Annotated in this window: 107 protein-coding genes, 2 tRNA genes, 4 pseudogenes and 1 riboswitch (2 of these 114 running past the window's edge); of the genes and pseudogenes, 81 read left to right on the top strand and 32 right to left on the bottom strand. The window is 73.6% G+C overall.

Translation table 11 applies throughout. The features are described from left to right. Positions 1-2062, bottom strand: partial view of an MMPL family transporter gene (locus tag NBH00_RS18010; protein ID WP_254569976.1) — the 5' portion only. The gene continues 167 nt to the left of window position 1, outside the view; only the first 2062 of its 2229 coding nucleotides appear in the window; its start codon is at positions 2060-2062; its stop codon lies beyond the left edge, outside the window. Positions 2063-2156: 94 nt separating this feature from the next. Here NBH00_RS18010 and NBH00_RS18005 point away from each other — a divergent pair, with 94 nt between their 5' ends. Continuing rightward, positions 2157-2621, top strand: coding sequence for a PaaI family thioesterase (locus NBH00_RS18005; RefSeq protein ID WP_254569975.1), 465 nt, complete (start codon positions 2157-2159; stop codon positions 2619-2621). Further along, positions 2618-3229, top strand: a complete 612-nt coding sequence (locus tag NBH00_RS18000) for a TetR/AcrR family transcriptional regulator (protein WP_254569974.1) — start codon at positions 2618-2620, stop codon at positions 3227-3229. The genes NBH00_RS18005 and NBH00_RS18000 overlap by 4 nt, the downstream gene beginning before the upstream one ends. A 76-nt stretch (positions 3230-3305) precedes the next feature. Here the strand turns inward: NBH00_RS18000 and NBH00_RS17995 are convergent, their stop codons facing one another. After that, positions 3306-3566, bottom strand: coding sequence for a hypothetical protein (locus tag NBH00_RS17995; protein ID WP_254569973.1), 261 nt, complete (start codon positions 3564-3566; stop codon positions 3306-3308). A 278-nt stretch (positions 3567-3844) separates the two neighbouring features. Next, positions 3845-4036 (bottom strand): annotated as a pseudogene (locus tag NBH00_RS17990) (transposase); the annotation flags it as partial. A 66-nt stretch (positions 4037-4102) separates the two neighbouring features. On the opposite strand from NBH00_RS17990, the pseudogene NBH00_RS17985 reads away from it, so the two are divergent. The 6 genes and pseudogenes from NBH00_RS17985 to NBH00_RS25575 form a co-directional block, all read left to right on the top strand. Beyond that, a pseudogene (locus NBH00_RS17985) lies at positions 4103-5238 on the top strand (IS3 family transposase); the annotation flags it as partial. Between the two features lie 301 nt (positions 5239-5539). Further along, positions 5540-6823: an IS1380 family transposase gene (locus NBH00_RS17980; protein WP_254569972.1), complete on the top strand. Its 1284-nt coding sequence runs from the start codon at positions 5540-5542 to the stop codon at positions 6821-6823. Between the two features lie 939 nt (positions 6824-7762). Continuing rightward, positions 7763-8275, top strand: a pseudogene (locus NBH00_RS25585) (DUF3047 domain-containing protein); the annotation flags it as partial. Between the two features lie 264 nt (positions 8276-8539). After that, the gene (locus NBH00_RS25580; RefSeq protein WP_367401345.1) at positions 8540-9535 is read left to right on the top strand and encodes an AurF N-oxygenase family protein; all 996 of its coding nucleotides are present in this window, start codon (positions 8540-8542) and stop codon (positions 9533-9535) included. After that, positions 9535-11052, top strand: coding sequence for a 4Fe-4S binding protein (locus NBH00_RS17970; protein ID WP_254569970.1), 1518 nt, complete (start codon positions 9535-9537; stop codon positions 11050-11052). The genes NBH00_RS25580 and NBH00_RS17970 overlap by 1 nt, the downstream gene beginning before the upstream one ends. Before the next feature lie 433 nt (positions 11053-11485). Then, positions 11486-11780, top strand: a pseudogene (locus NBH00_RS25575) (putative quinol monooxygenase). Positions 11781-12548: 768 nt separating this feature from the next. Here the strand turns inward: NBH00_RS25575 and NBH00_RS25570 are convergent. Next, positions 12549-12767 (bottom strand): helix-turn-helix domain-containing protein, encoded by a 219-nt coding sequence (locus NBH00_RS25570; RefSeq protein WP_367401261.1) that lies wholly within the window; start codon positions 12765-12767, stop codon positions 12549-12551. A gap of 99 nt (positions 12768-12866) precedes the next feature. Here NBH00_RS25570 and NBH00_RS17965 point away from each other — a divergent pair, with 99 nt between their 5' ends. Then, a complete protein-coding gene (locus NBH00_RS17965) occupies positions 12867-13205 on the top strand; it encodes a helix-turn-helix domain-containing protein (protein ID WP_254569969.1) in 339 nt (112 codons plus the stop codon). A 5-nt stretch (positions 13206-13210) separates the two neighbouring features. Next, entirely contained in the window at positions 13211-13735 is a 525-nt protein-coding gene (locus tag NBH00_RS17960) for an RES family NAD+ phosphorylase (protein ID WP_254569968.1), read from the top strand. Positions 13736-13860: 125 nt separating this feature from the next. On the opposite strand, the gene NBH00_RS25565 is transcribed toward NBH00_RS17960, so the two are convergent. Then, positions 13861-13995, bottom strand: coding sequence for a tyrosine-type recombinase/integrase (locus NBH00_RS25565; protein WP_367401344.1), 135 nt, complete (start codon positions 13993-13995; stop codon positions 13861-13863). Positions 13996-14056: 61 nt separating this feature from the next. Between NBH00_RS25565 and NBH00_RS17955 the strand changes: the two genes are divergently transcribed. Beyond that, positions 14057-14206, top strand: a complete 150-nt coding sequence (locus tag NBH00_RS17955) for a hypothetical protein (RefSeq protein ID WP_254569967.1) — start codon at positions 14057-14059, stop codon at positions 14204-14206. Between the two features lie 136 nt (positions 14207-14342). Here NBH00_RS17955 and NBH00_RS17950 read toward each other — a convergent pair whose 3' ends face one another. Both NBH00_RS17950 and NBH00_RS17945 read right to left on the bottom strand, forming a co-directional pair. Continuing rightward, on the bottom strand, positions 14343-14495 hold the full coding sequence (locus tag NBH00_RS17950) for a hypothetical protein (protein ID WP_254569966.1): 153 nt from the start codon (positions 14493-14495) through the stop codon (positions 14343-14345). A gap of 137 nt (positions 14496-14632) precedes the next feature. Further along, the gene (locus NBH00_RS17945) at positions 14633-15418 is read right to left on the bottom strand and encodes a methyltransferase domain-containing protein (RefSeq protein ID WP_254569965.1); all 786 of its coding nucleotides are present in this window, start codon (positions 15416-15418) and stop codon (positions 14633-14635) included. Between the two features lie 215 nt (positions 15419-15633). Here NBH00_RS17945 and NBH00_RS17940 point away from each other — a divergent pair, with 215 nt between their 5' ends. Beyond that, entirely contained in the window at positions 15634-17466 is a 1833-nt protein-coding gene (locus tag NBH00_RS17940) for an acyl-CoA dehydrogenase (protein WP_254569964.1), read from the top strand. A gap of 39 nt (positions 17467-17505) precedes the next feature. Here the strand turns inward: NBH00_RS17940 and NBH00_RS17935 are convergent, their stop codons facing one another. Continuing rightward, complete coding sequence (locus tag NBH00_RS17935; protein ID WP_254569963.1) at positions 17506-20901, bottom strand: TM0106 family RecB-like putative nuclease; 3396 nt, start codon at positions 20899-20901, stop codon at positions 17506-17508. Between the two features lie 103 nt (positions 20902-21004). On the opposite strand from NBH00_RS17935, the gene NBH00_RS17930 reads away from it, so the two are divergent. The 3 genes from NBH00_RS17930 to NBH00_RS17920 are packed head-to-tail and all read left to right on the top strand — an operon-like array spanning position 21005 to position 22606. Further along, a complete protein-coding gene (locus tag NBH00_RS17930; RefSeq protein ID WP_254569962.1) occupies positions 21005-21322 on the top strand; it encodes a hypothetical protein in 318 nt (105 codons plus the stop codon). A gap of 37 nt (positions 21323-21359) precedes the next feature. After that, complete coding sequence (locus NBH00_RS17925) at positions 21360-21950, top strand: RNA polymerase sigma factor (RefSeq protein WP_254569961.1); 591 nt, start codon at positions 21360-21362, stop codon at positions 21948-21950. Then, positions 21950-22606, top strand: a complete 657-nt coding sequence (locus NBH00_RS17920; protein WP_254569960.1) for a helix-turn-helix domain-containing protein — start codon at positions 21950-21952, stop codon at positions 22604-22606. The genes NBH00_RS17925 and NBH00_RS17920 overlap by 1 nt, the downstream gene beginning before the upstream one ends. 74 nt (positions 22607-22680) lie before the next feature. Here the strand turns inward: NBH00_RS17920 and NBH00_RS17915 are convergent, their stop codons facing one another. Beyond that, positions 22681-23406, bottom strand: a complete 726-nt coding sequence (locus NBH00_RS17915; protein ID WP_254569959.1) for an ImmA/IrrE family metallo-endopeptidase — start codon at positions 23404-23406, stop codon at positions 22681-22683. Positions 23407-23464: 58 nt separating this feature from the next. Here NBH00_RS17915 and NBH00_RS17910 point away from each other — a divergent pair, with 58 nt between their 5' ends. Then, positions 23465-23953 (top strand): hypothetical protein, encoded by a 489-nt coding sequence (locus NBH00_RS17910; protein WP_254569958.1) that lies wholly within the window; start codon positions 23465-23467, stop codon positions 23951-23953. A gap of 78 nt (positions 23954-24031) precedes the next feature. Continuing rightward, positions 24032-24493, top strand: a complete 462-nt coding sequence (locus NBH00_RS17905) for a YdeI/OmpD-associated family protein (RefSeq protein ID WP_254569957.1) — start codon at positions 24032-24034, stop codon at positions 24491-24493. Between the two features lie 27 nt (positions 24494-24520). Here the strand turns inward: NBH00_RS17905 and NBH00_RS17900 are convergent, their stop codons facing one another. From NBH00_RS17900 to NBH00_RS17880, 5 genes are all read right to left on the bottom strand, one after another. Next, entirely contained in the window at positions 24521-25405 is an 885-nt protein-coding gene (locus NBH00_RS17900; protein ID WP_254569956.1) for a TIGR03620 family F420-dependent LLM class oxidoreductase, read from the bottom strand. Positions 25406-25459: 54 nt separating this feature from the next. Next, a complete protein-coding gene (locus NBH00_RS17895) occupies positions 25460-25636 on the bottom strand; it encodes a hypothetical protein (RefSeq protein ID WP_254569955.1) in 177 nt (58 codons plus the stop codon). 80 nt (positions 25637-25716) lie between these two features. Continuing rightward, complete coding sequence (locus NBH00_RS17890; RefSeq protein ID WP_254569954.1) at positions 25717-26892, bottom strand: dipeptidase; 1176 nt, start codon at positions 26890-26892, stop codon at positions 25717-25719. Positions 26893-27094: 202 nt separating this feature from the next. After that, positions 27095-28645, bottom strand: coding sequence for a S53 family peptidase (locus NBH00_RS17885; protein ID WP_254569953.1), 1551 nt, complete (start codon positions 28643-28645; stop codon positions 27095-27097). Positions 28646-28738: 93 nt separating this feature from the next. After that, on the bottom strand, positions 28739-30310 hold the full coding sequence (locus tag NBH00_RS17880; protein WP_254569952.1) for a fatty acyl-CoA synthetase: 1572 nt from the start codon (positions 30308-30310) through the stop codon (positions 28739-28741). Between the two features lie 102 nt (positions 30311-30412). On the opposite strand from NBH00_RS17880, the gene NBH00_RS17875 reads away from it, so the two are divergent. Together NBH00_RS17875 and NBH00_RS17870 are read left to right on the top strand one after the other, a co-directional pair. Then, a complete protein-coding gene (locus tag NBH00_RS17875) occupies positions 30413-31411 on the top strand; it encodes a sensor domain-containing diguanylate cyclase (protein WP_254569951.1) in 999 nt (332 codons plus the stop codon). Between the two features lie 61 nt (positions 31412-31472). Further along, complete coding sequence (locus NBH00_RS17870; protein ID WP_254569950.1) at positions 31473-31865, top strand: RNA-binding S4 domain-containing protein; 393 nt, start codon at positions 31473-31475, stop codon at positions 31863-31865. Positions 31866-31915: 50 nt separating this feature from the next. Here the strand turns inward: NBH00_RS17870 and NBH00_RS17865 are convergent, their stop codons facing one another. Continuing rightward, positions 31916-32389 (bottom strand): hypothetical protein, encoded by a 474-nt coding sequence (locus NBH00_RS17865; RefSeq protein ID WP_254569949.1) that lies wholly within the window; start codon positions 32387-32389, stop codon positions 31916-31918. Positions 32390-32504: 115 nt separating this feature from the next. Here NBH00_RS17865 and NBH00_RS17860 point away from each other — a divergent pair, with 115 nt between their 5' ends. The 3 genes from NBH00_RS17860 to NBH00_RS17850 are packed head-to-tail and all read left to right on the top strand — an operon-like array spanning position 32505 to position 35459. After that, complete coding sequence (locus tag NBH00_RS17860; protein WP_254569948.1) at positions 32505-33350, top strand: hypothetical protein; 846 nt, start codon at positions 32505-32507, stop codon at positions 33348-33350. Between the two features lie 10 nt (positions 33351-33360). Continuing rightward, entirely contained in the window at positions 33361-35001 is a 1641-nt protein-coding gene (locus NBH00_RS17855) for an AMP-binding protein (RefSeq protein WP_254569947.1), read from the top strand. Next, complete coding sequence (locus NBH00_RS17850; protein WP_367401343.1) at positions 34989-35459, top strand: DoxX family protein; 471 nt, start codon at positions 34989-34991, stop codon at positions 35457-35459. The genes NBH00_RS17855 and NBH00_RS17850 overlap by 13 nt, the downstream gene beginning before the upstream one ends. A 46-nt stretch (positions 35460-35505) precedes the next feature. On the opposite strand, the gene NBH00_RS17845 is transcribed toward NBH00_RS17850, so the two are convergent. Then, entirely contained in the window at positions 35506-36147 is a 642-nt protein-coding gene (locus NBH00_RS17845) for a C40 family peptidase (RefSeq protein ID WP_254569946.1), read from the bottom strand. Between the two features lie 5 nt (positions 36148-36152). Further along, a riboswitch (cyclic di-AMP (ydaO/yuaA leader) is annotated at positions 36153-36322 on the bottom strand. Between the two features lie 121 nt (positions 36323-36443). Here NBH00_RS17845 and NBH00_RS17840 point away from each other — a divergent pair. Beyond that, positions 36444-37073 carry a PilZ domain-containing protein gene (locus NBH00_RS17840; RefSeq protein ID WP_254569945.1) on the top strand — a complete coding sequence of 210 codons (630 nt, stop codon included), beginning with the start codon at positions 36444-36446 and terminating at the stop codon, positions 37071-37073. 13 nt (positions 37074-37086) lie between these two features. Here the strand turns inward: NBH00_RS17840 and NBH00_RS17835 are convergent, their stop codons facing one another. Next, positions 37087-38682: an ABC-F family ATP-binding cassette domain-containing protein gene (locus NBH00_RS17835; protein ID WP_254569944.1), complete on the bottom strand. Its 1596-nt coding sequence runs from the start codon at positions 38680-38682 to the stop codon at positions 37087-37089. Between the two features lie 32 nt (positions 38683-38714). Between NBH00_RS17835 and NBH00_RS17830 the strand changes: the two genes are divergently transcribed. Beyond that, positions 38715-38798, top strand: a tRNA-Leu gene (locus NBH00_RS17830). A gap of 65 nt (positions 38799-38863) precedes the next feature. Here the strand turns inward: NBH00_RS17830 and NBH00_RS17825 are convergent. Continuing rightward, a complete protein-coding gene (locus NBH00_RS17825) occupies positions 38864-40300 on the bottom strand; it encodes an MFS transporter (protein ID WP_254569943.1) in 1437 nt (478 codons plus the stop codon). Between the two features lie 21 nt (positions 40301-40321). Between NBH00_RS17825 and NBH00_RS17820 the strand changes: the two genes are divergently transcribed. The 4 genes from NBH00_RS17820 to NBH00_RS17805 are packed head-to-tail and all read left to right on the top strand — an operon-like array spanning position 40322 to position 42673. Next, the gene (locus NBH00_RS17820; RefSeq protein WP_254569942.1) at positions 40322-40903 is read left to right on the top strand and encodes a TetR/AcrR family transcriptional regulator; all 582 of its coding nucleotides are present in this window, start codon (positions 40322-40324) and stop codon (positions 40901-40903) included. A 28-nt stretch (positions 40904-40931) separates the two neighbouring features. Continuing rightward, positions 40932-41105, top strand: a complete 174-nt coding sequence (locus tag NBH00_RS17815; RefSeq protein ID WP_254569941.1) for a hypothetical protein — start codon at positions 40932-40934, stop codon at positions 41103-41105. 20 nt (positions 41106-41125) lie between these two features. After that, positions 41126-41830 (top strand): lysophospholipid acyltransferase family protein, encoded by a 705-nt coding sequence (locus NBH00_RS17810; protein WP_254569940.1) that lies wholly within the window; start codon positions 41126-41128, stop codon positions 41828-41830. A 51-nt stretch (positions 41831-41881) separates the two neighbouring features. Further along, complete coding sequence (locus NBH00_RS17805; protein WP_254569939.1) at positions 41882-42673, top strand: O-methyltransferase; 792 nt, start codon at positions 41882-41884, stop codon at positions 42671-42673. Between the two features lie 48 nt (positions 42674-42721). Here NBH00_RS17805 and NBH00_RS17800 read toward each other — a convergent pair whose 3' ends face one another. From NBH00_RS17800 to NBH00_RS17775, 6 genes are all read right to left on the bottom strand, one after another. Continuing rightward, the gene (locus NBH00_RS17800) at positions 42722-43123 is read right to left on the bottom strand and encodes a YhjD/YihY/BrkB family envelope integrity protein (RefSeq protein ID WP_254569938.1); all 402 of its coding nucleotides are present in this window, start codon (positions 43121-43123) and stop codon (positions 42722-42724) included. Then, positions 43093-43500: a hypothetical protein gene (locus NBH00_RS17795; RefSeq protein WP_254569937.1), complete on the bottom strand. Its 408-nt coding sequence runs from the start codon at positions 43498-43500 to the stop codon at positions 43093-43095. The genes NBH00_RS17800 and NBH00_RS17795 overlap by 31 nt, the downstream gene beginning before the upstream one ends. Positions 43501-43675: 175 nt before the next feature. Continuing rightward, positions 43676-43748, bottom strand: a tRNA-Glu gene (locus NBH00_RS17790). 144 nt (positions 43749-43892) lie between these two features. Then, complete coding sequence (locus NBH00_RS17785) at positions 43893-44972, bottom strand: alkene reductase (RefSeq protein ID WP_254569936.1); 1080 nt, start codon at positions 44970-44972, stop codon at positions 43893-43895. 126 nt (positions 44973-45098) lie between these two features. Continuing rightward, entirely contained in the window at positions 45099-45500 is a 402-nt protein-coding gene (locus NBH00_RS17780; protein ID WP_254569935.1) for a hypothetical protein, read from the bottom strand. Positions 45501-45504: 4 nt separating this feature from the next. After that, positions 45505-45894 carry a PRC-barrel domain-containing protein gene (locus tag NBH00_RS17775; protein WP_254569934.1) on the bottom strand — a complete coding sequence of 130 codons (390 nt, stop codon included), beginning with the start codon at positions 45892-45894 and terminating at the stop codon, positions 45505-45507. A 101-nt stretch (positions 45895-45995) separates the two neighbouring features. Here NBH00_RS17775 and NBH00_RS17770 point away from each other — a divergent pair, with 101 nt between their 5' ends. Then, positions 45996-46874 (top strand): phosphatase PAP2 family protein, encoded by an 879-nt coding sequence (locus NBH00_RS17770; protein ID WP_254569933.1) that lies wholly within the window; start codon positions 45996-45998, stop codon positions 46872-46874. A 40-nt stretch (positions 46875-46914) separates the two neighbouring features. Here the strand turns inward: NBH00_RS17770 and NBH00_RS17765 are convergent, their stop codons facing one another. After that, on the bottom strand, positions 46915-47484 hold the full coding sequence (locus NBH00_RS17765; protein ID WP_254569932.1) for a cob(I)yrinic acid a,c-diamide adenosyltransferase: 570 nt from the start codon (positions 47482-47484) through the stop codon (positions 46915-46917). Between the two features lie 75 nt (positions 47485-47559). Here NBH00_RS17765 and NBH00_RS17760 point away from each other — a divergent pair, with 75 nt between their 5' ends. Both NBH00_RS17760 and NBH00_RS17755 read left to right on the top strand, forming a co-directional pair. Continuing rightward, positions 47560-48432: a hypothetical protein gene (locus tag NBH00_RS17760; protein ID WP_254569931.1), complete on the top strand. Its 873-nt coding sequence runs from the start codon at positions 47560-47562 to the stop codon at positions 48430-48432. 14 nt (positions 48433-48446) lie between these two features. Next, positions 48447-49400 (top strand): DUF4430 domain-containing protein, encoded by a 954-nt coding sequence (locus NBH00_RS17755; protein WP_254569930.1) that lies wholly within the window; start codon positions 48447-48449, stop codon positions 49398-49400. A gap of 82 nt (positions 49401-49482) precedes the next feature. On the opposite strand, the gene NBH00_RS17750 is transcribed toward NBH00_RS17755, so the two are convergent. Then, positions 49483-50427, bottom strand: a complete 945-nt coding sequence (locus tag NBH00_RS17750; protein WP_254569929.1) for a type I phosphomannose isomerase catalytic subunit — start codon at positions 50425-50427, stop codon at positions 49483-49485. 55 nt (positions 50428-50482) lie between these two features. On the opposite strand from NBH00_RS17750, the gene NBH00_RS17745 reads away from it, so the two are divergent. From NBH00_RS17745 to NBH00_RS17725, 5 genes are all read left to right on the top strand, one after another. Next, positions 50483-51310 carry a FadR/GntR family transcriptional regulator gene (locus tag NBH00_RS17745; RefSeq protein ID WP_254569928.1) on the top strand — a complete coding sequence of 276 codons (828 nt, stop codon included), beginning with the start codon at positions 50483-50485 and terminating at the stop codon, positions 51308-51310. After that, positions 51307-51741, top strand: a complete 435-nt coding sequence (locus NBH00_RS17740) for a hypothetical protein (protein ID WP_254569927.1) — start codon at positions 51307-51309, stop codon at positions 51739-51741. The genes NBH00_RS17745 and NBH00_RS17740 overlap by 4 nt, the downstream gene beginning before the upstream one ends. Beyond that, complete coding sequence (locus tag NBH00_RS17735; protein ID WP_254569926.1) at positions 51738-53357, top strand: GMC family oxidoreductase N-terminal domain-containing protein; 1620 nt, start codon at positions 51738-51740, stop codon at positions 53355-53357. The genes NBH00_RS17740 and NBH00_RS17735 overlap by 4 nt, the downstream gene beginning before the upstream one ends. A gap of 45 nt (positions 53358-53402) precedes the next feature. Then, positions 53403-54488: an IS630 family transposase gene (locus tag NBH00_RS17730; RefSeq protein WP_254569016.1), complete on the top strand. Its 1086-nt coding sequence runs from the start codon at positions 53403-53405 to the stop codon at positions 54486-54488. Positions 54489-54595: 107 nt separating this feature from the next. After that, positions 54596-55465, top strand: a complete 870-nt coding sequence (locus tag NBH00_RS17725) for an IS982 family transposase (RefSeq protein WP_254569017.1) — start codon at positions 54596-54598, stop codon at positions 55463-55465. A gap of 109 nt (positions 55466-55574) precedes the next feature. Here NBH00_RS17725 and NBH00_RS17720 read toward each other — a convergent pair whose 3' ends face one another. Beyond that, the gene (locus NBH00_RS17720; protein WP_254569925.1) at positions 55575-56012 is read right to left on the bottom strand and encodes a hypothetical protein; all 438 of its coding nucleotides are present in this window, start codon (positions 56010-56012) and stop codon (positions 55575-55577) included. Between the two features lie 165 nt (positions 56013-56177). Here NBH00_RS17720 and NBH00_RS17715 point away from each other — a divergent pair, with 165 nt between their 5' ends. The 5 genes from NBH00_RS17715 (at position 56178) to NBH00_RS17695 (ending at position 63727) form a co-directional block, all read left to right on the top strand. Beyond that, a complete protein-coding gene (locus NBH00_RS17715) occupies positions 56178-57908 on the top strand; it encodes a glycerol-3-phosphate dehydrogenase/oxidase (RefSeq protein WP_254569924.1) in 1731 nt (576 codons plus the stop codon). A 116-nt stretch (positions 57909-58024) separates the two neighbouring features. Continuing rightward, entirely contained in the window at positions 58025-59920 is a 1896-nt protein-coding gene (locus NBH00_RS17710; protein WP_254569923.1) for a PKD domain-containing protein, read from the top strand. After that, the gene (gene folP / locus NBH00_RS17705; RefSeq protein WP_254569922.1) at positions 59917-60834 is read left to right on the top strand and encodes a dihydropteroate synthase; all 918 of its coding nucleotides are present in this window, start codon (positions 59917-59919) and stop codon (positions 60832-60834) included. Before NBH00_RS17710 ends, folP begins: the two co-directional genes overlap by 4 nt. Before the next feature lie 121 nt (positions 60835-60955). After that, positions 60956-62314 (top strand): Rho termination factor N-terminal domain-containing protein, encoded by a 1359-nt coding sequence (locus tag NBH00_RS17700; RefSeq protein WP_254569921.1) that lies wholly within the window; start codon positions 60956-60958, stop codon positions 62312-62314. Positions 62315-62518: 204 nt separating this feature from the next. Further along, complete coding sequence (locus tag NBH00_RS17695; protein ID WP_254569920.1) at positions 62519-63727, top strand: SAM-dependent methyltransferase; 1209 nt, start codon at positions 62519-62521, stop codon at positions 63725-63727. 15 nt (positions 63728-63742) lie between these two features. Here the strand turns inward: NBH00_RS17695 and NBH00_RS17690 are convergent, their stop codons facing one another. Beyond that, the gene (locus NBH00_RS17690; RefSeq protein WP_254569919.1) at positions 63743-64213 is read right to left on the bottom strand and encodes a hypothetical protein; all 471 of its coding nucleotides are present in this window, start codon (positions 64211-64213) and stop codon (positions 63743-63745) included. Between the two features lie 149 nt (positions 64214-64362). Between NBH00_RS17690 and NBH00_RS17685 the strand changes: the two genes are divergently transcribed. The 9 genes from NBH00_RS17685 to NBH00_RS17645 all read left to right on the top strand — a co-directional run bounded on the left by NBH00_RS17685 (position 64363) and on the right by NBH00_RS17645 (position 72741). Beyond that, complete coding sequence (locus NBH00_RS17685; protein ID WP_254569918.1) at positions 64363-65109, top strand: SDR family NAD(P)-dependent oxidoreductase; 747 nt, start codon at positions 64363-64365, stop codon at positions 65107-65109. Between the two features lie 61 nt (positions 65110-65170). Next, positions 65171-65893, top strand: a complete 723-nt coding sequence (locus NBH00_RS17680; protein WP_254569917.1) for a response regulator transcription factor — start codon at positions 65171-65173, stop codon at positions 65891-65893. After that, positions 65890-66708, top strand: a complete 819-nt coding sequence (locus NBH00_RS17675) for a sensor histidine kinase (RefSeq protein ID WP_254569916.1) — start codon at positions 65890-65892, stop codon at positions 66706-66708. The genes NBH00_RS17680 and NBH00_RS17675 overlap by 4 nt, the downstream gene beginning before the upstream one ends. Next, positions 66705-67412: an SAF domain-containing protein gene (locus NBH00_RS17670; RefSeq protein ID WP_254569915.1), complete on the top strand. Its 708-nt coding sequence runs from the start codon at positions 66705-66707 to the stop codon at positions 67410-67412. Before NBH00_RS17675 ends, NBH00_RS17670 begins: the two co-directional genes overlap by 4 nt. Positions 67413-67435: 23 nt before the next feature. Further along, positions 67436-68590, top strand: a complete 1155-nt coding sequence (locus NBH00_RS17665; RefSeq protein WP_254569914.1) for an MFS transporter — start codon at positions 67436-67438, stop codon at positions 68588-68590. A gap of 110 nt (positions 68591-68700) precedes the next feature. Further along, positions 68701-69687, top strand: a complete 987-nt coding sequence (locus NBH00_RS17660; RefSeq protein WP_254569913.1) for a CE1 family esterase — start codon at positions 68701-68703, stop codon at positions 69685-69687. A 73-nt stretch (positions 69688-69760) separates the two neighbouring features. Then, positions 69761-70972, top strand: a complete 1212-nt coding sequence (locus NBH00_RS17655) for a TadA family conjugal transfer-associated ATPase (RefSeq protein WP_254569912.1) — start codon at positions 69761-69763, stop codon at positions 70970-70972. Continuing rightward, entirely contained in the window at positions 70969-71826 is an 858-nt protein-coding gene (locus NBH00_RS17650; RefSeq protein WP_254569911.1) for a type II secretion system F family protein, read from the top strand. The genes NBH00_RS17655 and NBH00_RS17650 overlap by 4 nt, the downstream gene beginning before the upstream one ends. After that, complete coding sequence (locus tag NBH00_RS17645) at positions 71827-72741, top strand: type II secretion system F family protein (RefSeq protein WP_254569910.1); 915 nt, start codon at positions 71827-71829, stop codon at positions 72739-72741. Between the two features lie 25 nt (positions 72742-72766). Here the strand turns inward: NBH00_RS17645 and NBH00_RS17640 are convergent, their stop codons facing one another. Next, on the bottom strand, positions 72767-74332 hold the full coding sequence (locus NBH00_RS17640) for a DUF3352 domain-containing protein (RefSeq protein ID WP_254569909.1): 1566 nt from the start codon (positions 74330-74332) through the stop codon (positions 72767-72769). 491 nt (positions 74333-74823) lie between these two features. Here NBH00_RS17640 and mraZ point away from each other — a divergent pair, with 491 nt between their 5' ends. The 8 genes from mraZ to NBH00_RS17600 all read left to right on the top strand — a co-directional run bounded on the left by mraZ (position 74824) and on the right by NBH00_RS17600 (position 82293). After that, entirely contained in the window at positions 74824-75282 is a 459-nt protein-coding gene (gene mraZ / locus NBH00_RS17635) for a division/cell wall cluster transcriptional repressor MraZ (protein ID WP_254569908.1), read from the top strand. 11 nt (positions 75283-75293) lie between these two features. Beyond that, the gene (rsmH, locus tag NBH00_RS17630; RefSeq protein ID WP_254569907.1) at positions 75294-76244 is read left to right on the top strand and encodes a 16S rRNA (cytosine(1402)-N(4))-methyltransferase RsmH; all 951 of its coding nucleotides are present in this window, start codon (positions 75294-75296) and stop codon (positions 76242-76244) included. Then, entirely contained in the window at positions 76241-77095 is an 855-nt protein-coding gene (locus NBH00_RS17625) for a hypothetical protein (RefSeq protein WP_254569906.1), read from the top strand. The genes rsmH and NBH00_RS17625 overlap by 4 nt, the downstream gene beginning before the upstream one ends. A gap of 3 nt (positions 77096-77098) precedes the next feature. Next, entirely contained in the window at positions 77099-78778 is a 1680-nt protein-coding gene (locus tag NBH00_RS17620) for a peptidoglycan D,D-transpeptidase FtsI family protein (RefSeq protein WP_254569905.1), read from the top strand. 9 nt (positions 78779-78787) lie between these two features. Further along, positions 78788-79489 (top strand): response regulator transcription factor, encoded by a 702-nt coding sequence (locus NBH00_RS17615; RefSeq protein ID WP_437126593.1) that lies wholly within the window; start codon positions 78788-78790, stop codon positions 79487-79489. Positions 79490-79492: 3 nt separating this feature from the next. After that, the gene (locus NBH00_RS17610; RefSeq protein WP_254569903.1) at positions 79493-80971 is read left to right on the top strand and encodes a sensor histidine kinase; all 1479 of its coding nucleotides are present in this window, start codon (positions 79493-79495) and stop codon (positions 80969-80971) included. Between the two features lie 6 nt (positions 80972-80977). Then, entirely contained in the window at positions 80978-81439 is a 462-nt protein-coding gene (locus tag NBH00_RS17605) for a sulfocyanin-like copper-binding protein (protein ID WP_254569902.1), read from the top strand. Between the two features lie 107 nt (positions 81440-81546). Further along, positions 81547-82293 carry a glycosyltransferase family 2 protein gene (locus tag NBH00_RS17600; RefSeq protein ID WP_254569901.1) on the top strand — a complete coding sequence of 249 codons (747 nt, stop codon included), beginning with the start codon at positions 81547-81549 and terminating at the stop codon, positions 82291-82293. Here NBH00_RS17600 and NBH00_RS17595 read toward each other — a convergent pair. Continuing rightward, complete coding sequence (locus NBH00_RS17595; RefSeq protein ID WP_254569900.1) at positions 82290-82622, bottom strand: antibiotic biosynthesis monooxygenase family protein; 333 nt, start codon at positions 82620-82622, stop codon at positions 82290-82292. The genes NBH00_RS17600 and NBH00_RS17595 overlap by 4 nt on opposite strands. A 124-nt stretch (positions 82623-82746) precedes the next feature. Here NBH00_RS17595 and NBH00_RS17590 point away from each other — a divergent pair, with 124 nt between their 5' ends. The 16 genes from NBH00_RS17590 to NBH00_RS17515 all read left to right on the top strand — a co-directional run bounded on the left by NBH00_RS17590 (position 82747) and on the right by NBH00_RS17515 (position 102328). Next, entirely contained in the window at positions 82747-84207 is a 1461-nt protein-coding gene (locus NBH00_RS17590) for a UDP-N-acetylmuramoyl-L-alanyl-D-glutamate--2,6-diaminopimelate ligase (protein WP_254569899.1), read from the top strand. After that, a complete protein-coding gene (locus NBH00_RS17585) occupies positions 84188-85528 on the top strand; it encodes a UDP-N-acetylmuramoyl-tripeptide--D-alanyl-D-alanine ligase (protein ID WP_254569898.1) in 1341 nt (446 codons plus the stop codon). Before NBH00_RS17590 ends, NBH00_RS17585 begins: the two co-directional genes overlap by 20 nt. Continuing rightward, positions 85521-86489 carry a phospho-N-acetylmuramoyl-pentapeptide-transferase gene (gene mraY, locus NBH00_RS17580; RefSeq protein WP_254569897.1) on the top strand — a complete coding sequence of 323 codons (969 nt, stop codon included), beginning with the start codon at positions 85521-85523 and terminating at the stop codon, positions 86487-86489. Before NBH00_RS17585 ends, mraY begins: the two co-directional genes overlap by 8 nt. A 14-nt stretch (positions 86490-86503) precedes the next feature. Beyond that, positions 86504-87769, top strand: a complete 1266-nt coding sequence (locus NBH00_RS17575) for a Mur ligase family protein (RefSeq protein ID WP_254569896.1) — start codon at positions 86504-86506, stop codon at positions 87767-87769. A gap of 44 nt (positions 87770-87813) precedes the next feature. Next, complete coding sequence (gene ftsW / locus NBH00_RS17570) at positions 87814-89040, top strand: putative lipid II flippase FtsW (protein WP_254569895.1); 1227 nt, start codon at positions 87814-87816, stop codon at positions 89038-89040. Next, positions 89003-90025 carry a UDP-N-acetylglucosamine--N-acetylmuramyl-(pentapeptide) pyrophosphoryl-undecaprenol N-acetylglucosamine transferase gene (locus NBH00_RS17565; RefSeq protein ID WP_254569894.1) on the top strand — a complete coding sequence of 341 codons (1023 nt, stop codon included), beginning with the start codon at positions 89003-89005 and terminating at the stop codon, positions 90023-90025. Before ftsW ends, NBH00_RS17565 begins: the two co-directional genes overlap by 38 nt. After that, a complete protein-coding gene (locus NBH00_RS17560) occupies positions 90022-91320 on the top strand; it encodes a UDP-N-acetylmuramate--L-alanine ligase (protein WP_254569893.1) in 1299 nt (432 codons plus the stop codon). The genes NBH00_RS17565 and NBH00_RS17560 overlap by 4 nt, the downstream gene beginning before the upstream one ends. Before the next feature lie 173 nt (positions 91321-91493). Continuing rightward, a complete protein-coding gene (locus NBH00_RS17555) occupies positions 91494-92465 on the top strand; it encodes a cell division protein FtsQ/DivIB (protein ID WP_254569892.1) in 972 nt (323 codons plus the stop codon). Between the two features lie 217 nt (positions 92466-92682). Then, positions 92683-93768 (top strand): cell division protein FtsZ, encoded by a 1086-nt coding sequence (ftsZ, locus tag NBH00_RS17550; RefSeq protein WP_254569891.1) that lies wholly within the window; start codon positions 92683-92685, stop codon positions 93766-93768. Positions 93769-93826: 58 nt separating this feature from the next. Continuing rightward, on the top strand, positions 93827-95362 hold the full coding sequence (locus tag NBH00_RS17545; RefSeq protein WP_254569890.1) for an alkaline phosphatase family protein: 1536 nt from the start codon (positions 93827-93829) through the stop codon (positions 95360-95362). Between the two features lie 51 nt (positions 95363-95413). Further along, positions 95414-96682, top strand: a complete 1269-nt coding sequence (locus NBH00_RS17540) for a PucR family transcriptional regulator (protein ID WP_254569889.1) — start codon at positions 95414-95416, stop codon at positions 96680-96682. A gap of 55 nt (positions 96683-96737) precedes the next feature. Further along, positions 96738-97811, top strand: coding sequence for a glycine cleavage system aminomethyltransferase GcvT (gene gcvT, locus NBH00_RS17535; RefSeq protein WP_254569888.1), 1074 nt, complete (start codon positions 96738-96740; stop codon positions 97809-97811). A 28-nt stretch (positions 97812-97839) separates the two neighbouring features. Further along, positions 97840-98235, top strand: coding sequence for a glycine cleavage system protein GcvH (gcvH, locus tag NBH00_RS17530; protein ID WP_254569887.1), 396 nt, complete (start codon positions 97840-97842; stop codon positions 98233-98235). A gap of 43 nt (positions 98236-98278) precedes the next feature. Further along, complete coding sequence (gene gcvPA / locus NBH00_RS17525; RefSeq protein ID WP_254569886.1) at positions 98279-99676, top strand: aminomethyl-transferring glycine dehydrogenase subunit GcvPA; 1398 nt, start codon at positions 98279-98281, stop codon at positions 99674-99676. Next, positions 99673-101262, top strand: coding sequence for an aminomethyl-transferring glycine dehydrogenase subunit GcvPB (gcvPB, locus tag NBH00_RS17520; RefSeq protein WP_254569885.1), 1590 nt, complete (start codon positions 99673-99675; stop codon positions 101260-101262). The genes gcvPA and gcvPB overlap by 4 nt, the downstream gene beginning before the upstream one ends. Before the next feature lie 70 nt (positions 101263-101332). After that, entirely contained in the window at positions 101333-102328 is a 996-nt protein-coding gene (locus NBH00_RS17515; protein ID WP_254569884.1) for a TIGR03617 family F420-dependent LLM class oxidoreductase, read from the top strand. On the opposite strand, the gene NBH00_RS17510 is transcribed toward NBH00_RS17515, so the two are convergent. Further along, complete coding sequence (locus tag NBH00_RS17510) at positions 102314-104488, bottom strand: REC domain-containing phosphodiesterase (RefSeq protein ID WP_254569883.1); 2175 nt, start codon at positions 104486-104488, stop codon at positions 102314-102316. The genes NBH00_RS17515 and NBH00_RS17510 overlap by 15 nt on opposite strands. A 110-nt stretch (positions 104489-104598) precedes the next feature. Between NBH00_RS17510 and trpS the strand changes: the two genes are divergently transcribed. From trpS to scpB, 3 genes are all read left to right on the top strand, one after another. Then, entirely contained in the window at positions 104599-105603 is a 1005-nt protein-coding gene (gene trpS, locus NBH00_RS17505; protein WP_254569882.1) for a tryptophan--tRNA ligase, read from the top strand. A 91-nt stretch (positions 105604-105694) separates the two neighbouring features. Beyond that, positions 105695-106480, top strand: a complete 786-nt coding sequence (locus NBH00_RS17500; RefSeq protein WP_254569881.1) for a segregation and condensation protein A — start codon at positions 105695-105697, stop codon at positions 106478-106480. Continuing rightward, positions 106477-107298, top strand: a complete 822-nt coding sequence (scpB, locus tag NBH00_RS17495; RefSeq protein WP_254569880.1) for an SMC-Scp complex subunit ScpB — start codon at positions 106477-106479, stop codon at positions 107296-107298. Before NBH00_RS17500 ends, scpB begins: the two co-directional genes overlap by 4 nt. Before the next feature lie 132 nt (positions 107299-107430). Here the strand turns inward: scpB and rlmN are convergent, their stop codons facing one another. Continuing rightward, on the bottom strand, positions 107431-108420 hold the full coding sequence (rlmN, locus tag NBH00_RS17490) for a dual-specificity RNA methyltransferase RlmN (protein ID WP_254569879.1): 990 nt from the start codon (positions 108418-108420) through the stop codon (positions 107431-107433). Between the two features lie 61 nt (positions 108421-108481). Here rlmN and NBH00_RS17485 point away from each other — a divergent pair, with 61 nt between their 5' ends. The 4 genes from NBH00_RS17485 to aroF form a co-directional block, all read left to right on the top strand. Then, a complete protein-coding gene (locus NBH00_RS17485; protein ID WP_254569878.1) occupies positions 108482-109189 on the top strand; it encodes a pseudouridine synthase in 708 nt (235 codons plus the stop codon). Positions 109190-109243: 54 nt separating this feature from the next. Beyond that, entirely contained in the window at positions 109244-109609 is a 366-nt protein-coding gene (gene aroH / locus NBH00_RS17480) for a chorismate mutase (protein WP_254569877.1), read from the top strand. A 13-nt stretch (positions 109610-109622) separates the two neighbouring features. After that, complete coding sequence (locus tag NBH00_RS17475) at positions 109623-110711, top strand: pyridoxal phosphate-dependent aminotransferase (RefSeq protein ID WP_254569876.1); 1089 nt, start codon at positions 109623-109625, stop codon at positions 110709-110711. 365 nt (positions 110712-111076) lie between these two features. After that, positions 111077-111481, top strand: partial view of a 3-deoxy-7-phosphoheptulonate synthase gene (gene aroF / locus NBH00_RS17470; protein ID WP_254569875.1) — the 5' portion only. It continues 483 nt past the right edge of the window; only the first 405 of its 888 coding nucleotides appear in the window; it begins with the start codon at positions 111077-111079; its stop codon lies beyond the right edge, outside the window.

Here is a 111481-nt window from a genome sequence, read left to right as displayed (position 1 = left end):
GCCGGACCAGGAAGGCGTCGAGCAGGACGGCGACGCCGAGCACGACGCCCATCTCCTTCGCGGGGACGGCGGGGGAGAAGGCGAAGGAGCCGAAGACGCCGAGCATCGCGGCGACGGCCGCGACGATCACCGGTCCGGAGCGGCCCATGCCGTGAACGACGGCGGTGCGGGCGTCCCGGGTCTCATCCCAGCGCTCGCGGGCGGAGGAGATGAAGAACACGGTGTAGTCCATCGCGATCGCGAAGATCATCGCGCTGAAGAACACCGGCACCCAGAAGTCGATGAAGCCCTGGGACTGAAATCCCAGCAGACCGGTGAGGTGTCCGTCCTGGAAGACGTGGACGGTGATCCCGAGCGCGGCCGCCGTGGACAACACGCTGGTGAGCGTTCCGGCGAGCGCGATCAGCGGCGCCTGCACGGCGATCAGCAGCAGGATCGAGCCGAGCACGAGGATCATCCCCAGGACGAGCGGGGCCTTGTTGGTCATCGCCCGCTGCAGATCGTGCAGCTCGGCGGGGGCGTGGCCAACCAGTGCGTCTGGCGGGAGTTCGGCGCGGAGCCGATCGATCTGGGTTCCGGCCGCCCGGCTGTCGGGTGCCACCCGGAGCGCGGCCTGCAGCAGAACGTGATCGGTGCCCGGCGTCGTCGGGAGCGGGCGCACGCCGACCAGGTCGCGGTCGGCGCGCATGACCGCCTCCGCGCGGGCGCCGTCCCCTGCGGGTGCGGCGACGGTGACCGGCGCGATGCCCGACACGCCGAACGCGTGGTTGACCAGTTGCGCGCCCTGGCGGGCCGGCGCGTCATCGGGCAGGATCGCGTCGCCGGGAATGCCGATCCGCAGATGGCCGAGCGGGAGCGCCAGCACGACGAGCACAAGGATCGCCGCGGCGGCCAGCGGCCGCGGGTGGCGCCAGACGAACGCCCCCCATCGGGTCATCAGCCCGTCACCGTCGGCGCGGGCGCCGCGCTGGTTCTGGCGGCGGCGCCAGGGCGTCGCGCCGGCGTCGATCCGCGGCCCGAGCCGGGCCATCAGCATCGGCATCAGCGTGAACATCACCGTCAAGACGAGGGTGACGGAGAGCATGATCGCGAGGCTGATCGCTCGAGGCATCGGGCTGGGGATCAGGAAGCACACCCCGATCGCCAGGAACACGGTCGTGCCCGAGAACGCGATCGCGCGACCGGCGGTATCCATCGTGACCGCCGCCGCCAGGGCGGGATCAGCGTGTTCTCGCAGGGCCTCGCGGAAGCGCATGACGATGAACAGCGCGTAGTCGATGCCGAGCGCCATCGTGAAGATCAGCGTGAACGTCAGCGCCCACAGGGAGATGTCGAACAGGTGGGTGAGGATTGTCAGGGTGCCGCCGGTCACGGCTAGGCCGATGACGGTGATCAGCAGCGGCAGGCCGCCGGCCATCAGCGACCCGAACGCCAGGGCGAGGACCAGCAGCGTGATCGGCAGCGCGTAGGTCTCCGAGTGCAGCGTGGCGTCGCGGTTGTCCTTGTTGAAGTCCGCCCACTGCGCCGAGAGCCCAGACAGGTAGGCCCGGTAGCGCGGGCCGGCGACCTTCGGCACCTGGCCGCGGAGGCGGTCGGCGGCGCGGATCATCTCCTTCGGGCTCGCGCCGGCGCCCGCGGTGACGATCACGGTGCGCCCGTCGGCCGATATGAGTCCGGCCTTCTGCGGCCCGACCGTGCCGCGGACGGCCTTATCGCCGCCGAGCAGGCGCGATTCGGCGCGAGCAGCGCGCCGGAAGGCCGGGTCCTCGGCATACGGCCGGGCGCCGTGCATGACCACGCTCAGCGCCGAGCTGGAGGCCAGCGGATCGGCCGTCTGCACAACGTCGCGGGCTTTCACCGAGTCCGAGCCCGTCGCCCACATCCCCGACCCGGCCAGCGAATGCTCAAGCTGCGGCAGGAACGCGCCCAAACCGGCCACCACAACGAACCACACGACTGCGGTACGCCGTGCGTGGGTGGCCGACGCGTACGCCAGCCGGCCGAGCGGACCGAGCGCGGACGCCGCCGCGGCGGATGGATCTTTGGTGGCGGACGTCGGCATGTCCCAAGCAAACCACATTTTGCACCGAACGAGTAAGAAAACTACTCCGATCGGTACGTTATGCTGGTGGCGTGGATGCTGAACGGGAGAGCTTGTGGCGCGCCTGAGGATCGAGGAGCGCTATGACGACGCGATGGCCGAGAGCATGCTCGCCATCAGCAACGAGATGCCGGGGCTGCCCGAGTTCCTGGGTGTGCGGTTGCTGCGCTTCGCTGCGGGACGGCTCTGGTCTGAGGCGGACCTCACCGGCCAGGTGCCGACGCCGTCGGGGAACGTGCACGGAGGGGTCGTCGCCGCGATCCTGGACCACATCACCGGCGCGGTGGTCTACCCGTTGATCCCGGACGGGCATTGGGGGGCGACGACTGAGCTGAAGCTCAACTACATCGCGCCCGTCGCGGCGGGATTGCTGCAGGCCGACGCGACGGTCCTGGCGATCACCAACCGCAGCGCGGTCGTGCGGGCGGAGGCCTACATGGACGGCAGGCTCGTCGCCGCCGCCCAGGGCACGATCGCGATCGTCGCCCCGCGCGCGGTGACCGACCGAGCGGCGGCATGAGCACGGGCAAGCACCTGACCGCCAAGGGCCAGCGAACGGCCGCCCGGGTCCTGGAAGCGGCGACCACCGTGCTGGCACGCGACGGGTTCGGCGGCGCGACGCTGGGCCGGATCGCGGAGGAAGCAGGCCTGGACAAGCGCAACGTCCTCTACTACTACGACACCCGCGAGGCGCTGCTGGTACGCGTGGTCCAGACCGTCGGCGAGCGCGTCGCCGGACACATCGAGGAGACCGTCGGCGAGATCGACACCCCCGAAGCGCTCGCCGACGCACTCGTCGAAGCGATGTGGTCGGGGATCACCTCCGCGCCCGAGCTCGCGCGCTCCTACTTCGCCCTGATCGGCGGCGGCGCCGGCACCCCCGAGGTTGAAGCGGCCCTGCGAGGGCTCAAAGACGCCTACGAGCGGCTCATCTCCCGGCAGCTGCAGTCGATCAGCCACACCCGGTGGCGGCTGCGCGACGACCTTCCGGGCATGGTCACGCTGACCCTCGCGGTGTTCCGCGGTCTGCTGCTGGAGTGGACGGAGACCGGCGACACCGCGGCTAGCGCGGCAAGCCTGCAGCGGCTGAAGCGCTCGATCGCCGCCGAATACGTCCAGCTCGGGTAGGGCCCAGCCAGAACGGCGCTCCGGCGGGAGCGATGTGCAGCCCATGAGTGTCGGCTCGGCCGCGGACCTCGCTGGACTATGCGAGGGCAGTGGCTCGTAGTGGCGAATCGGTGTGGTGGTTCAGCGGCGGCTGGGTGTCGGTGAGGTCGGTGAAGAAGCTCTGACGGATGCGGGCGATTGCCGTGGAGGTGAGGTCGGCGATCTGCTGCGCGAACGGGCGGTCGGCGCGCGGTGTGGTGGTGGAGCCTCGGTCGAGAACGAGCAGTGCGATGACCGCGTCGTCGAGCCTGATGCGGCCGATGACCGGTGCCGTGAGGTCCAGGCGCCGTCGCAGCATGTGCTCCAGGGGATCCGGCGCGCTCGGATCGCGATGGCGCTCGATCGCCCTGACCACGCTGGCATCGAGGATGATCGGGGCGATCCGGAGCTGCCGGGTGACGCGCTCGCTGACCGGCGACGGGTTGGTGAGCAGGCCGGTATGAGCGCTAATAGTGCTCCGTTAGGTGTCGTTGAGGTAGGGGGTGTCGGGCGGCAGCCGTCTGCGGCAGGTCGGGCATGTCCCGTGCCAGCAGGCCAAGAGCGTTTGCAGCTCCCGAACGACCTCGAACAGTGAGGTCAGGCGGCCGCCCGGCGTTGAGGTCGCCGCAGTCGTTCCAGGGTCAGGAAGCCGTGCGCGACGGAGACGAGGGTTGTGTGGTGGTGCCAGCCGGGCCAGGAGCGGCCTTCGAAGTGGTCTAGGCCGAGGGCGTCTTTGAGCTCGCGGTAGTCCTGCTCGATCCGCCAGCGCAGCTTCGCCAGCGCGACGAGTGGAGTTCCCCCGGTTTCGTGGACATCTGATGGCTGAGGTTGCTCAGCCCGAGAGGATGTCTGCATATGCCCAAGGTCCCGCCGTACTCGTTGGAATTCCGCCTGGAGGCCGTTCGGCTCCTGCGGTCCAGCGGCCGCACCGTCCCGCAGCTGGCGAAGGAGCTCGGAGTCTCGGAAGGGTCGCTGCGCAGCTGGCGCGAGCAGCTTGACGCTGACGAAGGTCGCTCGGAGGGCCTGAGCACCAGCGAGCGCGAGGAGCTGCGGCGCCTGCGCAAGGAGAACCGGATCCTCGCGGAGGAGCGTGAGATCCTAAAAAAAGCAGCGGCCTTCTTCGTGGCAGAGAACAAGAACCGGTGATCGCCTTCCGGTTCGTTCTGGCGAACAAGGCCTGCCACTCGATCAGCCTGATGTGCCGTGTGCTCGCGGTCTCGCGCTCGGGCTATCACGCCTGGATCGTTCGGCCGCCGTCGGCCCGGGCCGTCGCTGACGCGGCGCTCACCGACCAGATCTCGGTCATCCACACGGACGCGCTGAAGACCTATGGCTCCCCGCGGATCCATGCCGAGCTGCGGCTGCAGCACGACGTTCTGGTCGGCCGCAAACGCGTGGAGCGGCTGATGCGCAACGCCGGCCTCTCGGGCCTGCACAAACGACGGCGCGGACGCACCACGATCCGCGTGCAGGGCGTGCGGACCGCACCCGATCTGGTGGAGCGCGACTTCAACCCGACCCGGATCAACCAGCTGTGGGTCGCCGACATCACCTACATCCGCACGTGGGAAGGGTGGCTCTACCTGGCGTCGGTGATGGACTGCTACAGCCGCCGGATCGTCGGCTGGGCGATGGCCGATCACATGCGCGCCGAGCTCGTCATCGACGCGCTGGAGATGGCCGTCGCCAGGCGCCGGCCCGACGGGCGGCCGATACATCACAGCGACCAGGGCGGGCAATACACGTCTCTGATCTTCACCCAGCGCTGCCGCAGCGTGGACATCGACATCTCGATGGGATCCAAGGGCGACTGCTACGACAACGCCGCGATGGAGAGCTTCCACGCGAGCCTGAAGAAGGACCTCATCCACCGCCGCTCGTGGCCGACCAAGACCGAGGCGCGAACAGCGGTGTTCGGCTACATCGAGACGTTCTACAACCGCCGCCGACGCCACTCCCGCCTCGGGATGCTCAGCCCCGTGGACTACGAGAACACCCCTCTACGCGATACGGGAACGGCTTTCTCCCCCTCCCCCGACCAGACCCTGTTGACTACAACAACGGCCGCTCACGCGGCCTAACCCCGACCTGTCCACCAGACCGGGGGACTTCCAGGTGACCTCCTGAGCAGAGCCGCGGTCGCCGCGAACGACCGCTTTCAAGCCCTGCTTGGGAGGTCACTCCACTTCAGACCCCGGATGGATCGGTGGATCGAGGCTTAAGTGACCTCCCAAGCAGGGCTTGAAAGCGACAGATTGCGCCTGTCGCGGCTCTGCTCAGGAGGTCACCCTCATGGTGAACGAGTCGGCGGTCGTGGTGTTCGATGATGCGCGGGCGGTGGCGAACGCGGGCGTGATGCTCCCGGCACTGCTCGCCGGCCGCCTCGGCCTGGAGGCGCTGGTCGACGATTGTGTTGATCTCGGCGACCGTCCGGGCGCGGCGAACCCGGGCCGGAAGGTCATGACGATGTGCTCGGCGATGGTTCTCGGCGCGGACTGCATCGATGACTGCGACCTGCTTCGGTCGGGGCAGACCGCGGCGGTGCTCGGGCATCGTGTTGCGGCGCCCTCGACCTTGGGGACGTTCCTGCGGGCGTTCACGTTCGGGCACGTCAGGCAGCTAGACCGGGTGCTCGGCCTCGCGCTTGAACGCGCGTGGGCGGCGGGCGCCGGCCCGGGCGATCAGCGGCTGGTGATCGACGTTGATTCGTTCGTCGGTGAGGTCCACGGCTACAAGAAGCAGGGCGCGGGCTACGGCTACACCCGAAAGCTCGGCTACCACCCACTCCTGGCGACCCGCGCGGACACCGGTGAGGTCCTCCACATCCGGCTGCGAAAGGGCTCGGCGAACACCTCCCGCGGCATGCTCCGCTTCTGCGAGGAGCTCATCGCCCGCGTTGACCGCGCCGGCGCCACAGGCCCGAAGCTGCTGCGCACCGACTCGGGGTTCTGGGCGAAGAAGACGTTCGTGCGGCTTGACCGGGCCGGCTGGCAGTTCTCGATCGGGATCCGCATGCAGCCCCATGTTCGCGCGCTCGTAGAAGCGATTCCCGAGGACGCCTGGGCCACGTTGGAGGACTACCCCAAGACGTCGATCGCGCAGATCGCCGAGACGACGATCGGCGACTTTCGGATGATCGTCAGGCGGGTTCGCACGCTCTCCCAGCAGGGCGAGTTGCTCCCGAGTTGGGAGCACTACCCGTTCGCCACCAACCGCACCGACGACCTCCAGATTGTCGAGGCCGAGCATCGCCAGCACGCCGTCGTTGAGCTCGCGATCCGCGACCTCAAAGACCAAGCGCTCGCGCACTTCCCTTCGGGCAAGTACAACGCCAACGCCGCCTGGACCGTCATCGCCGCGATCGCGCACAACCTGCTGCGCTGGACCCAGAAGATCGCCCTCCCCGACGCCACCACCCGCACCGCGCGGACCCTCCGCCGCAGGCTGCTCACGATCCCCGGACGACTCGCCCGCAGCGGCCGCAAAACGCTGCTGCGGATGCCCGCCCGCTGGCCCTGGGCCCACGACTTCCTCACCGCCCTACAGCACATCCGGGCGCTCCCGCCACCCACCTGACACTCGCCGGCCACCGACGATAATCAGCCGCAGCACTGCCGGCCTCGGCCTGCCCGCCACCGGCCGCAATCACGCTGGCGCGACGGCCTCAACTGGCCCCACCCGCACGCCGAGTCCCTCAGCGCGCTCGATCACCCGCGCCGCCACTCCGAGCTGACCCACTCGGCCGCTGACGCGGCCGACCGCAGGGGCGAACGGTGGATCGAGGTTAAGTCGGCGAAAGTCGGTCGGGGGTAACTCTGGGGGTAACAGGGACGATTTTTGGTAGTTCGGCGCGGTCGGCGGGAGGCGCTGTACGCCTGGACGGGCAGCGGGCCGTGCCGGACGGTTTGCACGTCGACTCGCCGTCGCGCGAACGTTGGCGCCGCGGCCCTCGATCGTCCGGGTCCCCGTCCCCTGAAGGGTGCCAAGACCCGTTTCCGCCGTGAGATCAGGCCGGAATGGGGTTCTGGCACCCCACAGGCTTTTTGGCACGGCACAGGCTCTCGGGCCAGCCCACGGAGGTGACCTCGGTCGCGCTGCGCTCTCGACGTTCGTGGGTGACGACAACGGTCGGACTTCGCCAAGGGGAGTTGGTCGTGCTCTTCACTCAAGGGACCCTCTGGATGGCGAGATCCCTGGGCGTGGGCATCCAGGCGACCGAGGCGCTCTGGTGGCGCATCGGTGAGGGGCCGCCACACTCGATGCGCGGCGCCGGAGACGTGGTCTACGCACCGGCCGACGCTGACGGCCGACGGCCCACTGCGGCTGCTGGTCGCCGAAGCCGGCACGGTAACGCACACCGGCGACCTCGACGACGGCGTGCGATCTCTGCCACTACGCGGTCGCCTGACGGTCGTCATCGTCCGTTGGGCGCGGGAGCACGCCGCCGCGCTGGACACGACTGCGCGTCTGGCCCCGGAGATCTTCGGCGCCGTACACGCGCGAGCACGGCTACCGATGTCGCCTCCGGCCGGCTGGGCCTATCACCCAAGAGTCGGCGCAGGCGACCACTTCTGGCAGTCCACCGTGGACGGCGCCATTGCCTGCCTGTCACCGCAAGGCGCCGGCATTCTGCGCCGGCCGGTCGACGTCGCAGTCCCCGACGACCTCGCGCTGATCTGGTCGTCGCGGGTCGAGCGACTGCCTTCGCAGATCGGCGAGGACATCGAAGCGACACACGACTACCTGGCGGTCACTGTCGAGTTCGACGACGGGCGCGACCTCTCGTGGATGTGGTCGGCCACGCTGACGCCCGGGACGGCGTTTCAGTGCCCGCTCGCCTACTGGCACGACAGTAGAACGCACCTCGTCATCCGGTCGGGGATTTCCGAACTCGGCCACTGGGTCGAGGAGCGGCGCGAGATCAGCTCAGACGCGCGCACGTTTCTTCTCACCCCCGACCCGCGGCGCGTGGTCGCGGTATGGCTGGTGGCCAACACCGTCGTCCAGCAGGGCGTAGCCGCGTTTCACGTCCATGACCTCCGACTGCAGTCCACCCGCCAACAGTGCGACATCGACCTCTGCAACACCACCGGGAGAGCCGATCACGCAGAGCTTGACAGCCGGACGGCGGCGATCACGGGCTCAAGCATCGGACGGGCGCTCGCGCTGCGCACCACGGTTCGCCCGGCCTCGGCCACCACGTATGTACAGGGATGTACCTTCGCGGTATGCTATGTGCGTAGGCGTACTTTTGTCGGCGCGAGCGCGCCTTCTGAGCAACCAGGAGCACTGATGACCCCAGCGACGACCATCGCCCCCAGCGACAACGAGGCCTACGAGGCGATGCTGCGGACCCTCTCCGAAGGCTCCGTTCACGTCCACTTCGATCCGTACGAGGACATCGATTGGGACTCGGCCGAGCTGGCGATCGACCAGGACGACCCGCGCTGGCGGTTGTCGGCGCACTGCGATCCGCTCGGGGCAACCGCGTGGTATCAGTCGTTGCCGCTCGAGCGGCAAGTCGAGGTCGGCAAGTGGCGGATGATGAACGCGTTGCGGGTCGGTGCGGCCTTCGAGAGCATGCTGATCCGCGGCCTGATGCAGTACGCGGTCGCGCTGCCGAACCAGTCGCCGGAGTTCCGGTACTGCATGCACGAGATGACCGAGGAGTGCAACCACATCCAGATGTTCACGGAACTGGTCAACCGCGTCGGTTGCGACGTGCCCGGCATGCGTCGCCATCTTCGCGTGGTGTCGCCGTTCATCGGCGCGGCACTCGCGTTCGCGCCGCTGCTGCTGATGGTCGCGATTCTCGCGGGCGAGGAGCCGATCGACCACTACCAGAAGGCCCTGCTGCGCGAGGGCGCCGACCTTCCCCCCGCGCTCCTGCGCACCATGGAGATCCACATCGCCGAGGAAGCTCGCCACATCTCATTCGCGGGCGAGTTCGTGCGGCTGCGGGTCCCGCGGCTGAGCCGGGTGCAGCGGGCGGCGCTGTCGGTGCTGTTCCCCGTCGTGATGCGCCTGGCGGCCGAGGAGATCATGAGCACCCCCGGCTCGGTCGCCAGGCGCGTGGGGATTCCCCGCGAGGTGTGCCGGGAGGCGTTCTGGACCAGTCCCGCTTCACGGGCGATGATGGCGTCCTACTTCGGAGACATGCGCGCTTTTGCGACCGAAACCGGACTGATGAACCGGGTCAGCCGGCGCATCTGGCGCCGGTTGGGTATCGACGGGGAGCCGTCACGCTATCGCGGGGAGCCGGACCGCCGCGCGGGCCTTTTCGCCTGATGCCGCACGTCGTCACGCAATCGTGTGTGGGCGACGGCTCGTGCGTGTTCGCGTGCCCGGTCAACTGCATCCAGCCGACGCCCGACGATCCGATGTTCGAGCTGGCCGAGATGCTGCACATCGACCCGACCACGTGCGTCGACTGCGGTGCATGCGTCAGCGCGTGCCCTGTCGACGCGATCAAGCCGCACACGCTGCTGACGCCCGGCGAGGAAGCCTTCACGCTCATCAACGCCGAGTATCACCGCCACGACGGGCGCCAAAGGGCCCCGCTGGCACCGGTGCGCCCGCGACTGCACGTGCGCGACCGGGCCGAGCCACTGCGGGTGGCGATCGTCGGCTCCGGCCCGGCCGCGATGTACGCAGCTGAGGAGATCCTGACGATCCCTGACGCGCGCGTATCGGTGTACGAACGGTTGCCGGTCCCCTACGGCCTGGTGCGCAGCGGGGTCGCCCCCGACCACCGCCGCACACGCCGGGTCAGCCGACAGTTCGACCACATCCGCCGACACACCGGGCTCACGATGCACCTCGGCGTCGAGGTCGGCCGCGACACCACCCACGAACAGCTGCTGACCGCGCATCACGCCGTGATCTACGCGGTCGGCGCCGCGACAGACCGGCCCCTTCAGATCCCCGGCGCCGACCTGCCAGGCGCCATCTCAGCCACGCAACTCGTCGCCTGGTACAACGGCCACCCCGCTCACGCCGGACGAACGATCGACCTGTCGCACCGGCGCGCGGTCATCATCGGCAACGGCAACGTCGCGCTCGACATCGCACGGATCCTCACCCTGGACCCCGAAGCGCTCGCCGACACCGAGATCGCGCCCGCAGCGCTCGCGGCGCTCCGGACCAGCCGTGTGGAGGAGATCGTCATCGCCGCCCGGCGCGGACCGGAGCACTCCGCCTTCACCCTGCCCGAGCTCGTCGGCCTGGCCGCGACTGCCGGCGTCACCCTCTCCGTCCGCCCCGAGGACCTCGCCGCCGCACCCGCCGGCGACAAGAAACTCGAACTGCTGCGCGGGCTGCCACCAACCGCCGGCACGGGACGACAGATCCAGCTCCGATACCGTCTGGCACCCAGGCGCGTCCTCGGAAGCGACGCCGTAGAGGCGATCGAGCTCGAACGCACCGACGGCACCCTCACCGGCACGGGGCTCACTGAGACGATCGACGCCGGCCTGCTCGTCACGTCGATCGGCTACCGCGGAGCACCGCTCAGCGCACTGCCCTTCGACGCAACCACCGGCACGATCCCCAACGACGGCGGACGAGTCGTCGACCCGTCCACTGGACGCGACGTCCCCGGCACCTACGTCGTCGGCTGGATCAAACGCGGACCCACCGGCTTCATCGGCACCAACAAGATCTGCTCTCAGAACACCGTCGCGGCGCTCGTCAACGACTACAACGCGGACCGCCTGCCCAACCCGATCGCCGCACCAACCGCGGTAGACACCCGGCCTGCGACATGGCGCGCACGCGCGCCGCGCATGTTCACGCGCGCCCGTTGACAACGAGCGGTCCGCAAAGCTGCGACGGGCGCTTGCTGCTCGCCTCGCCGATCGCGGTGAAGTCGCCCGGCAGCGACTTTCGGCGTCGGGGCTGACTCTGGGGGTAACACCCCGTCCTCACTCGACTAGACTCGTCCTCACCGCAGCGCCGCGGGATGCCCCATTCCATGCGCTCAACGGCACCGCACGGCACCTGTCTACACCTGCGACAGATCTCGTAATGAAGGGGTCAGCGGTTCGAATCCGCTCGTCGGCTCTCAGAAACGCCCTTGGAATGGGCGTTTTTGCGTTTGCTTGCGGGGTTGAGGCGGCGAAAGTCGGTCGGGGTAACTCTGGGGGTAACAGGGACAGTTTGTGGTAGTTCGGGGCGGCGGCTGAGACGCGCTGCTGGGCGGAGGTCGACGGGCCCGAGGGGCGGTTTGGCGCGAGTCACATCACCGTCACCGTCGGACTGCTCGCACAGTTGGAAGCCAAGCCCGGGAAGGGCGAGGAGCTCGGCGTCTTCCTGCAGGCTGGCCGCGCGCTCGCGGCCGCCGAGGAAGGCACCGTGACCTGGTACGCCTTCAGATCGACGACACCCACTACGGCATCTTCGACACCTTCGAAGCCGAAGACGGGCGCCAAGCCCACCTCGGCGGTGAGACCCCAAAGCCCTCGACCAAGTCGCCCCAGACCTCCTCGCCAGCGACCCGGACATCCGCACCGTCGACGTCGTCGCCGTGAAGTAGCTCCGGCGAGCAACCGCATGCCTCGACGCTAGGAGCCCGACCGGTCGGCGAATGACCGGCCGCGGCGACACCAACCGCTCGCGTTCACCGCGCGTTGACGCCACCGCCGGTCTGCGGCGGTTTCAAGGGCCTGCGCCTGTCCTCTTCATCTCAGGCACGACCGCGACGTGCACGCGGCCGCCGCACCGAGATCGCCGACGTGACCCTCCGGCGAGCGGCGGCCGCGTCGCACGCCCGCACCGACCACGAACGAACGTGCCATGCTGCGCCGATGGTCAACGATGACCCGCTCGCCCGCCTCGCCCTCGAGACCCTGCAAGCCTCACCGGGCCCCCTGTCAGGCGAAGAACTCGCCCGCCTCTCCGGCCTCACCCCGCTCGGCGTCCGCGTCGCCCTCCGCACCCTCCGCCACACCCCCCGGCGTCAGATCGCAAGCTTCATTGTCACTTCTGCGGTACGGGCGGCGGTCCGCGGGACGGGTCCGCCAGAGCTCCAGAACCTGCTCGTGAGGCGGCGCCAACCAACCCAAGCGCCGACGGTTGACTCGTTACGGCTCGTAATCGTTGTACTTTGGCAGCGACGAAGCGGCCGTCGTAGTACGCCTCCCGCCCGTGGACATCGCGACGGACCTCGAGGCTGCCGGTGCCGTACGCCCGACGGTTCTTGGTGCTCATCGTCGCGGACCCCGCTCGTGGTTCCTCGATCCAACCGCGTCGTCGGTCCACGGCCGGATGGTGCGGCCGTCACGCGCGCGGTGGTTCTTCGTGCTCACCGACGTGGTCCTCGCTCGTGGTCTTCGATCCATTGCTCGACGGCGCGGCGGCGGAAGCGGCGATAGCGCCCGACCCGGACGTGGGGGAGACGTCCGGCGCGTGTCTCGGCGTATACCCAGCTCTGGGGGACGCCGAGAAGGTCTGCCACGCCGGCTGCGTCGAGCAGCGGGCCGTCGGGTTCGGTGGGGTGGTGGGGGCTGTGCTGAGGGCTCATACAGGTCAAGGCGCTCCAGAGGCCAAATACCCCACCCCCAATTTTCTACGGGGCGGGAGCGGCGGTTGTTTTGCGGGTGTTTGGCGCTACACTTGGGGCATGAGCACAGGGTTCGCGACCGAAGCTGAGCATGTGGTGGACCTCGGGGGTCTGTCGGCCTCGGATATCGCGCGGGCGACGAGCGCGGATCCCACGACGGTCCGTGCGTGGATTCGCGGCAACCGGTCGCCGTCGGGGCGGAACGCCGAGCGGCTGGTCGAGCTCTCCTCGGTCGTCGAGCGCCTCTCCACAGTGATGGCCAAGGACTACATCCGCGTGTGGCTGTTGAAGCCGAGCGCCGTCCTCGAGGAGGACAAGCCGCTGGATGTGGTCGCCGAAGGGCGATACCGGGACGTGTTGCGGCTGGTGGCGGCGCTTGAGTCCACCGCGATGTCCTGACGGCGGTGCTGGACGTCGACGCGACGTATGTCAGCGGCACGTGGTGGCGCCACGTACCGGCGGGCGGCGACGTCTTCTACGAGGCCGAGGTCCCGGCGGACAACCGCTGGCAACGCGGCGAGGTGGTCGACGCGTGGTACCACGCGGATGAGCCGGCGACGGTGTGGGCGGAGTGGTACCGGGCGCTGGCCGGCCTCGGCATGGCTCCCGGCGTGATGCTCCCGCGTGACCTCTGGGCCTGGGAGCTCTCGGTCACCCGCGTGGCCGACCTCAGCGACGCTCAGCGTCTTGCCCGCGTCGGCCTCCGGGTGCCCAGGCCGGGCCGGACCCGGTGGTCGGCGTTCCAGCGGGTCGGGGAGACGCTCTTCGCCGAGGGGTACCAAGCGCTGATCGCCCCGTCTGCCGCGCGACCGGAACGCCTCGTGGTCTGTGCCTTCCGCCCGGAGCGCGAGATCCCCGGGGCTCGGCCGATCCCGCCCCCGCAGACGATCGACGAGCCACCGACCGTACCGACCGGGATGACGACCTAGTGACCTCGCTCAGCTGAAGACCCGCCTCGCGATCAGCCGCGTGGAGCTGACGCGAGGCTTCGCCAGCCGGCGCCCCCGCCAACGCGCTCCCGCTCGGGTGATGACACGCACCGCGCGTGACATAGCTACGCGAACGCGCGGTCGACGGTTTCGGTCTCATGCTGCGTGGGGGAGTAATGGGAGTAGACCTGGGTGGTCTTCATATCCGCGTGTCCCATCCACTCCTGGATGGTGCGGATGGGGACACCGGCAGCCGCCATACGCGTGCCAAAGGGGACCTCGTCTTCGCCCACCCCCGAGACCGGGAACCCACACCCGACCGTGCTGCGCTTCACGATGCCGCCCGCCGATGCCCACCTGCTCGACGTGCGCGAGAAGGGCCAGGCGGCGCTGGGCCTCGACCCGCGGGCAACTGCACCTGACGCGACGGGCGGCGGCCTGGCCACGGCACCCGTGTGCGGCCGGCGCTGATGGCGGTGACGCGAGTGGGCGCGCTGCACGTACGGGTTGGTTGTCCCCGCGCATCCGTGATCGCGCGACGCACCGGATGGGCGCGTCATCAAGCGGCGGTGAGCCGGCAGCGATCGTGCTGCCGTGAGCCGGGCGCTCAGGCCGAGGCGCCGGCTCGCGCGCGGGCCGCGACCGCCGGCGGCGTGATGCGCCGGTCGGGCGCGGGTGTCGACGGCGCGAGCGGCGGGGTGGCAGCCGGCCGCGGGTGAGCGGAGGCGCGGTGCAGTTCGGTGATGTTCGGGGTGACCATGTCGATGTCCTCGTCCCTGACGGTACGCCCGACCGGCTCCCCGCAACAGTCCACAATCGGGCGAGATAGGTCCCTCACCAGGGGTATGCAGGGCCCGCGGCCCCCGGCGCGCCGCACGCGCCCCGCCTCGACCGAACTCAGACCGGCCGCGTCGCCGTGAAGCAGAACTGCGTGATCGAGAAGAAGTACTCGCCGCGGTCACCCAGCGCCCGCTGCTCGTCGGCCCACGCCTCGGCTTCGGCCGGGCTCACGCCGGACCGGCCGGCGACGAAGCGGCGGACGAGCGGCACCGAGGCGGCGCCGTAGGTGTCCGGATCGAACGACGAGGTGGCGAAGACGTGCGCCTGCATGGCCACGTCGGCGAAACCGGCGGATCGCAGGGCCGGGCCGAGGGTGCGCGGCAGCGTCCGGTGCACGAGGTGCTCGTCCCACGCGTCGAGGACGCGCCGCATGCGCGCGGGGTCCTCGGAGTACCACGACAGCGTCGCCCAGTCGATGTCCCAGACCACCACGCGGCCGCCCGGGCGCAGCACCCGGCGCAGCTCGGAGAGCGCGGCGTGGACCTGGGGGACGTACTCGAGGACCTGGACGCAGATCGCGGCGTCGACCGTGGCGTCCACGAGCGGGAGCTCGGTGGCGTCGGCCGGCCGGAACGTCGCGTTCTCGTGACCGGCGCACCGGCGCTCGGCCAGCGCGAGCATCTGCGGGCTGAGGTCGGTGCCGCTGACCTGGCCGCCCGGCCCGACCTCGCCGAGCAGCTCGGCGCAGAAGAACCCGGGCCCGCACCCGGCGTCGAGGACGTGCTCGCCGGGCGCGGCGGCCAGCGCGCGGCGCACGAGGCGCCGCCGACGCACCGCATCGCCCGTCCGGTACAGGGCCTCGAGGTCCTGGCCCGCGGTGTCGTCGAACTGAAGCCCGCTCATCCGAGCGAGTGTGACGCCGTGGGGGCGCGACGTCGAGGCCGGGAGCGCGAGCGGGCGACAGCATGCCGGTGGGCCTTTCCCCGGTCACCTCTGGGCCGGGCGTCCAGCCGGTCATCCCCGCGCGCTCGCCATCTGCCACCATTCGCCGCCGTCGACGCGACTGAACGCGTCCGTTCGTTTTCGATCTTCGAAAGGCGCCCCCCGGCGACAATCCCGTGAGCCATTACAAGAGCAATGTCCGCGACCTCGAGTTCAACCTCTTCGAGTCGCTGAAGCTGGACGAGGTCCTCGCCACCGGCGCGTTCGGTGACCTGGACGGCGACACGGTCCGCTCGATGCTGACCGAGGCCGCGCGCCTGGCCGAGGGCCCGGTCGCCGCGTCGTTCGCCGAGACGGACCGCAACCCGCCGACCTTCGACCCCGCCACCGGCACGGTCACGCTGCCCGAGGCCTTCAAGCAGTCGGTGTACGCGTGGCGCGACGGCGAGTGGCCGCGGATCGGCATCGAGGAGGAGCTGGGCGGCGTCCCGGCGCCCTCGATGGTCGCCTGGGCGATCAACGAGTTCATCCTCGGCGCCCAGCCCGCCGCGCTGATGTACCTCGCCGGCCCGGTCTTCGCGCACATCCTCCACACGCTCGGCACCGAGGAGCAGAAGCACTGGGCGGAGCTCGCGGTCGAGCGCAACTGGGGCTCGACGATGGTCCTCACGGAGCCCGACGCCGGCTCGGACGTCGGTGCCGGCCGCACGAAGGCGATCGAGCAGCCCGACGGCTCCTGGCACATCGAGGGCGTCAAGCGCTTCATCACCTCGGGTGACTCGGGCGACCTGTTCGACAACATCTTCCACCTCGTCCTCGCCCGCCCCGAGGGCGCCGGCGTCGGCACCAAGGGCCTGTCGCTCTTCTTCGTGCCGAAGTTCCTGTTCGACACGGAGACCGGTGAGCTCGGCGAGCGCAACGGCGTCTTCGTCACGGGCCTCGAGCACAAGATGGGCCTGAAGGCGTCGGCGACGTGCGACCTCGCGTTCGGCGACAACGGAATCCCGGCGAAGGGTTGGCTCGTCGGCGGCGTGCACGGCGGCATCGCGCAGATGTTCGAGGTCATCGAGCACGCCCGGATGATGGTCGGCACGAAGGCGATCGCGACGCTCTCGACCGGCTACCTCAACGCGCTCGAGTACGCCAAGGAGCGCGTGCAGGGCGCCGACCTCACGCAGATGGCCGACAAGGCCGCCCCGCGCGTGACGATCATCCACCACCCGGACGTCCGCCGCGCGCTGCTGACGCAGAAGGCGTACGCCGAGGGCCTGCGCGCCGTCTACCTGTACACGGCCGCCCACCAGGATGTCGCCGCCGCCGAGATCGTCTCCGGCGCCGAGGGCGCGCTCGCGCACCGCGTGAACGACCTGCTGCTGCCGATCGTCAAGGGCGTCGGCTCCGAGCGGGCCTACAGCGTCCTGACCGAGTCGCTCCAGACCTACGGCGGCTCTGGCTACCTGCAGGACTACCCGATCGAGCAGTACATCCGCGACGCGAAGATCGACTCCCTCTATGAGGGCACGACGGCGATCCAGGCGCAGGACTTCTACTTCCGCAAGATCGCGCGGGACAAGGGTCAGGCCCTCACGCACGTCATGACGAAGATGCAGGCGTCGATCGACGCCGAGGGGCACGACTCCCTCGCCCCGAGCTGGGCGCAGTTCGCGACCGCGCTCGGCGACGTGCAGGGCATGGTCGGGTCGCTCACCGGGTACCTCATGGGCGCCCAGGAGGACCCGACGCAGCTGTACAAGGTCGGCCTCGGCTCCGTCGACTTCCTCATGGCCTTCGGTGACCTGCTCATCGGCTGGCTGCTGCTCGACCACGCCGAGATCGCCCAGCGCGCGCTCGACGCCGGCGCCTCCGGCCTGGACAAGGCGTTCTACGAGGGCAAGGTCGCCGTGGCCGGCTTCTTCGCCCGCACGATGCTGCCCCGCCTCACCGCGGTCCGCGAGAGCATCGCCGCGATCGACAACGAGGTCATGGAGCTCGCCGAGGCGAGCTTCTAGCCACGCGAGGTACGTGGGCCGGGGCGACGCCGCCCCGGCTCACGCGCCCCGCGCCACCGCCGCGAAGCGGCACAGCATGTTGACGAGGCGCATGTCGTCGACCGTCGAGCAGTTCGCGCTGAGGAGCTTCGGCGAGCAGACGACGACGGCGAGCGCCTGCGCGCGCGACACGGCGACGTTGAGCCGGTTGCGCGAGAAGAGGAACGACATCCCGCGGGAGACGTCGTCGCCCGAGGACGCGGTCATCGAGAAGAGGACGACCGGCGCCTCCTGACCCTGGAACTTGTCGACGGTCCCGACGCGGGCGCCGTCGGGGAGCTTCGCGCGCAGGCAGCGGACCTGCGCGTTGTACGGCGCGACGACGAGGATGTCCGCGAGCGTCAGCGGCTGCAGGCCGCGCTCGCGGGAGACGTACGTCCCGCCGTCGAGCAGCCGGGCGACCTCGCCGGCGATGAGCTCGGCCTCCTCGACGGAGCGGCCGCGGTTGTCGTCGTGGTCGCACGCGAGCATCCGCAGCCCGCTGCCCGACAGGCCGGGGGAGTCGACGCGCTGCGTCTCGCACCCGGCGGTCGAGACGAGCCGCCCGTCGTACATCGCGTCGGAGATGAACCGGCAGACGTCCGGGTGCATCCGCCACGAGGTGCCGAGGAAGACGCCGCGGTCGGCTGCCACCGTCTGCTCGTCGCCGAGCAGGTGCTCGAGGACGGAGACGCCGACCCCGCGCGGGTGCGTCCCCTGCGAGACGTGCGCGAGCTGCTGCGGGTCGCCGAGCAGGACGACGCTCCGTGCCGCCTGCGAGACCGCGATCGCGTCGGCGAGCGCGACCTGGCCCGCCTCGTCGACGAGCAGGATGTCGACGTCCGCGAGACGATCGGCGTGGGCCCAGTGCCAGGCGGTCGCGCCGACGAGCCGCACCGGGCCGCCGTCGGCCGGGTCCTCGGAGGGCGCCCGGTCGGCGAAGAGGACGCGGTCGCTCTCGTAGCGGTGCTCGTCCTCGCTGCCCTTCTTCCAGCCGCGGAACGCGACGCCCTCCTCGTCGGCGGCGTTGTCGATCGCCGCCAGCAGGTTGTTGATCGCCTTGTGGGATGTCGCGGTCACGCCGACGCGCAGGCCGCGGGCGAGCAGGTCCGTGGCGATGTGCGCGCCCGTCCACGTCTTGCCGGTGCCGGGCGGGCCCTGGATGACGAGGACACTGTCCTGCAGCCCGCGGACCTGGGCGCGAACCCGGTCGAGCTGCGCCGGTGTGCCGTCGAGCGGCGGCGTCCCGGGGGCGAGCCGCGGCACGCGGCCGAGGAGCAGGTCGGTGCCGGCGTCGAGCCGGCCGCACGGCTCGAGGCCGTCCTCGACGACCCGCTCGGCGAAGCGGAAGAGCGCCCCGACCTGCGCGTCGGTGTTGTACGGCCCGCCGGGGGCCAGGCGCGTCGGCGCCGCCGCGTGCAGGTCCGGATGGACGACGCGGCGGTAGACGAGCGTGCCGGCCTCCTCGTCGAGCGACGTGATCCGGCCGCCCCGCCCGGCGTCCGGGTCGTCGACCTCGCCGGCGCCGAGCTTGTGGTCCTGGGCGGGGAAGCGCAGCGTCCACTCGACGCTCCTCGCGGTGACGGGGACGGGCCCGTCGACGACCTCGAGCTCGCCGAGCGCGTCGCCGTCCTCGTGGCGGAGCTGCGCGGCGGACAGCTCGCGGCGGGCGAAGAACCCCCACCACACCGGCTTCTCCTCCCGCCGGTGGTAGCCGAGCAGGTCGAACGTCGTGCGCCGGGCGCGCTGCTCGGCGTCGTCCTCGGACTCGTCGTCGGGGAGGCCGGCGGTCAGCAGCGGGCGGATCGCCTCGAGCCGCTCGAGGTAGGCGAGCGTCTTGTCGCTCGGCGCCTTCGGCGGCTCGGGCGCGAGCGCGTCGATCGTGAGGCCGTACTGCGCCTCGGCCTCCGGACGCCGGTCGAGCAGCCACGCGTAGAGGGCGCGGGTGCTCAGGCAGTCGTCTTCGTTGTAGAGCGCGATCGCGTGCAGGTGCTCGTCCTCGCCGTCGTCCTGGAAGGCCTGCCAGCGCCGCATCGAGCCGAGCGCGCCACGCAGCTCGGCGTTGCGCTCGAAGCCGAAGACGGCCTCCATCGCCTTCAGCCCGTAGGACTCCACGCCGGCGCGCACGGCCTGCCGCGTGATGCCGTAGAGGTCGACGAAGACCTTGCGGCGCAGCAGCTCGTCCACCTCGAGCTCACGCGTCGAGTGCCGGGCGACGAGCTTCTTCAGCGCGACGGTCTCGTAGGCGTTGTAGTGGAAGACGTGCAGGTCGGGGAACCGCTCCAGGCGCGCCGTGATCCAGTCGACCCACGTCTCGAACGCGGCCTTCTCCTCCGCGCGGCCCGTCGCCCACAGCGGCCGGTACTCCGTGCCGCCGCCGTCGCGTTCGTAGACCGTGCCGAAGAGGTACTCGAGGCCCTCGTCGCCCCAATAGGGGTCACCCTCGAAGTCGAAGTGCACGTCGCCGGGGGACGGCGCGGGGAGGCGCGCGAGACCGGTGTCCGGCTCGGGCTTCAGCAGTTCGAAGAGCGGGACCTCGAGCCCGCGCGAGCGCAGCTGCAGGCCGGCCTGGGCGCGGAGCACGTCGACGGTCGCGGCGCTGAGGCGGGGGACGTCCTGCCCGGCGGGGAGCGCGGCGAGGGCGGCGACCGAGTGCACGCCGTGCGCCTCGAGCTTCAGCCCCTGCCCGCGATGGAGGTTGGCGACGAGCGAGAGGTGGTTTTCGCGGCGGCGCTTGTCCCGGCACACCTGCCACCACGGGCAGAACTCGCAGTCGGAGACCGGGTAGGGGTAGGCGGGCGGCGGGTCGGGCACCGGACGCTCGAGGACCGCGAGCCGCCGCGAGAACATCGCGCGGATGTCCGCCGCGTACGCCTCGAAGTCCTCCGCCCGGAAGGCCGGGTCGGTGCCGTCGCCGAGGATGAGCCGCATCCGGGCGGGCCGGCGGCCCTGCAGCCGCTCGAGCTGCTCGGTGTAGAAGAGCAGCTGGAAGATGTGCTTCGGGCGCGGGGTGCGGCCGAGCTTCGCGTCCGCGACCTCGTAGGACCACGGGCCGAGCCCGGACGGCTCGTCGACGCGGATGAGGAAGTCCGGGTAGCCGACCCACCCGTCGTGGAGGAAGCAGCCCTGGTGGAGGACCTCGCGGCCCTCGTGCATCGCCGCGAGGGTCCGGGCGGCGCGCTCCTCCTTCGTCGCGTCGAGGTCCTCGAGCGCGAGGACGTCGTGGCCCGCGGCGACCATCGCCGCGACGACGTCGTCCTCGTGCCGGTTGCCCCGGTCGAAGAGCAGCTGCATCTCCGGCGGCCGGGGCTCCGCGTCGAGCTCGCCGCGGCGGTCCAGGACGTCGAGGTACGTGCGGTACTCGCAGCCGAGGAAGCGGTTCAGGGCGCTCGGCGAGGCGGGAGCGGGGGAGGACATGGTGGCGGGTCGCATGGCCATCGGCGGAGCTGACACTACGTCCTGTGCACCTCGCTCCGGGCGGCGTCTGTCAGATCCCGGCGGCGGCGCGCGACCCGCCCCCATGCCCACGCCCACCTTTCCCGCGTTGTGTGCCGCGATGGACGCCGCCGGCGTCGAGGTCCGGGTCGTCACCGCGCCGGACGGCCTCGTGCTGCGCCTCGTCGACTTCCATCGCCTGCGCTCCCTCGACGTGCCCGTGCGCGCGTCGTTCGACCGCGATGTCGCCGTCCTGTGCTGCTCGCTCGCCCTCTGCGCGGAGCTGCCCGGCCTGCCCGGCCCGGGGGAGGCGATCGCCCGGCGCTGGCCCGAGCTCGCCGCCCTCGCCGGAACGTCCGATCTGCGAGTGTCAGACCGTGCCGCCGGGGACCGACTCTCCTGACGTGGGGAGACACGACGATGAACATCTGCGCCGCTTCGTGGCGGCCCGGGGCGCCGGCGACGCCGACGCCATGCGCCGGTGGTGGGAGGAGCTCGTGATCACGATCTTCGACCGCATGGACGGCCTCGTGGGCGCCGCGCACAAGGGCCGGCTCGACGACGAGGAGCACGACCGGGCGGTCTCCCTCGCGCTCTCGCGCTTCACCTTCAACCTCATCCACACCTTCGAGGGCGTGTCGATGGGCGAGCTCGTCAACGCGACGAAGACGCTCGCGAACTTCATCTGCATGGACGTGCAGCGCTCGTCGATGGCCAGGAGGACCGTCTCGCTCGACCACGGGTGGGACGCCGACGACGACGGCGGCTCGTCCTCCGCGTGGGAGGCCGCGGAATCGCAGCGCCGCTTCGCGCTCGACGAGCACGCGCGCGACATGGACGCCTTCCGCGAGGAGGCGATGACGCACCTCTCCCCGCGTCAGCGCGAGGTCGTCGACCTGACCTTCCAGGGCGCCGAGATCGAGGAGATCTGCGACCGGCTCGGCCTCACGCGCGACAATGCCTACCAGCTGCGATCCCGCGGGCTGCGGAAACTCGCCCAGCTCCTGCGCGACCACGAGGACGCATCCTGATGTTCCCCACCCCAGATCTCCTCCTTAGCCAGTTCATCGACGAGTGGAACGCCGGCCGCCGGCCGAACGTCCGCGAGTACCTGCGCCGGGTGCCCGAGGGGGCCGCGCGCGACGAGCTCGCCGACGCGATCGCTGACTGGCTCGCCGTCGCGCCGACCCCCGAGCTCGACGCGGCGGCGCGCGCGCAGATCCGTGCCGAGCCCGTCGTGCAGCGCGTCTTCGCCGCGGCCGGGGAGGACGCCGGGCTCTGGCCCCAGGTGCTCCCCGGCCTGCGTGAGCAGGCCGGTGTCTCGGTGAAGCAGGTCGCGTCCCGGCTCGTGGCCCGCTTCTCGCTCGGGAAGGGCGACGAGGCGCGCACCGCCGACTACCTGCGGCAGCTCGAGCAGGGCGAGCTCGACCCCACCCGCGTCTCGCGGCGGCTGCTCGACGCCCTGGGCGAACTGCTCGGCGCGAGCGCCCAGACGCTGACCGACGCCGCGACCTTCGGGCAGGGCCTCAGACCTGCGGCCGCCGGCGGGACGCTGCTCCGCGCGGAGGACCCGGCGCAGCCCTGGGTCGCGGCGGACTTCGCGATCCTCGCCGACGCCGCGCTGGAGCCCGCGCCGCCGTCGCTGGACGAGGTCGACCGCCTCTTCCTCGGCGGCCCGGAGGGCTGACGGGCGGGAGGCCGCCCCGCCCGTCGGGAGGCCGCCCCGCCCGCCGGGAGGCCGGCGGTCCGCCGGGCGGGTGGTCAGCCGCCGAGCAGGCGGCTGATGGCCTTCGCGAGCGCCGGCTCGGCCGGCGCCGCGCCCTCGAGGACCGCGGCCAGCCGTGTTCCCCGCAGGACCGGGGAGAGGTAGGGCAGGGGGTCGAGCGTCGCGAGACGGTCGTCGAAGGCGGCGAGCCCGAGACGCTCGGCGGCGGCGAAGTGCTCGCCCTCGTCGATCCGCGCCTTCAGCCCGTCGCAGGCGTCGCTGGAGATGAGTCGGAGCTGCCGGTAGCGGAAGAGCGTCATGAGGGCGCTCGTGCCGAAGTGGGCGGCGACGAGCGTGATCTCGTCGAGGCTCGGCGCTCCGTCGGCGAGCTCGGCGAGCGCGGCCTTGGGGATGAGGAACTCGGCGGCGAACGCGTTCGCCTGGACCTCGTACGGGGTCGTCGTGCCCCCGCCGAGCGTGGCGAACGTGTCGACCGCGACGGTCCCGTCGTGCCCGCACCACGCGTGGCCGAGCTCGTGCGCGAGCGTGAAGCGCTGCCGGACCGGGGCCTGCACGCCGTTGACGAACAGCAGCCGCCCGGTGCCGAACGGGACGCAAGCGCCCGCCAGGCCCGGCGCGAGCGGCGCGACGACGACCGGACGCTCCGCCCGCTCCTCGACGACGCCGAGCAGGCACGGGAGCGGCGCCGCCGGATCGAGCCCGAGCTGCGCGCGGGCCTCCCGCGCGCGCTTCGCCCCCCGGTTGACGTCGATGACGGCCATCGCCGGGAGGATCCCACACGCCTGTCAGCCCGACCGGCCGCGGCGCGACCCGGAGGGCATGAGCGCCGACGAACGCCCCACCTGCCGCGCCACCGTCCGCGGCGACACCGTCACCCTGAACCGCTGGGTCCCCGCGATGACGGCGCGCGGCCCCGAGCGCGCCGGCCTGCGCCGCGTCCGCGCTGCGCTGGCCGACCTGCACAAGGACGGGGACGAGCTCATCGTCGTCCCGGTCCGAGGCGTCCCGTGGACCGACCGGGCCGGGCGCGCCCTCGTCGCGTGGGCGCGCCTCGTCGGCTACCGGCGCGTCTGGCTCCCCGGGGAGGTCGTGACGTTCGACGACGAGCCCGCGGCGATCGGCCCGGTCGCCGTCCGCTGCCCCGGCTGCGGCGCGGCCTGGCAGGACGAGGGCGTCACGTTCTGGGAGCACGTGCGCGCCACCGGGTGGTTCCCCGGCCAGTGCCTCGCCTGCGGCGGCTCGCTGCCGGAGTGGACGCCGGTCCCCGCACGGCAGGCGCGCACCGCGCCGCACCGGCTTGCGACCTGATGTGGCCATGAGCCACACCACGCAGCACGCCGTCCGGGGCGCGGGTGGCGTCACGCCGGTATGGCATCGTCCCCGGCCATGCCACCGCTCGAGTTCACGACGACCCTCGAGCCGCGCGGCCCCGCCGCCGCGGTGCTGCTCGACGAGGCGCAGGTCGCCGAGGTGGGGGAGGGCGCGAAGGCCTTCCCGGTGCGGGCCACGATCAACGGCTTCACCTGGGCCGGGCGCGTGGCGCGGATGCGCGGCGAGAACATGCTCGGCCTGACGAAGGCGACGCGCACCGCCGCCGGGGTCGAGCCGGGCGACGAGGTGACCGTGCGGATCGAGCTCGACACCGCGCCGCGCGAGGTCGAGGTGCCCAGCGAGCTGGCGACCGCGCTCGACGCCGATCCTGCGCTGCGCGCCCGCTTCGACGCGCTCGCCTTCACCCACCGCAAGGAGTTCGTCCGCTGGGTGCAGGAGGCCAAGCGCGAGGAGACGCGCGCGACCCGCATCGCCAAGACCGTCGACATGGTCCGCGAGGGGCAGACCCGCAACTGACGACGGCCGGCGGACGACCGCCGGCCGCTACTCCGGCGCGAGCGCCTCGAGCACGTCGAGGTCCGGCGTCGGACGCCCCTGCACCGACACCGGCTGGATGCAGACGTGCGTCGCGCCCGCGTCGTGGTCCTCGGCGATGCGCGCGCGGATGGTGTCCGCGTCGCCCCACACGATGAGGTCGTCGACGAACGCCGGGTCCTTGGCCTCGATCTGCTCCTCGGTGTAGCCGAGGCGCTGCCAGTTGTTGCGGTAGTTCGGGAGCGCGCCGTAGCGGTCGATCTGCGGCGCCGCCGCGGCGCGGGCCGCGGTCTCGTCGGTCGTGAGGATGACCTTCTGCTCGACGCACAGCAGCTTGTCGGGGCCGAGGATCTCGCGGGCCTGGCGGGTGTGCGCCGGCGTCGTGAAGTACGGGTGCGCGCCGGCGGTCCGCTCCCCGGCGAGCGCGAGCATCTTCGGGCCGAGCGCGGCGAGGACGACGGGGGGCGGCTCGGCGGCCTCGGGGCCGGTGTAGGGCGACTGCTCCATCGCGTCGAGGTAGCCGCGCATCGCCGTCAGGGGCTTGTCGTAGGACAGGCCGCGCACCCCCTCCACCAGCGGCCGGTGGGAGACGCCGATCCCGTTGATGAACCGGCCGCCGCTCTGCTCCGCGAGCGTGTGGGCGGCCTGCTTCATCGCCCCCGGGTGGCGGTTGTAGAGGTTCGCGATGCCGCTCGCCAGCAGCAACGTGCTCGTCGCGCCCGCGAGGTGGCCGAGGTGCACGAGCGGGTCGCGGCCGACGGTCTCCGGATGCCACAGGGCCGAGTAGCCGAGCGCCTCGATCCGGCGGGCGAACTCCACCGCGTCCGGGGCGGCGAGCGCGTCGGTGAAGGTCCACACGCCCACGGGGCGCAGTCGGTCGGCGAGCGTCGTCATGACGCCCGAGGCTAGCGCCCGGCCGCCCGCGCGCGCCCCGGACGGCGCGCGGCGCTACAGCTCGACGAGGGCGCGGTTGCGGCGCGGGACCTCGGGCGCCGGGATCTCGGCGAGGCCGAACCACAGGAGCGTCTCGCGGAGGTCGAGCCCGAGGCGGCGGAAGGTCTCGCGCACGCCGATCGCGCTGATCACGACGGCGACGAGGCCGAGGATGAGGGCGGTGAGGACCATGCCGGGGAGTTCGCCGCGGCGCCCTGCGACCCTCCCCGTGCACGGCGGCTCCCAGACACGGGCGCGGCGACAGGCCGGGCTCAGCGCCACCCGGCGCGCAGCACGCGCAGGGCGTTCGCCGAGCAGATCCGCTCCGCGACGTCGTCGCCGTACCGGGCCGCGAGCGCCGCCGACAGCTCCCGCATGCGGCCCATGTGCTCGAGCCCGGCGAGCATCGGCTTGATGTAGCCGTCGAGGTCGGAGCCGAGGGCGGCGTGGTCGTGCCCGCCCGTCACCCGGGCGACCCGGTCGATGTGCCTTCCCATCGCCTCGACGGTCTGGTCGATCGACGTCGTCCGGCCGCGGACGATGCCGTCGCCGACGTAGTGGTCGCAGAAGATGACGCCGAGGGCGCCGCCGCGCTCGGCGACGCGGGCGATCGTGTCGTCCGTGAGGTTGTAGTCGAGGTGCCCGAACCGGCAGGCCATGTGCGAGGCGATGACCGGCACCGTCCGCTCGGGGTCGAGCTCGTCGAGCAGCGCGAACGTGTCCCGCAGCGACGCCCGGCTCATGTGCGTGATGTCGACGGTGATGCGCTCGCGGACCATCGCGCGCACGAGCGCCTCGCCGAGGTCGGTCAGCCCGACGTCGTGCGGCTGGCGGAAGACGACGTGGTAGAGCCAGTCCGGCATGAACGGGAGGGCCGGCGCGTTCGTCGCGACCCCGCGGAAGATGAGGTGCGCCACGGTGAGCGCCACGATGCCGCGCTCGGCCAGCCGGGTCGTGTTGCGGTCGATCGCCGCCGGGTCCTCGCCGACGTGGAAGCCGCCCTCGACGGTGTGCAGCAGGGCGAGCGTCCCCTCCTGCAGCGCGGCGTCGAGCTCCGCGAGCGAGTGGGCGACGACCGCCTGCCCGAGATGGTGCTCGGCGATGCGCTGCTCGACGACGTCGATGTGACGCTCGAGCGTCGCGAAGTACGTCGGGTCCGGCGGCTCCCCGCGGCGCCACTTCGTCAGGTCCCACTCGTCGAACGGCGAGTAGAGCGCCGAGCAGCAGACGGCGACGTCGCCCTCGAGCATCCGCTCGACGGTGACGCCCGGCCCCGAGGTCACCGTCTGGTAGTTGGCGACGCGGCTCGCCGCCCGCACGAGCATCATGTTCGCCCGGTCCCGCCAGCGGTCCCCGCGGTCGCCCCGGGTGAGCAGGGCGAGCGGGTCGCCGGGCGCCTCCGGGAGGAGGTGCATCGGGTAGTGGGCGTGGAGATCGACGACCTTCATGTCACTTCGGCGTCTGCCGCGCGAGCGCGGCGAGCACCGGGCGGCGCTCGTACTCCGCCTTGCCGCCGCTCCCTTCGTTCACATCCACGTCCACGCCTCGGCCCCCTCAGATCGTTGGCGCGGAACCTACCGTCCCGAGGATCGTCGCCGCCAGGTCTGCGGCCTCGTCGAGCAGGCGACGGGGCCGAGGCCCCGGGTCTGGCTACTTCCGCTTGATCTGGAGCGTGACGGTCGCCGACTGCGTGATCCCGCCGCCGCCGGCCGTGATGGTCAGCGTGTAGGAGCCGACCTTCGTGGTGGTGGAGGCCGCGACGCCGAAGGTCGCCGACCCGCTGCCGCCCGCGAGCGTCGTGGGGGACCCGGTGATCGTCACGCCCTGCGGCGCCCCGCTGATCGAGACCGTGGTGCTCGAGGCGTAGCCGTTGGCCGGCGTGACGGTCGCCGTGTACGACGTCGACCCGCCCCGCACGATCGACCGGCTCGTCGGGGATGCCGTCAGCGAGAACGTCGGCGCGGGCGGGGGCGGCGGCGTCGTGCTGCCGGTGCCGGCGCCGTTCGGCGAGCCGACACCCGTCGGGCCGTCGTAGCCGGCGAGGCCGGTGCAGAAGTACGCGAACGTGCAGCCGCTCGTCGAGTTCGTGCCGCCGCTCACGTCGAAGAAGTCGGCGCCGTGCGTGTACGCGTACTGGCCGTACGTCGGCGCGGCGGCGGTACCGGCGCGGCCGCCGGCGAGGGCGTCGACCGCTGCGACGATCGGCGACGCGACGCTCGTGCCGCCGAAGACGAACCAGTTCGCCCCGTTCGACGAGCCGTAGCTGTCGTAGACCGCGACGCCGGTCGCCGGGTCGGCGACGGCGGAGACGTCGGCGACCATCCGCTTGGGGCAGCTCGGGTCGGTCTGCCACGCGGGCTTGGAGACGTACGCCGAGCAGCCGCTGCCGGCGCCGGTCCACGCGCTCTCCGACCAGCCACGGGTGACGGCGGTGTTGCGCACGAGCCTCGTCCCGCCCACGGCGGTGACGTACTGCGAGGAGGCCGGGAACTCGACCGTGCTGCCGGTGTTCCCGCCGTACCCGCTGTCACCGGAGCTCACGGTGATGTCGATGCCCGGGTGCTTGTAGTACGCCGTCTCGTAGCTCGGCGCGTAGCTGCCGTCGTTGCCGCCGTAGCTGTTGGAGACCGCGATGACGCCCGGGGAGCCCGCGGCGGTGTTCACCGCGGCGCCGAGGTCGCCGAGGCTCGACGAGTTCGCCTCGACGACGAGGATCCGGCAGGCCGGGCAGATCGCCGAGACCATGTCGACGTCGAGCGACGTCTCCTGCGCCCAGCCGGTGTCCGCGGCGGGGTAGCTCCCCTGCACGCCGTTCTGGTTGACCTTCTTGAAGCAGCCGTTCGTCGTCGTGCAGGCGGCCAGGCCGAACTGCGCGCGGTAGACGCCGAGGTCCGCCTCGAGGTTCGGCGCGTCGTAGGCGTCGACGATTGCGACGGTCGGGGTGCCGCTCGCCGGCGCGGCCGGGAGCTTGTAGGCGCTGACGAGGTCGGCCGGCGCGTAGCCCGACTGGTAGCTCGTCGAGGCCAGCGGCGTGAGGTCGGCGTTCGTGACGACCTCCGCGTGGCAGCTCGCGAAGTGGACGTTCGCCGGGCCGCAGACGCGCTTGTGGCTCGTGCCCGGCGTCGCGAGGGCGGGCGCCGCGGAGAGGCTCGTCGCGACGGCGACGGCCAGCGCGGCCAGGAGGGGACGGTGGTTTCGCACCGGCGGAATGTACTCCCGTCCCGGGCGCCCGACGACGGGCGGACACATGTCCGAGGCCCGTCGCACCGGAAACGCGTCAGATCCGGCGGCGCGTCACTCGTCCCGGTGCCCGGATCCGCCGATCGCCGACTCCGTCCCGCCGATCCGCAGCCGCAGCTCCCGCTTGAGGAGCTTGCCCGAGGGGTTCTTCGGCAGCTCGTCGACGACGTGCACCGCCTTCGGCACCTTCAGGCCCGACAGCCGCTCCTTCGCGAACGCGATGAGCTCGTCGGGATCGGCCGCGTCGCTCAGGACGACGACCGCGGTGATCGCCTCGATCCAGCGCTCGTGGGGGACGCCGATGACCGCGACCTCGGCGACGGCGGGGTGCGCGTAGAGGGCGTCCTCGACCTCACGCGACGCGACGAGCACCCCGCCGGTGTTGATGACGTCCTTGATGCGGTCGACGACGAAGAGGTATCCCTCCTCGTCGGCGCGCACGAGATCACCCGACCGGAACCAGCCGTCGACGAACGCCTCCGCCGTGGCCTCGGGCTTGCCCCAGTACCCGACGCAGAGCTGCGGCGAGCGGTAGACGACCTCGCCGAGCTCCCCGGGGGCGACGTCCTGCATCGCGTCGTCGACGACCCGCGTCTCGACGAAGAGGACCGCGCGACCGACCGAGTCCGGCCGCGCCTCGTGCTCCTCGGGACGCAGGACGGTCGCGAGCGGGCCGATCTCGGACTGGCCGAAGCAGTTGTAGAAGCCGACCTCCGGGAGCGCGGCGCGGAGCTTCTGCAGGACGGGCACCGGCATGATCGAGGCGCCGTAGTAGGCCTTCGCCAGCCCGTCGAGCGCGCCCGCGGCAACGCCCGGGTGCTGGGAGACGCCGACCCAGACCGTCGGCGGGAAGAACAGCGAGGTGACGCCGTCGCGCGGCACCCGCTCCATGATGTCGCCGAGGTCGGGGGCCTCGACGATGTGGTTCGCCGCCCCGACCGCGAGGCCGGGGATGACGAACACGTGCATCTGCGCCGAGTGGTAGAGCGGCAGCGCGTGGAGCAGGACGTCCGCGCGATCGATGTCGCAGGCGGCGATGACGGATGCGTAGTGGTGCACGAGCGCGCGGTGGGTGAGCATCGCGCCCTTGGGCCGCGAGGTCGTGCCCGAGGTGTAGAGGAGCTGCACGAGGTCCTCGTCGCGCACGCCGTCCTCCACGTGCACCGGCGCCGAGGCGTCGCGCGCCCACGCGAGGACGTCGTCGCGCAGCACGGCCCGGCGCAGGCCGCCCACGGCGTCCCCGAGCGCGTCGACGGCCTCGTCGAGGGCCGGGTCGACGAACGCGACCTTCGGCTCCGACTGCGTGAGCAGGTAGGTGAGCTCGTCGCCGCGCGCGTTGAAGTTCACCGGGACGTGCACGAGCCCGGCCCGCGCGCACGCGAGGTAGAGCACGACGTAGGCGTCCGAGTTCTTCCCGAAGGCCGCGACGCGATCACCGGACTCCAGGCCGAGGCCGAGCAGCCGCCCGGCGACGCGGCCCACGGCGGCGTCGAGCTCGGCGTACGTCCAGCGCCGGTCCGAGAACGTCAGCGCGAGCCGCTCGGGGTCGCGGCGGGCGCTGCGCTCGAGGATGCGACCGACGGTGCTCGACGGGGCGGGGACGACGGCGGGGTCGGCGGCGGGCACGGCAGGGGCTCCTCGGACGGGGGGCGTGGACCCGGCCAGCCTACGTGAGGGACGTCACACAAGGGTCAAGGGGCGTGCGGAGACGCCGATAAGTGTCACGTGATGGCCGCGCCCGAGACCGAGGACGACCGCCGGCGCCTCGAGGCGATCGGTCGCCTCGGCGTGCTCGATCGCGCGGGCGACCCCGGTCTCACCGCGCTCGCGCGCGTCGGCTCGTACGTCACCGGCGCCGCCTCGGTCGGTGTGCACATCCTCGACGACCACCTCCAGCACCGGGTCGCGGGGGAGAACGCGCCGCTCGGCAACCACCCGCGCGAGGACTCCCTCTGCCGCCTCGTCGTCGAGGGCGAGCAGCGCATCATCTGCCGGGACGCCACCCTGGAGCCCCTCTTCGCCTACTCGTCCTTCGTCCACCCGCCCGCGCCGCTGCGCTTCTACGCGTCGGTGCCGCTCCGGACCGCCGCCGGCGACGTCATCGGGACGCTCTGCGCGTGGGACGAGCAGCCCCGGGAGATCTCCGAGGAGCAGGTCGCGCGCTTCGAGGACCTCGCCGAGCAGGTCGTCTCCCAGATCGAGCTGAAGCGGATCGCCGCCGACCTCGGGCACGCCGCCTCGCACGACCCGCTCACCGGCGCCGTGAACCGGCTCGTCCTCTCCGACCGCCTCGCCCAGGCCTTCGCGCGGCAGCTGCGCAGCCAGGGCGACGTGCTCGTCGCCGTCGCGGACGTCGACGGGTTCAAGGGCGTGAACGACACCCACGGCCACGACGCCGGGGACCTCGTGCTGCAGGAGGTCGTCCGCCGGCTGCTCGGCGCGACCCGCGTGCAGGACACCGTCGCCCGGCTGGGCGGCGACGAGTTCGCCGTCGTCGCCGAGGCCCTCCCGGGCACCGTGTCCGTCCCCGACCTCGCCCGGCGCCTCGAGCTCGCGCTCGACTGGCCGTACGAGGTCGACGGCCGGGTCCTCGACGTCGGCGTGACCGTCGGCGTCGCCGTCACCGAGGCGGGGGACGACGTGCGCTCCGCCCTCGCCCGCGCGGACCGCGCGATGTACGCGCGTAAGCGCGAGCGCGCCACGACGCGCCGCTCCGGAACGCGCTGAGCACGTCCGGGCCGCCCGCCGCCGGCGGGACGCCCCGTCGCCCTCGCCGTACGATCAGCGCATGGCCGACCCCGTGCGCGTGGACAAGTGGCTGTGGGCCGCGCGCCTGTGCAAGACGCGCGCGCTCGCGGCGGAGGCGGTGAGCGGCGGCCGCGTGTCGATCAACGGCGTGCGCGTGAAGCCGAGCAAGGAGGTCCGGGCCGGAGACGAGCTCGAGGTCTCGCTCGGCCCCGTGCGCGTGACGCTCACCGTGAAGGACACCGCGAAGCGCCGCGGGCCGGCGAAGGAGGCCGTCCTGCTCTACGAGGAGCACCCGGACTCGGTCGCGCGGCGCGAGGCGTTCGCCGCCCAGCGCGCGATGGACCGCCCGCCCGTCCCCGGGCGCGGCGGGCGCCCGACGAAGCGCGACCGCCGGAAGTTCGAGGCCGAGCGCGCCGCGCAACGCGAGAGATGAACCCGTGATCCGGCGGGTGGGCCCGCCGGATCACGCCGGATGCCTCCGGGTCAGGCGGTCCGGGCCGCCTTCAGCGCGGTGCGGAAGGCCTTGTTCGCGGCCCTGACGGCCTGCCGGTAGGTGCGGCGGGCGGTGCGGAACTTCTCGTTTGCCGCATGGATCGCGGCGTTGCGGGTGTGGCGGGCCGCCTTGACGTCGGCGCGGCGCTGTGGCTGCGTCTCGGCCTTGGCCGTCTTGACGCTCGTGCGGAACGCGGTGCGCGCGGCGGTGACCTCGCTGCGGCGGGTCTGGCGCGCGGCCTTCAGCGTCGCGCGGGCGTCGCGGATCGCGGCGGCACGGGTCGTGCAGGCCGACACGGCGGCGGACCTGCCCGCGGCCGAGAGCTTCGGGGACGCGTTGACGCGTGCGACGCACTTGGCGCCGGTCGGCTTGGCCGGCGCCGAGGTGGATGCGACGGCGGGGACGACGACGCCGGCGGTGGTGGTGGTGGCCATGACCGTGAGGGCCAGCAGGATCTTGCGCATCGGGTGGACTCCTTGGTGGGGGTGCACCGCCAGCATGCGACCCGTCCGCCCCGCGCGGAGGCTCCGGCGCCCGGATTCTCATGGACTCTCACGAACGCTGCCACCATGGGCGCCGGTGTGGTTCTCGTCGGACAACCTCGTGCTCACGGTCGCGCAGTCGGCGTGCGTGCTGCTCCCGGCCGCCGGCCTGCCGCGCTGGGCGGCCCGCTTCCGCACCGGGGCGTGGGCCCTCGTCCTGCCGCTGTCGATCGCCGTCGTCATCGGGGCGATCACGCTCATCCCGTCGACGGCGGACGTCCTGACCTGGGTGGCGCTCGTCCTCGTCCCGATCGGCTGCGCCCTCGCGCTCGGCTGGGCCGGCCACCGGGCCCGGTGGCCGGCCGCGGCGCTCGCCGCCCCGCTGCTCGCCGTCGCCTGGGCGACGCCGCACACGAAGTGGGGGCAGGGGGCGACGGCGATCCTCATCGCCGGGTCCGCCGTCACCGCGGGGCGGCTCGTCGCGGGCGTCGCGCCGCTGACGCTCCTGAAGGTCGCGGTCGTCGCGATGGCGATGCTCGACTCGATCCTCGTCTTCTCGAACAACCTGCAGCCGGCCAACGACGTCCTCGTCGCCGCCTCGCCCGGCTCCGGGCTGCCGCAGCTGCAGTCGGCCTCGTTCGGCTTCGCGGGACTCGGCTACGGCGACTTCTTCGCCGCCGCGGTCGTCGGTGGGATCCTCGCCGCCGAGCGCCGGGCCCAGTGGCTCGCGGCGCCGGTCCTCGTCCTGCTGTCGCTCGCGTGGGACCAGCTCTTCCTCTACTACGACACGCTGCCGGCGACCGTGCCCCCCGCGGTCGTCGTTCTCGGCTGCGCCGCGCTCGACGGCCGGCGCGCGCGGCGGCGGGAGGCAGGCGACGGCTCCGCGCCCGCAGTTGAACGCGGCAGTACAACCGCACCCCTTCCCGGGGCGACCGCTGGGTAGGGTGCGCAGCATGAGCCTGACCGAGCGCCTCACGAACCCCGCCCGCCGCGTCTCGATCGAGGCGCGCTCGCTCGCCGCCCTCGCCAGGCGCGGCGCCGTCGGCATCGAGTCGCCGGACAAGATGGTCGCCATCGCCCGTGCGATGCACGCCTACGGGCCGTTCGGCGCGGCGCCGAAGATCGCGGCCCTCCGCCACGGCGGGCACGCGGCCGTCGCCGACGAGTGGGGGCAGATCACCTACGACGAGCTCGAGGAGCAGGTCAACCGCCTGACGAACGCCTGGATCGCCGACGGCCTCGGGCCCGGCGCGACGATCGGCATCCTCTGCCGCAACCACCGTGCGCCGCTCGTCACCTCGTTCGCGGCCTCCCGGCTCGGCGCGAGCGCCGTGTGGCTCAACACCGCCTTCTCGGCCCGGCAGGTGACCGAGGTCGCCGAGCGCGAGGGCGTCGACTTCCTCGTCTACGACCACGACTTCGAGGAGGCGGTGTCGGGGATCGATCCCTCGCACGGCAAGGTCGCGACGGCCACCGAGGACGTGGCGGACGACGCGCTGCGCAAGCTCATCGCCGGCGGCGACCCGTCGCCGACCCGCGCGCCGGACAAGCCGGGCCGGATCGTCCTGCTGACCTCGGGCACGACGGGCACGCCGAAGGGCGCCCCGCGGTCGGAGCCGAAGTCGCTCGCCATCCCGGGCGCGCTGCTCGACCGCATGCCCATGCAGGCGGAGGAGGCCACGGTCATCGCGCCGCCCCTCTTCCACGGCACCGGCCTCGTGATCGCGATGCTCGCCATCAGCCTCGGCTCGACGCTCGTCCTGCGGCGCAAGTTCGAGGCCGGGCAGTTCCTCGACGACCTCGCCGAGCACCAGGCGACCGGCGCGTGCGTCGTCCCGATCATGCTCCAGCGCGTCCTCGCCCTCGGGGAGGAGGAGGTCCGCAAGCGCGACCTCTCGCACCTGCGCGTCGTCTTCTGCGCCGGATCGCAGCTGCCGGCCGAGGTCGCGACGAAGGCGTCGGGCCTCCTCGGCGACGTGATCTACAACCTCTACGGCTCGACCGAGGTGTCGGTCGCGACCCTCGCGACGCCGGAGGACATCCGCATCGCGCCCTCGTCGGTCGGCAAGCCCGCGCTCGGGTCGCGCATCAAGATCCTCGACGAGGCCGGCAAGGAGCTGCCGCAAGGGGAGACCGGGCGCATCTTCGTCGGCACGACGTCGCCCTTCGAGGGCTACACGGGCGGCGGTCACAAGGACGTCATCGACGGCCTCATGTCGACCGGTGACGTGGGGCACTTCGACGAGAACGGCCGCCTGTTCATCGACGGCCGCGACGACGAGATGATCGTGTCCGGCGGCGAGAACGTCTTCCCGCGCGAGGTCGAGGAGCTCCTCGTCACGCACGAGGCGATCAGCGACGCCGCCGCGATCGGGGTCGACGACCCGGAGTTCGGCAAGCGCCTGCGCGCGTTCGTCGTGCTCACCGAGGGCAAGAAGGTCTCCGCGGAGGAGGTCCAGGCGTTCGTGAAGGACAACCTCGCCCGCTACAAGTCGCCGCGCGAGGTCATCTTCATGGACGACCTGCCGCGCAACCCGACCGGCAAGATCCTCAAGCGCGAGCTCGCCGAGATCGAGGCCGAATCCCCGTCCTGAGGGAGGCCGCCGCCAGGCTCACGCGTGACGGCGACGCGCGGATCCGGTCCGACGCCCGGGCCGCCCGGATCGCGCGCGTCGTCGGCGTCGTCTTCGTCCTCGCGTCGCTGCCGAAGTTCCTCGCCTACGGCTGGGAGCTCGACAACTTCCGGCGCTTCGGGCTGCCCGCGGCGCCGGTGTGGGTCATCGCCGCGGGCGTGCTCGAGCTCGCCGGCGGGGTGCTGCTCGCGCGCCGCACGCTCATCGTGCCGTGCGCGCTGCTCCTCGCCGTGACGATGGTGGTCGCCGTCGCCGTCTCCGGGATCGCCCAGGGGGACGTCATCCCGTCGCTGACCGTCGCGCCGGCGCTGCTCGCGGCGCTGCTGTGGCTGCTCGGCCGCGCCACCCGCGCCCCCGGCGGCGCCGAGCGCGCCCCCGGCGGCCCCGAGCGCGCCCCCAGCGGCGCCGAGACCCGATAAGAGCCCAACTGGGGGACGAAGATCGGGTCTCGGCCCCGGTGGGGGGTCAGAGCCCGGCCGGATGCCGGACGGTGTAGCCCGCCGACGAGCGGCTCGCGTGCGTCCAGCGGCTGCCGCCCGGGCCGTGCGCCGACGTGTCGAAGCGGCGCCCGTCGATCGTCATGTAGGCGTGTCCGCCGTTGGCGTAGATCGTCACGTGGCGGCCGGGGCCGGGCTCGCCGTACCCCATGAGATCGCCGGAGGCCAGCGGGCGGTCCAGCAGGCCCGCGCCGTGCAGGACGTAGGAGACCGAGCCGGAGCAGTCGTATCCGCTCGCCTGGAAGGAGCCGTGGCCGCCGCCCCAGACGTAGGGCAGCGTCGCGATGCGGTTGCCCGCCTTGACCATCCGGCGCACGAGCACCGCGTCGTGATGCCGCGCGGCGGTCCGGGCGACCGCGGCGCGATGGCGCTCGAGCTGGTGGACCTGGAGCTTCCCGGCGGTCCGCAGCTCGTCGACGAGCCTGGCCGCGAGGCTCGGCGCGGGGCCCGGCGTGAGCGCGAGCAGCGCCTCCTGACCGGGCAGGCCGCCGAGGGCGGGCGCGGCCGGACGGTGCGGCTGTGCGTGCGCGGCGGCGGGAAGGCCGAGGGCGGTGGCGGCGACGAGCGTCGCCGCGCGCAGCCCGCGCGCGGGTGTGGTCGGGACAGACATATGACTCGCTTTCGTTCGGGCGCCTACGAGGTGAGCTGACGGGCTCGCGGGGCATCGGGCCTCGCTACACCGGAGAACTCCGGCGATTCGCCCCAGGCGGCCACGGAAGACGGGCCGCCGAGTGGGTCCCCCGTTCACCGGCCCGGGGGGCTCGGTGACTCGGCGCTACTGGGACAACGTAGTCCACGAACGCCGTCCGGTTACGTGGCGAGACCGATGCAAGCGGTCGTGCAGCACGGTCCGTCCGCCCCGGTTCAAGGCGGGTGGGCGACCGCCGATGACCGGGTGGATCGACCTTGCGCAGCCCGGTTCTCGACCCCAGCCAAGCCCCGCTGCCGCTTCGCGGCCACGCGATCGACCTCGTCGTCGCCGGGGGCTGGCGGCTCCCCGTCCGCGTCGGTGAGGCCACCGTCGCGGGGGACGTCGAGCTCGAGCCGCTCGCGCACGGCGCCGGGATGCCCGGCGGCGTGCTGCGGTGCCCGGCGGCGCTCGAGTGGCGCAGCGCCCGCGGCCTCGTCCGCCGGGAGGGGGAGCTGACGCTCCGCGACGGGCGCCTCGTGCTCGTCGCCGCCGACGAGGCGGTGATCATGCAGCGCCGCAACTTCGCCCGCGTCCGCTGCGCCGTCCGCGTCGCGGTCGTGGGGATGGGGGCCGGCGAGGAGCTCATCACCCGCACCGTCGACCTCAGCGTCGGCGGCATGCTCGTCGAGCACGCCGCGCTCCTCACCATCGAGGAGCGCGTGCGCTTCTCGATCCTGCTGCCCGACCACGGCGAGCTCCAGGGCGAGGGCGAGATCGTCCGCGCGACCCCGTTCGGCCACCGCGCCGTCCAGTTCGACCCGATGCCCCGCAGCGACGAGCAGCGGCTCGCCCGCTACGTCATGGCGCAGGAGCGCGAAGGGCGCTCCTCCGCCGCCTACGCCTGAGCCGCGCTCGCGTCTACGCCTCCGCCCCGAGCGCCTCGAGCGCCGACCGCACGTCCGGCAGCCCCGTCACCCGGCCGTCGTGGTCGAGGAGGAGGAAGCGGTCCAGCCGCCGCAGGAACGCCCGGTCGTGCGAGACCGCGACGACCGTCCCGGCGAAGCCGTCGAGCGCCTGCTCGAGCGCCTCGCAGGACTCGACGTCGAGGTTGTCGGTCGGCTCGTCGAGCAGCAGGAGGTTGTGGCCCTCGAGCTCGAGACAGAGGATCTCGAGCCGTGCCCGCTGCCCGCCCGAAAGCGTCTCGACCTTCCGCGCCGCGGCGTCCTGCAGCCGGTAGCGGGCCAGGCCGCGCATCGCGGTCTCATACGCGCCGGTCCGCTCCTCCACGATGTCGGCGAGCGTGCGGCCCGCGAAGTCCTCACGCCGGTTGAGCTGCGTGAAGAGGCCGGGGGAGACCCGGGGGCCGAGCACGACGCGCCCGTCCGCCGGCGCCTCGCCGCCACCGAGCAGCCCCATGACGTGGGTCTTCCCCGAGCCGTTCGGCCCGATGAGCCCGACGCGCTCGCCGAAGTGGATCTCGTCGCTGAACGGCCGGACGAGCCCGTCGATCGTGACCTTGTCGAGCGTCACGACCTTGCGCGCCGAGTCGCCGCCGACCAGCCGCACGTTGATGACCTGCTCGGTGACCGGCGCCGGCGGCGGGCCCTCGGCCACGAACCGCTTGTGGCGCGTCTCGAAGGCGCTCGCGCGCTTGGCGAGGTCCGGCGAGTAGCGCGCGCGCTCCTTGAAGATCCGCACGAGCTCGCGCAGCCGCTTCTCCTCCTCGTTCCACTGCGCGAGCGCGTCGCCGAAGCGCTTCTGGCGCTTCGCCCGCGCCTCGGCGTACGTCGCGTACGAGCCGTCGTGCACCCACGCGCCGCCCGCCTCGAGCGTCACGATCGTGTCGGTCGCCGCCGCGAGCAGCTCGCGGTCGTGGCTGATGAGGAGGATCGTCTTCCTCGTCGCGCGCAGGGCGCCCTCGAGCCAGCGCTTCGCCGGGATGTCGAGGAAGTTGTCCGGCTCGTCGAGCAGCAGGATCGGCGCGTCCGAGGTGAGCAGCAGCTCGAGGACGAGCCGCTTGCGCTCGCCGCCGGACAGCGTCACCGCCGGCCGGTCTCCGATCTCGCTCAGCCCGGCGCGGGCGATCCGCCGGCAGACGGCGTCCCAGCGCCCCTCGAGCTCGTAGCCGCCGAGGTCCGACCACTCGCCGATGAGCTCGCCGAGGCGGACGCCGGCGTCCTCGTCACCGGCCGCGAGATCGCGCTCGCAGGCGAGCAGGGCGAGGCCGGCGCGGCGCGTGCGCGGCGGGGCGCCCATGAGCAGCAGCTCGCGGATCGTCCCCTCGCCGGTGCCGACGTCCTGGGGCATCGCGAGGATCCGCCCGCCGGCCGAGACGTCGCCGGCGCCGGACTCGAGCTCACCCGAGAGGATCCGCAGGAGCGTCGACTTCCCGACGCCGTTGGCCCCGACGAGCCCGGCGTGCCTGCCCGCCCCGAGCTTGAACGTCACGTCGTGGAAGAGGGCGTCGCCACCGGGGTGCGCGTAGCTGAGATCGGTGACGTGGAGGTGGGCCATGAACTGTTATTGTCCCGCTCTCGCCGGTCCCAGCGGATGTGGTGAAATTGGTATACACGCAGCGTTCAGGTCGCTGTGGGGGCAACCCCGTGGAGGTTCGAGTCCTCTCATCCGCATCGCACGACGAAGGCCCCGGGTCCCGGGGCCTTCGTCGTTCTCAGGGCGTGGACGCGGTCCGGCGTCAGGCGGCGGCGCGCGCCGGCTCGCGCACCGGCACGACGCGCGGGACCGGCCGCGCACGGCCCGGGATCAGGAAGCTCGCGAGGACCCCGACGACGAGCGCGCCGAGGCAGAGCGCGAACGCGAGCGTGTAGCCGTGGGCGCTCGGCTTGCCGTCGATGAGACCGCTCGAGAGGAAGGACGCCGCGACCTGGCCGCCGAGGGCGCCGCCGAGCGTCCGCATGACGGTGTTCATCCCGGTCGCCACGCCGGTCTGCTCCTGGCGGACGTTCGCGACGATGAGGTTCGCGAGGGCCGCGAAGGCGAGACCGATGCCGATGCCGAGCAGGAGCGAGGAGAGGTAGATCTCCCAGCGCTCGGAGCGCGCGACGACGAGGATCAGGAACGAGAGGGAGGCGAAGATCGCCCCGGCGAGCAGCGGCGGCTTGGAGCCGAAGCGGTGCTCGAGGCGGCCGGCGAACTGCCCGACCGTCACCATCGCAACGGTCGAGGGCAGGAGGAAGAGGCCCGAGGCGACGATCGTGACGCCGAAGCCGTAGCCCGTCGTCAGCGGCTCCTGGACGTACTGCGGGATGAGGATGAACGCCGAGTACATCCCGACGCCGAGCAGGAAGGCGACGGTGTTCGTCGTCCACACGCCGCGGATCCGCATCATGCCCATGTCGACGAGCGGCTCCGGTGAGCGCAGCTCGTTGCGGACCCAGCCGATGAGCAGCACGGTGCCGTAGGCGACCATGCCCCACACCGTCGGCGACGTCCAGCCGCGGGTCGTCGTCTGGCTGATCGCGACGAGCACGATGACCAGGCCGGCCGACATGAGGAACGCCGAGACCCAGTCGACCTTCCCCGGGACCTTCACCGGGGACTCCGGCACGTACCTCCACGTCGCCACCGTCGCGGCGACGATGAAGACGAGCGGGATCCAGAAGAGGTAGTGGTAGTTCAGGTGCTCGACGATGAGCCCGGCGAAGATGACGCCGGCGCCGCCGCCGATGCCCAGGAGGGAGGACATGAGGCCGATGCCGCCGGCGACCTTCTCTTTGGGGAACTCGTCGCGGATGATCCCGAAGGCGAGGGGGAAGATGCCGCCGCCGGCGCCCTGGATCGCGCGTCCTGCGAGCAGCGGGGGCATCGACGTCGCGACGGCCGACAGCAGCGTGCCGGCGGCGAGCATCGCGAGCGTGATGACGAGGACCCGCTCCTTGCCGTACATGTCGCCGAGGCGGCCGATGATCGGCGTGCCGACCGAGGCGCTGAGGAGGTAGGCGGTGAGGATCCAGCTCGCGGAGTTCTCGGAGGCGTGGAGCGACTTCTGGAACTCCGGCAGGGCGGGGAGGACGAGCGACTGCAGGAGCGAGTACGACACCGCGCCGGCCGCGAGGATCCAGAACGTGACGTTGTAGTGCTGCCGGGCGGGTTCGGGCAGGGCGGAATGCATGTTCCGGGCTACCATGCCGGAATGAAAGTTCCGCACGAGGTGGCCTGGGCCGACCTGGATGCGTCGTCGAAGCGCGAGCGGTTGCTCGCGGCCGCCCGCGAGCTGTTCTCCCGCGAGGGGCTCGGGGCCTCCATGCCGGCGCTCGCGGCGGCGGCGGGTGCCGGGGTGGGGTCGGTCTACCGCCAGTTCGCCGACAAGGACGACCTCGTCGCCGCGCTCGTCGTCCAGCGCCTCACGGAGGTGGGCGAGACGATCCGCGCCGTCCCCGCGACCGGCGACGGCTTCGCCGACCTGACCGCGATGATCTGGGCGGTCATCGACGCGAAGGACGGCTGCGACGAGATCATGATCGAGGCGATCGCCGTCACCGGCTCGCGCCGGGACGTCATCGACGCCCGCGCGCTCGTCGCCCACGCGATGGACGACGTCATGGATCGCGCCCGCGTCCAGGGCACGCTGCGGCCCGACGCCGAGGTCCAGGATCTCCGGCTCCTGTTCACCGCCGTCCGGGCCGCCGAGGCCCATGCGACGGGCGGGGGGCGGCGCATCGCCCTGCTCCTCATCGACGGCCTGCGCGCAGGGCTCGAACGAGAATCGGCGTAAACGTCCGATCCGGGGCTAGGGTAGAGGTATGCCCCGCGTCCTCACCCAGGCCATGGTCACGACCGAACTCGCGACGGTGGCCGATCGTCTCGCGGACGCGAAGATCACGGGTCCGGCGCGTCTGGCCCTGCTGCGCCGCCAGGCCGAGCTCGGTGACCTGCGTGACGCGCTGAAGGACCGCGCGCGCGCCCGGGCCTCGTAGTCCGGGACGCCCGCCGTCGCGTGAGCGAGATCAAGCCCCAGGTCTACGGCGACCCGCGGCCCCCGGAGTCGATGGCGCCGTTCCACGCCTGGGCACGCACCCGCGAGCCCGGCTGGACGTACACGCTCGTCCGCATCCTCCTGACCCCGGTCGCCATCGGGCTCTACCGGACGCGCGCGGTCGGCCGCCGCAACGTGCCCGCGACCGGCGCGATGATCCTCGCGCCGAACCACTTCTCGAACATGGACCACTTCTTCTGCGGCGTGTACCTGCGCCGCCGGATCCGGTTCATGGCGAAGTCCCAGTTCTTCGGGAACAACCCGGTCATCAGCTACCTCTTCCGCGTCGCCGGGCACTTCCCGGTCCGCCGCGGCCACAACGACGAGGAGGCGTTCGCGACCGCCCACTCGATCCTCGCCCGCGGTGGCTGCGTCGGCATGTACGCCGAGGGCGGCCGCTCACGGACCGGCGGGCTCGGCGAGCCGCGGCCCGGCATCGGGCGTCTCGCGCTGCAGTCCGGCGCGCCGGTCGTGCCCGTCGCCATCCACGGGTCGAGCGCGGTCCGCCAGTGGCGGCGGCTGCGCTTCCCGCCCATCACGGTGAGCTACGGGGAGCCGCTGGTCCTCGAGCGGGTCGCCGAGCCGACGCGGGAGCAGTCCCTCGCCGCGGCGGAGACGATCTTCGCCCGGGTCCGCGAGCAGTACGCCGCGATCCAGCGGCCGTGACGGTCCAGAACTAGGTAGTAAATCGACGAAGGCCGGAGTACCGTCGCGGGCATGCCCAGATCCGCTGACCGTGTCCTCGAGATCGGCGGGCGTCGCCTGCCGTTCCTCCGCTGGTCGTTCGTGCGCATGCTCGTCGGGATCGGCAGGCTCACGAAGGAGTGGCAGGTGGGCGACGGCCGCGAGGCGGCGCTGGCCGACTACGTCGAGGCGAACGCTAGGCCCGGCGACCTCGACGACGCCATCCGGGTCGTCGACGAGTTCTGCTACCGGCACAGCTTCATGATGAACGTGGGGGACGAGAAGGGCGAGATCCTCGACCGGGCGATCGCGCGCGCGAAGCCCGAGCTCGTCCTCGAGCTCGGCACGTACTGCGGCTACAGCGGCCTGCGCATGGTGCGCGCCATGCCCGCCGGCTGCCGCCTCGTCTCCGTCGAGTTCAACCCCGACAACGCTGCGATCGCCCGCCGCGTCTGGGCTCACGCCGGCGTCGCGGACCGGGCGACCGTCGTCGTCGGGACGCTCGGTGACGGCGGGAGGACCGCCGCCGCGCTCGAGGCCGAGCACGGCGTGACGCCGGGGTCCGTCGGCGCCGTCTTCATCGACCACGCCAAGGACGCCTACGTCCCGGACCTCGAGCTCATCATCGCCCGGGACTGGCTGCGGGACGGCGCCGTCGTCGTCGCCGACAACATCAAGTTCCCGGGCGCGCCCGACTACCTCGAGCTCATGCGGGCCGCCGAAGGCCACGCGTGGCGGACGACCGAGCACGCGACGCACGCCGAATACCAGACGCTCATCAAGGACCTCGTCCTCGAGTCGGAGTACCACCCGGGCGACGCCTGACCGGTCCGGGACGACGACGATCGGCCCCGGGGGCACCGGCGCGCGAGGTCAGCGCTCGCGCTGCTCGTTGCGCGCCATCGCGTCCAGGAGCGCCCCGACGAGAAACACGACCGAGCAGATGTAGATCGCCACGATGAGCAGGAACGCGACCGCGAAGCTCCCGAAGATCGAGTCGTACGACGCGATGTGCGTCGCGTAGAAGACGTAGCCGCTGACGACGACGAGCCAGCCGGCGACGATCACCACCGAGCCTGTGCCCACCCAGCGGAACGGATGCCGGGCGCTCGGAGCAAGGCGCAGCGTGAAGCCCACCGCGAGCATGAGCAGGCAGGCGGCCAGGACGTAGCGGGCGGCCCCGAGCGCCACCCCGCCACCCACGATGCCGCCGCCGATGACCGTGACGACGAGCGCGACGATGGTCAGGGCGCCGACGAGCGCCGCCAGGAGCACCGAGACCGCGTAGCGAAGGCCAGGCCGCCCGAGACCCAGAAGCCCTGCTTGCGGGCGAGGACCTTGCGCACGGCCGAGTCGACGAGGGCGTAGGCCTCGTGGGACGCGTGTCGCTGGATCTCCGGCGCGAGGTGCGCGGTCCACAGCGACTCGGCGTTCAGCAGTCCGAGGAGCGCGAGGGTGAAGCTCGCGAAGGGGAGGATCGAGCTGACCACCTGGTAGGCGATCGCGCTCGCGTACGTGAGCAGCCGGTGCCGGGCGAACCCCTCGATCACGTCCCGGACGGCGTGACCGGCCCACGTCATGCGGGTCCGCACCGTGTCGGCGGTCCGCACGCCGTCAGGCGCCGCGCCGCGCGGGGAGACGCCGCTGGACACGCGATCAGGCCCGGCGATCGGCTGCCATGGGGTGGTGGTACCCGGAGCGCCGTCGACCTATCCGCGGCCGGGGCGGGCCGGGGCGGGGGCGGACGGGCATCGAGACGGGGTCCGGCGGGGTCGGACGCCCGGGCCCAGAACGCCAAAAACCCCGCTGGGAGCAGGGTTTCTGAGGTACCGCTACGGAGATTCGAACTCCGGTTTCCGCCGTGAGAGGGCGGCGTCCTAGTCCCCTAGACGATAGCGGCGGGGGGACGGAGAAGATAGCAAGGCGCCCCCGGAGATGACGGCTCGCCCTGGCGGCACCCCGCCCGCGGCTCGCCCGGGCCACGAGTGGAATCGAGCTGCTGCCAGGCAGCAACAGGATTCCACTCGCGGCGCGAGGCGGCGGCTCAGGCGGCCGCCTGCAGCGTCGGGTAGTCGACGTAGCCCTCGGCGCCGCCGCCGTAGAACGTGCCCTCGTCGGGGGCGTTGAGCTCGGCGCCCGTCCGGATGCGCTCGGTGAGGTCCGGGTTCGCGAGGAAGCGCCGCCCGATCGCCACGAGGTCGGCCTTGCCGTCGGCGACGAGTGCATCCATGTCGGCGAAGGACCACTCCTGCGTGAAGCCGTTGGAGGCGATGAGCGTGCCGGAGAAGCGCTCGCGGGCGTCGGCGACCGCGGACCAGCCGGCGTCCGGGGCGGTCTCGCAGACGTGGACGTAGGCGAGGCCCGCCTCCTCGGCGATGGCGAGCGCGGCGTGGAAGCCCTCGCGCGGCTCGTCGTCTTGGAGGTCGTTGAACGGGTTGCCGGGGGAGAGGCGCAGCCCGACGCGATCGGCGCCGACGGCGGCCACCGCCGCTGCGACGGTCTCGCGGAGGAAGGTCGCGCGGCCGGTCGCGTCGCCGCCGAAGCGGTCGGTGCGGTGGTTCGTCCCCGTCGCCCCGAACTGGGCGATGAGGTAGCCGTTCGCGCCGTGCAGCTCGACGCCGTCGAGCCCGGCCTCGATCGCGACGCGCGCGGCGTCGGCGTACTCACGGACGAGCGCCTCGACCTCGGCGGTCGTCGCCTCGCGGGGCTCCTCGAACGGCTCGGTGCCGGTGCCGGTGAAGACCTCGCCGTCCGGGCGGACCGCGCTCGGCGCGAGCGGCGCCTGGCCGATGATGCTCGGGTGCGAGATGCGGCCCGCGTGCATGATCTGGCCGACGATGAGACCACCCTCGGCGTGCACGGCCTCGGCGACGGTGCGCCAGCCCTCGCGCTGCCGGTCGGTGTGGAGGCCCGGGGTGTGCGGGTAGCCCTGGCCCTCGGCGGACGGCTGGGTGCCCTCGGTGATGATGAGGCCGGCGCCGGCGCGCTGCGCGTAGTACTCGGCGTTCAGCTCGCCCGGGGCCTCGCCGGCGCCGGCGCGGTTGCGGGTCATGGGCGCCATGACGATGCGGTTCTTCGCGGCGAGGGCGCCGGCGGTGACGGGGGTGAAGAGGTTTTCGTGCATGGCCCACACCGTAGAACGTAGTTGCGCGAGCAATCACTTCTGGGCGCGTTGGCGCTCTCGGGCCGGGCTCCGTCGTGGGTGGTGTGCCCGGCGGCGACCCCGGTGAACCGCTCGGTGCGGCGAACCCTACGGGTGACCGTAGAAGGCGACGGCCCGCGCCCCGCGGGTGCAGAGGACGCCGAGCCCGCCCTCGGCGTCGCCCGGGGTGTCCCGCACGACGTGGCCACGGCACGCGTAGCCCCGGACCCGCACGCGTCCCGTGGGGTTCGCGCCGTCGTGCATCGCCTCGTATCTCACCCACGCGAGCGTCACCCGGTTCGCCGTCGTGCAGCCCGTGCGCTTGGCGCGGATGCGCCGGTAGAAGCCCTGCCCGGGCGTACCGTCCGGGCCGTAGCTCCCGGCGCAGGCGTGGAAGCGGGCCGTCGCCGCGCCCGCGGGCGCGACCGACAGGCCGACCGGGGCGAGGGCCGCCAGGCCGAGCGCGGCGGCGGTGAGGCGGCGGTGGCGGAGCAGCCGGCGGCGGGGCACGGGCTCAGCCGGCGAGGCGCACGCGGTCGTCGACGACCCCGAGCGAGGGCTCGACGATCCCCGTCCACGGGCCGCAGCCGACGTGCACGCCGTAGTGGGCGGCAAGCTCGCGGGCGTGGTCGGCGCCGAGCTCGTTCGGCGGGCCCGGGTTCGCCGGGGCGCTGCGGACGAGGGCGCGCGGCACGGGTAGGTCCAGGCCACCGGGGTGGTGGCGGACCCCGTCCGCGGGGACGAGGACGAAGCGGTCGCGGGCGCGGAGGAGGACGAGCAGCAGCCAGGCGGGCCGCTGCGTGCGGTCGTCGTAGAGGACGTCGGCGACGTGGCCGAGACGGGCGCCGATCTCGTCGTAGACACGAGCGCCGAGCAGGGACGGCAGCAGACCGAGAGGCTCCATGCGCACGTGTTCGCCGCCGCGGGGCCGGCTCCTGCCGCGGTGGCCGGACCGCCGCCCGTCCTTTAGGGACCTTGAGGTGCCGCCGGTACCCTGAAGCGCTCGTGACCGCGCTCCGCAACCCGAAGAACGCCCTCCTCGCGGCGCTCGCCTGCCTCGCCGGCCTGACGGTCACCGGGATCTTCGCGTACCTCGTCCCGATCGCCCAGGCCCGGGACAGCGCGACGCTCCGGGGCTTCGTCGCCCTCAACCGCCCGCGGGTCACCGAGCTCATCGCCCACGTCGCGCACCTCGCCGACCCCCGGCCGTACGCCGTCATCGGCCTCACGCTCGCGGGGGTCGCGTTCTGCCGTCGCAAGGGCCGCGTCGGCGTCGCGATCATCTTCCTGCTCTTCCTCACCGGCGCGACGACGCAGACGCTCAAGCAGGGGCTGGCCCAGCCGCGTTTCTCGGACTGGCTCGGCAACGGGCAGATCGCGGCGGCCTCCTGGCCGAGCGGGCACGCGACCGCGTCGATGACCCTCGCCTTCTGCGCCGTCCTCGCCGCTCCCCCGATCGCCCGCCCGACCGTCGCCGCGGTCGGCGCGCTCTTCGCCGTCAGCGTCTCGTACTCGATCCTCGCGCTCGGCTGGCACTTCCCGAGCGACGTCATCGGCGGCTTCTTCGTCGCCTCGATGTGGACGGCCCTCGCCGTCGCGATCCTCGAGGCGCTGCCCGACCGGCGGGCCGACGCCGACGCCGGCGCCCGCCCGACGCCGCGCCTGCCCGTCCCGGTCCCGCGGGGCTCGACCGTCCGCAGCGCGTTCGGCCCGATGGTCATCGGCTCGGGCGCGGTCACGACGGTCGCCGCCGCGTGGCTCGCCCGGCCGGAGGCCGCGACGACGTTCGCGCGTGAACGGCCGTGGTTCGTGCTCGGCGCACTCACGATCGCGGCCATGGCGACGGCGCTCGCCGCCGGGCTCGCCCGCGGCGTCGACGCGTAAGTCGCCGCGACCGCGGCCGGGGCACGCCGGTCGGCTCAGCTCAGCGCGACGCGCCCGGCTTCCACAGCGGCTCGGCCGTCCCGGTCTCGTGGTTCGCGCCGCGCGCGAGGATGAAGAGGAGGTCCGAGAGGCGGTTGAGGTAACGGACCACCTCGGGGCTGCCGTCCTCGACGAGGATCGCGCGGCGCTCGGCGCGCCGGCAGACCGTCCGGCAGACGTGGAGCTGCGCCGCGGCGGCCGTCCCGCCAGGCAGGACGAAGGACTTCAGCGGCGCGAGCGTCGCGTTCACCTCGTCGCAGCGCTCCTCGAGCCAGGTGACCTGCGCGGGGTCCACGCGCAGGCGCTCGCGCTCGGCCGGGGTCTCGGGCTCCGGGACGGACAGGTCCGCCCCGAGGTCGAAGAGGTCGTTCTGCACGCGGGAGAGCCAGGGGGCGTAGGCGGCCGGGAGGGACGGCTCGCAGAGGAGGACGCCGAGGTGGCTGTTGAGCTCGTCGATCTCGCCGTACGCCTCGATCCGCGGGTGGGTCTTCGGGACCCGCGACATGTCGCCGAGGTGCGTCTCGCCGCCGTCGCCGAGCTTCGTGTAGATGCGGGTGAGGTTCACGGTCATGGCCCGCCGAGTGTCCCACACCCCCGGGCGGGGCCCGGGGCCCCTCTGCCTCCGCGTATGGCATCTTGGGGGGCGATGGCCCGCTTCTCGCCGACCTCGATCGTCCCGTTCCTCGCCGTCCTCATCGCTCTGATCGCCGCCGCGCCGGCCGCTGCGGAGGGGCCCGCCTCGGTCCGCCTGACCGTTCAGGGCGCCACCGGGACGCTCATCGGGACCCGCACCGTGACGACCCGCGACGTGACGATCCAGCGCGACGGCGCGGCCTGCTCGGGGACGAGCGCCGCGGGTGCGCTCGACGTCGCGACCGGCGGCCGGTGGGACGCCCGCTACGACCCGACGGCGGGCCTCCGGGTGAGCTCCGTCCTCGGCGAGCTGCACCCGGGCACCGCGAGCGACGACCTCTCGTGGGTGCTGATGGTCAACAGCGTCGTGTGGCCGTACGGGCCGTGCGAGCTGCCGCTGGCGACGGGCAACACGGTCCTCTACTACCCGAGCACCGTCCCCGCCGAGCAGATCGCCGCCACCTGCCGGACGACCGGCGCCGACGGCTACTGCGGCAGTCCGGATCGCACCGGACCGGTCGCGACGATCACCTCGGTGAAGGAGAAGCAGACCTTCCGGAAGGGGCATGGGCCGCGCGTGCTCGCCGGCACGGTCGCGCCCGACCCGCACGGACTCGCGGACGTCCGGCTGCGCATCACCCGCTCGCGCGGGAGGACGTGCCACTTCTACTCGGGCATCGAGGAGACCTTCCTGCGCGCGAAGAAGTGCGGTGCGAACGGGCCGCAGTTCTTCTCGATCGGGAAGGCCGCCAAGTGGTCCTACCCGCTCATCCGGCGGCTGACCCGGGGTCGCTACACGCTCGACGTGCAGGTCGTCGACACGCTCGGCAACGTCGCCGGGCCGAGCGATCGCGGCCGCGACCGCATCGTCTTCACCGTCCGCTGAGAGCCCGAGGCCCCATGTCCCGCCAGTCGTCCTTCCGCCTGCCCAGGCCCGCCCGCGGCCCCGCCGCCGCCCTCATGGCAGCCACCCTGACGACCGCGCTCGCGCTCGCCGGCTGCGGCGCGGGCGACTCGCCGTCCGGGGCGCAGCTCCTCGTCACGCAGGACTTCGGCGCCCGGCCGGTCGCCGACCTCGCGCAGCCGAAGGTCGGCGCCTCCGCGACCGTCCTCAGCCTGCTCGAGGGGAACCTGAAGGTCATCGTGGCCGGTGGCCGCGTGCGGTCGGTGAACGGGATCGCGGCGGGTGGCGGCAGCGGCTGGTACCCGTTCGTCAACGGTGTCGGCGCCAAGAAGGGGCTGCTCACGCAGGACGTCCGCGGCCGCGACCGCGTCTGGTGGGACCGCCACCCGTTCGCCGCGGCGACGCGCATCCAGGCGGTCGTCGGCTCCTTCCCGGCCCCCTTCGTCGCCGGCGTGAAGGACGGCAAGAAGCTGCCGGTCCGCGTCGAGTGCCAGCCGTCCGACATCCCGGCGTGCCAGACCGTCCAGGACGCGATGACCGCCGCCGGCGTCTTCGCCGCGAAGGGCGGGCTGCAGCAGTCGTTCACGAAGGAGACGCTCCGGATCGTCGTCGGGCCCTACGTGCAGATCCGCGACGACGAGACCGTCAAGACGCTCGAGGACGGCCCGCGCGTCAGCGGCGTCTTCGCCCGGCCTGCGGCCGACGCCAGGTCGATCGCGATCCTCGACGCCGCCGGCCGAACGACGCGGACGCTCGGCCCGGGGGACGGCCTCATCGCCGCGACGCGACTCGACGACGGTCAGCCCGTGTGGATCGTCACGGGGGTGGATGCGGCCGGCGTCAAGGCCGCGGCGAGCGCCCTCGACGAGGGCAACCTGCGCGGCCACTTCGCCTTCGCGGTGGTCGACGGCCGGGCCGTGGGCGTGCCGGAGGTCCGGGCCACGCCGTAGCCGCCGCGGGTCGGCCGGCGGCGTCGGCCGGGTCAGCGCGGGCTGGCGGGTGTGGGCGGCGAGGCGCGGCGCCGCCGCCCCGTCAGCCGGGCAGCTCGGTGACGAGGACGGTCGCGTCGCCGGCCGTCGGGGCGACGGGGAGGTTCGCGCCGTCGGCGGCGGGGACGAGGAAGAACGCGCCGGGAGCGAACGACGCGCCACCGCAGGACACGCCGCCGTCGATCACCGCGACGATCGCGCACTCGCCGGGCGACGTGAGCACCGACGGACCGTCGAGTGCCCGGCGGGTCACGGTGAAGCAGTCGTTGTCGGCGATCGGGCCGTCGCCGCGGTGGAGCGGCGGCTCGACGTCGTCCCAGTCGATCGACGCCATCGACTGCGGCACGTGGAGCTCGCGCAGCTCCCCGTCCAGGCCCGGGCGGCCGAAGTCGAACACGCGGTAGGTCGTGTCCGAGTTCTGCTGGATCTCCACGATGAGGCAGCCCGCGCCGATCGCGTGGACGCGGCCCGAGGGGATGAAGATCGCGTCGCCGGCCTTCACGTCGAGGCGGTGGAGCATCGCGGAGACGTCCTCGCCGGCCTCGAGCGCGGCCGTGAAGGCCTCGCGCGTCACGCCCGCTCGCAGGCCGACGTAGAGGTGACCCTCGGGCGTGGCGTCGGCGAGGTACCAGAGCTCGTTCTTCGGCTCCCCGCCGAGCTCCCCGGCGAGATGGTCCGGGGGGTGGACCTGCACCGAGAGCGTGTCGCGCGCGTCGAGGAGCTTGATGAGGATCGGGAAGCGATCGCCCCGGCCGGCGGCGCGCGGGCCGAAGACCCTGTCGCGCTCCTCGGTCCACAGCTCGTTGAGCGTGCGGCCGGCGTGGACCCCGCCGGCGACGACGCTCTGCGCCTCGGGGCGGTCGACGACCTCCCAGGATTCACCGATCGGCGCGCCAGGGGGGAGCGGCTTGCCGTACCGCTCCTCGAGCAGGCGGCCGCCCCAGATGCGCTCCATGAACAGGGGGGCGAAGGCGATCGGCTCGGGCACGGCGCGAGCATAACCACGGCCGAGAGTTCAGAACTCTGATACCGTCGCGGCCCTGATGACTGTTCCGAACTCTTCCGGGCTCGTCTCCCAGCAGGTCTTCGCGACGCTGCTCGAGGCGGTCCTCTCCGGGCGCTACGCGCCGGGCGAGAAGCTGCCGCGCCAGCGTGAGCTCGCCGCCGACCTCGACGTCACCCTCGGCTCGCTCCGCGAGGCGCTGAAGCGACTGGAGCAGATGGGGCTCGTCGAGGTCCGGCACGGGGACGCCACGCGCGTGCGGGACTGGCGCGAGGCGGGCGGGCTCGACGTGCTCGCCCATGTCCTCTTCCGGGGCGGGACGCTCGACGGGCGCGTGCTCGACGACATCCTCGAGGCCCGCACGCTGCTGCTCCGCGAGCTCGGCGGCCTCGCCGCGGCCCGGCGGAGCGACGCGGACGCCGTCCGCATCACGGAGCTCGCGGCGGCCTTTGCCACCCATCCGGACGACGCGGTCGCCGCCGCCCACGTCGACTTCGCGTTCTTCACGGCGGTCACCCAGGCCGCGGGGAACCTCGTCTTCGTCCTCATCCTCAACGCGATCCGCGAGCTCTATCTGGGGCATGTCGCCGCCGTCCCCGTGACGGCCCGGCCGGCGGAGCTCGCGCCGGGGTACGCCGAGCTCGCGGCCGCGATCGCAGCGGGGGAGGAGGAGCGCGCCCGCGCGGCGGCCTTCGCGCTCGCCGCCCGCCAGCGCGACCTCGTCCGCGCGGCGCTCGCCGGGTTGCTCGGCGGGGGCGGCGGCGGCGGGGGCGGCGCCGATGACGGCGGGGGCGGCGCCGGCGGCGGCGGCTCCGCGGCCGCCGCCGCGCCAGGAACCGCCGCGGCGCCCACGGAGGCCGGCCGATGACCACGCCCCCGTTCACCGTCCTGCGCCCGCGCGAGGCGTCGATCTTCGCGGCGTTCGTCGAGGCGGTCGTCGCGCCCGAGCCTCCGCTGCCGCCGGTCCGGGAGACCGGCGCCGCCCTCGCGCTCGACGCGAGCCTCGCCGCCGCACCGGCCGCCAACCGCCTCGTGCTCCGGCAGGGGCTGTACGCGCTGGAGCTCGCTCCCCTCGTGCTCGGGCACCGCGCCCGGCTGCGGCGCCTGGACCCGGCGGCACGCCGCGAGGTCCTCGCCCGTGCCGAGGCCGGGCCGCTCGGCCCGCTCGTGCAGGCGCTGCGCACGCTCGCGCACCTCGGCTACTACGGCGACGACGCCGTCATGCGCGGCTGCGGCTACGACGCCGGCGCGGTCGTGGCCCGCGGCGCGCACCTGCGCGTGACGGAGGCCCGCTGGTGAGCCCCGTCAGCCCGGCGGATGCCCCCGTGCCCGCCGTCCGCGACACCGGCGACGCCGCCTACACCGACGGCCGCGGCACCTTCCACCCGCGCGAGCGGCGCCTCGTCGCCGGCCGCACGCTCGCGGGGGAGACGATCCTCACCGTCGACGCGTGCGTCATCGGCTCGGGCGCGGGCGGCGCGCCCGTCGCGAAGGAGCTCGCCGAGGGCGGCATGCGCGTCGCCATCCTCGAGGAGGGCGACTGGCACGAGAGCGCCGGCTTCACCGCCCGGCCGGGCGAGATGGCCACGCGGCTCTACCGCGACGCCGCCCAGCTCATCACGGTCGGCGTGCCGCCGATCCCGCTCCCGCTCGGCCGGGCGGTCGGCGGGACGACCCTCATCAACTCCGGGACCTGCTTCCGGACGCCGGCGCACGTGCTCGACCACTGGCAGCGCGAGTTCGGGCTCACGGACCTGACGCCGGCGGCGCTCGACCCGTACTTCCGCCGCGTCGAGCGGGAGATCAACGTCAGCCGTGTCCCCGCGGAGCTCGCCGGCGCGAGCGCCCGCCTCGTCCTCGAGGGCGCGGCGAAGCTCGGCCTCTCCGCCGGGCACCTCTTCCGCAACGCGAAGGGCTGCGTCGGCAGCGGCGTGTGCGCGTTCGGCTGCCCGACCGGCGCCAAGCAGCACACCGGCATCACCTACGTCCCGCGGGCGTGGGCGGCGGGGGCCACGACGTACACCGGCGTGACGGTGCGCCGCATCGAGCACCGCGGCGGCCGCGTCACCGAGGTCGTGGGCCGGACCGCCGGCGGCGGCACCCTGCGCGTGCGCTGCCGGCACGCGATCGTCGCCTGCGGCACGCTCCTCACCCCGGGCCTGCTGCGGGCCTCGGGCCTCGGCACGCGCTCGGGGGAGCTCGGGCGCAACCTCTCGATCCACCCGGCCAGCGCCGCGCGCGCGGTCTTCGACGAGGACCTCGACCCGTGGGTCGGCGTCCCGCAGTCGGCCTACATCGACGCGCTCCAGGACGAGGGGATCATGTTCGAGGGCATCTCCGGCCCGCCCGACCAGGCGGCGATGAGCACCCCGCGCAGCGGCCCCGAGCACCGCGACCTCATGGCCGCCGTCCGCCGCACCGCGTCCTTCGGGGTCATGGTCCACGACACCGGCCGCGGCTCGGTCCACCGCCACCTCGGCCGCACGATCGTCCGCTATGACCTGCACCCCGACGACGCGGCGCGCTTCCAGCGCGGGATGGCCGTCCTGGCGGACGTCTTCTTCGCCGCCGGCGCCCGTGAGGTCGTCGTCCCGCTGGCCGGGGTGCCGACGCTCCGCGGCGGGGACACGGGGCCGCTCGCCGCGGCGCGCATCCGTCCGCGCGACGTGAGCGCGATGGCCTTTCACCCGCTCGGCACCGCGCGCGCCGGGGCGGACCCGGCGCACAGCGTCGTGGGCCCGGACCTCGCCGTCCACGGCATCGAGGGGCTGCACGTTGCTGACGGCTCCGTCGTCCCGTCGTCGCTCGGCGTGAACCCGCAGATCACGATCATGGCCCTGTCGACCCGGCTCGCCTTCCACCTGCTCGGGCAGCCGGCGCCGGAGCACGAGCCCGTGCCGACGGCGATCGCCTAGTGTCCTGATTGATTAGTTCTGTTGCAGCGGGGGCATGGATACTTCATGCCTATCGCTGCCGCCCGTGAGATCGTGTTGACCGACCAGGAGCGCGCCGTTCTGGAGGGCTTCGCGCGGCGCCGCAAGAGCGCCCGGGGGTTGGCGCAGCGCTCACAGATCGTGTTGGAGGCGGCGGCCGGGCGGACGAACACGGAGATCGCGCAGCGGTTGCGTGTGAGCCGGCCGACGGTCACGCGGTGGCGCAACAGGTTTGTCGAGCGGCGCGTGGACGGGCTGCTGGATGAGCCGCGTCCGGGGCGCCCGCGGACGATCACCGATGAGGATGTGGAGGCGGTGGTGGTCAAGACTTTGGAGTCCACGCCCAAGGACGCCACGCACTGGTCGACGCGGTCGATGGCCAAGGAGGCCGGCCTGACGCAGAACGCGGTCCTGCGGATCTGGCACGCGTACGGGTTGCAGCCGCACCGCCAGGAGAAGTGGAAGCTGTCCAAGGATCCGTTGTTCGTCGACAAGGTCCACGACGTCGTCGGCCTCTACCTCAACCCGCCCGAAAGAGCTGTCGTGCTGTGCGTTGATGAGAAGTCCCAGATCCAGGCACTGGACCGCACCGCCCCGATCCTGCCGATGCGCCCCGGGACCCCTGAGCGCGTGACCCACGACTACAAGCGCTTCGGGACCTCAAGCCTCTACGCCGCGCTGGACGTGAGAAGCGGGCAGGTCATCAGCGCACTGCACCAGCGCCACCGCGCCGTCGAGTTCAAGAAGTTCCTTCAGCGCATCGACAAGGCCGTCCCGGCCGACCTGGACGTGCACCTGGTCCTCGACAACAGCAGCACGCACAAGACCCCGGCAATCCAGCGCTGGCTCAAAGCGCACCCCCGGTTCGTGCTGCACTTCACCCCGACCAGCAGCAGCTGGATCAACCTCGTCGAGCGCTGGTTTGCCGAGCTGACCCGCAAGCTGCTGCAGCGCTCAGCTCATCGCTCAGTTCGCAAGCTGAACATGGACATCACCAACTGGGTCGCGACCTGGAACGAGGACCCCAAACCGTTCACCTGGACCAAGAGCAGCGACGAGATCCTCGAATCCATCGCCATCCGCTGCAACGAAACTAACCGATCAGAACACTAGATGGTTCGTTCCACGGCGGGGGCGGAGGAGTCGGGTAGGCAGGTGACATAAGCAGGCAGGTCGAAGTCGGCGGTGCTATCTCGCCAACGCCGACCCTGGGGGCCTCGATGGACGCCGACCTCGACCTGCTGCTGATCGCTGTTTACTGCACCTGCGACGATCTCCTGCCTGCGAAGGGCAAGAACGCCAAACGGATCTTGACCGACGCGGAGGTCGTCACGTTGAGCGTGGCTCAGCAGGTACTGCGGATCAGCTCTGACGAGCAGTTCTGGGCGATGGCACCGCATCGCTTGGGGCACCTGTTCCCGCGACTGCCCAAGCGCCCGGGTTTCGTCAAACGCCGCCAGCGCCTGTCGGACAAAATCGAAGCGCTGATCCTCGAGTTCGCCCGCCACACCAACGGCTTTGACGACGACCTGCTCGTGGTCGACAGCACACCGGTCGAATGCGGTCGCTCGGTCGAAACGACGCGCCGCAGCGCCCTGGGCAACGCCGCGGAGTACGGCTACTGCGCCAGCCATTCCCGCTTCTTCTGGGGCTTCCGCCTGCACGGCCTGTTCGCGACCGACGGCACTCCACGCGCCCTTGCCCTGACCTCCCCGAAAACGGGCGAACGAGACGTCGCGCTGGACATGCTCGCCCGCTGCCACCGCAACGGCCCGGTCACCGTCATCGGCGACAAGGGCTACTCCGGCCGCGACTTCCACGCCCAAGCCTCCGCGCTCGGCGCCACGATCGTCCGCCCCCGACGCAAGGACGAGGCCGGCAAAGAGCCGCACCTGGCCCCGATCCGGCAATGCGTGGAATCGATCTTCTGGACATGCAAAGACATGCTCAACCTCGAGGACCACCGCGCCCGCGAGCTCCACACGCTCCGCACCCGCCTGGCCGCCAAGTTCCTCGCTCTCACCGCCGCGATCGCTCTCAACGAACGCCTCGGCCGCCCACCACGCAACCTCACTGCCTACTACGCCTGACCGATCCGTGGAACGAACCATCTAGCGGCGCCGCGGCGAACAGCCGAGCGTGCGGCCGCGTGGGGGATATGCCCCGACGCGGCCGCACGCCGCCGGTGTGGTCGCCGTGTCAGCGGCGGAGGACCGCCCGGTGGCGGCGGAGCCGGCGGTTGCCCGCCAGGTCCTCGACGGCGAGCTTCACCCGGACCGTCACGCGCGGCGCCTGGCGCAGCAGCGCCGTCCCGCGGCGCGAGATCCGCAGGACGAACGTCATGCGGCCGGCCTCAGGGAAGCCGTGCTCGACCGCGGTCGTCTGGATGTTCCCGGGCTGCAGGCGCGCGACGACGGCGCCGTTCCCGCGCTCGTTCAGCCGGACGCGGACGACGAGATGCCCGGTGCGCGCCAGCGCGCCGACGTCGCGGCTGATGATCCGCAGGCTCGGCCGCGGGGCGACGAGGTCGATGCCGGGGACGCCGCCGAGGGCGGGGGAGGCGTCGTCCGCGGGGGCGGGGCCGGCGGTCGCCACGGAAGCGAGGAGGAGGACGACGGCGACGAGACGAAACCTCAAGGCCCGTGCCTATCGGCACGCTCCGTCCACCCCTTGAGCGTAGCTGTCAGAATTCGGACACGAAACGCGAACAGGCAGCAAACCCCACGACATGGGTCCTCTTCGCTGCCGTTCGGTCCCGGAGCGGTCACCGGTGCGCTCCGCGCACGTGCCAGACTGCGCCCGGTGATCACCCGATCTGACGCCATCGCCGCCCTCGCCGCCGAGGAGTTCGACGTCGTCGTCGTCGGTGGCGGCATCACCGGGGCGGGCTGCGCCCTGGACGCCGCGGCCCGCGGCTACTCGGTCGCGCTCGTCGAGAAGGCCGACTTCGCCAGCGGCACGTCGAGCCGCTCGTCCAAGCTCGTGCACGGCGGACTGCGGTACCTGCAGAACTTCGACCTCGGGCTCGTCCGCGAGGCGCTCCTCGAGCGCCAGCTCAACGTCAAGCTCGCGCCGCACCTCGTCAAGCCGCTGCCGCTCGTCGTCGCCGCCTTCGACGGGCAGCGCCCCGACCGTCTCGTCGGCGTCGGGCTGAACCTCTACGACGTGATGTCGGTCGACAAGATCCGCGGCCGCGTCGGTCGCCGGGGCACGATCCCGGCCGGCGCCGAGTCGGCCACCGACCTCGACGGGGACGGCCTCGCCGACTGGGCGCCGGACCGCCACCGCATCATCAGCGGGGAGGAGGTCGTCGAGCGGCTGCCCGCGCTCGCCGGGCGCGAGCCGACCTCCGGCTACCTCTTCTACGACTGCCAGACCGACGACGCCCGCCTCGTCCTCACCGTCCTGCACGAGGCCGAGCGCTTCGGCGCGGTCTGCGCGAACGGCCTGAACGTCACCGAACTGCACGAGGAGGGCGGGCGCACCCGCGGCGTCCACGTCGAGGACGTCATGAGCGGCGAGCGGTTCACCGTCCGCGCGACGAACGTCATCAACGCCACGGGCGTATGGGCCGACCGCCTGCGCCCCGACGAGCTCCACGACGAGGCCGAGGTCCCGCGGATCGCCCCGTCGCGCGGCACCCACATCACGCTCCGTCACGACCAGATCCCGCTCATCAGCGGTGCGATCGTCCCTGCCGGCGGCGGCCGCACGATCTTCGCCCTGCCGTGGCTCGGCGGCACGCTCATCGGCACGACCGACAACGACTACGACGAGTCGGCGACGCCGAACGGGCTGGACCACATCGCGCCGGACCCGGGGGACATCGAGTACCTCCTCGACGCGACGAACAGCTACTTCGGGTCGAGCCTCACGCCGTCGGACCTCACCGGCGCCTTCGCCGGCGTCCGCCCGCTCATCTCCACCGGCGACCCGAAGAAGTCGGTCGACATCTCGCGCAAGGCCGAGCTCTACGAGACGTCCAGCGGCATGATCACGATCACCGGCGGCAAGCTCACGACCTGGCGGCGGATGGCGAAGATGGCCGTCGACCGGCTCGTCGAGCGCGATGCCCGCGACGCCCCGTGCCGCACGCACGAGATCCCGCTCGGGCAGAGCGTCGCCGTTGAGGACCTGCCGCGGCTGGAGGGCGTCCCCGAGGGGGCCTACGCCCAGCTCGCCGGCCGGTACGGCCACGTGGCGCATGAGGTCCTCGCCATCGCCGCCGAGCGCGGTGAGCTCGCGCAGCCGGTCGTCCCCGCGGTCGAGGGGCAGGACACACCGGTCGACATCCTCGCCGAGGTCGTCCACGCGGCCCGCCATGAGCAGGCCCGCACGGTCGGCGACGCCCTCCTGCGGCGCACGCGCCTCGGCCTCACCGCGGCGCGCGTCGTCGCGGAGCCGTCGGGGGAGGCCGCCCGCCGCGTCGCGGCCGCGATGGCCCCGGAGCTCGGCTGGGACGAGGCCCGCGTCAGCGCCGAGGCGGACGCCTTCCTGCTCGAGGCTGCGGCAGAGGGGATCGTCACCGGCTGACCGCACGCTGACGCACGGTGACCGCGGCGGCGCGCGCCCGCCGCATCGCCGCGTAAGTTGCCGGGTTCAAACACCCGGCCCCGTCCGCCCGACCGACCGCAGGAGTGCCCGCCCAGATGCGCGCCCGCCCCACCGCCAGCCTCGCCACCGTCGTCCTCGCCTCCGTCGCGCTGCTGCCCGCCGCACCGGCGCAGGCGGCGTTCTTCCCCGGCGAGGCGATCGACGGAGGGGCAGGCCTCAAGCGCGTCGGCGACGTCGACGTCGCCCGCGACGGCAGCGGCGCCGTGACCTACGTCAAGAGCGACGGCGGCGTCGACCACATCTACGTCGCACGGCTCGTCAGCGGCGTGTTCCAGGCGCCCGAGCGCGTGGACGGCGGGCTCGTGCCCGCCGGGTCGGACCCCGAGGTCGCGGTCGCCGACGGCGGGCGGACCGCCGTCGTGTGGGTCACCTCGGGCCAGGTCTTCGCGGCGGTCCGCGGCGCCGGCGCCCCCGGCTTCTCGGCCCCGCAGATGATCTCCGCCGGCACCGCCCCGTCCGTCGACATGTCGATCAACGGCGTCGCCTACACGTCCTTCACGGCGCCGGGCGCCTCGGCCGCCGACGTCCGCATCGCCCGCCTCGAGCGCGACGGCACGGCCTTCACCGAGCTGCCCGACACGCTCGACATCAACCCGGGGGAGGACGCCGGCACCGGCGGCGGCACGAGCGACGTCGTCGTCTCCGCGGACGGGACCGCCGTCGTCGTCTGGGGCGAGGCGGGGCACGTCTTCGGGCGCCGGGTCTTCGAGAACCGCATCTCCGCGGCGCCGCAGGACCTCAGCGTCGACTCCCTCGGCGGCCACGCCGGGAACGTCCAGAGCGCGACCGACCCGCACATCGACATCGAGGACGACTCGAGCTTCGCGTGGGTGACCTTCCGCGAGACGTTCGACGACGGCATCCCGCACACGGTCGCGCGGCGGCTCGTCGGCTCCCAGTTCGAGGCGCCGACGCAGGTCGACGGCGTCGGCTTCGGCGGGGACCAGGCGAACACGTCGAACGTCGCGATGAACGGCCGCGGCGAGGGGCTCGCCGTCACCGGCACCGCGGCGCAGACGACGCAGGTCTCGCTCCTGCACGACGACACGTTCTTCGCGGCGCAGCACGTGAACCAGCCCAACAACGTCGCGCCGCGCCCGGTCGGCGACTTCGCGGAGAACAACGACGGCTACGCCGCGTGGTTCCAGGGCACCTCGGCCCAGGCCGCGACGGTGCAGGCGGTCGCCTACGACGTGTCGCTCGCGAAGCGCACGGTCCCCGCGCCGGGCCCCGTCACCGACCTCGCGAACCCCGACTTCGGGCCTGTGGATCCGGCGGCCGGCCTCGACATGGCGGTCGACCGCGTCGGCGATGCCGCGGCCGTGTTCGTCCAGGGCACCGGGGACGGCCGCAAGCTCATCTTCAGCGGCTACGACCGCACCCCGGGGATCTTCACGAACTCGACGACCCGGCGCTTCCGGGACCTGTCGCGCCCGGTGCTCGCCTGGTCGCCGTCGTTCGATCTCTGGGGTCCCGTGACCTACTCGGTCGAGGTCGACGGGGTCGTCGTCGGGCAGACCCAGGCCACCCGGCTGCCGCTGACCACCCCGCTCGCCGACGGCGTCCACACGATGAAGGTCACCGCGGCCGACCGCCACGGCCAGACGTACGTCACGAAGCCGACCGCGGTGAAGGTCGACACGCTCGCGCCGACGCTGTCCTTCTCGGTGTCCGGGGTCCGGGCGAAGGGCCGCAGGCAGACCGTGAAGGTCCGCGCGACCGACCCCGCCGCGCCGGCCGGGCGCGCCTCGGGGCTCGCTCGCGTCGTCATCGACTTCGGTGACGGGGCGCGCGCGAAATCGCGCCAGGCCGCCCATGCGTACCGACAGGGTGGAGCCCACACCATCCGCGTCAGCGCGACCGACCGCGCCGGGAACGTCACCGTCGTGAAGCGCGCCATCACGCTCAGGAAGAAGCCGAAGAAGTCGTGACCGACACGACGTTCTCGGTCCGCGTCCCGGGGGGCACGCTCGAGCTCACCCCGGGCCGGCCGGCCCTCATGGGGATCGTCAACGCGAACCCCGACTCGTTCTCGGACGCGGTGCGCCTGACCGCGCTCGACCAGCAGGTCGAGCACGCCCGGCGCCTCGTCGCCGACGGCGCGTCGATCATCGACGTCGGCGGCGAGTCGGGCGTGACGTACACCGGCGTCACCGCCGAGGAGGTCGAGATCGAGCGGGTCGTGCCGCTCGTCGAGCGCCTCGCGGCCGAGGGCATCGTCGTGTCCGTCGACACGTGGAAGCCCGCCGTCGCCGAGGCGGCCATCGTCGCGGGCGCCGCGATCCTCAACGACGTCAGCGGCCTGCGCGACGAGCGCCTCGCGGAGATCTGCGCGCGCACCGGGGCCGCGCTCGTCGTCATGCACACCCGCGCGGTCCCGAAGCAGGAGCACTTCCACGACTACGCGGGGGACGTCGCCGGCGACGTCGTCGCCTTCCTGCAGGAGAGGGTCGCCGTCGCCCGGGCCGCCGGGGTCCACGACGAGCAGCTCATCCTCGACCCCGGCCCCGACTTCGCCAAGACCCCCGCCGAGACGGTGCAGTCGCTCCACGCGATCGACACCGTGAACGCGCTCGGCCGGCCGGTCCTCCACGCGATCTCGCGCAAGTACTTCGTCGGCGCGATCACGCGGCAGCCCCCCGCCGAGCGCGGGGCCGGGACGCTCGCCGCGGCGGGCTGGAGCGCCGACCACGGGGCCGCGATCCTCCGCGTCCACGACGTCCGCGCGGCGGCCGACTTCCTCGCCGTGAAGGCCGTCCTCGACGGCACCGCGCCGATGCCCGACTTCGACGCGGACGACGACGCGCTGAAGTGGATCCGGGCGACGCCGCAGCGCACGGCCTGAGCCGTCCGCGTTAGGGTTGGGGCAGCCGCACGGTCCTTCTCTGGGCCGCGGCGTAGACCAGATCCGTCGCCGGCCGCTGACGACAACGCGGCCGGGGGCTCACCGACAGGAGAACCACCACATGTCCGTCTTCACCCGCGCCGCCCTCGAGGGCAGCCCGCTCGCCGACCTGCACACGATCGCCGGCGAGATCGGCCTCGACGGCTTCCGTCGCCTGCGCAAGGCCGACCTCGTCGACAAGATCCTCGACGTGACCGGCGGCGACAGCGCCCCGGCCGCCGAGGAGGCCGTCGAGGAGAAGCCCGCGCCCCGGGCCCGCCGCTCCCGCAGCCGCGCGACGCGTGACGCCGACCCGGACGAGGCCGCTGACGCCGACGCCGACGCGCCGGCCGCCGCCCCGAAGGCCGACGCCGACGCGGACGACGACGAGGAGCCCAGGCGCCCGCGCCGCTCGCGCGGCGGCCGTGGCCGTGGCCGCGCCGCCGCGGAGGACGCGCCGGCCGAGGAGACCCCCGCCGCGGAGGAGCCCGTCCGCGCCGGCCGCGGGGGCCGCAGCCGCGGCACCGAGAGCACGGAGGAGGAGCAGGTCGCCGAGGGCGTCGTCGAGGTGCTCGGCAACGGCTCCGGCTTCCTCCGCGTGAGCCCGCCCGACCCGTCCGACGACGACGTCTACATCTCGGCCGCCCAAGTGCGCCGCTGCGAGCTCGTGTCCGGTGACCGGATCGCGGGCCCCGTCCGCCCGCCGCGGCGCTCGGAGCGCTACCCGTCGCTCGTCCGCATCGACAAGATCAACGACCGCCCCGCCGACGAGGTCGCCGAGGGCACGCCGTTCGACGAGCTGCCCGCGACGTTCCCGACCGAGCGGTTCGCGCTCGGCAGCGACGACGCGACGCTCACGGCGATCGAGTGGCTCACCCCGATCGGCCGCGGCTCGCGCGTCACGATCACCGGCGCCTCACGCGCGGGCAAGACCGAGACGCTCCAGCGGCTCGCCGGTGCCCTCGCCGCGCAGGAGGGCGTCGAGCTCTCGCTCGTGCTCGTCGGCGTGCGCCCCGAGGAGACGCAGGTCGCGCCCGACGGCATCACGCCCGTCGCCGGCCTGAGCTTCGCCGCCAGCGCCGACGCGCAGGGGCAGGCGGTCGAGCGCGCGATCGACGCCGGGCGCCGCGTCGCGGCCCGCGGCGGGCACGCGCTCGTCCTCATCGACTCGCTCAACGGCCTGCACCCGACGGCGGCACGCAAGGCGCTTGCCGCCGCCCGTGCGATCACCGGCGGCGGAACCCTCACCGTCATCGCCACGAGCACGCACGCGCTCGGCGGGGAGACGACGGTCATCGCGCTCGACGAGGCGCTGACCTCGACCGGCCGCCTGCCCGCCCTCGACCTCGTCAAGAGCGGCACCGTGAAGCTCGAGCTGCTCGTCGGTGAGGACGGCGCCAAGGCCGTCACCGCCGCCCGCGCCTCCGCGCTGGAGGGCTAACCGCCGCCGCGGGCCGAGGGCGCAGCGCCGCACGTGCTGCGCCCTCGCTCGTGAGCACCCAGTGCCCCGCAGGAACGGTCTAAGAGAGTTCTTAGCTTTCGTTCCAATCCGCGTCAGCGAGTCCTATATTGGCGCGCAGACCACGTGCTGGCAGCCGGGCGCGGCGTAGGGCAGCGGACCGGCGAGCACCCGTTTGGAGGTACCTTGCTCGCTGACACCACCCGCCTGCGCCGAGAGCTTCAGCGCACGCTCCCGACCCGTCCGTTCGCCGTCGAACTCTGGGACGGCACGCGCGTCCCCGCGACGAGCGACAACGGGCACCCGACCTTCCGGGTCCGCTCGCCGCAGGCGCTCGCGCACGTCCTGCGGTCCCCGAACCAGCTCGGCATCGGCCGCGCGTACGTCAGCGGCCACCTCGACGTCGACGATCTCGACGGTGCGCTGCAGGTCGTCACGGGGTGGGACCCGCCGCCCCTCGAGCGCGCCGACCAGGTCCGGCTCGGCCTCGCGCTCGCCCGCGCCACGGGGATCGCGCGGCCGCCCGAGATCCCCGAGATGGAGATCCGGCAGCAGGGCGCGCTGCACTCGATCCTCCGGGACAAGGAGGCCGTCGCCTTCCATTACAACTCGGGCAACGCGTTCTTCCAGACGTTCCTCGACGACTCGATGACCTACAGCTGCGCGATCTTCTCGCGGGGCGCCACGACGCTCGAGGAGGCGCAGGCGACGAAGCTCGAGCTCGTGTGCACGAAGCTCGCGCTGCAGGCCGGTCAGCGGGTGCTCGACGTGGGCTGCGGCTGGGGCGCGTTCGCGATCCACGCCGCCAGGCACCACGGCGTGAGCGTCCTCGGCATCACGCTGAGCGAGGAGCAGGCGGCGCTCGCCCGTGAGAAGGTCGCGGCGGCCGGGGTGTCCGACCGGGTGGAGATCCGCCTCGCGGACTACCGCGAGCTCGCCGAGCAGCCGTTCGACGCGATCTCGAGCATCGGGATGGTCGAGCACGTGGGGGAGACGCAGATCGACGCGTACGCCCGGCAGCTGCACCGGCAGCTGAAGCCCGGCGGGCGGCTGCTGAACCACGGCATCGCGCAGCTGCAGCGCGGCGAGTTCCAGACCCCGGGGCCCTTCAACGAGCGCTACGTCTTCCCCGACGGCGAGACGCTGCCGCTGTCGCGGATCGAGCTCGCGCTCGAGCGGGCCGGCTTCGTCACCGAGCACGTCGAGAACTTCCAGCACGACTACGCCGAGACGCTGCGTCACTGGATCGAGCGGTACGACGAGCACTACGAGGAGGCCGAGCGGCTCGTCGGCTCCGAGCGCGCGCGGGTCTGGCGGCTCTACATGCGGGCGGCGCGCAACGGCTTCGAGAACGGCTTCACCGGCATCTACCAGGTGCGCTGCTCGCGGCCCTGAGGGGCCGCGCCGTCGTCAGGAGGAGGCCGGGCTGTACGCCACGCGGCGCCAGCTCGGCTCGGGGGCGAGCTCGACCGGCTCGCCGCCGCGGTCCGGCTGCACGTAGGCGAAGACGTTCGCCTCGGCGTCGAACCGGATGTCCAGCTCGCCCTCCTTCACCCGCTGGTCGAGCCAGGCGGAGCGGAAGACGAGGCGGCGCAGCCAGTGGACGAGGCTGCGGTCGCTCGGGCCGACGAGGTCGGGCCAGCAGTCGTTGACGTGCTCGCCGAGCTCGGACGCCGGGTCCTGGATCTCGCCGTTGACGGCGAGGTTCACAAGGTCCTCGAGCTCCCCCTCGTCGAGGCGGCCGCCGACGAACCCGAGCTTCACCCCCGCCTGCTCGCAGCGCTCGGCGAAGTCACGTTCGTTGAACGTGAAGCGGAGCTCGCCGTACTCGAGGACGAAGTCCTCTCCTGAATCGTAATTGCCGCGTCTGGTGTCTTCCATGAAGGCGTGAGAGCATGACCTCGCGGGGCGGGATGCCCAGCGCGGCGGTCAGCGCCGTCGGCATCCTATGGCGGATCCCTCCCCACCCGGACGTGGTGCAAGGGGAGTTGCACCCGGAAGCGGCTCTCCAGCCCGGTTAGGGTCGTCGCATGGAGATCGACCTGTCCGGCCGCGTTGTCGCAATTACCGGTGCATCGTCGGGGATCGGCGAGGCGACGGCGATCGCGTGCGTCCAGGCGGGGGCGGCCGTGGCCCTCGCGGCGCGGCGCGGGGACCGCATCGACGCGCTCGCCGCGCGGATCAACGACGAGGGCGGGACGGCCGTCGCGGTCCCCACCGACGTGGGTGACGAGCGGCAGGCGCGCGCCTTCGTCGAGCAGGCCTACGAGCGGCTCGGCCGGCTCGACGCGCTCGTGAACAACGCGGGGGTGATGCTCCTCGGGGCGGTCGAGGGCGCCGACACCGAGCAGTGGCGGCGGATGATCGACGCGAACCTGTACGGCGTCCTCTACTGCTCGCACGCCGCCCTGCCCGTCATGCGCGCCCAGGGCGGCGGCCACATCGTCAACGTCTCCTCGGTCGCCGGGCGGATCGCGAGCGCCGGCTCGGCGGTCTACAACATGACGAAGTGGGGGGTGAACGGCTTCAGCGAGGGGCTGCGCCAGGAGGCCCTCCACGCGGGGATCCGGGTGACGATCGTCGAGCCGGGCGCCGTCAGCACCGAGCTCATCGGGCATAACAGCGACGCGATCCAGACCGCGGCGGCGTCGCGGTTCGCCGGGGTGACGCCGCTCACCGCGGAGGACGTGGCGAACGCGATCGTCTACGCGCTCGAGCAGCCCGAGCACGTCTCGATCAACGAGATCCTCGTCCGCCCCTCGCGCCAGGAGCGCTGAGCGGGCGGCCGACGGGTCGCCCGAGGGGGGCGAGAACGCGCCCCCGCGCCCTAGTAAGGGCATGATCGACGACGCGCGCAGCACCATCCTCCTCATCGAAGACGACCCGGCGACCCGGACGTTCCTCGCCGACAACCTCACCGCCGACGGGTACGAGATCCGCGTCGCCGGCAGCGTGCGCGAGGGCGTGCACGAGCTGCGCACGCAGTTCCCGGACCTCGTCGTGCTCGACGTCGGGCTCCCCGACGGCTCCGGCCTCGACCTCGTCCGCGCGGTCCGCCGGGCCGACGGCGTCACCGAGCGCGTCGACCCGCGCACGCCGATGCTCGTGCTCTCCGGCCGCAGCGAGGTCCTCGACCGCGTCCGGGGGCTCGAGCAGGGGGCGGACGACTACCTCTGCAAGCCGTTCGGCTACGGCGAGCTGCGCTGCCGGATCGCCACGCTGCTGCGGCGGGCCCAGGACCGCGGGCCGCGCGGGAGCGTCCGCGTCGGCGGGCTCGTCATCGACCCGCTCGCCCGCGAGGTGTGGCTCGACGAGCGGCCGGTCGACCTCTCGCAGAAGGAGTTCGAGCTCCTGCGCACCCTGAGCCAGGACCCGGGACGGGTGTACTCGAAGCAGGAGCTCGTCCAGGCGGTGTGGCAGACGACCTCGCTCGGGTCCTCCCGCACGCTCGACGCCCACGCCTGCCGGCTGCGGCAGAAGCTCGCCGGCTCCGACCAGCGCTTCATCCAGAACGTGTGGGGCGTCGGCTACAAGCTCGTCGAGTCCAGGAGCCGGGCATGAGCACGCTGCTCGGCGTCGCGATCGTCGGCTGGCTCTGCTCCGCGACCCTGGCGCTCGCGACTGCCCGGGGGCGGGCGGCGGCCCTGGCCCGGGGCGAGCATCTCGCCGTCGTCGCCCACGAGCTGCGCGGACCGCTCCAGGCGGCGGACCTCATCCTCGCCGCGGCGGCGCGGGAGACGGCGGACGGCCCGGGTGGCAGCGTCGCGCTCGACGGTGCGGGCGGGGTCCTGGGGGCCCTGGAGGTCGAGCTCGGCCGGCTGCGCCTCGCGGTCACCGACCTCACGCGACCCGGTCCGGCGGGGACGCGGGCGCCGCAGCCCTGGAGCTGCTGCGACGCCGATGCGCTCGTCGCCGACCTCGCCCCGGGCTGGCGCGCCCAGGCCGCTGCGGCGGGGCGTGCCGTCACGGTGCGCCCCGCCGCCGACCCGCTCGGCGCCCGGATCGAGCGGCTGCGACTGGCCCAGGGGCTCGGCAACCTCGTCGCGAACGCGCTCGAGCACGGGCGCGGCGACATCGAGGTGCGCGTCGGCCTGAGCCCCGACGGCGCAGCCGTCCAGGTCGAGGTCCGCGACGAGGGCCCGGGCCTGCCGAGCAGCGTGACCGCCCTCGTCGCGCGGCCGCCCGACCCGCGACGGGCCCGCGGGCGCGGGCTCATGATCGCCGCGCAGATCGCGGCCGACGCCGGCGGGCGCCTCTTCAGCGCGCCCGCGGCGCACGGCACCCGGCTCGTGCTGCGGGTCCCGACCGCCGAGCAGCTCGGCGCGGCCGGGCTCCCCGGCGGCACGCTGCTCCCGAGTGGCCCGCACGCCTCGTGAGCCGCGGTCGCCGCGCGCTCGCGCTCACCGTCCTCTCGCTCGTCCTCGGCGTGCTCGCGGCGTCGGACGTCGCCGGCCGCGAGGCCGCGCTCGACCGCCGCATCGGCCCCGCCACCGCGGTCGTCGTCGCCCGCGTCGACCTGCCCGCGGGCGCCGTGCTCGGACCGCGGGTGCTCGCCGTCCGGCGGCTGCCGGCGCGGTACGCCCCGCGGTCGTCGTTCGGGCGCCCGGGCCAGCTCGCCGGCCTCGTCACCGCGGCGCCCGTCCCGGCCGGGGCGGACGTCACGGCGGCGCTCGTCCGTGATCCCGCCGCCGTCCCGGCCGAGGCCGCGCGCGGCGTGGCCGGCGCCCTGCGGGCCGGGCAGCGGGTCGCCGAGGTCGTCGCCCGTGGGGATGCGCAGCTCATCGGTCCCGGTTCCCGCATCGACCTGCTCGTGACCCGCGAGGCGGCGGACGGCAGCGGCGGGACGACGCTCGCGCTCGAGGACGCCGAGGTCCTGGCGGCGGCGCCGGCGCCGGGCGGTGGCGGCGGGCGGGACGACGGGGCGCCGCGCGTCGCGCTGTCCCTCCGCGTGAGCCTGCGGGAGGCGGTCGCGCTCGCGGCCGCGCAGAACTTCGCGAAGGAGCTGCGCGTGCTCGTCCGGTCCGACGGGGACCGGCGGCGGGGCGCCGAGGGGCTGACCGTGCGCGACGGCGGTGGGTGAGAGGGCGGCGATACGGTGGTCCGGTGCCGCGGCGGCTCGTCACCCTCGTCAGTGCGATCGTCCTCGTCGACACGATGTTCTACGCCGTCGTCGCACCGCTGCTCCCCGCGCTGACCGATGACCTGCACCTCTCGAAGGCCGCGGCCGGCCTGCTCGCCGGGGCCTATCCCGCGGGCACGCTGCTCGGGTCGCTGCCGAGCGGGCTGCTCGCGTCGCGCACCGGTCCGCGGGCGACCGTCCTCGTCGGTCTCACGCTGCTCGCGGGGTCGACGCTCGTCTTCGGCTTCGCGCACGACATCGTCCTGCTCGACCTCGCCCGCTTCGTGCAGGGGCTCGGCGGCGCCTGCTCGTGGGCGGGCGGGCTCGCGTGGCTCGTCGCCTCCGCGCCGGCCGAACGCCGCGGCGAGCTCATCGGGACCGCCCTCGGCTGGGCGATCGGCGGGGCGCTCTTCGGGCCCGTCCTGGGCGCGCTCGCCGACGCGACGGCGCCCGAGGTCGTCTTCAGCTCGGTCGTCGTCTTCGCCGGCGGGCTCGTCGCCTGGGCGCTGACGATGCCGGAGGCGGCGCCGGTCGCGCGTCAGGGCCTCGCGGACGTGCGCGTCGCGCTCGCGCGCTCCGACGTCCGCATCGCGATGTGGCTCGTGACGCTGCCGGCGCTCGCCTTCGGCGTGCTGGGCGTCCTCGGCCCGCTGCGCCTGGACCACTTCGGCTTCTCGAGCGCGGCGGTCGCCGGCACGTATCTCGTCGCCGCCGGCGTCGAGGCGCTCGTGAGCCCGTTCGTCGGACGGCTGTCGGACCGCCACGGCCGGCTGGCTCCGATCCGGCGCGGCCTGGCGGTCGCCGCGGGCCTGCTGCTCCTCGTGACCGTGCCCGCGTCCGGCGTCGTGCTCGCGCTGCTGCTCGTCCTGCTCGCCGCCTCGTTCGGCCTCTTCTGGGCGCCCGCGATGGCGCTGCTGACCGACGTCGCGGACGCGACGGGGCTCGCGCTCGGCTTCGCGTTCGCGCTCGTGAACCTCGCCTGGGCCGCCGGGCAGGTCGTCGGCTCCGGGCTCGGCGGCGAGGCCGCGAAGCTCACCGGCGACGGGGTCCCGCTCGCGGTCGTGGCCGCCGCGTGCGGCGTGACCCTCGCGGCGCTCGGTCGCGGAGCGGTGGTCCGCGAGGTCGCCGCCGCCGGGTGAGGACGGCGACGGGTCCGCGCGGGGCGTGCCCGGCGCGCCGGCGCCCGCGTGCGGGCCCGGGGGCTTGCCCGGCGCGGGGGCACGGCCGTGTGGCGCTACCGTCGGGGGACATGCCCGGCATCCCGCTGTCCCTCCGGCGTGCGGGCGCCGCCGCCGTCGCCCTCGTGGCTGCGGCGGGTCTTCTCGTGGCCATGGCCGGCTGGGGTGGCGGCGGCGGCGGGCCGCCGGCCACCGCGGCGCTGCACGGGCAGCCGGGGCCGCTGACCCGGGCCGGGTGCGCCGGTGGCGGGCCGGCCGCGCGCGAGTTCACGCTCCGGCTGCCGAGCCCCGACGGCGTGCGCACCGCCACGGTTCGCGTCCCCGCGACGGCGGCCGGGCACGCCGCCCCCCTGCTCGTCGCGCTGCACGGTGGCGGGGACACCGGCGCGCAGATGGAGGCGTCGTCCGGGCTGAAGGCGGTCGCCGACGCCGCGGGCTTCCTCGTCGCCTTCCCGGACGCGACGGGCGCGCACCGCTACTGGAACCTCGACGAGCGGCACGGGCCGGACGATGTCGGCTTCGTCGCCGCGCTCGTCGACCGGGTCGCGGCGCGCGCGTGCGTGGACCCGCACCGCATCGTCGCCGCGGGGCTCTCGAACGGCGGCGGCCTGGCGGCGCGGCTGGCGTGTGCGCTCTCCGGCCGGATCGCCGGCGTCGTCGTCGTGGCGGGGACGGTCGCCCACGTCCCCGAGTGCGGGCCCGGACGCCCGGTGTCGGTCCTGGAGATCCACGGCTCCGCCGACCCGCACGTCCCCTACACGGGCGACCCCGCGACGGGCGCCGGCGCGATCCGCGACTGGCTCGCCGACTGGGCCACCCGCGATCGTTGCCCGGGGGCGCCGACCCATCGCACGGTCGGGCGGACCGTGCGCGCCCTCGAATGGGACCGCTGCGCCGACGGCACCCGCGTCGCGCACCTCGAGCTGCTCGGCGGCCGCCACGAGTGGCCGGGAGCCTCGCCGCCGGACCCGGGCCGCCCGCCGTCGCCGATCTCCGCCGCCGCGCAGGTGCGGCGCTTCCTCGCGTCGATCCCGGTGCGGCCGGGCGACCAGGGCTGACCCGGGGCGGGCCTCCGGTTCGGAGAAGCGGCAGGAGGGGGGCGAGGACGCTCCGCCGGGACCTAGTAGGAGCATGGACCCCGCGCCCGCCCCGCTCGACGCCCTCGCCGGACGGCTGCGTGAGCGCCTGCTGACCGGCGCCGAGCCGCCGGACGGCGCCGCGCACGACCCCGCCGAGCGCGTCCGCGCCCTCGTCGACCGGGAGGCGGCGCTGCTTCCGGAGCACCAGCGCGCCGAGCTCGTCCGCCTCGTCGCCGAGCGGTCGTTCGGCCTCGGCCCGCTCGAGCCGCTGCTCGCCGATCCGGCGGTCGACGAGATCATGGTCAACGGCTGCGGCACCGGCGAGCGCGGCCAGGTCTGGGTCGAGCGCGCCGGGCGCCTGGAGGCGACGGGCGTCCGCTTCACCGACGACACCGAGCTGCGCCACGCCATCGAGCGGATCCTCGCGCCGCTCGGTCGCCGCGTGGACGAGAGCACGCCGATGGCCGACGCGCGCCTTCCCGACGGCTCGCGCGTGAACTGCGTCATCCCGCCGCTCGCGCTCGACGGCCCGGTGCTGACCATTCGCCGCTTTCGCCGCCGCGCCTTCACCCCTGAGGGTCTTGTCGCGCGCGGGACGTGGACCGCCCCGCTCGCGGCCTTCCTCGCCGCTGCCGTGCGCGCCCGGCTGAACGTCCTCGTCAGCGGCGGCACCGGCTCGGGCAAGACGACGACGCTCGGCGCGCTCTCGTCGTTCGCCGGCACCGGCGAGCGCATCGTCACGATCGAGGACACCGCCGAGCTCGTCCTGCAGCAGCCGCACGTCGTCCGGCTCGAGGCGCGGCCGCCGAGCGTCGAGGGCCGCGGCGAGGTGACGATCCGCGCGCTCGTCCGCAACGCCCTGCGCATGCGGCCGGACCGCATCGTCGTCGGTGAGGTCCGCGGGCCCGAGGCGCTCGACATGCTCGCGGCGATGGCCAGCGGCCACGACGGCTCGCTCTGCACCGTCCACGCCGGGAGCCCGGCGGAGGCGCTGCGGCGGCTCGAGACGCTCGCGCTGATGGCCGGCGTCGGTCTGCCGCACGCCGCCGTCCGCGAGCACGTCGCCCAGGCGATCGACCTCGTCGTGCACCAGGCGCGGACGGCCGACGGCGGTCGCCGCGTCGTCGCCGTGGCGGAGGTCACGCGGGACGCCGGCGGCGGGGCGCGCGCACGCGAGCTCTATGCGGTGCGCGGCGACCGGGCCCGGTGGCGCGCCGCGCTGAGCCCCGAGCTCGCGGAGCGGCTGGGGGAGTGGACGCCGTGACCCGCGCGACGCTCGCCGCCGCGCTCGCGGGGGCCGCCGCCGTCCCCGCGCTGTGGGCCGCGCTCGGTCTGGCGGAGGAGTCGGCGCTCGCCGTCCGCCTCGGCCGGGTGCTCGCGCCGCTCCGGGGCGCGCGGGCCGGCGCCGAGCGGGTGAGCGGGGTCGAGCGCCGCCGGCTCGTCGCGCTCCTGGCCCTCACCCTCGGCGGCGGCGGGCTGCTCGTCGCCGGCCCGGTCGCCGCGGCGCTCGCCGCCACGGCCGGCCCCTGGGGCACCGGCCGGATCCTCGCCGCGCGGACGGCCCGCTGGCGGCGGGCGATGGCCGAGGGTGCCCCGGTCGCCGCCCGCGCGATGGCCGACGCGCTCGCGGGCGGTCACGCCGTCCGCGGAGCGATCACCGAGGCCGCGGTGGCCGGCGGCGCGGGGCCGGTCGTCGACGCCGAGCTCGCCCGCGCCCGTGCCGCGCTCGCCGTCGGCGCCCCGACGGCCGACGTCCTGGAGGCGCTCCGGCGCCGCGCGCACGGCCCGCAGTGGGACACCCTCGTCGCCGCGATCCTCCTGCAGCGCGACGCGGGCGGCGACCTCGCGGGCCTGCTCCGCGACCTCGCGCACGGCATGGAAGCCGCGCGGCGGGTCGAGGCCGACGCGCGCGCGGCGACCGGCCAGGCCCGCTTCACCGCCGGGACGGTCGCCGCGCTGCCGCTCGTCGCCGCGGCGCTCGCAGAGCTCGGCGCCCCCGGCACCTTCGCGGCCATCGTGCGCAGCCCGCTCGGACTGCTCCTGGCCGCCGCGGCCGCGGTCTTCCAGGTCGCCGGGATGCTCGCGGTCCGCCGCCTCGCCCGGCCGGGTCTGGCCTAGATGGCGGCGCTCGTCCTCGCCCTCGGCGCCGCCGTCGCCGCCGCGCTCGCCGGCGTCGACCTCCTGGACGCGCGGTTCGCGCGGGCCGCCGCGGCGGCGCGCGCGACCACGCTGAACCCCGCCACGACGGATGCGCCGGGCCCCGGGACGCGGGCCACCCGTGCCGCCACCGCGCTCGGCCCGCGCACCCGTCGCCTCGCCGCCGCGCTCGCCGCGGTCGGCCGCCGGGCCGGCCTCCCGGTCCCGGCCCCGGGCGACCTCGAGCGGCGGGTCGCGGCGGCCGGCCTGCCGTCGCCCGTCGCCGTCGCGGACGTCATGGCCGCGAAGGCGGGCGCAGCCGTGTGCGCGGCGGCCGGCGCGATCGTCCTCGTCCTGCCCGCGGCGCCGGGGCGCCTCGGCCCGCTGCTCACGCTCGCCGCCCCGGCGGCCGGCTACCTCGCGCCCGACCTGTGGCTCGCGCGGCGCGCCCGGCGCCGGGCGACGGCGCTCGCTGCAGATCTCCCGGACGTCCTCGACCTCACCCGCGTCGCCGTGGCCGCCGGGTTGCCGGTGACGGCCGCGCTCGCGGCCGTGGGCCGGCGCCGCGGCGGCCCGCTCGCCGCGGAGCTCCACGCCACCGCGTCGCTCATGGCCCTCGGCGTCCCGCGGGCGCAGGCGCTCGACCGCCTCGCGGCACGCTGCCCGCTCCCGGGCGTCCTCGCGCTCGTCGCCGCGATCCGGCGCAGCGACCGGCACGGCACATCGCTGGCCCCCGCCCTCGCGTCGCTCGCCGCCGACGCGCGCGCCGATCGGGCCCGCGCCGTGCAGGACCACGCCGCCCGCGCGGCGCCGAAGATCCAGCTCGCGGTCGCGCTGCTGCTCGTCCCGGCGGCGATGCTGCTGCTCGCCGCCGGGCTCGTGGCGGGGATGACCTGACCGGCGCGCGCGGGGCGCGGCCGGCCTACTTCACGCCGACGACGAGGTTCGTCTTCACCGTGCTGCCCGAGACGTCGCTGCCGGCGGCGAGGGCGGTCAGGGCGGTGAGGTACGGCTCGGCCTTCTTGAACGTCGCGTCGCTGCCGAGGGCGAGCTGGGCGAGCCCGACGAGCGACTTCAGGTCGACGTAGAGGACCGGCCTGGCGCCGAGCTGCGTCGCGGTCGCCTTGAATTGAGGGGCGTCACCGAGCTTCCCGGTCGGCTTCAGCGCCTGCGCGACCGAGGACCCGCCCACGGCGACGACGAACTTCCCGCCGCCGGTCGCGACGATGATCGGGAACGGAAGCTGGGAGATCCTCAGCGAGAAGCCCTTCGCGCCCGTCCCGCTGAACGGCGTGAGCTTCAGGCCCTGCGAGCCGCCGAACTGGCTGATGAGGCGCCGGGCGCTCGCGATGAACGCCGTGGTCTTCTGCTCCGAGCTCGTGTCGACGACGAGCGCTCCACCGATGTCCGCGACGCCCTTGGCCCGGACGAAGAGGCCGCCCTTGCCCATCCACGAGAGGACGTCGCGCTGGAGGTCGAGGCCGGTGAGCGCCGTGAACTGCCCGAGCACGCCGGCGAAGATCCCGCCGAGCTTCTGCACCTGCGCGAGGCCCTGGTCCGCGCGGCTGCCGATCGTCCCGAGGCCGAGCGCGAGGACGGAGTCGTCGGGCAGCGACGCGACGGTGTCGGCCGCCTCGCCGTTCGCCTTGGCCGCCTTGGCACTCGTGACGGTGGTCTGCAGCCGCAGCGCGTCGGGCTGTGCGGTGAGCGTCGCCGTGAGCGGCTTCGCGCTGCCGAGCAGCCCCTGCAGCGAGGAGGCCTGCGAGCCGAGCAGCGGGTTGCTCGACGCTGCGAGGTTCAGGATTCCCGCGGGGTCCGCGTAGAAGAAGCCGAGGGCGTTTGCGCCGGCGTCGGCGCGCGCCTTCTTGAGGTTCACGCTGTCGGCGAGCGCGTCGGCGCCCTTGTCGACGTCGATGACCGCGTGGATCGCGGTCTCGGTCCCGATCGACACGGTGTCCTTCTCGGCGACGGCCGCCTGGTCCTGCGTCGCGTTGTACAGGTACGTGACGCCCTTGTACTTGCGCTCGACGACCTTCTTCGCGCTCTGCTTCAGCGTCGCGATGCCCTTGCCGGTGTCCGTTGCGTCGAGCACGATGACGTAGTCGGGGTGGCGGCCCCGGAGGCCCGTGACGGCGACGCCGACCTTGTCCCCGAGCCAGGGGTCGATGTCCTTCTTGAAGCTCCGCCCGCTGCGGCTCAGCGACTTGTCCAGGAGCGCGACGAGCTGCTGCCCGGGGTCGGCGGTGCCGGTGACCTTCCGCGCCAGCGACTCGACGTTCGTCTTCAGGTCGCCCGTCGGCCGGACGGTCACCTCGCCGTAGAACGCCGCCGTGGCGGGGACGACGGCCGCCGGGTCGGCGTCGCCCTTCCCGCCCGCACTGCTGCTGCCTCCGCCGCACCCGGCGACCGGGACGGCGAGGGCGACGACGGCCCCGGCGAGCGCGAGGCGCGAGCGGCGGGAGGGCAGATGGTGAGGCGTGGACGGCACGAACGGGCTCCTAGCGGTGGGGCGATGAGGGCCGGGGCCTGTGGCGGCGTCCGGCGGAGGTTGGCGCGTGCGTGATGATAGGCGAGGCCGGCGGACGTGCGAGGCACAACTGCGCCACGGCGCCGCGGGTGGGGCCCGTCGCCACGGGCGCCCCGGGTCCTCCACGATGCCCCACCGGGCGGCACACCGAGCGGACGGATCGCCCCGGATCCTGCACCGCGCCTTGCGGGACCGCGATCTGCACCGGAACGTGCGGCGACTGGACGTCTGTTCCCCCACGCTCCCCCACCGGGAGTTCTTCCTGCAAAAACGTACTTTCACGACGGCAAGACCCAACGCCGGGGAGGCGTGGTGGGGAATCGTGTGCAAAAAGGGTTGCTGGGTGGGGGAGAGTGGGTTACCGTGCGCTCAGCGGACCGGGGTGGAGGGGCTCCTCCCACTCCTCCATCCCGGCCCGCGACTTCTTCTCTGGCAGGACGCCGGACGCGACCATGGCCACCTTCCGAGGCACCTTCGACTACACGCTTGACGCGAAGAACCGCCTGACGGTTCCCGCCAAGTGGCGTCCTTCGCTGGCCGACGGCATCGTCCTCTCCAAGGGCACGGCCGACTGCGTCTCGGTGTGGACGCCCGAGCGCTTCGACGCGTACACGGAGACGGCGATCTCGCAGCTGCACGAGCTGGACCCGCGCCGCGACCAGTTCGAGCGGTACTTCCAGGCCAACTCGTACGACGTCGAGCTCGACTCCGCCGGCCGCATCATGCTCCCGGCCTTCCTCATCGAGCACGCGGGCCTCACGAAGGACGTCGTCGTCACCGGCATCCGCACCCGGATGGAGATCTGGGACCGCGCGACCTGGCAGGACTACAACAGCAAGCTCGACATCGCCGAGCTCACCGCGCCCTTCGCGACGAACGTCGTCCCCTTCCCGCCCGCTCCGTCCGCATGAGGCTCCAGACCGTGCCCACCGATCACGTCCCCGTGCTCGCCGGCGAGCTCATCGAGCTCGGCGACCCGCAGCCGGGCCAGACCGTCGTCGACTGCACGTTCGGCGGGGGCGGCCACGCGCGGCTCGTCGCCGACCGGCTCGGTCGCGACGGGATGCTCATCGCCATCGACCGCGACCCCGCCGCCCTCGAGCGCTTCGAGGCGTTCGCGACCGAGGTGCCGTGCGCGACGCGCTTCATCGGCGCGTCCTTCGCGACCGGCCTCGCCCAGCTCGCCGCCGAGGGGCTCCAGGCCGACCTCGTCTACCTCGACCTCGGCATGTCCTCGATGCAGGTCGACACGCGCGAGCGCGGGTTCTCCTACGCCTACGACGCGCCGCTCGACATGCGGATGGACACGACGCAGTCGTTCTCCGCGGCCGACCTCGTCGCGACCTGGGACGAGCGCCGCATCGCGGGGATCCTCCGGGAGTTCGGCGAGGAGCGCTACGCCCGGCAGATCGCGCGGCGCATCGTGAACACGCGCGAGGAGCACCCGATCACGACGACGACGGAGCTCGTCGACGTCATCGTCTCCGCGATCCCGATCCCGGCCCGGTTCGCCGGCGGCCACCCCGCGAAGCGGAGCTTCCAGGCGATCCGCATCGCCGTGAACGACGAGCTGCGCGAGGTCGACGACGCCCTCCCGCTCGCCTGGGACTGCCTGAAGGTCGGCGGGCGCCTGGCAGGGATCTCGTTCCACTCCCTCGAAGACCGGCGCGTGAAGCGCTTCCTGGCCGACCGCGCCCAGGGATGTGTGTGCCCGCCGGACTTCCCGGTGTGCGTCTGCGGGCGCACCCCCGCAGCCGAGCTCGTCACCCGCCGTTCGGTCGTCCCGACGCCCGGCGAGATCGCCGCGAACCCCCGCTCGAAGTCCGCGCGCCTGCGCGTCGCCCGCAAGCTCCACATGGAGGAGTCCGCATGACCCCGCCCACGACCGCACCCGCGCAGCGGGTCCGTTCGGCCGCCGCCCATCCCGCGACCGCACCCCGGAAGCGTGCCGCCGCACCCGCCCGCTCCCGGAAGGCCGCGATGCCTCGCGGCGCCCGCCGCGTCTCCGGGCCCGCCGCCGGGCTCGCCGGCCTCCGCGGGCCGGGCACGCCGTCGTTCGCCGGAGGCGTCGGCTCGGCGGCCCTGCCGCTGGGCATCCCCGCCTACACGCCGCTCGGCCTGCGCATCGCGCGCCGCGCCGCCGGCCTCCAGGACGCCCGCTTCCTCGACCGGCTCATCCGCGGCCGCCTGTGGATCGGCCTCATCGGCGCGATGCTCATCGGGCTCGTCTTCCTGCAGGTCTCGCTGCTGAGCCTCAACACGGGCATCGGCCAGGACATGCAGAAGGCCGCCGTCCTCGAGCGGCAGAACTCGGCCCTGCAGACCCAGATCTCGGAGATGGACGCCGGCCAGCGCGTCCAGGACGTCGCCGCCCAGCAGGGCCTCGTCATGCCGGCCGCGGGGAGCGTCCGCTACCGGACGGCGGGCGCGGTCTCCGCCACGGTCGCCGCCCGCGGCATCGCGAGCCCGTCGGACGCCGCGAAGGCGCGGGTCGCCGACACCGCGACGCCCGCCGCCACCCCGGCCCCCACGCCCGCCGCCACGACGGCCGCGACGCCCGCCGCCACGACGCCCGCTGCCACGACGGCCGCCGCCACCCCGGCCGCCACGCACGTCGCCGCCACGACGCAGCAGGCGCCGGCGACCCAGCAGACCGGGCCCACCGGGGGCGTCTCACCGCCGGCCGCCGGGGCCGCCACCGGCGCCGCGACCCCGCAGGGCTGAGCCGTGTCGCTGCTGGATCGCCGCATCGGGCTGCTCTTCGCGGCGTTCCTGCTCCTGCTCGTCCTCGCCTTCGGGCGGGCGCTGTACTTCGGGACCGTCCGCGGCGGCGCCCTGACGCGCGTCGCCGCGACCCAGCAGGTCGCCGTCGACGTCGTCCCCGCCCGGCGCGGCACGATCACCGACCGCAACGGTGACGAGCTCGCCGTGAGCGAGCAGTCGGCGACCGTCATCGCGAACCCGTACCTCATCAGGAAGGCCAGCCCGGCGAGGATCGCGGGCAAGCTCGCCCCGCTCGTGCACATGGGCGCCGACGCGGTCCTGCGGGCGATCACGAAGCCGGATTCGGGCTACGTCATCGTCGCCCGCCAGGTCCCGGGTGTCGACGCCGACCGGATCAAGGCGCTCGGCATCAACGGGATCAGCCAGGAGCCGAGCGAGCACCGCACCTACCCCCGCGGACTGCTCGCCGGCCAGGTCCTCGGGATCGTCGGCCGGGACGACAACGGGACCACGGTCGGCCGTGAGGGCCTGGAGTACTCGCGCAACCGGGTGCTCTCGGGCAGCGCCGGCAAGGTCCGCACGCTCCGCGACGCGCTCGGCCAGCCCCTCCAGGTCACCGACCTCAAGCAGGCGCGCCCCGGGGCGAAGGTGCAGCTCACGCTCGACGCCGCGATCCAGCAGCACGCCGAGAGCGTCCTCGCCGGGATCGGGGAGAAGTACCGCCCGAAGTCCGCGACCGCCGTCGTCATGGACCCGCGCACGAACGAGGTCCTCGCGATGGCGAACTGGCCGCGCGTCGATCCGAACGACCCGGCGGGCGCCCCGGCCGAGGCCCGTCAGAACCGGGCGGTCGGCTACACGTACGAGCCGGGCTCGACGTTCAAGCCGTTCACCGTCGCGGGCGCGCTCGAGGACCACACGACGACCCCGAGCACGGTCTACGACCTCGCGCCGACGATCACCGTCGCCGACCGGACGATCCACGACGCCGAGGACCGCGGCCCGGAGGCGCTGACGACGGCGCAGATCCTCGCGAAGTCCTCGAACGTCGGCGCGATCACGATCGGCCTCGCGCAGGGCCGTGTGCGCTTCGACCACTGGATCCGGGCCTTCGGGTTCGGCAAGCCGACCGGGATCGACCTCCCCGGGGAGGAGCGCGGCATCCAGCCGAAGGTCTCCCAGTACTCCGGCTCGTCGATGGGCAACCTCCCGATCGGGCAGGGCGAGGCCGTCACCCCGCTGCAGATCGCGACGGCCTACAGCGCGCTCGCGAACGGCGGCATCCTCCGCCGCCCGCAGATCGTCAAGGACGTCGGCGGGGTCCCGGTCCCGCGGCCGCGCGGTCACCGCGTCATCTCCGAGCAGGTCTCGGCCGAGATCCGGCAGATGCTCGAAGGCGTCTTCGCCCCCGGCGGGACCGCCGCCGAGGTCTCGATCCCGGGCTACCAGCTGGCCGGCAAGACGGGAACGGCGAACAAGGTCGACCCGGTCACCCACGAGTACTCGAGCACGAACTACGTCGCCTCGTTTGTCGGGTTCGCGCCCGCGGCGAAGCCGAAGCTCCTCGTGTCCGTCATGGTCGACCAGCCGCAGGGCGCGATCTACGGCGGCGTCGTCGCGGCCCCGGCCTTCGGCGACATCGCGCAGTTCGCCCTGCAGTACCTGCAGATCCCGCCGAAGTAGTCCGACGGGATGCCGCCCCGAGAAGGCTACGATCCGCCGGTGCGCATTCTGGTCGTCGAGGACGAGCCCGCCATCGCCGACTTCGTGCAGCGAGGTCTGCGCGCCGAGGGCCATCAGGTCGAGATCGCGCACGACGGGCCGAGCGGGCAGGAGCGCGCGCTCGGCGGCGACATCGACCTCGTCGTGCTCGACCGCATGCTCCCGGGTCGCGACGGCCTCGAGGTGCTCCGCGCCGTGCGGGCCGAGAAGCCGGCGCTCCCGGTGATCCTCCTCACCGCGCGCGCGGAGGTCGCCGACCGCGTCGAGGGCCTCGACGCGGGCGCGACGGACTACGTCTCCAAGCCGTTCGCGTTCGAGGAGCTCGCCGCCCGCGTGCGCGCCCACCTCCGCGGCCCGGTCCAGGTGAAGACGACCGAGCTCGAGGCCGGCGGCATCCACGCCGACCTGCTCACCCGCGAGGTGACCCGCGACGGGCAGTCGATCCACCTGTCCGCGAAGGAGTTCGAGCTCCTGACGCACTTCCTCCGCCACCCGAACCAGGTCCTCAGCCGCGAGCAGCTCCTCAGCGCCGTGTGGGGCTACGACTTCGACCCGCAGACGAACATCGTCGAGGTCTACGTCGGGTACCTGCGCCGCAAGCTCGCGCTCCCGTCCAGCCCCGCGCCGATCCAGACCCTGCGCTCGGTCGGGTACCGCCTGCGGGCCCGGTAGCCCGTGACGATCCGGCGGCGCCTCACGCTCGGGGTCGCCGCGATCGTGCTCGCCGCACTCGCGGTCGCGTTCGGGGCGGTCTACGCGGGGACCGGCGGACAGGTCCGCACGCAGCTCGACGGCGACCTCGCGGGGGACATGCAGGCGTTCGAGCGCGTCGTCGGCGGGGTGGGCGGCGGCACGGCCGGGGTCCGCAGCTCGGCGCAGGCGTTCGTCCGCGGGCAGCCCTACGCGCCGAACGCCCGGCTGCTGTTCGCCCGCCTGCCCCGGGGCACGCCGGTCACGAACGACGCGGACCTCACGACGCCCGACGCGGAGCCCGACGCCCGCGCACGGGCCCGCGCCATCCTGCGCCTGCCGCCGGGCCGCCACACCGTCGCCCTGCCCGACGGGCACCGGGTCCGCGTCCTCGTCCGGGCGGTCGACACCGGCGCCGGGACGGTCTTCCTCGGCGTGGGGGAGAGCACCCGCCTCGTCGACCGCGCACAGGCCGGCGTCCTGCGCTCGTTCATCCTCGCGGGCCTCCTCGCGCTCGCGCTCGCGACGGCGGCGGCGGTCCTGCTCGGGACGCGGATCGCGCGCCCGCTGCGGCGCATGGCCGGCGTCGCGGCCCGCATCCAGGAGGGGGACCTCGACCCGCGGATGGCCGGCGAGGTCCCGGCCGCGAGCGGGGACGACATCGCCGTCCTCGCCGACGCGTTCGACTCGATGCTCGACCGCCTGCAGTCCGCCTTCGACCGCCAGAACGCGTTCGTCGCCGACGCCTCGCACGAGCTGCGCACGCCGCTGACCGTCATCCGCGGGCAGCTCGAGGTCCTCGCGCTCGAGGCCCACCCGTCGGCGGAGGAGGTCCGGCGCGTCGAGCGGCTCGTGCGCACCGAGGTCGAGCGGATGGGGCGGATGGTCGAGGACCTGCTCGTGCTCACGCACGCCCAGGACGTCGGCTTCCTGCGCCCGGGGCGGGTCTCGCTCCCGGCGACCCTCGACGAGCTGCTCGAGGCGCAGCGCGCGACCGCCGACCGCGACTTCCGCTTCGCCGGGGGGCCGAGCGGGACGCTGCGCGCGGACCCCGACCGCCTGGCGCAGGCGGTGCGCAACCTCCTGCGCAACGCCACCGAGCACACCCGGCCCGGCGGCACCGTCATGGTCTGGGCCCGGGAGGAGGCGCCGGGCTGGGTGGCGATCGGCGTCGACGACGACGGTCCCGGCATCCCGGCGACCGAGCGCGAGCGCGTCTTCGCGCGCTTCCACCGTGCCGACGCGCACGGCCCCCGCGGGACGGGGACCGGCACCGGGCTCGGCCTCGCGATCGTCCAGGCGATCGCCGCCGCACACGGCGGGGAGGCGTGGGTCGAGGACGCCCCGCTCGGCGGCGCCCGCGTCGCCGTGCGGCTGCCCGGCTTCGTCGCGGACCCCGAGCCGGGCGATGAGCGTTCTCTCACCGGCCGCTCACGCGCTCCTCACCCGCGGTCGCGACAGTGACGGTCGATGTCGCGTCGTCACCGTCTCGCGCTGCTGTGCCTGGGCTTTCCGGCCCTCGCCACGGCGAGCGGCTGCGGCGGTGAGTCCTCGGCCGACCCCGGCCCCGGGTCGGGTCCGGCCGCGGCGAACACCGCCGCCGACGGCACCGTGAGCGTCGACGAGACCGAGTACCGGATCGTGGCGACCCCGAAGCAGGTCGCCGCCGGGAAGGTCACCTTCGCGGTGACGAACGACGGTGCGATCCCGCACGAGTTCGTCGTCGTGCGGACGGACGAGCGGGCCGCGGACCTCCGCAGCGGCCTCGGCGCCGACCTGCGCGGGAAGGTCGGCGAGCTCGGCGATCGCGCGCTCACGGTCGGAGCGAAGAAGGCTCTCACGTTGGAACTGAAGGCTGGGCACTACGCTTTGGTGTGCAACCTTCCCGGTCATTACCAAGGCGGGATGTACACCGACTTCACCGTCAAGTAGGACGATTGGCGGTACCCACCGTCCACCGGTGCCCCGCACACTGGTTGGCGCGCGACGGCGAGCTTCGGCTCGCCGTCTGCCGTTAAGAACCGGTAGAACCCCACCCGATGCCCGGCCCCGTGCTCTCCGTCGTCGTGCCGGTCTTCAACGAGGTGGGGGACATCGAGGCGGTCCTCGACCGGCTGCTCGCGACGCCGTGCCCCATCGACCGCGAGTGGATCGTCGTCGACGACGGATCGTCGGACGGGACCGCCGACGTGCTCGGGCGCGTCGCGGCGGCGCACGGCCTCCGCTTCCTCCCGCAGCCGGTGAACCGGGGCAAGGGCGCCGCGGTGCGCGCCGGGATCGCCGCCGCGACCGGGGACTTCGTCGTCGTCCAGGACGCCGACTGGGAGTACGACCCCGCCGACATCCCGAAGCTCCTCGAGCCGCTGCTCGAGGACCGGGCCGACGTCGTCTACGGCTCGCGCTTCCGCCGCGAGCGGCCGCAGGTCCACCGCACCTTCCACTACCTCATCAACCGCGTCCTGACGCTGCTCTCGAACCTCCTGAGCGGCATCTACCTCAGCGACATGGAGACGTGCTACAAGCTCTTCCGCACCGACCTCGTGCAGTCGATGCGTCTGCGCTCGGACCGCTTCGGCTTCGAGGTCGAGGTGACCGCCTACGTCGCCAAGGCCCAGGCGCGGGTCTTCGAGCTGCCGATCTCCTACGCGCCCCGGACCCGCCTGGCGGGCAAGAAGATCAACTGGCGCGACGGCGTCGCCGCGCTCTGGCACCTCGTGCACTTCAACCTGCTCGTCTCCGCCGAGCAGGCCTACGGGCCGGAGCTGCCGGCCCGCTACCGGCCCTAGGCCGTCGCAGCGGGTCCGGCCGGGGCGCGCTCGGTCTCGAGGACGTCGAAGGACCAGATCTCGCTCCCGGTGCCGACGGGGCCCTCCTCGCGGTGCTGCGCGTGCCCGGCGGCGAAGTCGGGGCTGCGCACCCACCCGAGGAACGCCTCCTCCGAGGCCCAGCGGGTGATGACGAGGCAGACCTCGCGGTCGTCGTTCGGCCGCAGGAGCTCGAAGGACTCGAAGCCCTCGGCGTCCGAGACGCGGCCCGCCCGGGTCGCGAACCGGCGCTCGAACTCGTCGAAGCGCTCGCGCGGGACGGTGATGGCGTTGATCTTCACGACGGACATGCCCCCATCCTGGCAGGACCGCGGTCGGTCGCGCCGCCCCGGGCCGGGCCCGGCCCGATCCGGCGACCCGGGTATCGTTCCCGGCGATGACGGCCCGCCGCACGCCCCTGCACAGGCGCCGCTCGTGAGGCTCGGCGACGTCCTGCCCGTGGCGGCCGCGCACGCGGCGTCCCCGGCGGCCGAGGTGAAGATCACCGCCCTGGCCTACGACAACCGCGCCGTGCGGCCGGGCGCCCTCTTCTTCTGCGTCCCCGGGTTCACCCGCGACGGCCACGACTTCGCGCCGGACGCCGTCAAGCGCGGGGCCGCAGCGCTCGTCGTCACCCACGTGCTGCCGGGGCTCGCGGTCCCGCAGCTCGTCGTGGAGGACGTCAGGGTCGCCATGGCCGCCGCCGCGGCGGCCTTCAGCGGCGACCCGACCCGGACGCTGCGGACCGTCGGCGTCACGGGGACGAACGGCAAGACGACGAGCGCCTACCTCGTCCGCTCGCTGCTGGAGGCGGGCGGCCACCGGACCGGGCTGCTCGGCACCGTCTCCTCGGTCGTCGGCGGGGTCGAGACGCCGGCGGAGCGCACGACGCCGGAGGCGATCGACCTGCAGGCGACGTTCGCGGCGATGCTCGCCGCGGGGGACACGCACTGCGTCATGGAGGTCTCCTCGCACGCGCTCGAGCTGCACCGCGCCGACGCGATCCACTGGGCCGGCGCGATCTTCACGAACCTCACGCAGGACCACCTCGACTTCCACCCGGGCATGGAGGAGTACTTCCAGGCCAAGCGGCTGCTCATCGCCGCGGCCGACCGCCAACACGTCCCGATCGCCGTGAACCTCGACGACGCCTACGGCGACCGGCTCAGCGAGGAGTTCCCGCACGTCACGACGTTCGCGATCGACCACCCGGCCGCCGACCTGCGCGCCACGGATGTCGCCTTCGGCCTCACGTCGAGCACGTTCGTCCTCGACGGGCGCTCGCTCACGCTCCCGCTCCCCGGCCGGTTCAACGTCCTCAACGCGCTCGGCGCGATCGCCGTCGCCCGCGCCCTCGGCGTCGGCGACGAGACGATCGCCGCGGCCCTGCCGAGCGCGATCAAGGCGCCGGGCCGGATGGAGCCCGTCGTCGAGGGCCAGGACTTCGCCGTGCTCGTCGACTACGCCCACACGCCGGACTCGCTGCAGAACGTCCTGCGGGCCGCGCGTGACCTCGTGACGGGCCGCGGCCGCGTCATCGTCGTGTTCGGCGCGGGCGGGGACCGGGACCGCGGCAAGCGCCCGCAGATGGGGTCGATCGCCGCCGCCGAGGCCGACCTCGTCTTCGTCACGAGCGACAACCCGCGCTCCGAGGAGCCGGCGGCGATCCTCGCCGAGATCGTCGCGGGCATCTCCGCCGAGCGCACGGGCATCGAGGTCGTCGAGGACCGCCACGCCGCGATCGCCGCCGCCGTCGCCGCGGCGCAGACGGGCGACGTCGTCCTCATCGCCGGCAAGGGCCACGAGCAGGGCCAGGAGTTCGCGGGCGGGCGCAAGGTGCCCTTCGACGACGTCACCGAGGCCCGGGAGAGCCTGCGTGCGCGCCTGGTCGCCTGAGCAGGTCGCCACCGCCGCGGGCGCGCGGCTGCTCGCGTCGGGCGCCGCTGCGGCCGCCGGCGGCCCCGTGCGCGCGTCCATCGACTCCCGGGCCGCCGGCCCGGGCGACCTCTTCGCCGGGCTCCCGGGCGAGCACGCCGACGGTGGCCGCTTCGCGCCCGGGGCGCTCGCGGGCGGCGCGTGGGGCGTCCTCGTCGGCGAGGCCTGGGGCGAGGAGGCCGTCGCCGCGGCCGGGGAGACCGGGGTCGTCCTCGTCGCGACCGATCCGCTGCGCGCGCTGCAGCGGCTGGCGACGGCGTGGCGGCGCGCGCTCGGCTGCCCGGTCATCGGCGTCACCGGCTCGGTCGGCAAGACGACGACGAAGGACCTGCTCGCCGCGATGCTCGCCGCCTCCGGGGTCGCCGTCACCGCGAACGAGCGCAACCTCAACACCGAGATCGGGCTGCCGCTGACCGTCCTCGGCGCCCCCGCCGGCACCCAGGCGCTCGTCCTCGAGATGGGCATGCGGGGCGCCGGGCAGATCGCCGAGCTCGCGGCGATCGCCGAGCCCGACGTCGGCGTCATCACCGCCCTCGGCCCGGTCCACCTCGAGCAGCTCGGGACGATGGAGGCGATCGCCGCCGAGAAGGCCGCCCTCGTCGCGGCACTTCCGGCCGGGCGCGGCGTCGCCGTCCTGCCCGCGGGGGAGCCGCTGCTGGAGCCCCACCTGCGCGCCGACCTGACGACGGTCACGTTCGGCCCGGCCGGCTCGGGGGCCGACGTGGAGCCCGGCGCGCTCGCCGGCTTCGGCCTCGACGCGCAGCCCGTCCACGTGCGGACCGACGCCTGCGCCGCGCTCGCCGCCGCCCGGGCGATCGGCGCGCAGCCGGCCGGCGAGGTCGCGCTGACCCTCAGCGAGATGCGCGGCCAGCGGCTGCACCTCGACGGCGACATCACCGTCATCGAGGACTGCTACAACGCGAACCCCCTGTCCATGCGTGCCGCCCTCGACGACCTCGCCGCCACCTCCCCCGGCCGCCGCGTCGCCGTCCTCGGCGACATGCGCGAGCTCGGGCCGGGGGAGGACGAGCACCACGCCCAGATCGGCGCCTACGCCCGCGACGCCGGCGTCGAGCTGCTCGTCGCCGTCGGCCCGCTGAGCGCCGCCTACGCCGGGGACCACGCGGTCCCCGACGCCGAGGCGGCCGCCGTCCTCGTCCCCGGGCTCCTGCAGCCGGGGGACACCGTCCTCGTCAAAGCGTCCCGCGGGGTGGGGCTGGAAGCCGTGACCGGGGCGCTCCGCGCCGCCGGGCCTGCGAACCTCGGGAGCACACATGGGTGAGATCCTCATCGGCGGCACCGCATCGCTCCTCCTCTGCATCTTCCTGAGCCCGCGGTTCATCGCGGCGCTGCGGGCGCGCGAGTTCGGGCAGCACATCCGCGAGGAGGGCCCGGCCGGCCACCACGCCAAGGCGGGCACGCCGACGATGGGCGGGATCATCATGTTCATCGCGATCTCCGTCCCGTTCCTCATCCTGTGCGACTACGACTGGCGCGCGATCGGGGTCTTCGGCGCCGGCATCGGCTCGGCGCTGCTCGGCTTCCTCGACGACGCGCAGAAGGTCTTCCGCCGCCGCAACCTCGGCCTCCAGGGCCGCTGGAAGCTCCTGTGGCTCGTCGGCATCACGCTCTTCCTCTGGTGGGTCGCCGTCGACAAGGCGGGCCTGGAGGAGACGGTGCGCCTGCGGTCGATCGACGCGACGGTGGACCTCGGGATCTTCTACCCCGTCTTCATCTACCTCGTCATCGCCGGCACGACGAACGCGGTGAACCTCACCGACGGCCTCGACGGCCTCGCCGCGGGCTGCACGTCGATCGTCCTGCTCGCCTACATCGGCATCACGTTCATCACGCGGGGTCAGCAGGACCTCGCGCTGCTCGCCGGCTGCGGAGTCGGGGCCTGCATCGGATTTCTCTGGTACAACGCGTTCCCGGCGACGATCTTCATGGGGGACACCGGGTCGCTCGGCCTCGGCGGCATCATCGGCGGGCTGGCGATCATGACGAAGACCGAGGAGCTGCTCGTCCTCATCGGCGGCATCTTCGTCGTCGAGGCGCTGAGCGTGATGATCCAGGTCTTCTCGTTCCAGACCTTCCGCAAGCGGGTCTTCAAGATGGCCCCGATCCACCACCACTTCGAGATCGAGGGCTGGTCGGAGACGAAGATCATCCTGCGGTTCTGGATCGTCGCCGCGGTGTGCAGCGCCATCGGCTTCACGATCTACCAGCAGTCCGTCTCCTGAGCGGCGCCCGGCCGGTGAACGAGACGCGTCCAGCGCTGCCCGAGGGGCCGTGGCTCGTGGTGGGGCTCGCGCGCTCCGGGCTCGCCGCCGGGCGGGCGCTCGCGGCGCGCGGGGCGACGGTGACGGGTGTCGACAGCGGGACGCCCGCCCTGCCGGCGGACGTCGGCTTTCCGGTTCAGACGGGGGTGGACGGGCTCGCCCGGCTCGACGGCACCGGGGCCGCCCGTGCCGTCGTGAAGTCCCCGGGCGTGCCGCCGCGCGCGCCGGTCGTCGCCGCGGCGCGGGCCGCGGGGCTCCCGGTCCTCGGCGAGGTCGAGCTCGCCTGGCGCCTCGTCGGCGCGCCGGTCGTCGCCGTCACCGGGACGAACGGCAAGACGACCGTCACCGAGTGGCTCGGCCACGCGTGGCGCTGCGCGGGCCGCCCGGTCCGGGTCGTCGGCAACGTCGGCCTGCCGTACACGTCGCTCATCGGGACGGACCTCGAGCCGGGGACGACCGTCGTCCTGGAGTGCTCGAGCTACCAGCTGTTCGACACGCTCGCCTTCCGTCCCGAGGTCGGCGTCCTCCTCAACCTCGAGTCCGACCACCTCGACTGGCACGGGTCGGTCGAGGCGTACGCGGCGGCGAAGCTCGACGGTATGTTCGGACGGCAGCTCGCGACGGACGTGGCGATCGTCCCGGCCGCGGTGGCGGGGCGGGTGCCGGGGGCGGCGGCGCGGGTGCTCAGCGACGACGTCGAGCTGCCCGCCGAGCCCGCGCTCCCCGGCGCCCACAACCGCGCCAACGCCCGGGCGGTCGTCGCGGCGGCGCGCGCCTGCGGGCTGCCGGAGGACGCGATCGCCGAGGCGCTGCGGACGTTCGCCGGCGTCGAGCACCGCCTGCGCGAGATCGCCGTCGTCGACGGCGTGCGCTACGTCGACGACTCCAAGGCGACGAACGTCGCGTCCGCGCTGACGGCGCTCGCGGCGATCGACGCGCCGCTGCACCTCATCCTCGGAGGCGACGACGCCAAGCAGGAGGACTTCGGGCCGCTGCGGGCGCCGGTCGCCGCGCGGGCCGCGTCCGTCCAGCTCGTCGGGGCCGCCGCCGGCCGCCTGCAGGCGGCGCTCGGGACCGGGACCGACCGCGGCGACCTCGGGGCCGCCGTCGCCGCGGCGCGCGCCGCCGCCCGCCCCGGCGACGTCGTCCTGCTGTCCCCGGCGTGCGCGTCCTTCGGGCAGTACGCGAACTACGAGGAGCGCGGCCGGCATTTCCGATCCCTCGTGAGCGCCTTTTCATGATCGGGTGATGAGGAAACGGCGCGTGCGCGTCGAATCCAGGCCTGATGCCGCCGCCGTCCCCGCGAGATCGCTCGCAACCGCTGGAAGCCAACATCCTCCTGACCGCCACGTTCTGCCTCCTGGCGGCGGGTGCGGTCATGGTCTACAGCGCCTCGAGCGCGAAGACGCTGCTCCAGCACCAGGGGGACGGGACGAGCTACCTCATCCGCTACGTCATCTTCGGCGCGATCGGCCTCGTCCTCATGCAGGTCATCGCGCGGCACGGCCTGAAGGTCATCGCCGAGCTCACCGGGCCGTTCCTCGGCGCGTGCATCGCGATGCAGTTCCTCGTCCTCGTCCCCGGCATCGGGGTGTCGGTCAACGGGTCGCGGCGCTGGCTGGGCGCGGGCCCGCTGCAGTTCCAGCCCTCCGAGCTCATGAAGCTCGCGCTGCTCCTCTACGTCGTGAAGGTCCTCGCGACGCGGCCGAAGATCATCCGCGAGGGCCGGCTGCTCGTCCCGCTGGCCGGCGTCTGCTGCGTCGGCGTCGGGCTCGTGGCGACGAAGGACATCGGCACCGCGCTCGTCATCGCGATGACGCTCAGCGCGATCCTCGTCGCCGCCGGGATCCCGCTCCGCTACCTCGGCGTGCTCATCGCCGGCGGGGTGGTCCTCGTCCTCCTCATGGCCGTCGTCGAGCCGTACCGGATGCAGCGGCTCTCCTCGTTCATGAACCCGTGGGCGGACGCGCAGAACACCGGCCTGCAGGCGGTGCAGGGGCAGATCGCGCTCGGCTCCGGCGGGTTCTTCGGCCGCGGCCTCGGCGAGTCGGTCCAGAAGGTCTTCTACCTCCCCGAGGCCCACACGGACTTCATCCTCGCGATCATCGGGGAGGAGCTCGGCGTCATCGGCGTCTCCGTCGTCCTCTTCCTCTACGGCCTCATCGCCTACGCGGGCCTGCGGGTCGCCAAGGGCGCCCAGGGCGCCTACGGCAAGCTCCTTGCCGTGGGCCTGACGTCGATGATCCTCTGCCAGGGGCTGCTGAACGTCTTCACGGTGCTCGGGATGGCGCCGGTGACCGGGGTGCCGCTGCCGTTCATCAGCTACGGCTCGACGAACCTCCTCGTGCTGCTCATGGGCATGGGGCTCCTGCTGAACGTCGCGCAGGGAGGCGTCGCCCATGTCCGCGCCGTGCCAGGATCCCGCAGCGATGCTGAGAGTGTTGATCGCCGCCGGCGGGACAGCCGGACACGTGGTGCCCGCGCTGGCGGTCGCCGACGCGCTGCGGGCTGACGGCCACCACGTCGCCTTCGCCGGCGGGGACCGCGCGGAGGCGCGCCTCGTCCCGGCCGCCGGCTACGAGCTGCACCGGCTGCGGGTCGAGGGCCTCTCGCGCTCGAACCCGCTGAAGGCCGCCCGGGGCGCCGCGCGGGCGGTCGCGGCGCTCGGGACCGCGCGGCGGATCGTGCGCGCCGAGCGCCCCGACGTCGTCCTCGGCGGCGGCGGCTACGTCGCCGGGCCGATCGGGGCGGTCGCGGTCGCCCGGCGCATCCCGCTCGTCCTTACCGAGGCCGACTCGCACCTCGGCCTGACGAACCGCGTGCTCGCGCCCCGGGCGCGCCGGGTCTGCCTCGCCTTCCCGCTGGACGGCCGCGAGGCCCCGCTCTACCGCGTCACCGGCCGGCCCGTCCCGCCCGCCGCGACCGACCGGGCCGCGGCCCGCGCGCGCTTCGAGCTCGGCGAGCGCGACACCTGCGTCCTCATCTTCGGCGGGTCGCTCGGGGCCCGCTCGCTCAACGAGGCGGCGATCGAGGCGTTCGCCGCGCCGCGGCCGGGCCTGCGGATCCTCCACGCCTGCGGCGAGCGGGACTTCGCGTCGCTGCGCGAGCGCGTCCCGGCCGGCGGCCACTACGACCTGCGCGCGTACATCGACGGCTTCGCCGAGGCGCTGGCGGCCTGCGACCTGTGCGTCGGGCGCTCGGGCGGCTCGGTCTTCGAGGTCGCGGCTGCCGGCCGCCCGGCGATCCTCGTGCCCTACCCGCACGCGGCGGCCGACCACCAGACCGGCAACGCGCGCTGGATGGTGGACGGCGGTGCGGCGGTGCTCGTCCCGGACGCCGAGGTGACCGCCGAGCGGCTCGCGGCCGAGGTCCTCGGCCTGCTCGACGCCCCCGGGCGCCTGCACCGGATGGCCGACGCGTCCGCCGCGCTCGCCCGTCCCGATGCGGCGGCCGACATCTCGGCCGAGGTCGTCGCGGCGGCCGGGGCGCGCTCGTGAGCGCCGCGGAGCTGCCGTGGGCGGGGCAGCGGCTGCACCTCGTCGGGGTCGGCGGGGCCGGGATGAGCGCCTACGCCCGCTGCGCGCTCGCGCTCGGGGCGACCGTCTCGGGCTCCGATCAGGCCGAGTCGCCGGGGCTCGCGGCGCTGCGCGCGCTCGGGGTCGACGCGCGGGCCGGGCATGCGGCGGCGAACGTCCCGCCGGGCGACGGGGTGGAGGTCTTCCACTCGACGGCGATCCCGGCGTCCAACCCGGAGCGCGAGGAGGCGGCGCGGCGCGGCGTCCCCGACCATCCGCGGGCCGAGCTGCTGCGGCGCTTCAGCGCGCTGAAGCGGACGATCGCGGTGGCCGGCGCCCACGGCAAGACGACCACGACTTCGATGCTCGCCCACGCGCTGCTCGCGGTCGGCGCGGAGCCCGCGTACCTCATCGGCGGTGACCTCGTCTCCACGGGCCGGAACGCCGAGTGGGGCGCGGGGGAGTGGCTCGTCGTCGAGGCCGACGAGTCCGACCGCTCCCTGCTGTCGATCGAGACCGACATCGCGGTCGTGACGAACGTCGAGCTCGACCACCACGCCACCTACGGCTCGCTCGAGGAGGTCCGCGCGGTCTTCCGGCAGTTCCTCGCCGCGCCGCCGCACGCCGTCCTCTGGGACCGCCCGGACGTCCTCGCGCTGCGGGACCGCGCGGCGGACACCGTCGCCTTCGATGCGCCCGCGGAGCCTCTCGAGCTCCTCGTCCCCGGCGAGCACAACCAGCGCAACGCCGCCGCCGCCCTCGCCGTCCTGAGGCTCGCCGGGGTCGACGCGGAGGCCGCCCGCGCCGCGCTGGCGACCTTCCCGGGCGCGGGGCGGCGCTTCCAGACGCTCGGCGTCACCGCGGGCGGCGCCCGGATCGTCGACGACTACGCGCACCACCCGACCGAGGTCGCGGCGACGATCCAGGCCGCGCGGTCCCTCACGCCGTCGCGCGTGGTCGCCGTGTTCCAGCCGCACCTCTTCAGCCGGACCGAGCACCTCGCCGGCGAGTTCGGGCGCGCCCTCGCCGGGGCGGACGTCGTCTGCCTCGTCGACGTCTACCCCGCCCGCGAGCGCGCCGAGGACTTCCCCGCCGTCACCGGCCGCCTGCTCGCCGAGACGACCCTCGACGCCCGCCCCGGCATGCCGGTGCTGTGGCTGCCGGGCTTCGACGACGTCGAGCGGGTGCTGGCACCGCGGCTGCGCGACGGCGACCTCGTCCTCGTCATGGGGGCGGGGGACGTGAACGCGCTGGGGGCGCGGCTGGCTGCGCTGTAGCGGGTTCGCCGGTCTTGCCGTGTGCGCTGATCGCGGGGCCGGCCCTTCCGGCGGCGGCGTCCCCGCGGCCATCTCCGCCGCCGTGAGCCTCACGGCCCGCCCCGGGCGCAACGGCCCGACCACCCGTCCACCACAGCAGGGACCCGCGCCCGCCCGTCGAACGACGCAGGTGGATGGCCGCCCGTACGTTCCCGCTCCTCCGCCCGTTCGCCGCCCGCGCCCCGCGCGCCGGTCGCACGCCCGGCGCCCACAGGGCGCGCCTCCCACGGCCCGCACCGAAGCTCCTCGCCGCGGTCGCCCTCGTCGTGGTCTGCCTCTTCGGCGGCTGGCGGCTCGTGCGCGACTCGTCGCTCGTCGCGGCGACCGACGTGAACGTCAGCGGCGTCCAGGGGGTGCAGGCGGGCGAGATCCGGGACGCCCTCACGACGGCCGCCGCGGACATGACGACCCTCCACGTCCGCGTTGCCGCCCTGCGGACCGCGGTCGGCCGCTTCCCGGTCGTGGCGGACGTGAAGGCCACCGGGCACGTCCCGCACCGCCTCGACATCACCGTCGTCCAGCGGACCCCGGTGGCGGTCCTCCGCAGCGCGGGCAGCGCCATCCCGGTCGCGGCGGACGGGACGCTGCTGCGCGGCGCGGGGACCGACGGCCTGCCGACCGTCGCCGTCACGGCGACCCCCGGCGGGACGCACCTCACCGACGCGCTCGCCCGGGCGCAGGTCGCGATCCTCGCCGCCGCGCCCGCCGCGCTCCGCGACCACGTGACGAAGACGTTCACCGCCGCGCGCGGCCTCGAGCTGCAGCTCCGCGACGGCCCCGCCGTCGCCTTCGGCGCGGCCGACCGCCTCGCCGCGAAGTGGGCGGCGCTCGTCGCCGTGCTCGCCGATCCGGCCTCCGCGGGCGGCACGCTCATCGACCTCACGGTGCCCGAGCGGCCCGCCGTGGCCGGCCTCGAACCGCTGCCGATGGAGGCCACCGGCGGCGCGGCCCCCGGCCAGACCGCGGCGACGACGAGCGGTGACGCGCCAGGTGCGGCGACTACGACGCCGAACGCGGCGCCCGCGACGACTTCCACGACCACCACGACCACCCCGGCGCCGGCCTCCGGCGTCGCCACCACAGCCCAGCCACCCGCAGCGCCGTGAAAAAGTCTCGACCTCTGGTCGAGCCTGAGAAATCGGAAAACAGCCTCGAAACCCTCGACTTCGGATCGAGGGTCGCTTCGCGTGCACCGCTCGTTGCAGGCTAAGCTTCGCGTTGACACAGCACCCATGGGCTGCGTACCGTGCGCGGCGCCCATCCCGGACACGGGTTACGAAACCTTCGACAATAGATCGAGGGTAGGACGGAACTTCTTTCATCATGGAAACCAGCGGCAGCTATCTCGCAGTCATCAAGGTCGTCGGAGTCGGCGGCGGCGGCACCAACGCGGTCAACCGCATGGTCGACGCGGGCCTGCGCGGGGTCGAGTTCATCGCCGCGAATACCGACGCGCAGGCGCTGCAGATGTGCGACGCCGACATCAAGCTCAACATCGGCATCGATCTCACGAAGGGGCTCGGCGCCGGCGCCAACCCCGAGGTCGGCTTCGGTGCGGCGGCCGAATCGCGCGACGACATCAAGGAGGCGCTGAAGGGCGCCGACATGGTCTTCGTCACCGCCGGCGAGGGCGGCGGCACCGGCACCGGTGCGGCTCCGGTCATCGCGGAGATCGCGAAGAACGAGATCGGTGCGCTGACCGTCGGCGTCGTCACGAAGCCGTTCGAGTTCGAGGGCACGCAGCGGATGCGCCAGGCGGACGAGGGCATCGCCCGCCTCCGCGAGGTCGTCGACACGCTCATCGTCATCCCGAACGAGAAGCTGCTCGCGATCGTCGAGCGCCGCACGACGATCCTCGAGGCGTTCCGCGAGGCCGACAACGTCCTCCGCCAGGGCGTCCAGGGCATCACCGACCTCATCACGATCCCCGGCCTCATCAACCTCGACTTCGCCGACGTGCGCACGATCATGAGCGACGCCGGCAGCGCCCTGATGGGCATCGGCACCGCCGGCGGCGAGAACCGCGCCGCGGACGCCGCGAAGTTCGCGATCTCGAGCCCGCTGCTCGAGGAGTCCGTCGAGGGCGCCACCGGCATCCTGCTGAACATCACCGGCGGCCGGGAGCTCGGGCTCTTCGAGGTCAACGAGGCCGCGGAGATCGTCCAAGGGGCCGCGGACCCGAACGCGAACATCATCTTCGGCACCGTGACCGACGAGTCGATGGGCGACGAGGTCCGCGTGACCGTCATCGCCACCGGCTTCGACCACGGCCGGGCCCGTCCCCGCAACGCCCGCGAGGACACCCGCCGCAGCGCGGACCGCTCCACCCGGGACCGTTCGCCGCGCGTCGAGCGCTCGTCGCTGGAGATCAGCGACGACGACATCGACATCCCGCCCTTCCTCCGGTAGGCGCCCGGTTCACACACCGGTGCCCCTCGCGGGCGCCGAGTGTGCGTGAATCCGGTCCATGCCTCGCCTGCGCGCCCTCGCCGTCCTGCTCGCGACGACCGCGACGACCGTCGCCGCCGTCGCGACCGCCGCGCCCGCGCAGGCGGCGCCGCCGCCGATCAGGCACGTCTGGGTCATCCAGCTCGAGAACAAGAGCTACGACCAGGCCTTCGTGAACAACATGGCCAACCAGTACCTCTGGGCCACGCTGCCGAAGGCGGGCGAGGTGCTGCGGCAGTACCACGGCACCGGCCACGCCTCGCTCGACAACTACATCACCGAGATCTCGGGGCAGGCGCCGAACCCGCTGACCCAGGCCGACTGCCCGATCTACACCGACGTGCTGCCCGGGATCATGGGCACCGACGGGCAGGCGCTCGGGACCGGCTGCGTCTACCCGCGGCAGGTGAGGACCCTCGTCGACCAGCTCGAGGCGAAGGGCCTGACGTGGAAGGGCTACATGGAGGACATGGGCAACGACCCGGCCCGTGAGCCGGCGACCTGCGGCAACCCGCAGCCCGGCCGCCCCGACCCGACGCAGGCCGCGACGGCGAAGGACCAGTACGCCGCCCGCCACAACCCCTTCGTCTACTTCCACTCCATCCTCGACGTCCCCGGCCGGTGCGCGGCGCACGTGGGGACGCTGCCGCCGCTCGCCGACGACCTCAAGACCGTTGCCACGACCCCGAACTTCAGCTGGATCACCCCGAACCTCTGCAACGACGGCCACGACGCCACCCCGTGCAAGGGGCCGAACACGAAGGGGACGACCGAGGGTGATCTCATCGCCGCAGACGCGTTCCTCGCGAAGTGGGTCCCGCAGATCATGGGCTCGCCCGCCTTCCGCAAGGACGGCCTGCTGCTCGTGACGTTCGACGAGTCGGGGCTCAGCGACACGGCCTCCTGCTGCGGCGAGCCCGCCGGCCTCAACACCCCCGCGCCCGGGATCATGGGCCCCGGCGGCGGCCGTACGGGCGCGGTGGCGCTCTCGCCGTACATCCGGCCCGGCAGCGTCAGCGACGTCCCCTACAACCACTACTCGCTGCTCAAGAGCCTGGAGCAGGTGTTCGGCATCGACGAGTACCTCGGCTACGCGAACATGGCCGGCCTCGTCCCCTTCGGCGCCGACGTCTACAACCGTCCCGGCGGGGGCGCCACGACGATGCCCGGCCCGCTGAGGCCCGGCGACGCCGGGTCCACCGGGACGGCGAGGAGGCTCAGGGTCACGGCCCGCTTCGAGCACGCGCGCACCGTCGCGCGCATGCGGGCCCGGCTCGCTCGCGGGCTGCGCGTGAAGGTGAAGGTCACCGGCTCCGACCGGGCGCTGAACCCCGTCCGGGTCCGGCTCGCCCGGCGGCTCGCGGCGGGGCGCGCGACGACGGTCGCGAGCGGCCCGAGGGCCCGCACGCTGAAGGCCGGCGCCGGCACCCTGACGATCCGTCTCGGCGCCCGCGGCCGCCACCGCCTGCGCGCCGGGACGTACGTGCTCGTCGTCGAGGTCCTCCACGAGCACGCGGTGCTCAGGCGTGCGCGGGTCGCCTTCCGCGTGCGCTGACCGGCGCATTGCCCCTGGCGTGGAGGCGGCGTGCGCAGGTACGCTCGCCCCATGAGCACACGGGTGGCGCTGAAGCAGTCCGCGGCGCAGGACCACGAGTGGCACGACCGCATCCGCCGGCAGACGGCCGTCGAGCTGCGCCCGTCCCTCGACCGCATGGTCGCCGAGTGCTGCGCGTACATCCAGGAGTCGATGCCGGAGCTCGACGTCGACGAGGAGCTCGCCGAGGGGCTCTACCAGAGCACCTACGACAACCTCGAGCGCATCTTCGACATGCTCGCCGAGGGCCAGGACGTCGGCGGGACGACCGCGCCGCCCGGCGCCATCCGGTACGCCGAGACGATGGTGCGCCGCGGCACCCCGCTCGCGAGCCTGCTGCGCGCCTACCGCCTCGGCACGATGTGGACGTGGACGCTCTGGCGCCGCGAGATCATCACCCGCATCGACGACCCCGACCTCCTCATGGAGGCGGTCGACCACTCGATGTCGTTCGTCTTCGACTACGTCGACGCCGTGAGCGAGCAGGTCACCGAGGAGTACGCCAAGCAGCGTGAGACGTGGGCGCGCAGCGCGGCCGCCCTGCGCCACGAGACGGTCGAGCAGGTCCTCGCCGGCGAGCCGCTCGACCTCGACGTCGTCGCCGCCCGTCTCGGGTACGACCTGCGCGCCGACCACGTCGCCTTCATCCTCACGACCCGCGCGGCCGACGACGCCGAGGACGTCGTCGCCCGGCTGGAGACGCAGGGTCAGGCGCTCGCCGGCCGCCTCGGCGCCCGCCGGACGCTGCTCGTCCCCGACGGGCGCACACGCCTGTGGATGTGGTGCACGTTCGACGAGTGCCCGTCGGACGAGGTCGTCGCGGAGGTGAGCGCCGACCGGACGCTGCTCGACGGCATCGTCGTCACGACCGGGATGAAGGGCGCCGGCCGGGAGGGCTTCACGACGTCCCACGAGGAGGCGCTGCACGTCAAGGAGCTGCTGCGCGTCGGCGGGCGCCACCAGGGCCACCTCGTCCGCTACGAGAAGGTCGCGGTCGCCTCGCTGCTCGCCTCCGACCTCCCGCGGGCCCGCCGCTTCATCGCCCAGGAGCTTGGCGACCTCGCCGCCGGGGACGACGCGACCCGCCGCGTCCGTGCCACTGTCACCGTCCTGCTGGAGGAGAGCGGCCGCGCGACCGTCGCCGCCAAGCGCCTCGGGATCCACCAGAACACCGTGAGCTACCGGGTGCGGCAGGCGGAGCGGCTCCTCGGCCACCCGCTGTCCGAGCGGCGCTACGAGGTCGAGACCGCGCTGCGCCTGCTGCGCGCCATCGACGCCTGATCCGGGCCTCGCCGGACAGGGTGCGGGCCGCGCCCGCTGCTAAGTTGCGCGGACCTTGGCCGCCACCGAGAACCAGCCGCTGAAGCGCACCCCGCTGTACGAGGCGCACGTCGCCGCCGGCGGGAAGATCGTCGACTTCGCGGGCTGGGAGATGCCCGTGCAGTACGCCGGCATCCGCGAGGAGCACCTCGCCGTCCGCTCGAGCGTGGGCGTCTTCGACGTCTCGCACATGGGGGAGATCGAGACCTTCGGCCCCGACGCGCCGGCGTTCCTCCAGCGCATCCTCTCCAACGACGTCGAGCAGCTCGACATCGGCGGCGCCCAGTACAGCGTCCTGTGCCGGGAGGACGGGGGCGTCCTCGACGACCTCTTCACCTACCGGACCGGCGGCGACCGCTACCTGACGGTGACGAACGCGTCGAACCACGGCAAGGACCTCGCCTGGTTCCGCCGGCAGGCCGAGGGCTTCGACGTGCAGGTCGTCGACTCGGCCGAGGCGACCGCGATGCTCGCCGTCCAGGGCCCGCTCGCCCGCGAGGTCGTCCAGGCGCTCTCCGACCAGCCGCTGCCGGGCCGGTTCCGCTCGGGCCGCCGCCGTATCGACGGCCTCGACATGCTCGTCGCCGGCACCGGCTACACCGGCGAGGACGGCGTCGAGCTCATCATGTACGCCGAGCACGCGCCGGTCGTGTGGGAGGCGCTGCTGCGCCGCGGCGCCCAGCCGATCGGGCTCGCCGCCCGCGACACCCTGCGCCTCGAGGTCTGCTACCACCTCTACGGCAACGACCTCATGGAGTCCCGCGGGCCGATCGAGGCCGGGCTCGGCTGGGCCTGCAAGGAGGCCACGGGCTTCGTCGGGGCCGAGGCGGTGCGCGCGGTGCGCGCGGCCGGCCCGTCCGAGAAGCTCGTCGCCTTCACCGTCGAGGGCAAGGGCATCGCCCGCCACGGCAACCCGGTCGTCGGCGGCGGCGAGGTGACGAGCGGAACGCTCTCGCCGAGCCTCGGCGTCGGGATCGGCATGGCCTACGTGCCCGTCGCGAGTGCCGAGCCGGGCACGAAGCTGCAGATCGATGTCCGCGGAAAGGTGCGCGACGCCGTCGTCGCCCCCAAGCCGCTGTACCAGCGCTAGATCACCCCATCCCGGAGGAGAGTCCGCCATGGCCGACGCCAGCTACCCCGACGACCTGCTGTACCACCCCGAGCACGACTGGGCGCTAATCGATCCCACCCACCCCGACATCGCCACCTTCGGCATCACCTGGTTCGCCCAGGACGCCCTCGGCGAGGTCGTCTTCTTCGACCCGCCCGCCGTCGGCTCGACGGTCACGAAGGACGAGCCGTACACCGAGGTCGAGTCCGTGAAGGCCGTCTCGGACGTCATCGCGCCCCTGTCGGGCGAGATCATCGAGATCAACGAGGCGCTCGGCGACGACCCCGAGCCCATCAACGAGGATCCCTACGGCGGCGGCTGGATGGTCAAGGTGCGTCTGAGCGACGTATCCGAGACCGAGGCGCTGCTCGACCCCGCCGCCTACCAGGCCACGCTCTCCTGAGGGACGCCGCCGCCCCCGCCCGCCACCCCGAGAAGGACCACCGATGAGCCGTTACACCACCACCACCGACGCCGACCTGCGCGAGATGCTGCAGACGATCGGCGTCGGCTCGCTCGACGAGCTCTTCGACCGGCAGATCCCGGCAGGCGTCCGGCTCCACGAGCGCCTCGACATCCCGGAGGGCCTGCCCGAGCAGGACGTCTACGCGCACCTGCGCGACCTCGCGGCGAAGAACACGAGCGCCGAGGACGAGATCACCTTCCTCGGCGCGGGCATGTACGACCACTACGTGCCGTCCGTCATCGACATGCTCATGTCGCGGTCGGAGTTCCTCACGCCGTACACGCCCTACCAGCCGGAGATCTCGCAGGGCGGGCTGCAGGTGATGTTCGAATACCAGACGACGATCTCGGAGCTCACCGGCCTGCCGGTCTCCAACGCGTCGGTCTACGAGGGCCCGAGCGCGGTCGCCGCCGCCGGCTACCTCGCGAAGCTCGCCAACGGCAAGGCGAGGTACGTCGTGTCCGCCGGCCTGCACCCGCACTCGCTGCAGACCCTGAGGACCTACGCGCACGGCTACGACATCGAGGTCGTCGTCGTCCCGCTGAAGGACGGCGTCACCGACCCGGACGCGTGGGCCGCCGCGATCGACGGCGAGACGAGCGCCGTCTTCTTCGCGCAGCCGAACGTCCTCGGCGCGGTCGAGGACGCGAGCGCCCTCAGCGCCGCCGCGAAGAACTCCCCGGCCGTCGTCGTCGCCCAGGTCGACCCGATCACGCTCGGCGTCCTCGCGCCCCCCGGGGAGTGCGGCGTCGACGTCGCCGTCGGCGAGGGCCAGGCGCTCGGCAACCGCCTGGACTTCGGCGGTCCGTCGTTCGGCTTCTTCGCCGCCACCGAGGCGTACCTGCGCCGCATGCCCGGCCGCATCGCGGGGGAGACGAAGGACGTCGACGGCCGCCGCGGCTTCGTCCTCACCCTGCAGACGCGCGAGCAGCACATCCGCCGCGAGAAGGCGACGTCGAACATCTGCACCGCCCAGGCGCTCAACGCGCTCGGCGGCGTCGTCTACCTCGCCTGGCTCGGCCGGCAGGGCTTCCAGGAGCTCGGCGAGCTGCTGCTGCAGCGCACGCACTACGCCCGCGAGCAGCTCGCGGCGCTCGACGGCGTCAGGAAGCTCCACGAGCAGCCGGTCGTCCGCGAGTTCGCGCTGACGCTCGACGTGCCCTCCGTCGCCGCGGTCATCGACCGCTGCCAGGACGCGGGCGTGCACCCGGGCGCGGACCTCGAGACGCTCACGGGCGACCCGGCGCACCGCGGCGGCCTGCTCGTCGCGCTCACCGAGCAGCGCTCGCGCAAGGACATCGACCGGCTCGTCGAGGTCCTCGGCGCGGCCGTCACCGCCGAGCGAGCCGCCGGCACGACGACCGGGGTGGCGGCATGAGCGCTCCGCTGAGCGACAACGTCCTCCACGGCGACCCGGGCATCGAAGCCCACCCGCCGCGCCACGAGCTGCCCATCGACGCGACCGGCGGGACGCCGATGCAGCGCTCGGAGGTCAAGACGATCTTCGAGAAGGGGTCGCCCGGCCGCCGGGCCTTCAGCTGCCCGAAGGTCGACGTCCCGATGGTGGAAGGCCTGCTGCCCGACGCCTACCGGCGCACGGAGCCCGCCCGGCTGCCGGAGGTGAGCGAGCCGGAGCTCGTCCGCCATTACGTCAACCTGAGCAAGCGGAACTTCGACCTCGACTCGGGCTTCTACCCCCTCGGCTCGTGCACGATGAAGCACAACCCGCGGCTGCACGAGCGCGTCGCCGGACTGCCCGGCCACGCCCGCCTGCACCCGCTGCAGACCCCGAAGCGCGCCCAGGGCGCCCTCGAGCTCATGTACAACCTCGAGCGCGCCCTCGGGTCGGTCGCCGGCCTGCCGCACGTCGCGCTGCAGCCGTCCGCCGGCTCGCACGGCGAGCTGCTCGGCGTCCTGCTCACCCGCGCCTACCACGAGGACCGCGGCGAGCACCGCAGGAAGGTCCTCACCCCGGACACCGCCCACGGCACGAACCCCGCCACGGTGACGATGGCCGGCTACGAGGTCGTGAAGGTCGGGACGAACCCTGACGGCGGCGTGGACATCGAGGACCTGAAGGCGAAGGCGACGACCGACGTCGCCTGCCTCATGCTCACGAACCCGAACACGCTCGGCGTCTTCGACCCGAACATCGAGGAGATCGCCCACATCGTCCACGAGGTCGGGGCGACGCTCTACTACGACGGCGCGAACCTCAACGCCGTCATGGGCATCTCGCGCCCGGGCGACATGGGCTTCGACATCGTCCACTACAACCTCCACAAGTCGTTCACCCAGCCGCACGGCGGCGGCGGCCCGGGCTCCGGCCCGATCGCGGTGTCCGACCGGATCGCGCCGTACCTCACGGTGCCGGTCATCGAGAAGCAGGACGACGGGACGTTCACGCTCGAGCACGACCCGGCCGAGGGCCGGCCGGGCTCGAAGTCGATCGGCCGCCTGCGCGGCTTCCAGGGCAACTACGGCTGCTTCGTGCGGTCCTACGCCTACATCTGCTCGCTCGGGGCCGAGGGGCTGAAGGACGCGTCGGAGACGGCGGTCCTGAACGCGAACTACCTGCTCGCGAAGCTGCGGGCGCTCGGCGTCACCGAGCACCTGCCGCTCGCCTTCGGGGAGCTGTGCATGCACGAGTTCGTCCTCTCGGGCGCGCCGATGAAGAAGGACCTCGGCATCAAGACGCTCGACCTGGCCAAGCGCCTGCTCGACCACGGCTTCCACCCGCCGACGGTCTACTTCCCGCTGCTCGTCGACGAGGCGTTCCTCATCGAGCCGACCGAGACCGAGACGAAGGAGACGCTCGACGCCTTCGCCGAGGCGATCGCCGCGATCCTCACCGAGGCCGGGGAGGACCCGGCCATCGCCCAGAACGCGCCGTACACGACGCCGGTCCGCCGCCTGGACGAGGCGGCCGCGGCGAAGTCGCCGGTCATCCGGCAGCCGCTCTAGGGGCGGGCGCGGCGCGGGGCCGGCGGGACGCGCGCCGGCGTCCGCCGGCGCGGTCCGGGATGCTCCGGGGGTGCGCATCGACCTGACGCTTCGCGACATCCCCGTGACCGAGGTCGCCGCCGCCGCACGGCGGGCGGAGGCGCTCGGATTCGACGGCATCGGCGTGACCGAGACGAGCGGGAGCCCGTTCGTGCAGGCGGCCCTCGTGGCGGACACGACGAGCACCGCGCGCGTCGCGACGGCGATCGCCCTCGCGCTGCCGCGCACGCCGATGGATCTCGCCTACGCCGCCTGGGAGCTGCAGGCGCTGAGCGACGGGCGCTTCGCGCTCGGTCTCGGATCGCAGGTCCGCGCCCACGTCGAGCGACGCTTCGGCGCGGCCTGGGAGCGGCCGGCCGCGCGCATGCGCGAGCAGGTCCTCGCGCTGCGCGCGATCTTCGCCAGCTGGCAGGAGGGGACAGCGCTGGACTTCCGCGGGGAGTTCTGGTCGCACACGCTCATGCCGCCGAACTTCCGCCCGGCGCCGCAGCCGCACGGGCGCCCGCCGGTCCTGCTGGCCGCCGTGCGCGAGCGGATGCTCGAGGTCGCGGGCGAGGTCGCGGACGGCTTCCTCGGTCACTCGCTGCAGACCGCCGGCACGCTCCGCGAGATCACGCTGCCGGCGCTCGAGCGCGGGCTCGAGCGGGGCGGGCGGACGCGCGAGGAGCTCGAGATCACCGCCGCGCTGTTCGTCGCCACGAGCGACGAGGAGTGGGAGGAGAGCCGCCGGCGCGTCGCGTTCTACGGGTCGACGCCGGGCTACCGGCAGATCCTCGACCACCATGGGCTCGGCGCGCTCCACGAGCGCCTGCACGCGCTCTCGACCTCCGGTGGGTGGAGCGAGATGCCGGCCCTCGTGGACGACGACGTGGTGGCGTTGTTCGTCGTCCGCGCGGAGGACCCGGCCGCTGCGGCGGCCGAGATCCGCGCCCGGGTCGGCGGCATCGCCGACCGGGTGGCGTTCGTGGGGGAGCGGCCCGACCTGGAGCGGTGGGCCGCCGTCGCGTCGGCGCTACGCGGCCTCTGAGAGGCCGTCCGGCCCGGGCCGCCCGGTCACGGCGGCGACGGTGTTCGGCGGCGCGGTGACGCCCCAGGTCGCGGCGAGCAGCACCGGGTCGGCGCTCGCACCGGGCAGCTGCGGGCGCCGCGGGCGGCGGGCCCGTTCCTCGGGCTCGCGGCGGCGACGCACGGCCGCAGAGGTGGGGCGCGCGAGGTCGACGGTGAGGTAGACGGCGGCGACGACCGCCATGAAGACCGTGAGGGCCGGCGCCCAGCCGTGCTGGAGCTGGCAGTGGACGAGGCCCTCGCCCGACGGCGGGCACGCGCTCGCGGCGGGCATCCGGACGGGCCACACCGCGGCCGCGCCGAGGACGGCGCCCGCCACGATGGTCCCGCGGCGGATGAGGCGCTCGCGGCGCGGGAGCCGGGCGTCGTGACGCGCGGTCCCGTCCGCCGGGGACGCCGACGCCTCGGCGGACGCCGCGGCGGCGGGGCTCTCGCGGGCGACGACCTGCGCCGCCCAGGCGAGCCAGGCGCCCGCGGCATCCGCCGGCAGGGGCTCGCAGAACAGATACCCCTGGACGAGGTCGACGCCCTCGCCTTGGACGAAGCGCAGCTGCTCCTGGGTCTCGATGCCCTCGGCGACGACCTCGAGGTCGAGCTGGTGGGCGATCGCGACGATCGCGCGGACGACTTCGGCGGCGTCGTGGTCCTCCGCCGCGCGGCGCACGAACGCTCCGTCGACCTTGATGACGTCGACGGCGAAGCGCGTGAGATAGCCGAGCGACGAGTAGCCCGTGCCGAAGTCGTCGATCGCGACGCGGACGCCGAGGGCGCGCAGGCGGCGGAGCATCTTCGCCGTCGCCTCCGGGTCGGCGAACATCGACTCGGTGAGCTCGAGCTCGAGCCGGTCGGCCGGCAGGCCGCTCTCGGCGAGGGCATCGGCGACGCGCGCCGGGAGCGCGGGGGAGCACAGCTCACGGGCGGAGAGGTTCACGGCGACGCGGACGGGCTGCAGCCCGAGGTCGTCCCACTCGCGCAGCTGCCGGCACGCGTCGCCGAGGGCGAAGGCGCCGATCTCCTCGATCGCGCCGGTCTCCTCGGCGAGCGGGATGAACTCGGACGGCGGGAGGAAGCGGGTGGTGCCGTCGTCGGTGGGGAGCTTCCAGCGGACGAGGGCCTCGACGACCGGGATCGTGTCGTCCCCCAGCCGCATGATCGGCTGGTAGTGGAGGGTGAGCTCGCCGGCGGCGATCGCGGCGCGGAGGCGGCGGGCGAAGCCGCGGCGGGAGCCGGGGCCCGCGACGACGGGCGTCTCGGGGGCGGCGCCGAGCGGGCGCACGACGCCGGAGGACCGATCCACGTCGCCGCGCCCGTCGGCGTCCGGGGCGTCGGCGGACAGCGGGGCGGGGGCGCTGCGGGTGACGGCGACGTCGGCCGTCGGCGCGGCGGACGGCGCGAGCGCCCAGCCGCAGCGCGCCTGCAGCGGGACGATCTGCCCGTCGAGGTCGACGGGGCGCTCGAGCGCCTGGACGAGGTGCAGCGCGAGCTCGCGCGCCTCGGTCTCGTGCTCGCAGTCGGTCGCGACGACCGCGATGCGGCCGTCGCCGAGGTCGTGGAGGACGTCGTACGGGCCGAGGTGGGCGGCGACGCGCTCGCTGACGGCGCGGGCGAGGAGGGCGAGGTCGGCGTCGCCGAAGCGGGCGGCGAGCGCAGGCCAGTGGGGGAGATGGAGCTGGAGGACCGTCACGTCGGACCCGGCGTTGCGCGCGCCTCGCAGGGCGTCGCGGACGGCCTGCTCGAAGCGAGCGGTGGCGACGACGCCGCGCAGGGCGGCGAGGAGCGTCGGGCCGTCGGTCCGGCCCCGGTCGAGGGCGGTCGCCGCGCCGTGGGCGACGGCGTCCCGGCGCGCGCTGTCGTCGACGTCGTCCGCCCACACGACGAGCGGGGTGCCGCCGGCCATGACCTGCAGCGCGTCGAGCGCCTCGAGCCCGCGCGCGTCGGGCAGGGACGGGTCGACGAGCACGACGGCGAACGGCTCGCGGCGAAGGGCGTCGAGGGCGTCGGTCACGCGACCCGCCCGCACGACCTCGAAGCCGGCGGCAGGATCCTGCGGGATGGGGTGGCGGCGGACCGCGGCGGAGTCCTGCTCCACCAACAGCGCACGCATCACCGACGGCTGGCGCATCTGAGGTCGTCCTTGATCGTCGGGGCAGACGCCATCCATGGCGTCCCTCCCGTCATCGGCGGGCCCCCGCGGGTCTTGAGGCGGGGAGGACCGGTAGCGTCAGGGGGCGTATGACGAGGATCTTCAGCGGCATCCAGCCCACCGGCCGCAAGCACCTGGGCAACTACATCGGCGCGATCCGCCAGTACGTCACCGGGCAGGACCGGGGCGAGGCGATCTACTGCATCGTCGACCTCCACGCGATCACCGTCGCCTACGAGCCGGCCGAGCTGCGCGCCCGCGTCCTCGACACGACGGCGATCCTCCTGGCGGCGGGGCTCGACCCGGAGCGCTGCATCCTCTTCCGCCAGGGCGACGTGCGCGAGCACACCGAGCTGTGCTGGCTGCTCACGAGCGTCACCGCGGTCGGCGAGCTCAACCGCATGCACCAGTTCAAGGACAAGTCGGGCGCCGCGCGCGAGCTCATCGGTGCCGGCGTCCTCTTCTACCCGGTGCTCATGGCCGCCGACGTCCTCGCCTACCGGGCCTCCGAGGTCCCGGTCGGGGAGGACCAGCGCGAGCATGTCGAGCTCATGCGCGAGTGCGCCCGCCGGTTCAACTCCCGCTTCGCGCCCGAGGGCGAGGAGGTCCTCGTCGTGCCCGAGCACCGGATCCCGGCCGTCGGCGCGCGGATCATGGACCTGCAGGAGCCGACGCGGAAGATGTCGACGTCGGTCGGAGGCGACGAGGGGCGGATCTTCGTCCTCGACGACGAGGCCACGATCCTGAAGAAGTGCAAGCGCGCGGTGACCGACTCGGAGAACGAGATCCGGGTGGGCCCGGACAAGCCGGGGGTGACGAACCTCGTCGACATCCTCGCCGCGGCGCGCGGGACGACGGTCGACGAGGCCCTCGCGTCGCTGGCGGACGCGCGTGGCTATGGGGACCTGAAGGTCGCCGTGGCCGAGGCGGTCAACGAGATGCTCGCGCCCGTGCGGGAGCGGTACGAGACGCTGCGCGCCGACGAGGCGGGCCTGGAGGCGACGCTCGCGGCCGGGGCCGAGAAGGCGCGCGCCCTCGCCTCGGAGACGCTCGAGGACGTGCGCGCGGTCATGGGAATCGGGCCGGGCGCGTAGCCGGAGGAACCCCGCAAACTGCGGAAAACCCAGGCGCGGAGCGGGTTCTCGTCCGGCGAAGCCGACCGGGGCCCCCGGTAGCTTCCTCGACGTGGCCCGCGTCATCGATGAGCTCGAGCTGGATCTGGAGGTCTTCTCCGGCCCGTTCGACCTGCTCCTCACCCTCGTGCTGAAGGAGGAGGTCGACCTCCTGGAGGTCGAGCTCGCCGACGTCGTCATCAGCTACATGGACTTCCTGCAGGAGCGGGGCGAGCTCGACCTCGAGGTCGCCACCGAGTTCCTCGTCCTCATCGCCGCGCTGCTCGAGCTGAAGTCCCGGCTCATGCTGCCCCGCGAGGAGGAGGAGCTGCTCGAGGACATCGGGCCCGGCGAGGCGGCCGAGGAGCTGCTCGCGCGGCTCATCGAGGCCAAGCGCTACCGCCAGGCGGCCGACCACCTCGCCGAGCGGCTCGCGGGCGAGCACGGCTACCGCTACCGCAGCGCGGCCCCGCCGGCCTTCCTCAAGAAGGTCACCTACGACGCCGACCCGGCGGCGGTCTACGAGGCCTCGCAGCTCGGCGCCGCGCTCGGCGGCCTGCTGCGGATGCCGGAGGCGGTGAAGCTCGACCACCTGACGATCCCGCGGGTGAGCGTCGCCGAGCGACTGGCGCACCTGCGCTCGATGCTGCTCCGCGGGGCGTGCACGTTCTCCGAGGCGGTCAAGGACGCCGACCGCGTCACCGTCTGCGTGACGCTGTTCGCGCTGCTCGAGCTCTACAAGCAGGGCGAGGCGACGTGGATCCAGGACGAGCCGTTCGGCGAGATCGCGATCTCCCCGGCGACGCCGCGCCCGCCGGAGCGCCACGCCCTCGACCGGCCCGAGGCGGCGACCGCATGAGCGCCGTGGCCGGCGAGGAGCCCGTCGTGGCCGCGGACGGCGAGGGCCCGGACCTCGACGAGCTCGCCCGCACCGTCGAGGCGCTGCTGTTCGTCTCGCCCGAGCCGGTCCCCGGCAAGGCGCTCATGGAGGCCTGCGACTGCACGGGGGAGGAGCTCGACGGCGCCCTCGGCCTGCTGCGCGAGACCTACCGCCCGGGCCGCCGCGGGATGGAGCTGAAGGAGGTCGCGGGCGGCCTGACCTTCGCGACCGCGCCCGAGGCGGAGGACGCCGCGCGGCGCCTGCTCGCCAAGCCGCGCACGCCGCCGCTGACGCCCGCCCAGGCCGAGACGCTCTCGATCGTCGCCTACCTGCAGCCCGTCTCCCGCCCGGAGATCACCCGCATCCGCGGCGTGAGCGCCGACTCGGCGTCCGGCACCCTGCTCGAGCGCGGCCTCATCGAGGAGGCCGGCCGCTCGCAGTTCGGCGCGATCCTCTACCGCACGACGCCGCTCTTCCTGAAGCTCTTCGGCCTCGCGTCCATCAAGGACCTACCGGACGTCTCCGCCTGGGACCCGACGCCCGAGGAGGCCGCCGACCTCCGCGACCGCCTTCTCCGCGCGGGCGAGGCGCGCGCGGGCATCGCGCCCGCGCCGTCGCAGCCGCCGTCGGTCGTGGTGGACGGCGCTCCCGACGACGACGGCGAGCCGGACGCGGGCGAGGCGCCCGTGGCGCCGACGCCGCTGCGTCCCCCGGCGCCGGCCCCGGTGCCGCCCGGCCCCGCGCCGTTCGGTGGCGTGCGCCTGGTGCCGCCGCCGGCGGACGACCCCGACGACTGAGCGGTCGTCCGCGCGCCGCGGCGTGGGGGACCCGCACGAACACCACGTCATACGTGCGTTTCGTGCGCCTCGCGCCGGTCGACGACCGACCCCACTCGCGCCGGCGCCGCAAGCGCCGGCACCCCGGCCGTCCTACACCGCCCCCGCCTTCACCGCGAGCTGCCCGCACGCGGCGTCGATGTCCTGACCGCGCGTCAGGCGGATCGTCGCCCCGATGCCCTTGGCGACGAGCACGTCCCGGAAGGCCGCGATGGCCTCGCGCGAGGACCCGTCGTAGATCGAGTCCGTCGGGTTGTAGGGGATGAGGTTGACCTTGTAGACCTTCGGGTCGAGGACCGCCGCGAGCTCCTTGGCGTGGTGCGGCTGGTCGTTGATGCCCTCGAGCATCACGTACTCGACGAAGACCTGGCGCTTCTTCACGGCGTAGAAGCGCGCGCAGGCGGCGAGGACGTCGGCGAGCGGGTAGCGGTCGTTCACCGGCATGATCGCGCTGCGCAGGTCCTCGTCCGCGGCGTGGAGCGAGAGCGCGAGGCGGATCGGCTCCTTCGTCTCCGTCAGGCGGTCGATGCCGGGGATCCAGCCGACCGTCGAGATGGCGGTGTGACGGTGGCTGATGCCGATGTCGGGGAGGCGCCGTGCGGCGGCGAGGACGTGGTCGAGGTTCATCATCGGCTCGCCCATGCCCATGAAGATCGCGTTGGTGACGTCGGCGCGGCGGCGGAAGTACAGGGCCTGGTCGAGGATCTCGCCGGCGGTGAGGTTGCGGGCGAACTTCATCCGGCCGGTCGCGCAGAACGTGCACGTCAGCGCGCAGCCGACCTGGGAGGAGAGGCAGACGGACCCGCGGCCGTCCTTGTAGCGCATGAGGACCGCCTCGATCTTACGGTTGTCGTGCGTGCTCAGGAGGACCTTGAGCGTGCCGTCCTGCGAACGCGACTCGCGCTCGACCTCGAGGGTGCTGAAGGGGACGCGCTCGGTGAGCTCGCGCCGGACCGCGGCGGGCAGGTCGGTCATCTCGTCGTAGCTCTCGGCGCCGCGCGCGGTCCACGTCCACACCTGCCTGGCGCGGAACGCGGGCTGCCCGAGGTCGGCGAGCGTGCTGTCGAGGAGGGCGAGATCCACGCCCACATCGTGGCAGGGTCGCGCCGCCGAGCCCCGCCGCCGCCCTACAGTCCCTTGCGCCATGCGCCTCGCCAAGCATCTCGCCCACGCCGGTGTCGCCTCGCGCCGAGGCACGGAGGTGCTCATCCGCGACGGCCGCGTCTCGATCGACGGGAAGACCGTCGTCGACCCCGCCCGCGACGTCGACGGGAGCGAGCGCATCGCGGTGGACGACGAGCTGCTCACGCCCCTCACCGGCAAGCGGGTCGTCTACGCCGTCCACAAGCCCGCCGGGGTCGTCTCCACCGCGCACGACACGCACGGCCGCCCGACCGTCGTCGGCCTCGTCGACTCCGACCACCGCCTCTACCCGGTCGGCCGCCTCGACGCCGACTCCACCGGCCTCATCCTCCTCACCGACGACGGCGATCTCGCGCACAAGCTCACGCACCCGTCCTTCGAGGTCCCCAAGACCTACCGCGTGAAGGTCCGCGAGCTGCCCGTCTCCGAGGGGTCGCTCCGGCGGATGCGCGAGGGTCTGAACCTCGAGGACGGTCGCACGGCGCCGGCGCAGGTGCGCCAGGCGAAGCCCGGCATCCTCGAGATCACGATCCACGAGGGCCGCAAGCACCAGGTCAAGCGCATGTGCGAGGCGATCGGGCACCCCGTCGTGACCCTCACGCGGATCGCGATCGGCCCGCTGCGCCTCGGCGACCTCGCCGTCGGCGGCGTCCGCCGCCTGTCCGCCGCCGAGGTCCAGCGCCTCCGCGACGCCGCCGGGCCCGACTGACCCTCGCCGCGGCCGGTCGCGACCGCCGCGGTGCGGCGTGCCAGAATGGCCCCGATGCGTCTCTTCGCCCTCCGCGGTGCCTCGTCCGTCGACCGCAACGACTCCGAGGCCATCCTCGGCGCCACGTCGTGGCTCATGCGGGAGATCATGAAGCGCAACCAGATCGGCCCGGCCGACGTCGTCAGCTGCATCTTCACGCTGACGGCCGACCTCGACGCCGAGTTCCCCGCCGTCGCGGCGCGCCAGCTCGGCTTCGACCGCGTCCCGCTGCTCTGCGCGAAGGAAGTCGAGGTGCCCGGCTCGCTCCCGCGCGTCATCCGCGTCCTCATCCACTACTACGCGGACGAGAGCCACGAGGCCAAGCACGTCTACCTCGGCGAGGCGCGGGCGCTGCGGCTCGACCTCGAGTCGGCGCAGTAGGGGCGGCCGGACGATGGCGATCGAGTTCTCCAAGCGGGTCGAGCGGACGCCGGCCTACCCGATGTCCGGGGCGCAGGCGCTGCCCGAGGACATCGTCCTCATGGCCTCCAACGAGGTGCCGGACGCGCCGCTGCCCCAGGTCCTCCGGGCCATCGAGGGCGTCATCGGCAACGCGAACCGCTATCCCGACCCGACGAACACGAAGCTCCGCCGCGCGCTGAGCGACCGCTTCGACGTCCCGGCGGCCCGCATCGCGATCGGCGCCGGCAGCTGCGACCTGCTCATGGCCGCCGGCGACGTCCTGCTCGAGCCGGGCGCGGAGGTCGTCTACGCCTGGCCCGCGTTCAGCGTCTACCCGTACCTGGAGGCGGCGACCGGTGCCACCGGCATCCGTGTCCCCCTGAACGACGCCCACGAGCACGACCTCGACGCGATGCTGAAGGAGATCACGGTCGCGACGCGCCTGGTCATCGTCTGCAACCCGAACAACCCGACCTCGACGGCCCTCCCACTCGACGAGATCACCCGCTTCGTCGAGGCGGTTCCGCGCCACGTCTGCATCCTGCTCGACGAGGCGTACTGCGAGTTCAACACGCTCGACGACCCCGATGCCTCCGTCGACCTGCTGAAGCGACATCCGAACCTCGTCCTGCTGCGGACGTTCAGCAAGGTCTACGGGCTCTGCGGGCTGCGGGTCGGCTACGCGCTGTGCGGGGACCCGCGCTTCGTCGAGGCCGTCGACCGCATCCGCCAGCCGTTCTTCTGCTCGATCCCGGCGCAGGCCGCGGCGATCGAGGCCCTCAAGCACCAGGACGTCATCGCCGAGCGCGTCGAGCGGACCGTCGTCGCCCGCGTCGAGATGGAGTCGGCGCTCAACGACCTCGGCCTCGAGCCGGCCGCCTCGCAGGCGAACTTCTGCTGGTTCGCGCTGCCCGAGGACGGGCCCGAGGAGGCCGATGTCGTCAAGGGCCTCGCCGAGCGCGGCGTCCTCATCCGCGGCGGGACCGGCCAGGGGCGCGCCGGGTACCTGCGCGTGACGTACGGCACGCCGCGCGACAACGACCGCTTCATCGCCGCGCTCGCCGACGTCCTCGGCCGCTGAGCGACGCGGTGAATGTGGATTCACGGTTGCCTCGCAACCGTGAATCCACATTCACCGGATGTGAGCCTGCGGATCGCACGGCGGGCCGCGGCGATGTGTCATGATGCACCCGTCGTATGGCGCATCACGCCGACACCTCGCGCAGCACCTGCAGCGGCCGCCCGGCCGTCGCGCGCGTCGTCGGCGTGACCTATGCGTATGCCTGGTCCTGGCGATTTAGCTAGGCGCTCGGTCGGCTGATCCCTTCGGTCGCCCCTTCCTCGGGCCTTCGGGTCGAGCGCCACCTCGGGTGGACGTCGCCGACGTCCACAGCAGCAGACCGCACGTACTCTCTTCAGGCAGACGAACACGCAAAGGACGCACCGATGACGACCGTGATGCAGCAGCCCGACCCGGCCCCGGCGGCCGAGCCCGACGTCCCCGGCCGGCCCTACCGGCTCGCGAGCGGCGAGCGCCGCGAGCGCTCGACCTTCGAGATCGGCGGCCGCCTCGTCGGAGGCGACCACTTCGCGATGATCGCGGGCCCGTGCACCGTCGAGTCGCGGGAGCAGCTGCTGTCCAGCGCCGACGCGATGCTCGCGGCCGGCGCGACGATGTTCCGCGGCGGGGCGTACAAGCCACGCACGAGCCCGTACGCCTTCCACGGCCTCGGCGAGGACGGCCTGCGGCTGCTCGCGGAGGCGAAGGAGCGCACCGGCCTGCCGATCGTCACCGAGCTCATGGACGTCCGCGACGTCGAGGCCGTCGCCGAGGTCGCCGACGTCATCCAG

The sequence above is a fragment of the Paraconexibacter antarcticus genome, from assembly GCF_024220175.1.
GTDB classification, from domain to species: Bacteria; Actinomycetota; Thermoleophilia; order Solirubrobacterales; family Solirubrobacteraceae; genus Paraconexibacter; species Paraconexibacter antarcticus.
This window is presented reverse-complemented; position numbering and strand designations above follow the sequence as displayed.

Bases quoted from the DNA above. Each gene is read 5' to 3' on its own strand.
- NBH00_RS25580 (WP_367401345.1), top strand. From the start codon at position 8,540: ATGACCCCAGCGACGACCATCGCCCCCAGCGACAACGAGGCCTACGAG.
- NBH00_RS17905 (WP_254569957.1), top strand. From the start codon at position 24,032: ATGCCACCGCTCGAGTTCACGACGACCCTCGAGCCGCGCGGCCCCGCC.
- NBH00_RS17655 (WP_254569912.1), top strand. From the start codon at position 69,761: ATGGACCCCGCGCCCGCCCCGCTCGACGCCCTCGCCGGACGGCTGCGT.
- NBH00_RS17865 (WP_254569949.1), bottom strand. From the start codon at position 32,389: ATGCGCAAGATCCTGCTGGCCCTCACGGTCATGGCCACCACCACCACC.
- NBH00_RS17895 (WP_254569955.1), bottom strand. From the start codon at position 25,636: ATGGTCCTCACCGCCCTCATCCTCGGCCTCGTCGCCGTCGTGATCAGC.
- NBH00_RS17510 (WP_254569883.1), bottom strand. From the start codon at position 104,488: ATGCGCCAGCCGTCGGTGATGCGTGCGCTGTTGGTGGAGCAGGACTCC.
- NBH00_RS17625 (WP_254569906.1), top strand. From the start codon at position 76,241: ATGACCCCGCCCACGACCGCACCCGCGCAGCGGGTCCGTTCGGCCGCC.
- gcvH (WP_254569887.1), top strand. From the start codon at position 97,840: ATGGCCGACGCCAGCTACCCCGACGACCTGCTGTACCACCCCGAGCAC.
- NBH00_RS17760 (WP_254569931.1), top strand. From the start codon at position 47,560: ATGGCCCGCTTCTCGCCGACCTCGATCGTCCCGTTCCTCGCCGTCCTC.
- NBH00_RS17805 (WP_254569939.1), top strand. From the start codon at position 41,882: ATGCCCAGATCCGCTGACCGTGTCCTCGAGATCGGCGGGCGTCGCCTG.
- NBH00_RS17645 (WP_254569910.1), top strand. From the start codon at position 71,827: ATGGCGGCGCTCGTCCTCGCCCTCGGCGCCGCCGTCGCCGCCGCGCTC.
- NBH00_RS25565 (WP_367401344.1), bottom strand. From the start codon at position 13,995: ATGGCGGCTGCCGGTGTCCCCATCCGCACCATCCAGGAGTGGATGGGA.
- NBH00_RS17595 (WP_254569900.1), bottom strand. From the start codon at position 82,622: ATGTCCGTCGTGAAGATCAACGCCATCACCGTCCCGCGCGAGCGCTTC.
- gcvPA (WP_254569886.1), top strand. From the start codon at position 98,279: ATGAGCCGTTACACCACCACCACCGACGCCGACCTGCGCGAGATGCTG.
- NBH00_RS17690 (WP_254569919.1), bottom strand. From the start codon at position 64,213: ATGGAAGACACCAGACGCGGCAATTACGATTCAGGAGAGGACTTCGTC.
- ftsZ (WP_254569891.1), top strand. From the start codon at position 92,683: ATGGAAACCAGCGGCAGCTATCTCGCAGTCATCAAGGTCGTCGGAGTC.
- NBH00_RS17980 (WP_254569972.1), top strand. From the start codon at position 5,540: ATGGTGAACGAGTCGGCGGTCGTGGTGTTCGATGATGCGCGGGCGGTG.
- NBH00_RS17920 (WP_254569960.1), top strand. From the start codon at position 21,950: ATGTTCCCCACCCCAGATCTCCTCCTTAGCCAGTTCATCGACGAGTGG.
- gcvPB (WP_254569885.1), top strand. From the start codon at position 99,673: ATGAGCGCTCCGCTGAGCGACAACGTCCTCCACGGCGACCCGGGCATC.
- aroH (WP_254569877.1), top strand. From the start codon at position 109,244: ATGCGTCTCTTCGCCCTCCGCGGTGCCTCGTCCGTCGACCGCAACGAC.
- NBH00_RS17680 (WP_254569917.1), top strand. From the start codon at position 65,171: ATGATCGACGACGCGCGCAGCACCATCCTCCTCATCGAAGACGACCCG.
- NBH00_RS17910 (WP_254569958.1), top strand. From the start codon at position 23,465: ATGAGCGCCGACGAACGCCCCACCTGCCGCGCCACCGTCCGCGGCGAC.
- NBH00_RS17875 (WP_254569951.1), top strand. From the start codon at position 30,413: ATGGCCGCGCCCGAGACCGAGGACGACCGCCGGCGCCTCGAGGCGATC.
- NBH00_RS17730 (WP_254569016.1), top strand. From the start codon at position 53,403: ATGCCTATCGCTGCCGCCCGTGAGATCGTGTTGACCGACCAGGAGCGC.
- NBH00_RS17745 (WP_254569928.1), top strand. From the start codon at position 50,483: ATGACTGTTCCGAACTCTTCCGGGCTCGTCTCCCAGCAGGTCTTCGCG.
- NBH00_RS17740 (WP_254569927.1), top strand. From the start codon at position 51,307: ATGACCACGCCCCCGTTCACCGTCCTGCGCCCGCGCGAGGCGTCGATC.
- NBH00_RS17675 (WP_254569916.1), top strand. From the start codon at position 65,890: ATGAGCACGCTGCTCGGCGTCGCGATCGTCGGCTGGCTCTGCTCCGCG.
- NBH00_RS17685 (WP_254569918.1), top strand. From the start codon at position 64,363: ATGGAGATCGACCTGTCCGGCCGCGTTGTCGCAATTACCGGTGCATCG.
- NBH00_RS17725 (WP_254569017.1), top strand. From the start codon at position 54,596: ATGGACGCCGACCTCGACCTGCTGCTGATCGCTGTTTACTGCACCTGC.
- ftsW (WP_254569895.1), top strand. From the start codon at position 87,814: ATGCCGCCGCCGTCCCCGCGAGATCGCTCGCAACCGCTGGAAGCCAAC.
- NBH00_RS17930 (WP_254569962.1), top strand. From the start codon at position 21,005: ATGCCCACGCCCACCTTTCCCGCGTTGTGTGCCGCGATGGACGCCGCC.
- mraZ (WP_254569908.1), top strand. From the start codon at position 74,824: ATGGCCACCTTCCGAGGCACCTTCGACTACACGCTTGACGCGAAGAAC.
- NBH00_RS17945 (WP_254569965.1), bottom strand. From the start codon at position 15,418: ATGAGCGGGCTTCAGTTCGACGACACCGCGGGCCAGGACCTCGAGGCC.
- NBH00_RS17660 (WP_254569913.1), top strand. From the start codon at position 68,701: ATGCCCGGCATCCCGCTGTCCCTCCGGCGTGCGGGCGCCGCCGCCGTC.
- NBH00_RS17815 (WP_254569941.1), top strand. From the start codon at position 40,932: ATGCCCCGCGTCCTCACCCAGGCCATGGTCACGACCGAACTCGCGACG.
- NBH00_RS17965 (WP_254569969.1), top strand. From the start codon at position 12,867: ATGAGCACAGGGTTCGCGACCGAAGCTGAGCATGTGGTGGACCTCGGG.
- NBH00_RS17970 (WP_254569970.1), top strand. From the start codon at position 9,535: ATGCCGCACGTCGTCACGCAATCGTGTGTGGGCGACGGCTCGTGCGTG.
- NBH00_RS17915 (WP_254569959.1), bottom strand. From the start codon at position 23,406: ATGGCCGTCATCGACGTCAACCGGGGGGCGAAGCGCGCGCGGGAGGCC.
- NBH00_RS17615 (WP_437126593.1), top strand. From the start codon at position 78,788: ATGCCGCCCCGAGAAGGCTACGATCCGCCGGTGCGCATTCTGGTCGTC.
- NBH00_RS17820 (WP_254569942.1), top strand. From the start codon at position 40,322: ATGAAAGTTCCGCACGAGGTGGCCTGGGCCGACCTGGATGCGTCGTCG.
- NBH00_RS17700 (WP_254569921.1), top strand. From the start codon at position 60,956: ATGTCCGTCTTCACCCGCGCCGCCCTCGAGGGCAGCCCGCTCGCCGAC.
- NBH00_RS17995 (WP_254569973.1), bottom strand. From the start codon at position 3,566: ATGCTGCGACGGCGCCTGGACCTCACGGCACCGGTCATCGGCCGCATC.
- NBH00_RS17540 (WP_254569889.1), top strand. From the start codon at position 95,414: ATGAGCACACGGGTGGCGCTGAAGCAGTCCGCGGCGCAGGACCACGAG.
- NBH00_RS17855 (WP_254569947.1), top strand. From the start codon at position 33,361: ATGAGCCTGACCGAGCGCCTCACGAACCCCGCCCGCCGCGTCTCGATC.
- NBH00_RS25570 (WP_367401261.1), bottom strand. From the start codon at position 12,767: ATGAGCCCTCAGCACAGCCCCCACCACCCCACCGAACCCGACGGCCCG.
- NBH00_RS17555 (WP_254569892.1), top strand. From the start codon at position 91,494: ATGGCCGCCCGTACGTTCCCGCTCCTCCGCCCGTTCGCCGCCCGCGCC.
- NBH00_RS17835 (WP_254569944.1), bottom strand. From the start codon at position 38,682: ATGGCCCACCTCCACGTCACCGATCTCAGCTACGCGCACCCCGGTGGC.
- NBH00_RS17545 (WP_254569890.1), top strand. From the start codon at position 93,827: ATGCCTCGCCTGCGCGCCCTCGCCGTCCTGCTCGCGACGACCGCGACG.
- NBH00_RS17900 (WP_254569956.1), bottom strand. From the start codon at position 25,405: ATGACGACGCTCGCCGACCGACTGCGCCCCGTGGGCGTGTGGACCTTC.
- NBH00_RS17890 (WP_254569954.1), bottom strand. From the start codon at position 26,892: ATGAAGGTCGTCGATCTCCACGCCCACTACCCGATGCACCTCCTCCCG.
- NBH00_RS17825 (WP_254569943.1), bottom strand. From the start codon at position 40,300: ATGCATTCCGCCCTGCCCGAACCCGCCCGGCAGCACTACAACGTCACG.
- trpS (WP_254569882.1), top strand. From the start codon at position 104,599: ATGACGAGGATCTTCAGCGGCATCCAGCCCACCGGCCGCAAGCACCTG.
- NBH00_RS17765 (WP_254569932.1), bottom strand. From the start codon at position 47,484: ATGACCGTGAACCTCACCCGCATCTACACGAAGCTCGGCGACGGCGGC.
- NBH00_RS17600 (WP_254569901.1), top strand. From the start codon at position 81,547: ATGCCCGGCCCCGTGCTCTCCGTCGTCGTGCCGGTCTTCAACGAGGTG.
- NBH00_RS17935 (WP_254569963.1), bottom strand. From the start codon at position 20,901: ATGTCCTCCCCCGCTCCCGCCTCGCCGAGCGCCCTGAACCGCTTCCTC.
- NBH00_RS17785 (WP_254569936.1), bottom strand. From the start codon at position 44,972: ATGCACGAAAACCTCTTCACCCCCGTCACCGCCGGCGCCCTCGCCGCG.
- NBH00_RS17870 (WP_254569950.1), top strand. From the start codon at position 31,473: ATGGCCGACCCCGTGCGCGTGGACAAGTGGCTGTGGGCCGCGCGCCTG.
- mraY (WP_254569897.1), top strand. From the start codon at position 85,521: ATGGGTGAGATCCTCATCGGCGGCACCGCATCGCTCCTCCTCTGCATC.
- NBH00_RS17485 (WP_254569878.1), top strand. From the start codon at position 108,482: ATGCGCCTCGCCAAGCATCTCGCCCACGCCGGTGTCGCCTCGCGCCGA.
- NBH00_RS17475 (WP_254569876.1), top strand. From the start codon at position 109,623: ATGGCGATCGAGTTCTCCAAGCGGGTCGAGCGGACGCCGGCCTACCCG.
- scpB (WP_254569880.1), top strand. From the start codon at position 106,477: ATGAGCGCCGTGGCCGGCGAGGAGCCCGTCGTGGCCGCGGACGGCGAG.
- NBH00_RS17845 (WP_254569946.1), bottom strand. From the start codon at position 36,147: ATGTCTGTCCCGACCACACCCGCGCGCGGGCTGCGCGCGGCGACGCTC.
- NBH00_RS17950 (WP_254569966.1), bottom strand. From the start codon at position 14,495: ATGGTCACCCCGAACATCACCGAACTGCACCGCGCCTCCGCTCACCCG.
- NBH00_RS18000 (WP_254569974.1), top strand. From the start codon at position 2,618: ATGAGCACGGGCAAGCACCTGACCGCCAAGGGCCAGCGAACGGCCGCC.
- NBH00_RS17775 (WP_254569934.1), bottom strand. From the start codon at position 45,894: ATGGAGCCTCTCGGTCTGCTGCCGTCCCTGCTCGGCGCTCGTGTCTAC.
- NBH00_RS17755 (WP_254569930.1), top strand. From the start codon at position 48,447: ATGTCCCGCCAGTCGTCCTTCCGCCTGCCCAGGCCCGCCCGCGGCCCC.
- NBH00_RS17710 (WP_254569923.1), top strand. From the start codon at position 58,025: ATGCGCGCCCGCCCCACCGCCAGCCTCGCCACCGTCGTCCTCGCCTCC.
- NBH00_RS17605 (WP_254569902.1), top strand. From the start codon at position 80,978: ATGTCGCGTCGTCACCGTCTCGCGCTGCTGTGCCTGGGCTTTCCGGCC.